Here is a 115,343-nt window from a genome sequence, read left to right on the forward strand (position 1 = left end):
GAACTCCCCTTCCCCGCACGCCGGTTGACCGGGCCGCGCGCGGCGCGTTCGGGGCCGCGCGCCCGCCCGCGTCAGTGCGTGAAGACGATCCTCCCCCGCGCGTGCCGCCCCTCGCTCAGCTCGTGCGCCGCCGCGGCCTCCTCCAGCGGGAACGCCGCCGCCACCGGCACCCGTAGCCGCCCCTGCCCCGCCAGGGCGACGGCCGTGGCCAGCCCGTGCACCGCCAGCGGATCGGCGCCCGAGCCCACGGCCGTACCCGTCGCGTCCGCCGGGGCGCCGTGCGACAGGTGCACGCCGAGCGCGACCGCCGCCGGGTCGGGGACGAGCGTCACCACACGCGCCGGGTCACCGGCGAGGGTGACGAGGTCCGGCAGGGCGCCGCCCGCGCAGTCGAGGACGGCGTCCGGGCCGTCCGGTACGAGCGCGCGCACCCGGTCGACCAGCCCCGGACCGTACGCCGTCGGGCGCGCCCCGAGGGTGCGCAGGAAACCGTGGTTGCGCGGGCTCGCCGTACCGACGACCGCCGCCCCGCGCGCCGCCGCGAGCTGCACCACCACCGTGCCCACACCACCCGCCGCGCCCTGGACCAGCAGGGTGTGCCCGGCGCCCACCGCGAGGCGGTCGAGGACGCGGGTCGCCGTCTCCACCGCGCCCGCCGCGCCGCCCGCCTCGCGCCAGCTCCACGCCGGGGGCTTCGGCGCCCAGGCGGCCAGTACGGCGTGGTCGGCGTTGGCCCCGCGCTCGCCGGGGGCGGCCATGCCGAACACCTCGTCACCGACGCGCGTACCGGTCACGCCCTCCCCCACCTCGTCGACGACACCCGCCGCGTCGAAGCCCGTACGCCACGGGAACGCGACGGGCACCACGCCACGCAACTTCCCGGCGCGGATCGACGTCTCCCCGGTCGACAACCCGGAGGCACGTACGGCGACGCGTACCCGGCCCGGCCCCGCGTGCGGTGCGGCCACCTCGACGACACGCAGCACGCCCGGCGGCCCGTACTCGCTGAACTGGAGTGCTCTCATGGGCGCCGACCGTAACGGGGCGCCCGGCCCGACCGACCGAAGTGAGAGTGGTGACGCCCGAAGTGGTAGCGAAGATGCGCTCGGACGCCCGGGACAACCACGAGCGCATCCTCCTCGTCGCGCGCGCGGCCTTCGCCGCCGAGGGCCTCGACGTGCCGATCCGGGACATCGCCCGCCGCGCGGACGTCGGCGTCGCCACCGTCTACCGGCACTTCCGTACGAAGGAGGCGCTGCTCGCCGAGGCGTTCGCCGAACAGCTGGCCCGGTGCGCGACGGTCGTCGCGGAGGGCGCGGCGGCGGACGACCCGTGGGACGGCTTCTGCCAGGTCGTCGGGAAGCTGATGGAGATGCACGCCCTCGACCGCGGCTTCGCCCGCGCCTTCACCTCGCAACTGCCCGAGGCGGCGGTCTTCGCCGCGGAACGGGACCGTACGCTGCGCGCGGTGCTCGCCCTGATCCGGCGCGCGAAGGACGCGGGCTCCCTGCGCCCCGACTTCGTGCTGGAGGACTTCGCCATGGCCCTGATGGCCAACGAGGGCATCCGCGCCGAGTCCCCGCAGCTGCGGGTCGCCGCGTCGCGCCGCTTCGCGGCCCTGATGCTCCAGTCGTTCCAGGCCCACCCGACCACGGCGCCGCTCCCCCCTGCCGTACGCCTGCCCCTCTCCCGCGCCTGACGCCCCACGGGGGCGGGTACGGGGTGCCGCGCGCGGCGGGCCCGTGGCAGAATCGCCGCCGACGCCCTCGCCGTGGCCCCCGGCCCGCCGACCCCGTCACCGTCGCGTCGCCGGATCTGCCCGGCGACCCGTCCCGACCGCGGCGCCCTCCGGGCCCGCGTCGGCTCGCGCCACGCGCGCATCCCACACTCCCCGCGGAAACCCGCCCCCGTACCACCCGCCGTTCCGGCCGGGGGGTACGGATGGCCGCCGCGCCCACCGAACGGAGCACCACCCGTGCGTACCGACCCCACCACCGGCCCGACCCGCGGCCCGGCGACCGGCCCGACCGCCCGCCGGATCACCGACGGCCCCGAACGGGCCGTCGTCGAGGACCTCCTCGACCACAACCGCGCCGCCCTCGCCGCGACCGTCCGCGGCCTGTCCGAGGCCGACGCGCGGCGGCGGCTCGTACCGTCGCTGACGACGCCGATCTCGCTGCTCAAGCATGCCGCCGCGGCGGAGCGGATCTGGTTCCAGCGGCTCTGGGCGGGGCTGGACGCGGCCGACTGCGACGGCTACGCGGAACGGGACGAGGGCACGTTCGCCGTCGCCGACGACGAGTCGCTGGCCGACGTGGTCGCCGAGTTCGAGCGGGCCGGTGCCCGGTCGCGCGCGATCGCCGCGCGCTTCCGCCTCGACGACACCCGGCACGACCCCCGGGAGGGGACGGTCAGCATGCGGTGGACGCTGCTCGCCATGGCCGAGGAGTTCGCCCGGCACGCGGGCCACGGCGACATCCTCCGCGAACAGCTGCTGGCGGCAGGAGGGCGACGTACGGACGGGGAACGGGCGGACGCGGACGGCGTACCGCCGGCCGGTCAGTCCAGATAGCCGCGCAACTGGTCCGCGAAGGCGTGGTCACGGAGCTTGTTGAGGGTCTTCGACTCGATCTGGCGGATGCGTTCGCGGGTGACGCCGAAGATCCGCCCGATCTCCTCCAGCGTCCGGGGTCTCCCGTCCACCAGGCCGTACCGCAGCTGGACGACCTTCCGTTCGCGTTCCCCGAGGGTGGAGAGCACCGCCTCCAGGTGCTCGCGCAGCAGCAGGAACGCGGCGGACTCGACCGGCGAGGGCGCGTCGCCGTCCTCGATGAGGTCACCGAGGTTGACGTCGTCCTCGTCCCCGACGGGCGCGTGCAGGGAGACCGGTTCCTGGGCGAGCCGCAGCACCTCGGTGACGCGTTCGGGGGTCAACTCCAGCTGTACGGCGACGTCTTCGGCCGTGGGCTCCTGCCCGCGCTCCTGGAGCAGGCGGCGCTGCACCCGTACGACGCGGTTGATCAGCTCGACGACGTGCACGGGTACGCGGATGGTGCGGGCCTGGTCCGCGAGCGCGCGGGACATCGCCTGGCGGATCCACCAGGTCGCGTACGTCGAGAACTTGTAGCCACGCGCGTAGTCGAACTTCTCGACGGCCCGGATCAGCCCGAGGTTGCCCTCCTGCACGAGGTCCAGCATGGTCAGGCCGCGGCCCACGTAGCGCTTGGCGACGGAGACGACGAGCCGCAGGTTGGCCTCGATGAGGCGGCGTTTCGCCATCCGGCCGAGGACGACGATCCGGTCCAGGTCCAGGGCGAGCTGCGAGTCCAGGTCACCGGCGGAGCTGAGCCGTTCCTCCGCGAACAGGCCCGCCTCGACGCGCCGCGCCAGCTCGACCTCGTCGGCGGCGGAGAGCAGCGGGATGCGGCCGATCTCGCGGAGGTACTGCCGGAACAGGTCGGCGGAGGGGCCGCTGCCCGCGCCCGTGCCGGGCCTGGCGGCGACGGGTGCGTCCAGGTCGGGCTCCGGGTGACCGGCCGGCGCGGGCTCGGGGAGCGGCAGCCGCCGGGCGGCCGCCGCGTCGGCGGGGGGCGCGGCGGGGGCGGACGCGGGAGCGGCGGGCGCCGCGTCGGTCAGGGTCTGGGTCTGCACGGGGGCGACCTCCAGGGTGATCGCTGCCGGATCGGGGGCGACGTGCGGGACTCCGGGGACGGTCGCGGCCGGGCCACGGCCCGTCCCGTGAACGATGTGCGGATCCGCGGGGGCCGTGGCCCCTCCCGGCCAGCACCGCCGCGCTCCGATGACTCAGGCACCGCTCTTCAGTGTGGAGTACGACACACTCCCGCCACGAGAGTCGTGCGCGCAGTTTTTGCCCTGGGGTGCCGGACGTCCCGTGTGTCCGCCCCGTCACATGTGTACGGGGTCGCCGCCCGGAGGCGCGTACGCGCCCGGCCCGCGCCCCCACCGCGGGCCGCCCCGCGTCAGAGCGCCGCCGCGCCCTTCTCGCGCAACCCGCGCCCGTACTGCTGGAGTTCCCACAGCTGCGCGCGGACGGGCGCGGAGCCCTCGTAGTCGCGGCGGGCCTCCATGCGCAGCGCGCTGCCCTCCAGTTCGACGATGCGCGCGTTGACGGCCGCGAGGCGTACGGCGACCAGCTGCTCGCCCGCGTACAGCTCGTCGGGCTGCCGGGACACGCGCGGTGCCTCGACGGCGAGTTCGGTGATGAGCGTGCGCACGGTGTCGTCGGGGGCGGCGTCCCGTACGCGCGTGAGGAAGTCGTCGTCAGCCGCCGTCACACCGCCCGCCGCCTCGACGGCCTGCCGCAGGACGGCGTACGGGGGCGCGGTGAACTCGTCGGCGCCGTACGCGTCGAAGGCGGGCGCCACCAGTTCGGGCCGCTGGAGGGCGAGCTTCAGCAGTTCGCGTTCCACGCGGTGCGCGGGGCTGCGCAGGTTCAGGGCGGGGCCGCCGCCGAAGCCGCCGCCCGGCGCGCCCTTCCCGTACGCGCCACCGCCGCCGTACGCGCCGCCGCCGTCGGCGTACGGCTGCCCGCCCCGCTGCCGCTGCCCCCCGCGCGGGCCGCCCTCGGGGCCGCCGTCGCGCGCGCCACCACCGCCCGGACGCCCGCCGCGCTCCCGCGCCCAGCGCGCGAGCTGCCCCACGCGCCGCACCACGAACTGCGTGTCCAGGATGCCGAGCAGCCCGGCCAGCCGTACGGCGTGCTCGTGCTGGATCGCGGTGTCCTTGATCCGCGCGACGATCGGCGCGGCCTCCTCCAGCGCCGCCGAACGCCCCTCCGCCGTGTCGAGGTCGTGCTGCTCCACCGCCGACCGGATCGCGAACTCGAACAGCAGCGTCCGCCCCTCCACCAGCTCCCGCACGGCCTCGTCGCCCTTGGCGAGCCGCAGCTCGCAGGGGTCCATGCCGCCCGGGGTGATGGCGATCGACGTACGCGCCGCGAACTTCTGGTCGTCCTCGAACGCCCGCAGCGCCGCCTTCTGTCCGGCGGCGTCGCCGTCGAACGTGAAGACCACCTCGGAGCGGGAGTTGTCCATCAGCAGCCGCCGGAGGATCTTGACGTGGTCGCCGCCGAACGACGTGCCGCAGGTCGCGATGGCGCCCGTGACCCCGGCGAGGTGGCAGGCCATGACGTCGGTGTAGCCCTCGACGACGACCGCGCGGCCCGCCTTGGCGATCTCCCGCTTGGCGAGGTCGATCCCGTACAGCACCTGGGACTTGTGGTAGATCGCGGTCTCGGGGGTGTTGAGGTACTTGGGGCCGTTGTCGTCGTCGCGGAGCCGACGCGCGCCGAAGCCGACGACCTCGCCGGTGATGTCGCGGATCGGCCACAGCAGACGGCCGCGGAAGCGGTCGATGGGGCGGCCGTTGCGGCTCTCCTGGGCGAGCCCCGACAGCACCATCTCCTTGTCGGAGAAGCCCTTGCCGCGCAGGAAGCGCACCAGGTGGTCCCAGCCCGCGGGCGCGTAGCCGACGCCGAAGTGCGCGGCCGCCTCCTGGTCGAAGCCGCGCTCGGCCAGGAACCGGCGGCCGACCTCGGCCTCCGGGCCCTCCAGCTGCTCGACGTAGAAGCGGGCGGCGACCCGGTGCGCCTCGACCAGCCGGGTCCGCTCGCCCTGCTGGCTGGCGCGGCCGTAGCCGCCCTCCTCGTACCGGAGGGTGATCCCGGCCTGCGCCGCCAGCCGCTCCACGGCCTCGGAGAACGACAGGTGGTCGACCTTCATCACGAAGTCGAGGGTGTCGCCGCCCTCCTGGCAGCCGAAGCAGTGGTACAGGCCCTTGCTGGGGCTCACGGTGAACGACGGCGACTTCTCGTCGTGGAACGGGCACAGGCCCTTGAGGTTCCCGCCGCCCGCGTTCCTCAGCTGGAGGTACTCGGAGACGACGGCGTCGATCGGAACCGCGTTCCGTACCGCCTTCACGTCTTCGTCGTTGATCCTGCCCGCCACGCGGGGAAGTCTACGGTGACCCGCCACCGCTCGGACGGGCCACCGCCCCCGGGGCCGTACGCGCCCGGCCGTACGCGCCCGGCGCGGCGCCGCCCGGCCGTACCCGCCGCTACGGCACCAGGTCGGTCAGGGCGACGCCGGGGTCGGCCAGCGCGCGGGGGTCGACCGGCCCGCCGGAGCGGATCAGGTCCTGGATCGGCCCGGCCACGTCCCACACGTTGCAGTTGAGCCCGGCCAGCACGCGGTTCCCGCGCAGCCAGAACGCGACGAACTCGCGCTTCCCCACGTCCCCGCGGCACACCACCTCGTCGTAACTGCCGGGCGGCGCCCAGCCGCTGTACTCCAGGCCGACGTCGTACTGGTCGGAGAAGAAGTACGGCACCCGGTCGTAGCCCACCTCCTGGCCGAGCATGGCGCGGGCGGCGGCGGGGCCGGAGTTGAGGGCGTTCGCCCAGTGCTCGACGCGCAGCCGCGTGCCCAGCAGCGGGTGCCGTACGGCGGCCGCGTCCCCGGCCGCGAAGATCCGCGGGTCGGAGGTGCGCAGCGACGCGTCGACCGCGATGCCACCGCCGGGGCCGTCCGCCAGCTCCAGGCCCGCCGACTCCGCGAGGCCCGTACGGGGCGCGGCGCCGATCGCGGCGAGCACGTCGTGCGCGAGGTGCTCCTCGCCGTCGTCCGTGTGCACCGACGCGACCATCCCGGCGTGCCCGGCGATGCTCGTCAGCCGGGCGCCGAAGTGGAAGCGGACGCCGTGCTCCCGGTGCAGGTCCGCGAAGAGGGCGCCGATCTCGGGGCCGAGGACGGTGTGCAGCGGCGTGGGCTCCGGCTCGATGACGGTGACCTCGGCGCCGTACGCGCGGGCCGCCGCCGCCACCTCCAGGCCGATCCAGCCCGCGCCCGCGATGACCAGGTGGCCGTTCTCCCGGCCGCGCGCGGCGAGCACCCCGCGCAGCCGGTCGGCGTGCGCCAGCCGCCGCAGGTGGTGCACGCCCGCGAGGCCGGTGCCGGGCACGTCCAGGCGGCGCGGCTCGGCGCCGGTGGCGAGCAGCAGCGTGTCGTAGTGCACGCGGGTGCCGTCGCCGAGGCGTACGGACCGCTCGTCGCGGTCGATGGCCACCGCGGGCTGGCCGAGGTGGAGTTCGACGTCGGCACCGGCGTACCACCCGGGCTCGTGCACGAAGACGCTCTCCCGCGCGTCCGTACCGGCCAGGTAACCCTTGGAGAGCGGGGGACGCTCGTAAGGGTGGTCGCGTTCGTCACCGATCAGGATGACGCGCCCGGTGAAACCCTCCGCGCGCAAAGTCTCGGCCGCTTTCGCTCCGGCCAGGCCACCGCCGACGATGACGAACGTTCGATGTGCGTCGACCACTTGATGCCTCCTCGCTGAGACGCTGTCCCCCGGCGTTAACCGTTCACAGGGAGCGTCCCGCATCGGCTGTGCCTCGGGAAGAGGCAATGGAGTGGACCAGTCCACGACGACCGTCGGCGGACCGGCCCCGGCGCCAACGGCCCACGGGCGTACGGCGGTGGCGGCTCGGCGCGGGCTGGTCGCGGCTCGGCGCGGGGGTCAGCGGGACGACGCGCGCCCCACCAGCCGGGCGTGCAGGGAACGCGCCGACGCGTCCGTGAGCGAGGCGATCTGGTCCACGAGCACGCGCAGCCGCGCCCGGTCGTCGTCCGCCGCGTCGAACAACGCGCGGAACTGCGGGTCCAGCCCCTCCGGCGCCCCGGCGCCCAGCGCCTCCGCCAGCTCGGCCAGTACGACGCGCTGCTCGGCGCGCAGCCGCTCCTGGTCGGGGCGCTGCATCACGTACCGGTCCGCGACCGCCTTCAGCACGGCGCACTCCAGCCGCACCCCGTCCGGCACGACCAGCTCCGCCGCGTAACGGGTGAGCCGCCCCGTGCCGTACGCCGCGCGCGTGGCGCCCTCGGCCGCCAGGCAGAAGCGGCCGATCAGCTGGCTCGCCGCGTCCTTCAGCCGGGCCTGGGCCAGGGCCGTGCCGTCGTAGCGGTGCGGCCACCACTCCTGCGCCAGCAACCGGTCGAGGGCGGCGGCCAGTTCCGCCGGGTCGGCGCCCGGGGCGTAGCGCGCGGCGGCGACGGCGAAGATCTCGCGGCGTTCCGGTTCGGCGGCGAGCATGTGCGGGGCGAGGTGGCCCGCGTGCAGGCCGTCCTCGACGTCGTGCACCGAGTACGCCACGTCGTCGGACCAGTCCATCACCTGCGCCTCGAAGCAGCGCCGCTCCGGGGGCGCGCCCCGCCGGAACCAGTGGAAGACCGGCAGGTCGTCCTCGTACACCCCGAACTTCGGTGAGGTCGGGTCCGTGGGGTGGCCGCCCAGCGGCCACGGGTACTTGGTGGCGGCGTCGAGCGCGGCCCGGGTGAGGTTCAGGCCGACGCTGACCTGGCCGTCGGCGTACGCGTCGGGGCCGGGGCCACCGGTTTCCGGGCCGGTTCCGCCCGCGCCGTACGCGAACCGCTTCGGCTCCAGCCGGGCGAGCAGCCGCAGCGACTGCGCGTTCCCCTCGAAGCCGCCGCAGGGCCCGGCGATCTCGGCCAGCGCCCGTTCGCCGTTGTGCCCGAAGGGCGGGTGCCCGAGGTCGTGCGCGAGGCAGGCGGCCTCCACCAGGTCCGGGTCGCAGCCGAGCGCCGCGCCCAACTCCCGGCCCACCTGGGCGCATTCGAGGGAGTGCGTGAGCCGCGTACGCGGGCTCGCGTCCCAGGCGCTCGGCCCGGCGGCGCCCGGCCCCTCCCACCCGGCGGGCACCACCTGCGTCTTGCCCGCGAGGCGACGCAGCGCGGCGGAGTGCAGCACGCGCGCGCGGTCGCGCTGGAAAGCCGTGCGGCCGGGCCGTTTGTCCGGCTCGGGGGCCCAGCGTTCGTCGTCCCCGGGGGCGTACGGGGCGGGTGCGCCGCCGGACCGGCCCGGGTCGGACCGGCCGCCGTACGGGCTGTCGTACGTGCCGCCGTACGGGGCGCGCGCGGTGTGCGCGCCGGTCGCGTGTCGCGGATCGGGGGTGCTGTCGGTACCTCGTGCGCCGTGCATGCACCCGACGGTAGCCCCGCGCACGCCCCACCGCGGCGGCGGACGTACGCGGTACGCGCGGGCACCGCGTGGATCAGGTGCCGGCGGCCGAGGTCTCCTCGTCCACCCAGCGGAGGTAGTCGGCGGAGCCGCGCGTCACGGGCGTCGCGATGATCTCCGGCACGTCGTACGGGTGCGCGTCCCGTACGTACGCCTCCAGCTCGCCGTACCGCGCGGCGCTCGTCTTGAACAGCACCTGCCACTCGGGCTCGGTCCGCACCGCGCCGTCCCAGCGGAAGACGGAGGTGACGGGACCGTTGATCTGCGCGCAGGCGGCGACGCGGCGTTCGACGGCGCCGCGCGCGAGGGCTTCCGCCTGCTCCGCGCTGCCGGTGGTGGTGAGGACGGTGAGGATGTCGGCCATCCGCACACCGTAGCCACGGGGGGCGGCGTGCGGGTCGTACGGGCGCGGGCAGGCGTGCGGGGGCGCGCGACGCGTCCGTTTCGTTCAAGACCGGGCCGCTCCCCGGCCCCTAACGTGCCGGGCATGACCCCACGCTTCGACTTCGTCGGCATGGTGACCGCGGACATGCCCGCCGCCCTCGCCTTCTACCGCCGCCTCGGCCTGGACCTCCCCTCCGACGCGGACTCCGCCCCGCACGTGGAGGCGACGACACCCGGCGGCGTACGGCTCGCCTGGGACACCGTCGAGACCGTCCGCTCCTTCGACCCGGACTGGCGGCCACCGACCGGGGAGGGACGCGTGGCGCTGGCCTTCCGGTGCGACGATCTCGCCGAAGTGGACGCGGTCTACGCGGAGTTGACCGCCGCCGGACACCCCGGGCTGCGGGAGCCGTGGGACGCGGTCTGGGGCCAGCGGTACGCCTCGGTCGGGGACCCGGACGGGAACTCCGTGGACCTGTACGCGCCGCTCCCCGCGCCGGCGGCCCCGCCCGCGTGACGCCACCCGTCCCGGTCACCGGCCCGCGTCGTCACGGCCGCCGGACCAGTTGCGAGAGCGGCACCCCCGCGAGCGCCCTGACCTCGCGGGACAGATGCGCCTGGTCCGCGTACCCGGCCAGCGCCGCCACCCCCGCGAACGGCTCGCCGCCGCGCGCCAGCCGCAGCGCGTGCCGCATGCGCAGCACGCGGGCGAGGGTCTTCGGGCCGTAGCCGAAGAGGTCCAACGCGCGGCGGTGCAGCTGCCGTTCGCTGAGCCCGGCCGCGGCGGCGACGTCCGCGACGCTCCGCCCGCGCGCCAGCGCGGCGGGCACCAGGCGGCCCAGCGGGTCGGCCGGTGCGCACGGCCGGGCCGCCGCCTCCAGGGCGGCGCCCGGGTCGGGCGCCGCGGCGACCCGCTCGGCCAGCCACCGCACCTCGCGCGCGGGCCGGAGCGCGTCGAACGGCACGCGCTGGTCGCGCAACTCGTGCGCGGGCACGCCGAGGACCGACGGGCCGGTGCCCGGGGCGAACCGCAGCCCGATCAGGGCGCTGCCCGCGAAGCCGGGCACGACGTGCGCCCGGGTGTCCGGGCCCGCGACGAGGAAGCCGCCCGGTCCCCCGCCGGGCGCCGCGTCGTACCAGATCAGGTCCATGCAGCCGTCCGGCAGCACCCGCGTCTCCCCGGCGACGGCCCCCGCCGCCCCGGCCGCCCCCGCGTCGGGGGTGACGGTCCACAGGACGGTGCCGCCGCCGAGCCGTGACGGCCGTTCTCCGTACATGCCCCCAGCATGCCGGAGACCACCGACAGCGGCCCCGCGAGCGAGCGGCACGGGCGGCACCGGCGGCGTGACCGGTACGGACCCACCGCCCCGTACCGGCCACGCCGCGCCCCGGGGAACACCCCGTACCGGCCATGCCCGGCACGTCCGCGCCGCCGACGCTCGCCTCACCGCCCCCGCCGCCCTACGCTGTGCCCCCGAGGCGGAGCGGCCCCCGGGGGCGGGCGGTCGCGCGAGGCGAGGAGTACGACGGGCGATGGGCTGGACAGCACGGGACATCCCCGACCAGAGCGGCCGCACCGCGGTCGTCACGGGCGCCAACAGCGGCCTCGGCGAGGTGATCGCGCGCGAGCTGGCGCGGCGCGGCGCGCGGGTCGTGCTGGCGTGCCGCAGCGAGGAGCGCGGCGCGGCGGCCGTACGGCGGCTGCTGGCCGAAGTGCCGGAGGCGCGGGCGGAGTTCAGGCCGCTGGATCTGGCGGACCTGGCGAGCGTACGGGCGTTCGCGGCGGGCCTGCCGTACGACCGGGTGGACACGCTCGTCAACAACGCGGGGCTGATGGCGGTGCCGTTCGCGCGGACCGCCGACGGCTTCGAGACGCAGTTCGGCGTCAACCACCTCGGGCACTTCGCCCTCACCGGGCTGCTGCTCGACCGGCTGCTGGCGGCGGGCCGGGCGCGGGTGGTGACCATGTCGAGCATGGCGCACGCGATGGCCAACATCGACATCCACGACCTCAACAGCGCGCACGGGTACCGCAGTTGGCAGGCGTACTGCCGCTCGAAGACCGCGAACCTCCTCTTCACCCACGAGCTGGCGCGCCGCGCGGAGGGGCAGCCGCTCACCGCCGTCGCGGCCCATCCCGGCTACGCCGCCACGGAGTTGCAGGCCAAGGGCCCCCGCCTGGCGGGCAGCCGGGTCCGCGAACGCGTGATGCGCCTCACGCTGCTCGTCGCCTCGTCGGCGGACCACGGCGCCGCGCCCGGCCTGTACGCCGCGACCGCGCCCCGCGTCGCGCCCGGCGCCTTCCTCGGCCCGACCCGGCTGGGTACGCGCGGCGCGCCCGGCCCGGCCTGGCGGGCGCCGTGGACCCGGCACGACCTGGCGGCCGAGCTGCTGTGGTCGGAGTCGGAGCGGCTGACGGCCGTACGGTACGGGGCGCTGGGATGAGCGGCGCCGCCGCCGGGCCGGAGGACGGGCCGGACGCGGCGGGCGGCGGGCGGGCGCCCCGTGGGGAGACCGGACGCGGCGGGACCGGAGGCGAGGAGGCGGGCGCCGTACGGGTGCTCGTCGTGGACGACGACTTCATGGTCGCCCGGCTGCACCGCACCCTCGTGGAACGGACCCCCGGCTTCACCGTCGTCGGCGAGGCGCGCGGAGGCGCGGAGGCGCTGGCGGCCGTACGGGAGCTGCGGCCCGAACTGGTGCTGCTCGACATGTACCTGCCGGACATCTCCGGGCTGGACGTCCTGCGCGCGCTGCGCGCCAGCGAGGAGCCCGGCACGCACGGCGTGGACGTCCTCGTGGTGACCGCCGCGCGGGACCTGGAGACCGTACGGGGCGCGCTGCGCGGCGGCGCCGTGCACTACATCGTGAAGCCCTTCGAGGTCGGCACGCTCCAGGAGCGGCTGCTCCAGTACGCCCACCGGCGGCGTGAACTGGCCGACCTGGACGCGGCCGGCCAGGCCGACCTGGACCGGGTCTTCGGCGGCGGCGCCGGGCCGGGCGGTACCGGCGCCGCCGCCCACGGCGCCGCGCGCGCGGGACGTACGGGCGGCGCGGGCGGCGGTACGGCGGCGGGCGGGCGTACGGGGGCCACCGGGGCGGGCTCCGGCCCGGACCCGCACCGGGCGGGGGCGCGCGCGGCGACGGCCGCGGCGGCGGCGAGCCTGCCGAAGGGGCTGACGGCGCAGACGGCGGCGCTCGTACGGCGCACCCTGGACGGCGCGCCGGAGGGCGTCTCGGCGTCCGAGTGCGCCGAACGCAGCGGCCTGTCCCGCGTCAGCGCGCGGCGCTACCTGGAGCACTTCGTCGCGGTCGGCCGGGCCGAGGTGACGCTCCGGTACGGCACGACGGGGCGGCCCGAGCGCCGCTACCACGCGACGACACCGCCGCCGCCGGGCACGGGCCGGGGCGGGCACTGACACCGGGCACCGGCCACTGGCCACGGAGACCGCGCACACAGACGGCCGAAAAGGGACGTACGCCCCAACTCGCCACACGGCCGCCGAACTCCGGATCACTCACACAAGAACCCGACCACGTCCCACCCGTGCGCCCGTGGTCCGTTTTGTACGCCAAAGCAGCAGATGAGGCTTTCCGCGGCGAGACGTGACGTGACTAACAGAACCGTCACCCACCGTAGGTCACTCCCCGCGCGACCCACCCTCACGTCGGGTCAACTCGCCTGGCACGCGGCCTGATTCGGATTGCCGAAGCAAAGATCGGCAATCACGGAGAGGTAACGGAAAGGAGCGCAGGGTGGCTTCCTCGGCGCTCGTCTTCCCGTGACCGGTCGGACGTAAACGAACGCTCCTTGCCGGGACGAATGGGGTGTGTTTTCGTTTCGAATCCCGCCGCGACTTCGCGACGGGCCTCACCGGGACGCCTAGTCCTGCCGCCCGGTCGAGGAGCCAACGTCACCGTCACGGCAGGAGTGGGGGACCCAGGTAAGTGCCGCACGTGCGCCCAGCACGGTCGGCTTGGGGTGAAGTCACGCGCTCACGTGGCCCCGACACGTGTGCGCGGACCGGGCAACTCCAGCCCGAACCCGACAGCTCACCTCGCAGGCGTAGGAGAGGAAGCACCACTATGTCTGCACGCGGACGTCATCGCCGCCCCCGTACCCAGCGCATCGCACGCGCCACCCTCGCCCTCACGGCGGGTGGCGCGGGCATCGCCCTGCCGCTCATGGGCGCGGGCAGCGCCAACGCCGCCTCGGTGGACACCTGGGACCAGGTCGCCCAGTGCGAGTCCACCGGCAACTGGAGCATCAACACCGGCAACGGCTACTACGGCGGGCTTCAGTTCAGCCAGAGCACGTGGCAGTCCTTCGGCGGCACGAAGTACGCCGCGACCGCCGACCAGGCCACCAAGGCGCAGCAGATAGAGATCGCCGAGAAGGTGTTGGCCGTCCAGGGCCCGAACGCCTGGCCCGTCTGCGGCCCCAAGGCCGGTCTGACGCAGAACAGCGGCTCCCCCGACATCGACCCCTCCGGTGAGGGCGACCAGGGCGGCCAGCCCCAGGCCCAGCCCGAGAAGCCCGCCGCCGAACCGGCCCCGAAGCAGGAGGCCCCGAAGGCGAAGCCCGAGGCCAAGCCCGCCGAGCGCGAGCAGGCACCCGCGGCCGACCGCGGCAAGCGCGAGGCCAAGTCCGCGGACTACACCGTCAGCTCCGGCGACACCCTGTTCCTCATCGCCAAGGCCGAGGGTGTGGACGGCGGTTGGGAGCGGATCTACGAGAACAACCGCGACGTCATCGGTGACGACCCGAACCTCATCTACCCCGACCAGCAGCTGTCGCTGAACTCGTCGGGCGGGTCCGAGCAGCGCTCCTCGCGTTCGGAGTCGCGTCCGGAGACCCCGGCGCCGCAGCCGAAGCAGGAGGCCCCGAAGGCGGAGCCGAAGGCCGAGCCCGAGTCGAACGGCGGCGAGCAGGCGGCCGCCCCGTCGAACAGCAGCGGCTTCCAGAAGCCGGTCGACGCGCCCACCAGCACCCCGTACGGCGCGTCCGGCGGCAGCTGGTCCAGCGGCAGCCACACCGGTGTCGACTTCTCGGCCTCCAGCGGCACCTCGGTGAAGGCCGTCACCAGCGGCACCGTGGTCTCCGCGGGCTGGGGCGGCTCGTACGGCAACGAGGTCGTCGTGAAGCACGACGACGGCCGCTACAGCCAGTACGGCCACCTGTCGTCCCTGTCGGTGTCGGCGGGCCAGACCGTCGGCGCGGGCGACCAGCTCGGCCTCTCCGGCTCGACGGGCAACAGCACCGGCCCGCACCTGCACTTCGAGATCCGGACCGGCCCGAGCTACGGCTCGGACATCGACCCGCTGGCGTACCTGCGGGCCAACGGCGTCTCCGTCTGACCCCGTTCCGACTGACGCAGCTCCGGCTGACCCGGGTCCGGCTGCCTGGACGGCGACGTCCGCCCGGCACCGCGACCACCGCACCACGCAAAGGGCGCCCTTCTCGGCGGAGGAGGGCGCCCTTTGCGTGTGCGTGCGTACGGCCGGGGTACGGCCTACGGGCCTACGGGCCTACGCCGACGGCTGGCGCGGCAGGTGGATCGCCGTGACGACCAGCCCGTCCCGGGCGACCCAGCGGCCCGAGAAGCCGTGCCGCCGGACCCCGCCGATCAGCGGGGCGGGCACCAGGAGGCGGGCGTGGAAGGTCCGTTCGACCTCGTCGACCTCGATCTCCGCCTCGGCGAAGTCGAGTTCGGTGCCCGTGTGCGGATACCACGTCTTGAAGACGCTCTCCTTGGCGCTGAACAGCAGCCTGTCCCAGGCCACTTCGGGCACGCGCGCGGACAGCTCCGCGATCCACTTCTGCTCGGACGGCAGCGAGACGGCCTCCAGCACACCGTCCGGCACCGGCCCGTTGGGCTCCGCGTCGATGCCGAGCGACAGCGTGTCCTCGGCGCTGGACACCACCGCCGCGCGGTAGCCGGTGCAGTGCGTCATGCTGCCGACCACCCCGTCCGGCCACTGCGGCGCCCCGCGCTTGCCGGGCACCAGCGGCACCGGCGGCTGCCCCAGCCGCCCCAGGGCGGCGCGCGCGCAGGCCCGTACGGTCGTGAACTCCCGTTGGCGCTGCGCCACCGCCTTCGCGACGGCCGCGGCCTCCTCCGGGTAGAGCGTCTCCGGGCCGCCGCGCGAGGTGTCGTCGAACGCCTCCTCGGCGTGCACCGTCGCGGGCAGGATCTCCTCGATCATCAGCGGCCCTCCCCCGTGCCCCGGCCCGCCGGGGCGCCGGACGACGACGGCTCGGGCAGGATCTGCCGCAGCGGCGTACGGGGCGGCCGCGGGCGCCACTCGCGCGGGTAGCCGACGGACACCTCCTCGAACCGCACCCCGTCGTGCCAGGTCACGCGGGGGATGTGCAGGTGCCCGTAGACGACGGCGGCGGCGCGGAAGCGCGTGTGCCAGTTGGCGGTCAGCTCGGTGCCGCACCAGTTCGCGAACTCCGGGTAGCGCAGCACCCGGGTGGGCTCGCGCACCAGCGGATAGTGGTTGAGCAGCACGGTGCGGTGCGCCGGGTCGATCTGCTTCAGCCGCTCCGTGGTGGCCGCGACGCGGGCGCGGCACCAGTCGTCCAGGCTCGCGTACGGGTCGGGGTGCAGCAGGTACTCGTCCGTGCAGACCACGCCCGCGTCGTGCGCGAGGCGCAGCGACTCGGCCTTGGTGGTGGCCCCGGGGCTGCGGAAGGTGTAGTCGTACCCGACGAACAGGGGCGCCACCGTGATCGGTTCGTCGCCGCCCTCCCAGACCGGGTACGGGTCCTCGGGGGTCAGGATGCCCAACTCCCGGCACAGCTCGACCAGTCGCAGGTACCTCTTCTCACCGCGCAGGTCCACGGTGTCCTGCGGGTGCGTCCACAGCTCGTGGTTGCCCGGTGCCCAGATCACCTTCGCGAAGCGCGAAGCCAGCAGCCGGAGCGCCCACTCGATGTCCTCCCACTTCTCGGCGACATCACCCGGCAGCAGCAGCCAGTCCCCGTCCGAGTCGGGGCGCAGGCCCTCGACGACGGTGCGGTTCTCCTCGTACGCCACGTGCAGATCGCTGACGGCGAGCAGTTTTCCCGACGACGACACGTACGGCCTCCCCCATCTTTCTCGTACGGCACCGCCTCGCGGTCCGGCCCGCCCGTCGGCTCGTCGCCGCGGGCACGGCAGCCCAGCGTACCCATCGCGGATGACACCCGTATTCCGCGGTCGGCCGTACGTGCGACGGAGCCCGGACCGTACGGGCGGGTAGGCGGGCGGGCGTACGGGCGAGGCCACCGGGAGCGTACGTATGGGCGGAAGGGGGCGGGCCCCCGCACAGGGCCCGCCCCCTTCCCGGGTCCGGGACCGGCCGCCGCCGGTGAGGGTGTGCGGCGGCCGGTCCCGGAGGTCTCAGCACCCGGTCCCGGGGGGCTCAGCCCCCGGCCGCCGCGCGGCCCGCCTCCAGTCGGGCGACGGGCACGCGGAACGGCGAGCACGACACGTAGTCCAGGCCCACCTCGTGGAAGAAGTGCACCGACTCCGGGTCGCCGCCGTGCTCCCCGCAGACGCCCAGCTTGAGGTCCGGCCGGGTCGCGCGGCCCGCCGCCACGGCGTCCCGGACGAGCGCGCCGACGCCGTCCCGGTCGATGGTCTCGAACGGCGACACCCCGAAGATGCCCTTCTCCAGGTACGCGGTGAAGAAGCTCGCCTCCACGTCGTCCCGCGAGAAGCCCCAGACGGTCTGCGTCAGGTCGTTGGTGCCGAAGGAGAAGAAGTCCGCCGACTCCGCGATCTGCCCGGCCGTCAGCGCCGCGCGCGGCAGCTCGATCATCGTGCCGAGCGACAGCCGCAGGTCGGTGCCGTACGCCTCCTCGACCTCCGCGATGACCCGTTCCGCGTCCTCCCGTACGATCTCCAGCTCCTGCACGGTGCCCACCAGCGGGATCATGATCTCCGCGCGCGGGTCGCCCTTGGCGGCCCTCCGTTCCGCGACGGCCTCCGCGATGGCCCGTACCTGCATGGTGAACAGGCCGGGGATGACCAGCCCGAGCCGTACGCCGCGCAGGCCCAGCATCGGGTTCTGCTCGTGCAGCCGGTGGACGGCCTGGAGGAGGCGCAGGTCGTTCTCGTTGGCGTCCTCGCGGGACTCGGCGAGCGCGACCCGTACGGACAGCTCGGTGATGTCCGGCAGGAACTCGTGCAGCGGCGGGTCCAGCAGCCGTACGGTCACCGGCAGCCCGTCCATCGCCTCGAACAGCTCCACGAAGTCGCGCTTCTGCTGCGGCAGCAGGCCCGCCAGCGCCGTGTCGCGTTCGGCGTCGGTGTCCGCGAGGATCAGGCGCTCCACCATCTCGCGCCGCGCGCCGAGGAACATGTGCTCGGTGCGGCACAGCCCGATGCCCTGCGCGCCGAAGCGGCGGGCGCGGGCGGCGTCCTCGGCGTTGTCGGCGTTGGCGCGCACCCGCAGGCGGCGTACGCGGTCGGCGTACGCCATCACCCGGTGCACCGCCTTGACCAGCTCGTCGGCCTCGTCGGCGCCCGCGTGGACGCGGCCCTCGAAGAACTCCACGACGGGCGACGGCACGACGGGCACCTCCCCGAGGTAGACCCGGCCGGAGGAGCCGTCGATGGAGACGGTGTCGCCCTCCTCCACGACGGTGCCGCCCGGCGCCGTCATCCGCCGCCGCTTGGTGTCGACCTCCAGCTCCTCCGCGCCGCACACGCACGTCTTGCCCATGCCGCGGGCGACGACGGCGGCGTGCGAGGTCTTGCCGCCCCGGCTGGTGAGGATGCCCTCGGCGGCGAGCATGCCGTCGAGGTCGTCGGGGTTGGTCTCGCGGCGGATCAGGATGACGCGCTCGCCGGAACGGGACCACTTGATCGCCGTGTACGAGTCGAAGACCGCCTTGCCGACGGCCGCCCCCGGCGACGCCGCGATGCCGTAGCCGATGCGTTCGGCCTCGGCGTCCGTGTCGAAGCGCGGGAACATCAGCTGCGCGAGCTGCGCCCCGTTCACCCGCCGCAGCGCCTCGGCCTCGTCGATGAGCCCCTGGTCCACGAGCTGCGTGGCGATCCGGAAGGCCGCGGCGGCCGTCCGCTTGCCGACCCGGGTCTGGAGCATCCACAGGGTGCCGCGCTCGACGGTGAACTCGATGTCGCACAGGTCCCGGTAGTGCGTCTCCAGCGTCTCCATGATCCGCATCAGGGAGTCGTACGACGTCTTGTCCAGCCGTTCCAGCTCCGCGAGCGGCACGGTGTTGCGGATGCCCGCGACGACGTCCTCGCCCTGTGCGTTCTGGAGGTAGTCGCCGTAGACGCCCTGCTGGCCGGAGGCCGGGTCGCGGGTGAAGGCGACGCCGGTGCCGGAGTCGGGGCCGAGGTTGCCGAAGACCATGGAGCAGATGTTGACGGCGGTGCCGAGGTCGTGCGGGATGCGCTCCTGGCGGCGGTAGAGGCGGGCGCGGTCGCCGTTCCACGAGTCGAAGACGGCCCGTACGGCGAGGTCCATCTGCTCGCGCGGGTCCTGCGGGAAGTCGCGACCGGTCGCCTTCACCACGATGGCCTTGAACTGCTCGACCAGCCGCTCCAGTTCGGCCGCGCCGAGGTCCACGTCGGTGGCCGCGCCCGCGAGCCGCTTGGCCTCCTCCAGCGCCTCCTCGAAGAGGTCGCCGTCGACGTCGAGGACGGTCCTGCCGAACATCTGGATCAGCCGCCGGTACGAGTCCCACGCGAACCGCGCGTCCCCCGCCTGCGTGGCGAGCCCGTGCACGGACTCGTCGGAGAGGCCGATGTTGAGGACGGTGTCCATCATGCCGGGCATGGAGAACTTCGCGCCGGACCGTACGGACACCAGCAGCGGGTCGTCCGGCTGACCGAGGCGCTTGCCCATCCGCCGTTCCAGGGCGTCGAGATGGGTGCCGACCTCGTCGCGCAGCGCGGCGGGCTCGTGGCCGGACGCGAGGTAGACCTTGCACGCCTCCGTGGTGATGGTGAAGCCGGGTGGCACCGGGAGACCGAGGTTGGTCATCTCGGCGAGGTTGGCGCCCTTGCCGCCGAGGAGGTCCTTCAGGTCCCGGTTTCCCTCGGTGAAGTCGTAGACGTACTTGTGGTGCTGCGCGTTCGCTGGTTTCTCCGCGTGATCCGGCACGACGACTCCACTCCTCGTGGACGGGCTGCCCTGACGGCGGGGAGCGTACCCAGATCGAAGGCCGGGAGGTACGTCCGGCGGCATGCCGTACGGGTGTGATCACCCGTACGGCATGGCATCCAAAGTGCGCGTACACGCCGGGGGTTCACGGCATCCGTTGATGTACCGAAGGGACGGTCGCTAAGCGTGTTCACCGTTCGCCCGGAACACACGGAAAGCGAGCTTCACCCTTCACGTCCCCAACCAAGGGACGGCAAAGCACGGGGCCGCTCCTTGGAGAGATGGAGCACGCATCTGAGCGCTCATACGAGCGCGGAACTGATCAGAGTGGCGAGGATCACGGGGCGTACGGGCGCCCGCGTCCCACCATGCGGACGATCAACGGCACTGGGTGCCATGCCCGTACGTGGGTCGCGGGCGGGCCGCTACGCCTGCTCCTGATCCTGCTCCTCCAGCCGGAAGCCGAGCTTCATCCCGACCTGGAAGTGCTCCACCCGGCCGTCCTCGATGTGCCCGCGGATCTCCGTCACCTCGAACCAGTCGACCTGCCGCAGCGTCCCGCAGGCACGCTCGATGCCGTTCCTGATCGCGCTGTCCACCCCGTCCGGGGACGATCCGACGAGTTCGGTCACGCGGTACGTGTGGTTCGCCATGGCGGCCTCTCCTTCGTTCCGTTGCCTCCACCGTGCCCCGCCCGAGTAGCCCCCCGCGACCGGACGAAAACCGCCCGCGGCGGGCCGTACGCGCGAAGGTCAGTCCCACCCGGTGCCGTTCCGGTGCGGCGAGGACCGCAGGACCACGGCGGGGTCGTCGAGCCAGAGGCGCCGCCCCCGCGCGTCGTACGTCAGCCCGAACCGCTGGTAGTGCGGCTGCCCTTCGCACCGCCAGACGGTGTACGCCCGCACCAGCTCGGCCCACAGGTTCCGCCGCCCGTACACCGTGACGGCGTCGGGCAGCCACCACGCGCCGTGCCGCACGACGGCGACGGACGTACCGTCCTCGTCCCACAGCTGCGTACGCCTCCCCTCCCCCTCACCCCGGCAGGCGTACGCCACGTCCGGCAGCAGGAGACCGAGGGCGAACCGGTCGGCCCAGTCCCCCGCCGGAACCTCCGCGGGGTCGAGGACGGAGGCCTCCTTGCGCGCGCGGTCCGGCGGGTCGATCCGGCGCACCGGCCGGTGGCCGCGCGCCCACATGTAACAGGCCCCGCCGACGAATCGCCCCTCGGCCACGCCCCCACGCACGCCGAGCCGCGGCAGACCGCCCGGGGCGAACAGCGTGTTGAACGGCGTCAGGACCACTGCTCCCTCACCCGCCTGCGCGCACCACGCCTCCGGGACGCCGCGCACCGCGGCGGTCGACACGATCCGGTCGTACGGCGCGTTCGGCGGCCAGCCGACGAGCCCGTCGCCGGTGACGGTGGTCGGGCCGTACCCGGCCCGCGCCAGGTTGGCCGCGCCACCGGCGGCCAGCACCGGGTCGCACTCCACGGTGGTCACGTTGCCGTCACCGACCAGCTCGCAGAGGAGGGCCGAGTCGTAGCCCGAAGCCGTACCGAGGTGCAGGACGCAGCTGTCCGGCCGTACGTCGAGCCGGTTCAGTTTCTCGAAGACGATGTCCAGGCCGGAGATCGACGACGTGAAGTCGCCCCTAGCCGGGCCCTGTTCCGGCGTGACGCCGTCGTCCATCTGGAGGATGAGCGACCGGTGGGTGCCCCACACCGTCCGCCGCCACGCCTCCTCGTCCCGGTGCTTGTCGACGACCTCGTGCAGCCCGTGGTCGTCCGTGTCGTACCCCCAGAACCGGTCCGGGGCGAACGCCTCCCGGTCGACGGCGTCGAAGGCCGCCCGCAGCCGCGGCGACCGGAAGGCACCCATCGCGTCGAGTTCGGCGCGGCTGATCCGCCGGTGTTCCATCGGCTCCCCTACTTCGGCCGGGAACCGTCGGGGGACGGCGGCTCCGGGGGCGGCGTCCACGGCTTGTCCTCCGGCGGGCCACCGTGCCTGCCGTCGTCGGCGTCGGCCGTCGTCACCATGCTTGCCTCCCACGAGATCGACGAAGGGCCACGTGTCCGCCCCGTGTCGCCATCGTGGACCGGCGCGCACGCGGTTCCCAGCCGCTTTCCCGTTACGGCAAGCACTGCCGCCCTCAGGGCCCCGGCTGTCCCAGGACCTCGGCGCGTACGGACTCCAGCCGCGCGGCCAACTCGACCCCGCCCACGGCGCGTTCGGCGAACCCCTCGAACTTCTCGACGTACAACGCGACGTCCCTCGGATCGGTCACGACGATCTCGGCGTGGGTGGCCTCCACACGGGCCGCGCGCCGGTCGTGGACGACGAACGGATGGTTCGCGAAGTCGTGCTTGGGCCCGGCCCGGGGTACGACCCGCACGTCGACGTTCGGCAGCCGCGACACGGCGGCGAGCCGGTCGAGCTGCCCGGCGAGTACGAGGGGCGGCACGATCTCCCAGGTGAGCACGGCTTCCGTGAGCACGAAACGGAACGCGCGGCCCTGGTCGTACAGCGCCTCCTGCCGTTCGAGCCGCGCGCCCAGCGTGCGCCGTACCGTCTCCGCCGACAGGTCGCGGTGCCGGGACAGCACCGCGCGCGCGTACTCCGGGGTCTGAAGCAGGCCGGGCACCAGCGCGGGCTGGAAGACCCGCAGCAGGCTGGTGCGGGCCTCGGTCTCCCGCAGGTGGCGCTGCGCCTTGTCGAGCCCGGCCCGCTGGATCAGCCGCCACGCCGTGGCCTCCGTGGCGACGGAGCGGGCCACGTCCGCGTACTCCGCCCGGACCTCGTCCGACACACCCACGGCGGACAGGATGCGGTCGACGTCGTCCGCGCTCGGGGACAGCCGCCCCGTCTCGATCTTGCTCAGCTTGCTGGCCGACATGACGGCGCCGCGGGCGACCGCCTTGGCCTCCTTCCCGGAAGACCTCCGCAGTGCCCGCAGCGCGGCACCCAACTCCGAACGGTTCACACCGCGTGCCGCGCCCACCAGTCGGTGAACGGCACGGCGTGGGCCAGGGCCGTGTCCCGGCAGGCGGCGTAGTGCCCGGCCCGGTCGGTGGGCAGGACCTCCGCCCCGCGGAACCCGCCGTCCGCGTCGTAGCGCAGGAGGGCGGTCGCCTCCCCGTCGAACAGCCAGAAGTCCCCGACCTCCGGCGGCAGGGGGGACGGCCGGTCCGTGACGTCGAGGATGAAGAACTCCTCACCGGCGGCGGCGTTCGTGACGTACCCCCAGCCCAGCTCGAACCGGAGGTACGGCGTCAGCGGCCGCGCCAGCACGTGCACCCGGTGGACGCGCCGCCCCTCGGCCACGTGCTGCCGGACCTCGGCGCACCAGTCGTCGTTGTAACCGGCCGGTCGGGGCTGGCCGTCGAGGAACCGCCGGTACGCGTCCACGCTGCCCGAACGGCTGTAGTCGTCCAGGGTCTCCAGCCGGAACGCCTCCCGCCGGAAGCCGTCGAACAGGTCCCCGAGGGTGCGCTCAGTCACGGAACCTGTCCCCGAACGCCTCGCGGACCAGATCCATCGGGATCTCCACGAGACCCTCGTGAGCGGGAATCGCCAGGCCGTGACCCATCGGTGTCTCCCCCTGCACGAGAACGGTGCCCCGGTCCGTCTCGTAGATGGTGGGGCAGTCCTTCTTGTCGCATGTCGTCGCCAGCACGGTCACCTTCACACGCACTCCCCTCGTCGAGCCGCCCCCACGAACGGCGCACCCGTATCCGGTGCTGTCCCGTCCGATCGTTCCCGTCCGATCGTTCTGGAGCCCGGTCGACGAGGCAAGGGGTCCCGGTTTCCACAACGGGAAACCGCTCGCGGAACCTCCGAAGCGCCCGAGTTCCGAAGGTCGCCTCTCCGGACGAGGGGAAGTCGAGGGGTGAACCCCTCAGCCGCCCGACGTGTCCAGTTCGGCGTCCGCGCCGAGGCCCGCGCAGTCGTACGGGTCGCGGAGCCAGCCGTCGGGGAGGACGACGCGGTCGCGGCCGGAGGTGCGGCCGCGAGGGCCGTCGGCTCCGGCGGCGGGCCAGGGCTGGTCGAGGTCGAGTTCGCCGAGGAGGTCGGCCAGTTCGGCCAGGGACGAGGACACGGCGAGTCTGCGGCGCAGGTCGGAGCCGACGGAGAAGCCCTTCGTGTACCAGGCGACGTGCTTGCGGAAGTCGATGACGCCGTGCGCCTCGTCCTCCAGCCACTCCCCGAGCAGCCGCGCGTGCCGCACCATCGTGTCCGCGACCTCGCGCAGCGTCGGCCGCGCGTACGCACGCCCGCCCGCGGCGCCGTCGCCCGTACCGTCCGCGTCCCCCGCGTCCCCCGCGTCCGGGCTCCCCGCGAACGCGCTCACCAGGTCGCCGAACAGCCAGGGCCGCCCCAGGCAGCCGCGCCCGACCACGACCCCGTCGCAGCCGGTGTGGGCGACCATCCGCAGGGCGTCGTCCGCCGACCAGATGTCGCCGTTGCCGAGCACCGGGATCTCGGGGACGGCCTCCTTCAGGCGAGCGATGGCGTCCCAGTCGGCCGTGCCGGAGTAGTGCTGCGCGGCCGTACGCCCGTGCAGCGCGATCGCCGTGACGCCCTCCTCGACGGCGATCCGCCCGGCGTCGAGGTACGTGAGGTGGTCGTCGTCGATGCCCTTGCGCATCTTCATCGTCACCGGCATCCCGGCAGCGCCCGTCACGGCCTCGCGCAGGATGGCGCGCAGCAGCGGGCGCTTGTACGGGAGGGCCGAACCGCCGCCCCGGCGGGTCACCTTGGGCACGGGGCAGCCGAAGTTGAGGTCGACGTGGTCGGCCAGGTCCTCGTCGACGATCATGCGGACGGCCTTGCCGACGGTCGCGGGGTCCACCCCGTACAGCTGGATGGAGCGCGGGGACTCCCCGGCGTCGAAGTGGACGAGGCGCATGGTCTTCTCGTTCCGCTCGACCAGCGCGCGGCTCGTGATCATCTCGCTGACGAACAGCCCCTGGCCGCCCGAGAACCCCCGGCACAGCGTCCGGAACGGCGCGTTCGTGATCCCGGCCATCGGCGCCAGCACGACGGGCGGCTGGACGGCGTACGGGCCGAGCTGGAGCGGCTGGGTCATGGAACGGGGTCCTCGTGTGTCGGGGTGTCTCACGTCGGTACGGGCCACGCGGGACGTGCCGACCGTACGGGTCCGGTGGCGGCGTACGGTCGCGCGGGCCGCCGTCCATTGTCGCGCACCCCGCGCGCACCCGGCGCCCGGCGGTGAGGCATCCCCCTACCCGGTGCCTTCGTCCGCCAGGATCAGGGCGTGCAGCCGCTCGACGCGCGCCTGCGTCTCCGCGTCGTCCGGCACGTACACGCCGAGCCGCGGGCCGTGGTTCGGGCCGAGCCACAGCTTCGTCGGTACGAAGTGCAGCAGCCCGACCCGCGGGTGGCGGAAGCGCTTGACCTTGGCCGCGGCCTGGACGACCTCGTGCCGGTCCCACAGCTCGCGGAACTCGGGCGACGCCCGTTGGAGGCGGCACACCAGCGCCTTCCACGCGGGCTCCGCGATGTGGTCGGCCATGGCGGCGCGCAGGTTCGCCGTCATGAGGCGCTGCGCCTCCTCCCCGTCGACGAGCGTGTCCCGCCACTCGGGGTGCGTGAACATCAGCCACAGGCAGTTCCGGTCCTCGTACGGGAGGGCGTCGAGGTCGCAGAACAGCTTGCCGTAGGTGCGGTTGTAGGCCAGCAGGTCGTAGCGGCCGTTCTGCACGCAGGCCGGGTACGGCTCCAGCTGCTCCAGGGTGCGCCGCAGCGAGTCGCTGACCGCCCCGGTGCACTCCCGGCCGGGCATGGGGTCGGGGACCCCGGCGAGCACGAAGAGGTGGGCGCGCTCGCTCTGGTCGAACAGCAGCGCACGCGCGAGCGCGTCCAGCACCTGGGGCGAGACCTGGATGGGCCGGGCCTGTTCCAGCCAGGTGTACCAGGTGACGCCGACCGCCGAGAGGTGCGCGACCTCCTCTCGGCGCAGTCCGGGCGTACGCCTGCGCCGCCCGCGCGGCAGCCCGACCTGTTCCGGCGCGATGCGCTCGCGGCGGCTGCGCAGGAACGCGGCCAGCTCACGGCGGCGCAGCCCGCCCCCGTCCACGGGGGCGGTGACGGGCACGGGTGGTGCGGTGGTCTCCTCGACGGCCATGCTCATGCGTACAGCATGCGCGCGTCCGGAGGGCGTTTCCAGGTAGTGCCGGTACCAGGATGAACACACTCTGGTACCCCTCTGGGGAGTGCCGCAGTGTCTGTGGACGTGAGTGAACCCGTGACAGAGCAGACCGTACGGACCGCGGACCCGGCGGAGGCGCCCGTTCCCGTCCGCGTACCCGACCCCGTCCCCGCCCGACGCGCCGTACGCCCCGTACCGCCCTCGCGGGCCGAACTCCGGCCCCGCGTACGCCGGTTGGGCCGTGAACGCGCGCCGAGCACGCCGGACACCCCGCACAGCCCCCTCGGCGCGCTCGGCCTCTTCACCGTGCTCGCGGGCGCCGCGCTGCCCCTGGTCGACTTCTTCATCGTCAACGTCGCCCTCGGCGCCATCGGCCGCGACCTCCACGCGGACCCCGCCCTGCTGGAGCTGGTCGTCGCCGGCTACGGGGTCGCGTACGCCGTGCTGCTCGTCCTCGGCGGACGGCTCGGCGACATGTTCGGGCGGCGCGCGCTGTTCCTCGCCGGGCTGGTCGCGTTCGCCGTGACCTCCCTCGCGTGCGGGCTCGCGCAGGACGCCTGGAGCCTCATCGCCGCCCGCGTCGCGCAGGGCGCCGCGTCCGCCGCGATGCTGCCGCAGGCGCTCGCCACCATCCAGGCCGGGACGACGGGGCGGCGGCGTACGCGCGCCATCGGCCTGTACGGCGCCACCGCCGGACTCGCCATGGTCGCCGGGCAGATCCTCGGCGGCGTGCTGCTCGCCGCCGACCTCGCCGGTACGGGCTGGCGCGCGGTGTTCCTGGTGAACGTGCCCGCCGTGCTGGTGCTGCTCGTCCTGGTGCGGTACGCGGTGCCGGAGACCCGTTCCGCCCGGCCCGCGCCCGTGGACGTACCGGGCACGGTGCTGCTCGGCGCGGCGCTGGTCGCGCTGCTGCTGCCGCTCACCGAGGGGCGTGCGGCGGGCTGGCCGCTGTGGTCGTGGCTGGCGCTGGCCGCGTTCCCGTTCCTGGCCGGGGCGTTCGCCGTGGTGGAGCGCCGCGCGGACCGCGCGGGCCGGGTGCCGCTGGTGCCGCCGGGGCTGCTGCGACTGCCGGGCATGCGGCGCGGTCTGCCGCTGGTGGCGCTGACGGTCGGGGGCTTCGGCGGGTTCATGTTCGTGCTGGCGATCGCGTTCCAGGAGGGCCTGCGCTACGGGCCGGTACGGGCGGGCACCGCGCTCGTGCCGTACGCGCTCGCCTTCTTCGCCGCCTCCCTCGCCGGGCCGCGACTGAACGGGCGCTTCGGTGACCGCGTGGTGACCTGCGGCGGGCTGCTCCAGGCCACGGGCCTGGTGATCCTCGTGCTCACCGTCCTCCGCTCCTGGGAGGGGCTGGACTTCGCGACGCTCGCCCCCGGGCTGGTCGTCGCCGGTTTCGGGCAGGGCCTGATCCTTCCGGCGTCGATACGGATCGTGCTGGCGGACGTACCGGCGGAGAAGGCGGGCGTGGGCGGCGGCGTGATGGCGACCGCGCAACAGTCCGCCGCCGCGCTGGGGGTGGCCGTGATCGGCGCGCTGTTCCTGGCGGTCGTGCCGGAGCGCGGCATGCGGGACGCGCTGGCGCTGGCGCTGACCGCGCACCTGGCGGTGGTCGTGACGATCACGCTGCTGAGCCTGCGGCTGCCGCGCGGGAAGGGGTGACGGGGAGTCAGTTCGCTTGGCCGGTAAGCGACTTACCCGGAACGGATCATTCGCAGACACTCCCACAAAGGAGGACACCCGACCGCACACGAACGCACGGGACACCGCACGGGCGGGGCTCCGCGAGCCCCCCAAGCCCCCGGCGTACACCCGAACGCCCCTCTGTGCGCCGGGTTTCACCCTCCCGGAACGCGTACGGACGGCTCTCGCCACCTTACGATTCCAGCCCGCCACTCCCCCACGGACCACCCACGGACAGCCGCGCGCTCCCGGCGGACCACGCGCGCGTCCCGATCCCGAACGGAGTGCCAGTGCCCCGTATCCCGGTGCCCGGACAGAGCGGCGGAAACGGCGGTGGCGGCGCGCCACCCGCCGATCCGGCGGTCTGGGCCAAGCCCCGCGTGGAACCGGCCGCCAGCGAGGCGTGCCGCTACCTCTGCGCGGGCGTCCACATGGACGGCGAGTACCGCGCGAAGGTCCTCGACGAGCTGTACGTGCACGAGGAGCGCTTCACCGCCCCGTCGTTCGGCATCGACGCGGCCCGCGTGCTCGCGCACGCGCTGCACGCCCGCCGCCTCGAACTCGCCTGGGGCCTCGGCTTCCTGCTGTTCTGGGTCGTGTCGACACTGCTCACCGGCTGGCTGTTCATCCTCCTGGCGCTGCCCTGCCTCCTGCTGGCCATGGGGAAGGCGCTCACCCGCCGCACCGGCGAGACGGCGCAGGCGTCGGCGGCGCGGACGCTCGGGAGTACGGCGCTGCGCTGGTACGGCCGCATCCTGCTCGCCATCGTGCTGCTCGTGCTGCTGGGCACGGCGTTCGGCGACCCGGGCGGCGAGAGCCCCCGCGAAGCGCTGGACGGGCTGCCGGGCGCCGACCTGTTCACCCCGCTGACGGACTCCGGCACGGGCTCGGGTGGCGACACCGAGAAGCGCGACGCGTGGCTGACGCTGTTCCTCTTCCTGGTGCCGCTCCCGGTCGCCGTGGGGCTCCAACGCGGCCAGTTCGCCCGGCTGATGCGGGGGCCGCTCTCCGCGCAGCACTTCCCCAACGCCGCCGCCGACCCGGCCGAGGGCCCGATGGGCCGCCGGGCCGACCGTACGAAGCAGCAGATCCGGCAGGAGCAGCACGCGCCGTTGATCATGTACCACACCGACAACCCGTTCCGCGGTGCCGGTGGCGCCTTCGACACCTGGACCCTCGCGGTGGAGCTGCGTCCGCGCGAGGACGCCTCGCCCCGGCCCGTCGACAACCGCACGATCCTCGACACGATCCACGGGCTCGTCGACAACCTCAAGATCCCGGCGGGCGGCCACAGTTCGCCGGAGCAGGCCGAGGGCGTACGGGACCGGCTGCGCGAACTGCACGTCGACGAGTGCGTGTTCATGCCCGCCGAGGGCGTGCCCGGCCGGTACGGCGTCGCGTACGACCCGGCGTCCTTCGCCGTCCTGAGCGCGGCGGCCGTGGAGGAGGGCGGCGAGAGCAGGCGGCACTTCCTGCGGATCAGGGTCGGCGGCTGGCACGAGGAGCTGGTCGTCACCGTCTTCGTCCGCGTCCACACCCAGGGCGGCATGCTGATGCTGGAGATCGCCCCGCACGTACTGCCGCCCGTGGACCGGAAGTTCTGCGACGCCGACCGGATGGCCCACGACTACGCGCAGGCCGGCCCGTTCGGCAAGGTCTTCTCGGCGCTCACCGCGTCCCCGTCGGCGGCGGCGCTCAACCTGGCCGCGCTCGTCCGCTGGATCGGGAGCACCAAGGAACTGCTCACGTCCGACAAGCGGCGCGCGCTGCCGGACGGGCCCGCGGTCTCCGTACGGGAGGCGGGCACCGGGCCGGAGGTCTCCCTGTTCCAGGAGATGGACGTGCTCCGCTACCTCCGCAGCATCCAGGACCGGGTGACGGACGGCGTCAAGGTGTCGCTGTACGAAGCGGGGTGGCGTACCGCGGAGTTCGAGCAGAAGGTCGTCAACGTCAGCGGCGGTACGTACATCGACTCGGCGCACAACAGCGCGTTCACCTTCGGCGCGAACAGCACGGCGACGACGAACAACACGGCGGGCACGGGCGGTACTGGCGGTACGGGCACCACGAGCAACGCGGGAGCGAACCATGGCAGCAGCTGACGGCGGGACGACGGGCACGGACGGCGCCGGGGGCGGGCAGCCGCCCGGGGTGCGCATCGACAGGGCGGACAACAGCGCGTTCAACTTCGGCCAGGGCGGCTCCGCGAGCACCACCAACACCACGTACGGCGGCGGGCAGGGCCCGGACCCCGCGCAGCGGGCGCTGCTGGAGGCCGTACGGAAACTGCGGGAGGACCTGGACCGCTTCGTCGCCACCGACGACACCCGTGTCCTGGACGCCGAACTCGTCGCCGCCGAGGACGAGATCGACACCTCCGGCGCCGCGTCCCGCACCCGCCTGGAGGCGCTGCGCGACGCGCTGGCCACCGCGGGCACGTTCGTGGCGGCGCTCGGCTCGGGCGTCGCCGTCAGCGAGTCGGTGGCCTCGCTGCTGAGGGGCTGAGGAGCGGACATGGCCGGAACGGGGAGAGGCGGGAGCGGGGCCGACGAGCCCGCCCGCTGGAACGAGGCCGCGCAGCGCTGGGAGACGGGGACGACACCACAGGCGTACGTACCCCCGCCGCCGCCACGACCGCTCGCGGAGCCGTCCGCCGCGGGCGCCGGGGCGGGGGCGGGGCGGCAGGGGCCGGAGCAACCGCCCGGGCCGGGGCAGACGTACGCCGGACAGACCGTCGTCGGGCAGACGTACGGCGACGGGCGGACGGCGGCGCTGCCCACGATCGCTGGTTACGTACCGCCGCCCGGCGGACCGGGGCCGGGCGGCGGTCCCGGGCCGGGCCAGGGCGGGTCCTGGCTGAACCAGCCGCTGGCCGTCGGGCTCGCCGTCGTCGCGGCGGCGGCCGCGGTCGGCGTGGCCGCCTGGATCGGGCTGGGCGGGGACGGCGACGGGTCACCGTCGCAGGCCGACGGCACGAGCACCAGCGCACCGGCGCCCGGTCCGGACGGCGGCGACCCGACCGAGGGGACGGACCCGCCGCGGAACACGCCGTCCCCGTCGGCACCGGACGGGACGGAGGGCATCGGAGGCACGGACGACGGCACGAACGGCACACCCGCGCCCGCGGATCCCCCGCCGGGCTTCCGGCTCGCGGAGGACACGGAGGGCTTCACCCTGGCCGTGCCGACGGGCTGGGAGCGGACCACGGGCGACACCGGCGTCGTCTTCTACACCGCGCCCGACGACCAGTCCCTGCTCCAGGTCTTCCGGATCACCGAGGTGGGCATGACCCCGCTGGAGGCCACCAGGGAGGCGTCCTCGAACCTCTCCCACCAGGCCGCGGGCTACAGCGAGTTGAGCGTGGGCCCGGCGACCGGAGGACCCGAGAACCCGCAGGGTGACGCGGCTGAGCTGCACTACTCGTACGACAGCGCGGACGGCGGCGGCCGCCGCGAGTGCGTCGAGCGCGTCTTCACCGCCATCGACGCCGAGCGGTACGCCCTGCTGGCCTGCGCGCCCGCCGACGAACCGGCCGTACGCGCGAAGGTCCTGACGACGGCGACGCGGCACTTCGTGCCCGGCTCCCCCTAGGCGGTGTCCGGGCCGGGAGCCGGAGCGCGCGAGCCGGGACGAGAACGGCACGAGGGGGCCGCCGGAGTGCCCGGTGGCCCCCTCGTCCGCTCTCCGCCGTGCCTCCCGTCAGCCGCCCGCGGGCGCGGCCGACGTGTCCGGGTCCGCCTTCGGCCGCGTCGGGGCCGGGGCCTGCGCCCGCGCGGGCTCCGGCGGGGCCGCCGTCGCCGTCCCGGCACCGCCCGGCGCGGGCTCGCTCAGCGGGCGCCACCACGGCGCCGAGGGCAGCGCGCCCGACGGCTCGAACGACTGGCCCGGCTCCGGGATCGCGACCCGTACGTCCGCCGCGGCCGCCGCGGGCAGCATCCGCTCGGCGGGCTCCTGCCACGGGTGCGGCGCCAGGTTGAACGTGCCCCAGTGGATGGGCAGCAGCGCGCCACCCGCCGCGCCCGTGCGCCCGGAGACCAGGTCGAGGTGCGTCCGTACGCCCTCCTCGGGCGTCATGTGGATGTCCGGCCAGAAGTCGCTGTACGCCCCGACCTGGATCATGGTCGCGTCGAACGGCCCGTACGCGTCGCCGGTCTCGGCGAACCCCTCGAAGTAGCCCGTGTCGCCGCTGTGGAAGACGCGGTGGTCCGGCCCGGACACCACCCACGACGCCCACAGGGTGCGCTGTCTGTTGCGCAGGGCGCGACCGCAGAAGTGCCGGGCGGGGGTGGCGGTCAGGGTGAGCCCGGACAGCTCGACGGACTCGTGCCAGTCCAGCTCGGTGAAGTCGGCGGGCGACAGCCCCCAGTGCTCCAGGTGCGCGCCGACCCCGAGCGGCACGACCAGGTGCGCGCCCTGGCGGCCCAGCTCGCGGACCGTCTCCATGTCGAGGTGGTCGTAGTGGTCGTGCGAGATGACGACCGCGTCGAGCCGCCCCACCCCGGCGAGCGGCAACGGCACCGGGTGGTACCGCTTCGGCCCGGCGAACGCGAACGGCGAGCACCGCATGCCCCAGACCGGGTCGAAGAGCACCCTGCGCCCGTCGATCTCGGCGAGCACCGTCGAGTGCCCGAGCCAGGTCAGCCGCAGCCCGGAGGCGGGCGGCGCGGACAGGTCCGGCCGCCGCACGGGCACCCGCCCGGTCGGCCTGCGCCCCTTGCGGCTGAGCAGGGCGCGGGCCATCTCCGTACGCGATCCCGACGCCTGGGGCTCCGTGCGCGCCTCCACCGGATTCCGGAAGGCGCCCGTGGCGGGGTCGTAGTGCGGAGAGCGGAGAATCCTTTCGAGCCGTTCACCGGTGGGCTCGGCGCCGAAGGAAACAGGCCGCAGTCCGGTCATGACACCTCCCGTGTGATGCTGTTGTGGGGAAAACGCTCCGGAAGGGGCCGATGTTCCGCTCCACGGTGCGTGGCGCGCACCTTTTCCCCGCGGCACCCACCATTTCGCGCCACCGGCCGCACCGCCACCGGGCGCAGCCGCCGGACGCACGCCACCGGCCGTACGGCACCGGCCGTACGGCACCCCGCTCCCGTACACCCCGCGCACCCGCCCCCGTCACGCCGCCGGTCCGGCGCCCCCGGTTTCCCTGGGTGCGCCGGACCGGCGGAAGGTGCGTGGTGACGCGGCGGGCGGGACGGCTCAGCAGCCGAGCAGCCTGCTCGCGAGGTAGCCCTCGATCTGGTCGAGCGACACCCGGTCCTGCTTCATCGTGTCGCGCTCGCGCACGGTCACGGCGTTGTCGTCCAGGGTGTCGAAGTCGACCGTCACGCAGAACGGCGTGCCGATCTCGTCCTGGCGCCGGTAGCGGCGGCCGATCGCGCCCGCGTCGTCGAACTCGATGTTCCAGTGCTTGCGGAGCGTCTCCGACAGCCCGCGCGCCTTGGGCGACAGCCGCTCGTTGCGGGACAGCGGCAGCACCGCGACCTTGACCGGCGCGAGGCGCGGGTCGAGGCGCATCACGATGCGCTTCTCCATCTTGCCCTTGGCGTTGGGCGCCTCGTCCTCGACGTAGGCGTCGAGCATGAAGGCGAGCATGGCGCGGTTGACACCGGCGGCGGGCTCGATGACGTACGGCGTCCAGCGCTCACCGGCCTCCTGGTCGAAGTACGACAGGTCCTGGCCGGACGCCTTGGAGTGGGCGTTGAGGTCGTAGTCCGTGCGGTTGGCCACGCCCTCCAGCTCGGAGAACTCGGTGCCGCCGAAGTTGAAGCGGTACTCGATGTCCGCGGTCCGCTTCGAGTAGTGCGACAGCTTCTCCGCCGGGTGGTCGTACCAACGGATGTTGGCCTCCTGGATGCCCAGGTCCCGGTACCAGTTCCAGCGCTGCTCCATCCAGTACTCGTGCCACTGCTCGTCCTCGCCCGGCTTGACGAAGAACTCCATCTCCATCTGCTCGAACTCGCGGGTCCGGAAGATGAAGTTGCCCGGCGTGATCTCGTTCCGGAAGGACTTGCCGGTCTGCGCGATGCCGAACGGCGGCTTCTTGCGCGAGGTCTGCTGCACGGCGGCGAAGTTGGTGAAGATGCCCTGCGCGGTCTCGGGGCGGAGGTACGCGACCGAGCCGGAGTCCTGGGTCGGGCCCAGGTGGGTGGAGAGCAGCCCGGAGAACTGCTTGGGCTCGGTGAACGAGCCCTTGTTGCCGCAGTGCGGGCAGTTGACGTCGGCGAGACCCGCGGCGGGCAGCCGACCGTGCTTGGCCTCGTACGCCTCCTCCAGGTGGTCCGCGCGGAACCGCTTGTGGCAGGAGGTGCATTCGGTGAGCGGATCGGTGAACGTGGCGATGTGCCCGGAGGCCTGCCAGACCTCGGGCGCCAGGATCACCGACGAGTCGATACCGACCACGTCGTCGCGCGAGGTGACCATGGAGCGCCACCACTGGCGCTTGATGTTCTCCTTGAGCTCGACGCCGAGCGGCCCGTAGTCCCAGGCGGCGCGCTGGCCGCCGTAGATCTCACTGCACGGGTACACAAAGCCACGGCGCTTGCTCAGGCTGACGATGGTCTCGATCTTCTCGGCGGCCACGGTGCTCTCTTCATCAACGACGACGGAATACCTCAGATTAGCGGCGAGTGAGGGGGCGGGATCAAATCGGTTCGGGAACGGAGCGGAAGCGCCTGCGCACGGCCCGTAGGACGAGCGGGAAAGTTGACAATCGTTTCCATTTCAAGTGAAAATGAGTGTCATGAACGCTCGACGATCCCTCCCCCGGTCCCCGCTGAGACGGCAGTTCCGACACCCCCGCCACCACCGGATACGCGCGGTCGCGGGCACCGGGGTGCTCGCACTCGCCGCACTGTCGCTGTCCGCGTGCGGCGAGGACTCGGCCGCGCAGGACGGGAAGGTGAACGTCGTCGCGTCGTTCTACCCGATGGAGTTCCTCGTCGAGGAGATCGGCGGAAAGCACGTCTCCGTCACGGAGTTGACCGAGCCGGGCGTCGAACCGCACGACCTGGAGCTGTCGCCGAAGCAGGTCGGGCAGCTGGGCGAGGCCGAGCTGGTCGTCTACCTCAAGGGCCTCCAGCCCGCCGTAGACAAGGCCGTCGAGCAGTCGGACGTCGAACACGTCGCGGAGGCCACGTCGTTCACCACGCTGGAGAAGCACGGCACCTCCGAGCACGGCGAGGAGGAGCACGCGCACGACGAGGGCGAGCACGACGAGCACGGGCACGACGAGCACGAGGAGGGCCACGACCACGGCGCCGGGGAGGAAGAGGGCCACGAGGGCCACGACCACAGCGTCGAGGGCGGCAAGGACCCGCACGTGTGGCTGGACCCCAGCCGTTACGCGAAGGTCGCCGAGGGCGTCGGCAAGGAGCTGGCGAAGGCCGACCCGGACCACGAGGCGACGTACGAGAAGAACACCGCCGCGCTCGTGAAGCGACTCACCGCGCTGGACACGGAGTTCGAGGACGGCCTGCGCGACCGGAAGTCCGACACGTTCATCACCACGCACGCCGCCTTCGGCTACCTCGCCGACCGCTACTCCCTGCACGAGGAGGGCATCTCCGGCATCGACCCGGAGTCCGGCTCGGTCAGCGGCGCGCACATGAAGCAGCTGCACCGGATCGCGAAGGAGGACGACGTCAGCACGATCTTCTTCGAGAGCAACGCGAGCGACCGCACCGCCGCCACCCTCGCCGACGACCTGGGCCTCAAGACGGCCGTCCTCAGCCCGGTGGAGTCCGTCAAGGACCCGGCCGAGGAGGACTACTTCTCCGTCATGAAGCAGAATCTCCAGGCACTGCGCACCGCACTCGGCGCCGAGTGAGAGCCCCGGCCGCGACGGCCGGGAGAAGCCCGTGGAACCGGGAGAGCACGTGGAAGGGGAACGCGCCATGAGGACAGCGTCCGAGCCCGTCATATCCCTGCGCGGCGTCACCGCGTCACTGGGCGCCCGTACGGTGCTGCGCGGGATCGACCTCACCGTCGCGCCCGGCGAGGTGGTCGCCCTGCTGGGGGCGAACGGTTCCGGCAAGTCCACGACCGTACGCGCCGCCGTCGGCCAGGTCCCGGTCAGCGGCGGCGAGTTGGCGCTGTTCGGCACCCCGCTGGCGCGCTTCCGCGGCTGGCGCCGCGTCGGGTACGTGCCGCAGCGTTCCACCGCCGCCGGGGGCGTCCCGGCCACCGTGCGGGAGGTGGTCTCCTCCGGCCGCCTCGCCCGTACGCGCCTGCGCCCGCTGGGCCGCGCCGACAAGGCGGCCGTACGGCACGCGCTGGACGTCGTCGGCATGGCCGACCGCGCCGGGGACTCGGTCAACGCGCTGTCCGGGGGCCAGCACCAGCGGGTGCTGATCGCCCGCGCGCTCGCGGGCGAACCGGAGTTGCTGATCATGGACGAGCCGCTGACGGGCGTCGACCTGGCCAGTCAGCGCGTACTCGCCGAGGCGCTGCGCGGGCAGAAGGACGGCGGCACCTCGGTGCTGCTCGTCCTGCACGAACTGGGTCCGCTGGCGCCCCTCATCGACCGCGCCGTGGTGCTGCGCGACGGCCGGGTGGAGCGCGTCGACGAGCCGGAGCGGCTGCACGACCCGAGCTGCCACCACCCGCGGGACACCACCGACGGGGCTGAGCCCGCCACGATGATCGAGACCGGACTGCTGTCATGACCGAGATGCTCCAGTACGAGTTCATGCAGCGCGCGTTGATCGCCGCGCTGATGATCGGCGTCGCCGCCCCCGCCGTCGGCGTCTACCTCGTCCAGCGGCGGCAGGCCATCATGGGCGACGGCATCGGCCACATCGCGCTGACCGGCGTCGCCCTCGGCTTCCTGCTCAACACCAGCCCGGTGTGGACGGCGGTGCTGGTCTCGTCGGCCGGGGCGATGGGCATGGAGCTGATCCGCTGGTACGGCAAGACGCGCGGCGACCTCGCCCTCGCCCTGCTGTTCTACGGCGGCATGGCGGGCGGCGTGATGCTGATCAACCTCGCGCCGAACGGCTCCAACGCGAACCTCGTCACGTACCTCTTCGGCTCGATCACGACGGTCTCCGAGGAGGACGTCACCACGATCGTCGGCCTGTCGGTGTGCGTGCTGGCCGTCTCGATCGGGCTGCGCCGCCAGCTGTTCGCGGTGTGCCAGGACGAGGAGTTCGCGCGCGTCACCGGCCTGCCGGTGCGCGCGCTGAACCTGCTGCTGGCCGTCACCGCCGCCGTCACCGTCACCGTCTCGATGCGGGTCGTCGGGCTGCTGCTGGTCAGCGCCTTGATGGTGATCCCGGTGGCCGCCGCCCAGCAGGCCACGCGCGGGTTCGCGACGACGCTCGGGCTGTCGGTGGTCTTCGGGGTGGTGGTCACGCTGTCCGGCACCACCCTCAGCTACGAGGCGGACGTGCCGCCGGGCGCCAGCATCGTGCTGCTCGCCATCGGCCTGTTCGTCGTGGTGACGGTCCTGGCCACACCGCTGGCCCGGAGCCGCGCGAGACGTGCCGCGGCGGGCGCGGGAGAGGGCGCCCCGGAGCGGGAGGGCGCTCCCGTCGCCTGAGCGGCGGCGTACGGCAGGTGACGGCGCCGCGTACGGCGTCCCGCGCGCCGCGTGCGGCCCGTACGGTGCGCCCGGTGCCGTACGGCGCGTGCCGACCCGTACCGGACGCGTCGGAACGCGTACGGCGGAGCTGGCACAATGGCCGCCAGCCAGCCGTACGGCCCGCCGGGCGGGCATCCGGAACGGCACATCCACAGTCGAGGAGGCAACGGTGGCCACCGCAGGTCCCCCCGTACGCGGCCGGTCGACCCGGCAGCGCACCGCTGTCGCGGCGGCCCTGGCGGAGGTCGAGGAGTTCCGCAGCGCGCAGGAACTGCACGACATGCTCAAGCACCGCGGCGACTCCGTCGGCCTGACCACGGTCTACCGCACCCTCCAGTCCCTCGCCGACGCGGGCGAGGTCGACGTGCTGCGCACGGACGACGGCGAGGCCGTCTACCGCCGCTGCCACAGCGACGACCACCACCACCACCTGGTGTGCCGCCACTGCGGCAAGGCCGTCGAGGTCGAGGGCCCCGCCGTCGAACGGTGGGCCGAGTCCGTCGCGGCCGAACACGGCTACGTGGACGTGCGGCACACCGTCGAGATCTTCGGCACCTGCGGCGACTGCGCCGCCGCCAAGTGACCTGACCGCGTCACCCACCGGCTCCCGGACGCCCGGGAGCCGGTGCCGCGTACGACAGGGGGTTACGCCTCCTCCGCCGCCGCCTCCGCGTCCTGCGTCGCCCCGGCCGTCCCACCGGATGAGGTGCCGCCGGTGTGGGTGCCGCCGAAGCGGCGGTCGCGCCGCGCGTACTCCAGGCAGGCGTCCCACAGGTTGCGCCGGTCGAAGTCCGGCCACAGCACGTCCTGGAAGACCATCTCCGCGTACGCGCTCTGCCAGATCAGGTAGTTGGACGTGCGCTGCTCCCCCGAGGGACGCAGGAAGAGGTCCACGTCGGGCATGTCGGGGAAGTACATGTACTTCGCGAGCGTCTTCTCGTTCACCTTCGCCGGGTCGAGACGCCCCGCCCGTACGTCCTCCGCGAGCGCCTTCGCCGCGTCCGCGATCTCCGCGCGGCCACCGTAGTTGACGCAGAAGTAGAGCGTCATCGCGTCGTTGCCGGTGGTCTGCTCCTCGGCGACCTGCAACTCCTGCACGACCGACTTCCACAGCTTCGGCATCCGGCCCACCCAGCGGATGCGGATGCCGAGCGCGTCCATCTCGTCGCGGCGGCGGCGGATCACGTCGCGGTTGAAGTTCATCAGGAAGCGGACCTCGTCGGGCGAACGCTTCCAGTTCTCCGTGGAGAACGCGTAGAGCGACAGGTTCCGTACGCCCAGCTCCAGACAGCCCTTGAGCACGTCCATCACGACGCCCTCACCGACCCGGTGCCCCTCCGTACGCGGCAACCCGCGCTCCTTCGCCCAACGGCCGTTCCCGTCCATCACCACCGCGACGTGCTCCGGCACCAACTCGGCCGGGATCTTCGGCGGGCGGGCACCGGAAGGATGCGGCTCGGGGGTTGCGTAGTCGGCGGACACGCGACGCTGCCGGGACAGCATTCCGCGACGGGCCATGGGTGGCTCAGCTCCATCGGGTCGTACGGGGACTTGGGCGTGAGCCTAGCTCGTTGGATTGTGTTCGTTCGCCTCCGGGCGCTGCTCATCGTGTTCGTTCGCCTCCGGGCGCTCGTATCCGATGCCGACACTCCTCGACACGGCGCTCGCTCGTCCCTCGCTCCCTTGGTCTCGTCATTTCGTGTTCGTTCGCCTCCGGGCGCTCGTATCCGATGCCGACACTCCTCGACACGGCGCTCGCTCGTCCCTCGCTCCCTTGGTCTCGTCGCTTTCGGCATCGGCGCGCCCTTCGGCTCACTCACCTGGCTGGCGTGGTCCTGTGGCTAGGGAAAAACGGGGGCGGGGGTTGAGTTGGGGCTCGCGGGGCTTCAGCGGACGTAGCGGAGGGAGCGGAGGCCGCGTTCCAGGTGCCAGTGCAGGTACGCGGAGACGAGGCCGCTGCCCTCCCGCACGTGGCGGGGCTCGGCGGCGTCCGCCGTGGCCCAGTCGCCCGTCAGCAGCGCCCCGAGGAGCGTCAGCGCCTCCGGGGACGGGACGACGCTGCCGGGCACCCGGCAGTCGCCGCAGACGGTGCCTCCGGCGGCGACGGAGAAGTGCCGGTTCGGGCCGGGCAGGCCGCACTTGGCGCAGTCGCCGAAGCTGGGCGCGTAGCCGTTGACGGCCAGCGAGCGGAGCAGGAACGCGTCCAGCACCAGGCCCGGCGCGTGCGCGGCCTGGGCGAGGGTGCGGAGGCCGCCGACGAGCAGCAGGTACTGCTGGACGGCCGGTTCGCCCTCCTGGTCCGCGAAGCGTTCCGCCGTCTCCAGCATGGCCGTGCCGGCGGTGTAGCGGTCGTAGTCGGTGACGATGCCGCCGCCGTACGGGGCGATGGTCTCCGTCTGCGTGCACAACGGCAGGCCGCGGCCGATCAGTTCGCTGCCGCGCGCGAAGAACTGCACGTCCACGTGGGAGAACGGCTCCAGCCGCGCGCCGAACTTCGACTTCGTGCGGCGCACCCCGCGCGCGACCGCGCGTACCCGGCCGTGGCCGCGCGTGAGCAGCGTGATGATGCGGTCCGCCTCGCCCAGCTTCTGGGTGCGCAGCACGATCCCGTCGTCGCGGTAGAGGCTCATGGGCGGCGGCCGCCCGTACGGGGGGACGGGTGCCGGGTCGGGGTCACGGGCGGGGGCTGCATGGCGGCATTGTCCCTCAACCGGGCGCGGCGCTGGGGGTCACCAGGCCCGACTCGTAGGCGGCGATCACCAGTTGTGCCCGGTCGCGTACGCACAGCTTGCCCATGATGCGGCTGACGTGCGTCTTCGCGGTGAGCGGGCTGAGGCCCAGGGTGGCGGCGACCTCGGTGTTGTTGAGGCCGCGCGCGACCAGTTCGAGGACCTGCCGCTCCCGGTCGGAGAGGGTGGCCAGCGACTGCGGCGCCGGGCCGCCGGTGCCCGGGGCGAGGGGGCCGCGCAGTACGCGGGCGATCAGCCGGGCGGTCGGGCCGGGCGACAGCAGGGACTCGCCGGAGGCCACGGTGCGGATGGCGTCGAGGAGTTCGGCGGGGCGGGTGTCCTTGACGAGGAAGCCGGAGGCACCCGCGCGCAGGGCCTCGACGACGTACTCGTCCGTGTCGTACGTCGTCAGCACCAGCACCTTCACCCCGGCCAGGTCCTCGTCGGCGGCGATCAGGCGGGTGGCCTCGATGCCGTCCAGGTCCGGCATGCGCACGTCCATGACCACCAGGTCCGCGACGGCCTCGCGGGCCAGCGCCACGGCCTCGCGGCCGGTGCCCGCCTCGCCGACGACCGCCATGTCCGGCGCGGACTCGACGAGCATGGCGAACGCGGACCGTACGAGCGTCTGGTCGTCGGCCAGCACCACCCGTATCGCCTCGGGACCGGCTGTCATGGGGAACCCTTCGTCGTGGTGTGCGCCGCCCGGTCCGGGAGCGTCCGTTCCGGGAGCGGGGCGGACAAGGGGAGGACGGCGGTGACCGTGAAGCCCGGTCCGTCGGCGCGTGGCCCGGCGTCCAGGGTGCCGCCGACGCTGCGGGCGCGTTCGCGCATCCCGACGATGCCGAATCCGGCGGGGGCGTCGGCGGGAGCGGCCTCGGGCGGGGTGCCGGGGGCGCCGTCGTCCGCCACGGTGAGCAGGACGGCGTCTCGGCGGACGCCGTCCCCCGTGGGCGACGGCGGGTCGTGGCGCGTACGGCGGACGGTGACGCGGACGCCGACGGTGGGGCCCGCGTGGCGTACGGCGTTGGTCAACGCCTCCTGCACGATGCGGTAGACGGCCGCGCCCACGGCGGGCGGCGGCGCCTGCGCGGTGCCCGTGTCCGGGTCGGTCTCCGCGTACTCCCCCAGCCGTACGGCCAGTTCCACCCGCGCCCCCGCGCCGCGTGCCGCGCGCACCAGGTCGGGGACGCCGGACAGGCCGGGCGGCGGGCCGCCGCCGTTCGCGTGCTCCCCGTGCTCCCCCGCGCGCAGCACCTCCAGCGTCGTACGCAGCTCCGCGCGCGCGTCGCGGCACGTGTCGGCGATCCCGTCCAGGGACTTGGCGACGGCGTCGCGGTCGAGCCGGTCGGGGTCGGCCACGAGCACGTGCGCGGCCACGGACGTCTGCACGCCGATCAGCGTGATGCTGTGCGCGAGGAGGTCGTGCAGGTCGCGGGCGATGCGCAGGCGTTCCTCCGCGACGCGGCGGGCGGCCTCCTCCTCGCGGGTGCGTACGGCCTGCTCCCGGGTGCGTTCGGCGCGTTCGGCCCGTTCCACGATGGCCGCCACGTAGTTGCGGTGGATGCGCAGCGCCTCGCCCACCAGGACGACGGCGACGAGCCAGCCGGACCCGCGCAGCATCTCCGTCAGGTCGCGCACCGATCCGGCGCCGACCATCACGGTGCTCATGATCGTGAGGAGGCAGGCGAGCGTGCCGAACGTACGCCCCGGCGGACCCGCGACGGCCAGCGTGAAGAGGGCGATCAACCCGGCCGGTACGGCGGCGGTGTGCGCGTTGTCCAGCGCGTGGTACGGCCCGTCCAGCGCGATCACCACGACCGTCGTCAGCCACGGCGCCCGCCGCCGGAACAGCAGCACCAGCGCCATCGCCGTCAGCAGCAGCCAGCCGAGCGGGTCGGGCGTACGGCCGTCCTCGGGCGGCAGCGTGAGCGCGAGCGCCGTCTGCGCCACCAGCAGCACCGCGACCAGCACCACGTCGCGGCCGGTCACCCCGCGCGCGGGGGCGTGCGGGGGCAGCAGCGTGCACGCGAGCATCGCGGCCACCGGGTCCCGCGTGCGCGGGGTCTCGGGCGGTGGGGTCACGGGGCCATCCTGACGGGTGCGTCGGCGCGGGCGCCCGCGCGCGTACGGACGGGGCTACGGGACCGGTGGCGGGCGGGCCGCCGGTGCGCGCGTACGCCCCGGCCCGCCCGCGTCACCCCGCGTCCCCGCGCCCGCCGTCCCCGGTCTCCCGCGCGCGTTCCGCGCGGGACAGCCGCCCCGGCCACCACACCCGACGCCCCATCAGCAGGCTGGCGGACGTCACCAGGTACGTACGCACGAGGAACGTGTCCAGCAGCACGCCGACGGCGATGACGAAGCCCATCTCGGCCATCATCACCATCGGCATCGTCGCCAGTACGCAGAACGTCGCCGCCAGCACGATCCCCGCCGACGCGATCACACCGCCCGTCGTGCGCAGCGCGGTGAGGGCGGCCTCCGACACGGGGGCGCCGCGCAGGCCCTCCTCCCGCATCCGGTGCATGAGGAAGATGCCGTAGTCGACGCCGAGCGCCACCAGGAACACGAACGTCAGCAGCGGCAGCCCCGGGTCCAGCCCGTCGAAGCCGAGGACCGGCCCGAAGACGAGCCCGCCCAGGCCCATCGCGGCGCCCCACGACGCGATGACGGCCACGACCAGCATCAGCGGCGCCGTGACGCTGCGCAGCAGCGCGACGAGCACCAGCAGTACGGCGACGAGCACCAGCGGGATGACCACCTCGCGGTCGGCGCCGTTGGTCGTCTCCAGGTCGAGCTGCTGGGCGCTGGGGCCGCCCACGAGCGCGTCCGCGCCGTCCACGGCGTGCAGCCGGTCCCGTAGCGCGCGGAGGGTGTCCTTCTCGCCCGCCGACTCCGGCGGGTCCGTCGCGAACACGTCGAACGCGGTCCAGCCGCCGCCGCTGCGCCCCTCCCGCACGTCCGCGACGCCCTCCGTCGTACGGGCCAGCCGCGCCACCTCGTCCGCCTGCGCGTCGTGCGTGAACACGGTGATCGGCTGGCTGCTGGCCCCCGGGTACGCGGCGGTCAGCGTCTCCAGCGCGGTGACCGACTCCGGCCGGTCGGTGAACGTGTCCTCCTGCTTGAGCGGCCCCGGCAGGTTCGTCGCGCCCAGCGCGAGCGTGCCCAGCAGCAGCGTCCCGGCGGCCAGTACGGTCACCGGGCGGCGTCCGGCGGAGGTGCCCATCGCGGTGAACAGGGAGCGGCGCGGGCGCGGTTCGACGCCGTACTCGGGCACCAGCGGCCAGAAGACGCGGCGGCCCAGCAGCACCAGTACGGCGGGCAGCAGCGTCGTCATCGCGGCCAGGGCGCACACCACGCCGATCGCGCCGACGGGGCCGAGGCCGCTGCTGCTGTTCAGGTCGGCCGCCAGCAGGCACAGCAACCCCAGCGCGACCGTGCCGGACGAGGCGAGGATCGCGGGCCCGCAGCCGCGCAGGGCGGCGCGCATGGCGTCGTACGGGCGCCGGTGGCGGCGGAGTTCCTCGCGGTGGCGGGCGACGAGCAGCAGGGCGTAGTCCGTGCCCGCGCCGAAGATCAGCACGGTCATCACCGACGAACTCATCGACGTGACCGTCAGGTCGGCGCCCCGCGCCAGCCCGTACACGACGGCCATGGAGACGACCGCCGCCGCCCCCACGACGACCAGCGGCACCAGCCACAGCACGGGGCTGCGGTAGGTGAGGATCAGCAGGAGCGCGACGACGAGGGCGGTGCCGAGCATCAACGTGCCCTCGATGGAGCCGAAGACCGCCTCCATGTCCGTCTGGAGCGCCCCCGGCCCGCCGACCTCGACGGTCAGTCCGTCGGGCGTCCCGCCGAGGTCGTCCCGGATGTCGGTGACGGCCTGGATCTGCGCCTCCTCGTCGGCGATGCCGGTGAGGGAGAACGGCGTCATCAGCGTGGTGCCGTCCTTCGACGGGACCGTACGCGGTACCGCGTCGCCCCCGGTCAGGTCGTACGCGGCGGCGATCCGCCGTACCTGCCCGGCCGCCGCCGCCCGGTCGGCGGCGGTCAGCCCGCCGTCGCGGTGGTGCACGAGGACGGCGTCCACGGTGTCGCCGCCGGGCAGCTCCTTGACCAGCTGCTGGACGCGGGTGGAGTCCGCGCTGCCGGGCAGGTAGTCGACGGCCTCGTCGCGGGTCTCGCCGCCGAGCTTCCCGGCGAAGGGCAGCGCGAGCGCGACGACGAGCACCCAGAGCGCGACCACCGCCCACGGCAGCCGCCGCCCGCCTGCCCGCCCGTCCCCCGCGCCGTCGGGCGGTGGCCCACCGCGCTCCGGCTCCGCTTCCCGTCGAGCTTCCGCTACGGGCCCCATGGCGCCCCCTCCTCGGTCCCGGCTGATCCCGGCTGGTCCGGCTATGGTCCCGGTCGTGCCGACCGGCGCGCGGCGACCGGCCGTCGGGCCGCACACCGTCCAGATTCCCGTGCGTGACAGGGGTTTCCGTCCGCCGCCGGATCGAACCGGCCGCTACCGCCCGGGGTTGCACGGGCCGCGCCGTACTCCCGCGGGAGTACGGCGGCGGGAGGCGTACGCGTACGGGTGCGGGCGGGCGTACGGCGTCGGGTGCGCGCCGCCGCGCTCAGGAGGGCGTGCGGGCCGTCGCCAGGAGGCGCGCGACGTCGTCGGGCCCGAGGGAGAGGGCCTGCCCGGCGGCCTCCAGCACGGCGCGCTCGGCGGGCCGGTACGGGCCGTCCGCCAGCGCGATCGCCGCCCCCTGGAGCAGCAGCGTCTCGCGGCCCGCGGGCGCGAGGTGCGGGGCCAACGGCCGCAGCACCTCGCCCAGTTCGAACGCGACCACGCCGAGGGCGGCGTCGGACGGCGCATCCGGGGCGGACCCCGCGCCCAGCGCCCCGGGCGTGTCCGGGGCGGCGCCGCGCGGGTCGGCGCGCAGCGCGGCGACGAGGGCGAGCAGCTGCTCCTCGGAGCAGTCGGGCACGCCCGCGCCGCGGATCGCCTGCACGGCGGCCTCACGGACCGTACGGGCCTCGGTGCCGCCCACGGCGAGCACCGACAGGGCCACGGCGTGCACCCCGTCGCGGAGCATCGAGGCGAGCCGGTTCGTGGTGGGGCCGTCCAGCGCGTCCGTGCCGAAGTGCCCGCGGCACGCGGCGCATTGGACGATGGGTTCGGCGGCGCCGCGCGGCAGCAGCGGCACCCCGAGGAGGACGAACCTGCGGCGTCCGGCACGCCTCCGGTACGGGCGGTCGCCGCCGCACTCGGGGCAGAAGAACTCACCGCTGTCCAGCGTGCGCCACTTCGTGCGGACGCCCGCGACACGCTCGGTCCGGCGTCGCCCGTCACGGGAGAACATCACCGCACCGCACCTCCGTAACCCTTCGGCGACATTGCCGTTCGGTGACGTGATGTTAACCACAGGCTTCAGGTGTCGTCAGCACTTTCGACAGCCCTTTCCCGGGCGCCCCGGCGGTCCCGCCGCCCACCGCGTGCCCACCCGGCGGCAGGCGTACGGCGAGGGCGCGGCCGGGTCACCGACGGAACGCGCCCCGCACGCACGGTACATGCCGTACGGGCGGGGCGCGCCACCGGTGGGTCCGCCGAAGATCAGTGCCGCTGCGCCCTGTTGACCGCGGAGATGACCGCCTTGATCGAGGCGCGCACGATGTTGGCGTCGATGCCGACGCCCCACAGCACCTTCTCCCCGATCGCGCACTCGATGTACGCGGCGGCCTCCGCGCCCGCGCCCTCGCTCATGGTGTGCTCGACGTAGTCCAGCACCCGTACGTCCGCGTCGACCGCCGTCCGCAGCGCGTCCACGAACGCCGCCAGCGGCCCGTTCCCGGTGCCGGTCAGCACCGTGTCCCGGCCGTCCACGACGGCCTCGACGGTGAGCGCGTCGTGCCCCTCGCTGGTGCTGGACGTCTGCGCGCTGCGCAGCGCGATCCGGCCCCAACTGCCGTCCGCCACCGGCAGGTACTCGTCCTGGAACGCCCGCCAGATCGCGTCCGGCGTGATCTCCCCGCCGTCCGCGTCCGTCATCCCCTGGATGATCCGGGAGAACTCGACCTGCATGCGGCGCGGCAGCGCCAGGCTGTGGTCGTTCTTCAGGACGTACGCGATACCGCCCTTGCCGGACTGCGAGTTGACGCGGATCACGGCCTCGTACGAGCGCCCGACGTCCTTCGGGTCGATCGGCAGGTACGGCACGGACCACTCGATCGCCTCGACCGGCTCGCCCCGTTCGGCGGCGGTGGCCTCCATCGCCTCGAAGCCCTTCTTGATGGCGTCCTGGTGGGAGCCGGAGAAGGAGGTGTAGACGAGGTCGCCCACGTACGGGTGGCGGGCGTGGACCTCCATCTGGTTGCAGTACTCGGCGGTGCGCTTGATCTCGTCGATGCGCGAGAAGTCGATCTGCGGGTCGACGCCCTGCGAGAAGAGGTTCATGCCCAGGGTCACCAGGTCGACGTTGCCGGTCCGCTCGCCCTGTCCGAACAGGCAGCCCTCGACCCGGTCCGCCCCGGCCATCAGGGCCAGTTCGGCGGCGGCGACGGCCGTACCGCGGTCGTTGTGCGGGTGCACGGACAGGCAGACGTGCTCGCGCCGGGACAGGTGCCGGGACATCCACTCGAAGCGGTCGGCGTGCGTGGACGGCGTCGAACGCTCCACGGTGGCGGGCAGGTTGAGGATGATCTCGCGGCCGTCCTCGGGCTGCCACACGTCCATCACCGACTCGCAGACCTCCAACGCGAAGTCCAGCTCGGTGTCGGTGAAGATCTCGGGGCTGTACTGGTAGCCGAAGACGGTCTCGTCGCCCAGCAGCTTCTCCGCGTACTCCATCACCTGGTGCGTGCCGTCCACGGCGATCTGCCGCACCTCGTCCCGCGTACCGCGGAAGACGACGCGGCGGAAGACGGGCGCCGTCGCGTTGTACAGGTGGACGGTCGCCCGGTGCGCGCCGCGCAGCGACTCGACGGTGCGCTCGATCAACTCCTCACGGGCCTGCGTGAGTACGGAGATCGTCACGTCCTCGGGGACGGCGCCCTCCTCGATGATCGACCGTACGAAGTCGAAGTCGGTCTGCCCGGAGGCCGGGAAGCCGATCTCGATCTCCTTGTAGCCCATCGACACCAGCAGGTCGAACATCGCCCGCTTGCGCGCCGGGGACATGGGGTCGATCAGCGCCTGGTTGCCGTCCCGCAGGTCCGTGGACAGCCAGCGCGGCGCCTGCGTGATCCGCTTGCCGGGCCAGGTGCGGTCGGGGATGTCGACGGCCTCGTACGGGCCGTAGCGGTGCGTGGGCATCCCGGAGGGGCGCTGCCGTACGGTCGCCGCGGTCAGCGGCGTGGCGGGCTTCGAGCGCGGGGACGGAGGCGTGGACGAGGGCGTACCGGAGGGGGTCATGATGCGCGGGGCTCCTGTGGGCTGGTGGCTGGGACCGACGAGACAGCACCGTTCTCCGCGGGGAGGGGGTCGGCCGAACGACTACAGACCCTCGCCGCGGCAGCTAAGGAGGAGCAGCCCGAAGCGCATGATGTCCACACCGTAACCGACGGCCGCCGAGCCCGCGCACGGCGTATCACCATGCGGGACACCGTAAATCGGGGATTCCCGACACGACACCATTTCGTGAATCATGTGCGGCACGCAGTGACATGGCAGTGACTCAGTGCCACATTGCCCACTATGGACCCAGTAACGGACACAGGGCAGCACAGGCCGAACGGCCCCCATCACCCGGTGCACTGCGGCATCGTCCCGCCGCACCTCCTGGACCACCTCTCCCGCCTGGACGACCCGGCGTTCGCCGAACCCGCCCGGCGCACCCTGGAACGGGACGCGGCGCAACGCACCCGCCGCCGGATCACCACCGTGCGCGGCCTCGCCGCGCCCCCCGGGCCGCGCCGCCCGGCGGACGACGCGGCACCGGAGCGCACCATCCACGACGCGCGGGGCACGGAGACCCTGCCGGGCGACGAGGTGCGCGCGGAGGGCGCGGAGCCCGTCGCGGACGAGAGCGTCAACCGGGCGTACGACGGACTCGGCGCCACCTTCGAGCTGTTCCACACCGCGTTCGCGCGCGACTCCATCGACGGCGCGGGGCTGCCGCTGGACGCGACGGTGCACTACGGCGAGAAGTACGGGAACGCGTTCTGGGACGGCGAACGCATGGTCTTCGGCGACGGGGACGGCGAGGTCTTCAAGGACTTCACCCTCGCCCTGGACGTCATCGGGCACGAACTGACGCACGGCGTCACGCAGTACACCGCCAACCTGGAGTACTTCGGCCAGTCCGGCGCGCTCAACGAGTCGGTCTCCGACGTCTTCGGCTCCCTCATCAAGCAGCACGCGCTCGGCCAGAGCGCCGCCGACGCGGACTGGCTGATCGGCGCGGAGCTGTTCACCAGCGAGGTGGAGGGCGTGGCGCTGCGTTCGCTGAAGGCGCCGGGCACCGCGTACGACGACGACGTCCTCGGCAAGGACCCGCAGCCCGCCACGATGGACGACTACGTGGACACGTCCTCCGACAACGGCGGCGTGCACATCAACTCCGGCATCCCCAACCACGCGTTCTACACCCTGGCGACCACCCTCGGCGGCAACGCGTGGGAGCGCGCCGGACTGATCTGGTACGACGCGCTGACCTCCGGGAAGCTCAAGGCGGACGCGGACTTCGCGGCGTTCGCGGCGGCCACCGTCGCGGCGGCACACGCCCGTTACGGCGACGGCGAGGAGGAGACGGCGGTGCGCGAGGCGTGGACGGCGGTCGGCGTCGAGGTCTCGGCGGAGGCGCGACCGGTCGGCTGAGCGGTGCCGCCACGGCGGCGTACGGGCGGGCCGACGGGCCTGCCGTACGCCGCCGTTGGGGCACGAGGCCCCCGCACCACCGTGCGGTCGGCGCCACGGCGCGCGAGGATGGAGCCATGCGTATCACCGTCACCCGGACCGGCGGCTTCGGCGGACTCGTCCGCCGGGCCACGCTCGACACCCAGGACCGGCCCGACGCCGACCAGCTGGCGGCGCTGGCCCGGGACGTACTCGCCGGAGCCCCCGCGGAACGCCCCGTCGGCGTGCCGGACGGCTTCCACTACGAGATCGAGTGCGACGGTGTGACCGCGTACTGCGCGGACCCCCGGCTCACCGAGGGACAGCGCACGCTGATCACACGAGTGCTCAAGGAAGGCGCGTAACCCATGGCTCAGTCTGTTCGCGGTGTGGTGGCTCCTGGTCGTGGTGAGGGGGTTCGGTTGGAGTGGGTGGTGGTGCCTGATCCGGGGCCGGGTGAGGCGGTGGTGAAGGTTGAGGCGTGTGGGGTGTGTCATACGGATCTGCATTATCGGGAGGGGGGTATCAATGACGAGTTCCCGTTCCTGTTGGGGCATGAGGCGGCGGGGGTGGTGGAGTCGGTGGGTGAGGGTGTCACCGAGGTGGTGCCCGGGGATTTCGTGATCCTGAACTGGCGTGCGGTGTGCGGGAAGTGTCGTGCGTGTCGGCGGGGTCGTCCGTGGTACTGCTTCGACACCCACAACGCCGCCCAGCCGATGACGTTGGAGGACGGTACGGCGTTGTCCCCGGCGTTGGGGATCGGGGCGTTCGCGGAGAAGACCCTGGTCGCGGCGGGGCAGTGCACGAAGGTGGACCGGGTCCCGGCGGCGGCCGCGGGGTTGTTGGGGTGTGGGGTGATGGCGGGGATCGGTGCCGCGGTCAACACCGGGAACGTGGGCCGGGGCGACTCGGTGGCGGTGATCGGTTGTGGTGGGGTCGGTGACGCGGCGATCGCGGGTGCGCGGCTCGCGGGGGCGTCGCGGGTCATCGCGGTGGACATCGACGCGGGGAAGCTGGCCACGGCCCAGGCCATGGGGGCGACGCACACCGTGAACGGGCGGGAGCGGGACGTGGTGGAGGCGGTGCGGGAGTTGACCGGTGGCCACGGTGCGGATGTGGTGATCGAGGCGGTGGGCCGTCCGGAAACGTATGAGCAGGCGTTCTACGCCCGTGATCTGGCGGGGACGGTGGTGTTGGTGGGGGTGCCGACACCGGAGATGCGGCTGGAGTTGCCTTTGTTGGAGGTGTTCGGGCGGGGTGGGTCGTTGAAGTCGTCGTGGTACGGGGACTGTCTGCCCTCGCGTGATTTCCCGATGCTGGTCGACCTGTACCGGCAGGGGCGTCTGGATCTGGACGCGTTCGTGTCGGAGACGATTCCGTTGGGTGCCCAGGAGTTGGAGAAGGCGTTCGAGCGGATGGCGGCGGGCGAGGTCCTGCGTTCGGTGGTGGTCCTGTGAACAGCCCACACCAGGGCGGGGGTTCGGCGCGGATCGAGCATGTGGTCACGTCCGGGGTGTTCGAGTTGGACGGCGGGTCGTGGGAGGTGGAGAACAACGTGTGGCTCGTGGGTGACGACCGTGAGGTCGTCGTCATCGACGCCGCCCACGACGCGGAGGCCGTCCTGGCCGCCATCGGAGACCGCACCCTCCGCGCCATCCTCTGCACCCACGCCCACAACGACCACATCAACGCCGCACCACGGCTGTCACTCCGTACGGGCGCCCCCGTGCTGCTGCACCCGGACGACCTCCAGCTGTGGACCCGTACGCACCCGGACCGCGGCCCCGACGGCGAGCTGCACGACGGCCGGGTGCTGACCGTCGCGGGCACGGACCTCACCGTGCTGCACACCCCGGGCCACGCGCCCGGATCGGTCTGCCTGCACGCGCCCGAGCTGGGAACCGTCTTCACCGGCGACACCCTGTTCCAGGGCGGCCCCGGCGCCACCGGCCGCTCGTTCTCGGACTTCCCGACGATCGTCGAGTCGATCCGGACGCGGCTGCTGACCCTGCCCGACGACACCGTCGTACGGCCGGGACACGGCGACTCCACCACCGTCGGCGACGAGGCCCCGCACCTCCAGGAGTGGCTGGACCGCGGGCACTGACGGACCACCGTGCCCGCTCCCCGGCGCCGCCCACCCGGCCGTCCGCGCGCGCCCCGCGGCGCGAGGCAGACTGGCCGGGAGGCACGACTGGGGAGCGAGCACGGTGAACACGGTGAACACGGGCGGCGAGCACGGCGGGTACGACGAGCGGGACGCGTACGGCGGGCGCGACGCGCGGCCCGACACGGGGGACGCGCACGACCGCCTGGAGGCGCACAGCAGGCGCGACGCGCAGCCGCCGCATCCGCCGCCCGGCTGGCTGGACCCGCTGGCCGGGGTGCGCGGCCCCGACGACCCGTACTGCGACGTGTACCTCACGGGCACCGTCTTCCTCGACGTCATCTTCACCGGCCTCGACCACGCCCCCGTGCGCGGCACCGAGTCCTGGGCCCGCGGCATGGGCTCCAGCCCCGGCGGCATCGCCAACATGGCCACCGCCCTCGCCCGCCTCGGCCTGCGCACGTCCCTGGCCGCGCCGTTCGGTGACGACATGTACGGCGACTACTGCCGCGACGCGCTGGCACGCGGCGAGGGCGTCGACCTGTCCCTGTCCCGTACGGTCCCGGGCTGGCACTCCCCCGTGACCGTCTCCATGGCGTACGAGGGCGAGCGCACGATGGTCTCCCACGGCCACGACGCCCCGCCCGAGGACCCGGCCCCGGAGGGCGACCGCGTCTGCCCGCCGCCCGCGCGCGCCTGCGTTGCCGCACTGGAGCCCGGCGAGGAACGGGAGTGGATCGCCAACGCGGCCGGGCGCGGCAGCCGCGTCTTCGGGGACGTCGGCTGGGACGAGTCCGGCCGCTGGGACCTGGCGTCCCTGGGCGGCCTGGAGCACTGCGAGGCGTTCCTGCCGAACGCGGCGGAGGCCATGCGCTACACCCGTACCGACTGCCCGCGCGCCGCCGCCCACCGGCTCGCGGAACGGGTGCCGCTGGCGGTCGTCACGATGGGCGCGGACGGGGCGTACGCGGTGGACGCGCGTACCGGCGAGACGGCCGAGGTCCCGGCGATCGAGGTGGCGGCGCTGGACACCACGGGCGCGGGCGACGTGTTCGTGGCGGGCTTCGTGATGGGCACGCTGGCGGGCTGGCCGCTCGCGGACCGGCTGGCGTGCGCGGGGCTGACGGCGGCGCTGTCGGTGCAGGAGTTCGGGGGTTCGCTGTCGGCGCCGGGCTGGGTGGAGGTCGCCGCCTGGTACCGGCACGTACGGTCGTCCGCCGACCAGGACCCGGCGGCCCTGCGCCGCTACGGCTTCCTCGACGCGCTCCTCCCCGGCTGCGCCCGCCCCTGGCCGCTGCGCCGCGCGGCGCCGACGATCGGCTTCCGCGCGCCGTGACGCGGGGCGGCGGACCGTACGGAAGCGGGCCGTACGGAAGCGGGCCGTACGGGGGCCGTACGGGAGGGGGCGGGCCGGGTGCGGGCGGCCGGAGGTTAATCACTCTGCCCTTGTCGGTGGCGCGGCGTACGCTTGATACTGCTGGCATCGAGCTCCGCAGAGAGGGATGAGCAGGCCCCAGAGGCCGCCCATGACGCAGACAACCACCAACCAAGACACCGCCCGCTTCACCGTGCCGTCGAAGCACCCCATGGTGACCGTGCTGGGCTCCGAGGACTCCCTCCTGCGTGTGATCGAGACGGCGTTCCCGGGCACGGACATCCACGTCCGGGGCAACGAGGTCACGGCCACCGGCTCCCCGTCCGAAGTCGCGCTCGTGCAGCGGCTGTTCGACGAGATGATGCTGGTGCTCCGCACCGGTCAGCCCATGACCGAGGACGCGGTGGAGCGCACCATCTCCATGCTCCGCAAGGCGGACGCGGGAGAGGGCGACGGGCACTCGGCCCCCGCCGAGGTCCTCACGCAGAACATCCTGTCGAGCCGGGGCCGCACCATCCGCCCCAAGACGCTCAACCAGAAGCGGTACGTCGACGCGATCGACCGGCACACCGTCGTCTTCGGCATCGGCCCCGCGGGCACCGGCAAGACGTATCTGGCGATGGCCAAGGCGGTGCAGGCGCTCCAGGCGAAGCAGGTCAACCGCATCATCCTGACCCGGCCCGCCGTCGAGGCGGGCGAGCGGCTGGGCTTCCTGCCGGGCACGCTCTACGAGAAGATCGACCCGTATCTGCGCCCGCTGTACGACGCGCTGCACGACATGCTCGACCCCGACTCGATCCCCCGCCTGATGGCCGCCGGGACGATCGAGGTCGCCCCGCTGGCGTACATGCGCGGCCGCACGCTCAACGACGCGTTCATCATCCTGGACGAGGCGCAGAACACCAGCCCCGAGCAGATGAAGATGTTCCTGACCCGGCTCGGCTTCGAGTCGAAGATCGTGATCACGGGTGATGTCACCCAGGTCGACCTGCCGGGCGGCGCCAAGAGCGGCCTGCGCCAGGTGCAGGAGATCCTGGAGGGCGTGGACGACGTCCACTTCTCCCGACTGACCAGCACGGACGTGGTCCGCCACAAGCTCGTCGGCCGGATCGTGGACGCGTACGAGCGGTACGACGTACGCACCGGGGACGGCGGCGCCGCCGGGACCGGCAACGGCAACGGCGGTGCGGGCAGCGGTCCCGCGCGCGCCGACGGAAAGCACTGAGGGCCCGGCACACACCCATGTCGATCGACGTCAACAACGAGTCCGGCCGCGCAGTCGACGAGCAGGCGCTCCTCGACATCTGCCGGTACGCACTGACCCGTATGCGCATCCACCCGCTCTCCGAGCTGTCCCTCATCGCGGTCGACGCCGACGCGATGGAGCAGCTGCACCTCCAGTGGATGGACCTGCCCGGCCCCACCGACGTGATGTCCTTCCCGATGGACGAGCTGCGGCCGCCCGCCCGGGACGAGGAGGAGCCGCCCCAGGGCCTCCTCGGTGACATCGTGCTCTGCCCGGAGGTCGCCGAGCGGCAGGGCGCCGAGGCGCCCACGAAGCACACGACGGACGAGGAGCTGCAACTGCTCACCGTGCACGGCGTGCTCCACCTCCTGGGCTACGACCACGAGGAGCCCGGCGAGCGGGCCGAGATGTTCGGGCTCCAGGCCGCCATCGTCGACGGCTGGCGCGCCGAGCGCGGCCTGGAGGGGCCGTCCCCGGCCCCGACCACGACGTCGTGAACGCGCAACTGATCGCGGCCGCCGTCGCCCTGGTCGGGGTGGCGTGGCTCGCCGCGTGCGCCGAGGCGGGCCTCGCCCGTACGACGAGCTACCGCGCGGACGAGGCCGTCCGCTCCGGCCGCCGCGGCGCGGCCCGGCTCGCCGCGGTCGCCGCCGACCCGACCCGCTACCTGAACCTGGCGCTGCTGCTCCGGGTGGCCTGCGAGATGGCCGCCGGGGTGCTGGTGACGTACGCCTGCGTGGGGTACTTCTCGCACACGTGGGAGGCGCTGGCCGTCGCCATGGGCGTGATGGTGCTGGTGTCGTACGTGGCGGTGGGTGTCTCGCCGCGCACCATCGGCCTCCAGCACCCGCTGAACACGGCGACGGCCGCGTCGTACGTCCTGGTGCCGCTCGCCAGCGTGCTGGGCCCGGTGCCGCAGCTGCTGATCCTGCTGGGCAACGCGCTGACGCCGGGGAAGGGCTTCCGCAAGGGCCCGTTCGCGAGCGAGGCGGAGCTGCGCGCGATGGTCGACCTGGCGGAGCAGGAGTCGCTGATCGAGGACGACGAGCGCCGCATGGTGCACTCCGTCTTCCAGCTCGGTGACACCCTCGTGCGCGAGGTGATGGTGCCGCGCACCGACCTGATCACCATCGAGCGGCACAAGACGCTGCGGCAGGCGCTGACACTGGCGCTCCGTTCCGGTTTCTCGCGCATCCCCGTCGTCGGGGAGAGCGAGGACGACGTGGTGGGCATCGTCTACCTCAAGGACCTGGCGCGCCGCGTCCACATCAACCGCGGGTCGGAGACCGAGGTCGTGTCGACGGCGATGCGCCCGGCGGCGTTCGTACCGGACACGAAGAACGCGGGCGACCTGCTGCGGGAGATGCAGCAGGACCGCATCCACGTGGCGGTGGTCGTCGACGAGTACGGCGGCACGGCGGGTGTGGTGACGATCGAGGACATCCTGGAGGAGATCGTCGGGGAGATCACCGACGAGTACGACCGCGAGCTGCCGCCCGTGGACGACCTGGGCGACGGGCGCTACCGCGTGACGGCCCGGCTCGACCTGGGCGACCTCGGGGAGCTGTACGACCTGGTCGGGCTGGACGACGAGGACGTGGAGACGGTCGGCGGGCTGCTCGCCAAGTCGCTGGGCCGGGTGCCGATCTCGGGCGCCACGACCACCGTGGACGTCACGGAGGACCGTTCCGACCCGACGCTGACGGCGCTGCGGCTGACCGCCGAGTCCCCGGCGGGCCGTCGGAACCGCATCGTCACGGTGCTGGTGGAGCCGCTGCGTACGGACGTCGGGCCGGACGGCGAGGAGCCGACGGACGGCGCGGGCACAGGCGCGGACACCGACACGGGCCCGGGCGACCCGGGCACGGACGTGGCGGGGCGTACGGGCGAGGGGGCCGCGGACACCTCGGACGAGCCGGACGGCGCGGACGCGTCGACCGCCCACGGCGGCGGCACGGATTCCCCGGCGGCGGAGGACCGTACGGCGCGGAGCTGAGCCGCGCGGGGCCGGGGCGGGGGTCGCCGCTCCGGGTCGCGTTGTCAGTGGTCGTCGCCATACTTTCCGGTATGGCGACGACACCGGACGGGCCCGAAGGCGCGCTGACCCCCGACGCGTTGAGAGCCCTCTGCCTGGAGCTGAACGGCGCGGTGGAGGACTTCCCGTTCCCGCGCAACCCGGGGCTGTCCACGTTCAAGGTGGCGGGCAGGATCTTCGCGTTCAGCGCGCTGGAGGACGAGCCGCTGCGGGTCAGCCTCAAGTGCGACCCGGAGCTGGCCGTGCAGCTGCGCGCGGCGCACCCGGCCGTCACCCCGGGCTACCACCTCAACAAGCGCCACTGGAACACGGTGACGTTGGACGGCTCGCTCCCGCCGCGCGCGGTACGGGAGTTGGTGGAGGACAGCTACGACCTGGTGGTCGCGGGCCTGCCCCGCGCGACCCGGCTGGCGCTGGACCGGCCCTGACCGCCCACGACCGCACCTGCTGGTCCGACCCGTCCGACCACCCGGCCCGCGACCGTACGCGCGCACCCGCCGCGGGGCCGGTCCGGCGGCGCCGCATATGCTCACCGCCATGAGTGACGACGCCTCCGCGCTGGACCCGGAAGACCGCAAGCTGCTGACGCTCGCCCGCAGCACCCGCGCCCGCAACGGCGTGGCCGAGGGCGCGGCCGTACGCGACGAGAACGGCCGCACGTACGTCGCCGGGACCGTCGAGCTGCCCTCCCTGAGTCTCAGCGCGCTGCGTACGGCGGTCGCCATGGCCGTCGCGTCCGGCGCGTCCTCGCTGGAGGCGGCCGCGGTGGTGACCACGGCGGACGGCGTGCCGGACGAGGACCTGGGCGCGGTACGCGACCTGGGCGGCGCCGGTACGCCCGTGCTGCTCGCCGCCACGGACGGCACCCCGCGCACGACGCTCACGGCGGGCTGACGACGGACCGGCAGCGGGACGACCGGCCCGGCGCCCACCCCCGCCGGCGCTGGTCCGGGCCGGGCGCGCGATCGGGGACAATGGTCCGCATGAGCGAACCCTCCCCCGCCCCCGCGCCGGCAGTCCCGCACCGCTCCGGTTTCGCCTGCTTCGTCGGCCGCCCCAACGCGGGCAAGTCGACCCTCACCAACGCGCTGGTGGGCACGAAGGTCGCCATCACCTCCAACCGTCCGCAGACCACCCGGCACACCGTGCGCGGCATCGTGCACCGGCCCGAGGCACAGCTCGTGCTCGTCGACACCCCCGGTCTGCACAAGCCGCGCACGCTGCTGGGCGAGCGGCTGAACGACGTCGTCCGCACCACCTGGGTCGAGGTCGACGCCATCGGCTTCTGCCTGCCCGCCGACCAGAAGCTGGGGCCGGGCGACCGCTACATCGCCAAGGAGCTGGCGGAGTCCCGTAAGACGCCGAAGGTCGCGGTCGTCACCAAGACCGACCTCGTCGACTCCAAGACGCTCGCGGGCCAGCTCCTCGCCGTGGACCGGCTGGCGGCCGAACTCGGCTTCGAGTGGGCCGAGATCGTGCCCGTCTCCGCGGTCGACGGCAGCCAGGTCCAGCTACTCGCGGACCTGCTGGTGCCGCTGCTGCCGGAGGGCCCGCCGCTGTACCCGGACGGCGACCTGACGGACGAGCCGGAGCAGGTCATGGTCGCGGAGCTGATCCGGGAGGCGGCGCTGGAGGGCGTACGGGACGAACTGCCGCACTCCATCGCCGTCGTCGTGGAGGAGATGACGCCGCGCGAGGGGCGCCCGGCGGACCGGCCGCTGCTGGACGTGTTCGCGAACATCTTCCTGGAGCGCCCCAGCCAGAAGGGCATCGTCATCGGCCCGAAGGGCCAGCGGCTGAAGGACGTCGGCAGCAGGTCGCGTACGCAGATCGAGGCGCTGCTCGGCACCCCGGTCTACCTGGACCTGCACGTGAAGATCGCGAAGGACTGGCAGCGCGACCCGAAGCAGCTGCGCAGGCTGGGTTTCTGACCCCTCGTACGAGACCCCCGGCCGGGGCGCGCGGTGCCGGGATGCGCGGTGCCGGGGTGCGCGGTGACGGGATGCGCGGTGCCGGGTCAGCGCCGCCGTGGCAGCGGCACCCGGTCCAGGTCGCGCGCGACGGTCAGCTCCCCGGTGAACCCGGCGGCCCGGGCCTGCTCACCGAACGCGGCGGGGTCCGCGTACCGCTGGCTGAAGTGCGTCAGCACCAGGTGCCGTACGCCCGCGTCCGCCGCGACGCGGCCCGCCTGGCCCGCGGTGAGGTGGCCGTACTCCTCGGCGAGCGCGGTGTCCTCGTCGAGGAACGTCGACTCGATGACGAGCAGGTCGCATCCGTCGGCCAGTTCGTGCACGCCGTCGCACAGCCGGGTGTCCATGACGAACGCGAACCGCTGCCCCCGCCGCCGTACGCTCACCTCGTCCAGGGTGACGCCCCGCAGCGCGCCGTCGCGCTGGAGGCGGGCCACGTCGGGGCCGGTGATGCCGTGGGCGGCGAGCCGTTCGGGCAGCATGCGGCGGCCGTCGGGCTCGGTGACGCGGTAGCCGTACGCCTCGACGGGGTGCGACAGCCGGGCGGCGGACAGCTCGTACGGCGGCCCCGGCGCCAGTACGCCGGGCGCGCGCACCGGCTCCACCCGCAGCCGTACGGTCTCGTGGTACGCGGTGGAGTACCGAAGCCTCTCGAAGAAGTGCTCGCCGCCCGCCGGGAAGTGGGCGGTGACGGGGTGCGGTACGCGGTCGAGGTTGACGCGCTGGATCACCCCGGCGAGACCCAACGAGTGGTCGCCGTGGAAGTGCGTGACGCAGACGCGGTTCAGGTCGTGCGCGGCGACCCCGGCGTGCAGCATCTGCCGCTGGGTGCCCTCGCCGGGGTCGAACAGGATGCCCTCGCCGTCCCAGAGCAGCACGTACCCGTTGTGGTTGCGGTGCCGGGTCGGGACCTGCCCGGCCGTGCCGAGCACGACCAACTCGCGTACGGACATGGGGAGTCGCCGCCGGTCAGCCGGGCGGCCATTCGAGGCCGCGACCGCCCAGCACGTGGGCGTGCGCGTGGAAGACGGTCTGACCGGCGCCCGCGCCGGTGTTGAAGACGATCCGGTAGCCGGTGCCGGGTCCGCCCCCGGCGACGGGCAGCTTCTCCTGCGCGGCGACCTCGCCCGCCTCGCGCAGCACGTCGGCCGCGGCGGCGGGGTCGGCGGCGGCCAGCGACGCGGCGTCCGGGTGGTGCGCCTTGGGGATCACCAGGACGTGGGTGGGCGCCTGCGGGTTGATGTCCCGGAAGGCGAGCGTGGTCTCCGTGTCGCGGACGACGGTCGCGGGGACCTCACCCGCCACGATCTTGCAGAACAGGCAGTCGGCCTGCGGTTCTCCCGCCACGGTGGCGCCTCCCGCTGTGGGTCGTGGTTCGGTACCCAGCGGATGCTACCGGCTGGTGGCGCGGGGCGGGCACCGGCGGGCTCCCCTTCCGGCGGTGCCCGGGTGGTGGCCCGCCGCGCTACGACCAGCGGCCCGTACGCCCCAGCAGCAGCGCCGCCGCCGCCGTACCCGCCGTGGACGTCCGCAGGACGCTCGGGCCCAGCCGGTACGGCGCCGCGCCCGCCTCCGCGCACGCGTCCAGCTCCTGCTGCGTGACGCCGCCTTCGGGCCCGACGACGAGCACGATCTCGCCGTCCGCCGGGAGTTCGGCGGCGGCCAGCGGCGCGCCGCCCTCCCCGTGCAGCACGGCGGCGAACGCCGCGCCCCGCAGCCGTTCCGCCAACTGCCCACCACTCAGCGGGTCCTCGACGTGCGGGAAGCGCAGCCGCCGCGACTGCTTCCCCGCCTCGCGCGCCGTCGTACGCCACTTCGCCAGCGACTTCGCCGCCCGCTCCCCGCGCCACTGCGTGACGCAGCGCGCGGCGGCCCACGGGACGATCACGTCGACCCCGGTCTCCGTCATCGTCTCGACGGCCGACTCGCCCCGGTCGCCCTTCGGCAGCGCCTGTACGACGGTCAGCCGCGGCCGTGGCTCCGGCTCGGTGCGTACGCGCTCGACGTCGGCCTCCAGCCGGTCCTTGCCTCTGACGGCGGTGACGGTGGCGTACGCGCCCGTGCCCGCGCCGTCGGTGAGGACGATCGGCTCGCCGGGCCGCAGCCGCCGTACGGACACCGCGTGGCGCCCCTCCGGCCCCTCCAGCACCACCGGCCCGACCGCGAGCGCCTCGGGCCCGGCCACGAACACCGGTGCGGTCACGACACGCTCCGCGCGCTCAACCCCTCGCTCACGGCGGCGAGTTCGGCGGCGAGCACCTCCGTCAGCCGCGCCGCGGGCAGGTCCCGGGCGAGGCGGTGGCCCTGACCCGCCCAGAGGGCCATGCCCTGCGGGTCGCCCGCCTTGGCGGCGGCCTTGCGCAGCCCGGCGGTCAGGTAGTGCACGTACGGGTACGCGGGTGGCGCGTACGGGCCGTGCTCGTGCAGGAAGCGGTTGACGAGGCCGCGCGCGGGCCGCCCGGAGAACGCGCGGGTCAACTCCGTACGTGTGAACAGGGGGTTGGTCATCGCCTGCTTGTGCAGCACGTTCGCGCCCGACTCCGGGCACACCAGGTACGCCGTGCCGAGCTGCGCCGCCTGCGCCCCGGCCGCCAGCACCGCCGCGATCTGCCCGCCGCGCATCAGCCCGCCCGCCGCGACCAGCGGCAGCCGTACGGCCTCCCGGACCTGCGTGACCAGCGCCAACAGCCCCACGCCGCTGCCCGTACCGTCCAACTGCGGGTCGTCCTGGTGCGTGCTCTGGTGGCCGCCCGCCTCGACGCCCTGCACGCACAGCGCGTCGGCACCGGCCCACTCGGCGGCGCGCGCCTCGTTCACGGAGGTCACCGTGACGACGGTGAACGTCCCGGCCTTGGCGAGCGCCTCCAGGACGGGGCGCCGCGGGCAGCCGAAGGCGAACGAGACGACGGGCACGGGGTCGTCGAGCAGTATCGCCAGCTTGGCGTCGAAGGCGTCGTCGGTGCCCTGGTCGGTGTCGCCGAGGGGCGTCTCGTACCAGGACGCCTCGCCCGCCAGCTGCTCGCGGTAGACGGCGAGGGAGGCGGCGTCGGCGTTCGCGGGCTGCGGCATGAACAGGTTCACGCCGAACGACCCGTCGGTCAGCTGCCGGGTCCGTCTGATCTCCTCGTACATGGCCTCCGGCGTCTTGTAACCGGCGGCGAGGAACCCGAGGCCGCCCGCGCCGCTGACGGCGGCCGCCAGCTCGGGACAGGCGGCACCACCCGCCATCGGGGCCTGGACGATGGGGTACTGGGAGAGCTCGGAGAGCGTGGTCTGCCCGGACGACATGGCCCACATCCTGTCACGCAGCGGCGCGGTCGAGGAACGGCCCCTCGGCCCTCCCGACCCCTCCCGGCCGCCGCGGCACGCCGCGCCACGGCAACGGGCGGCGCCCCCGGCCCGCCCCCGGAGGAGCTCGACGGAGGGCACCGCCCGTGGTGTGCGTACGGGTCGCCCGTGCGCGTACGCGTGCCGTACGACCGCGCGGGGCGCGGCGCGCGTCAGCGCCCGTTGAACGCGTCCTTCAGCCGGGAGAACAGGCCCTGCTGCCCCGGCTGGAAGTGGCCCTGCGGCCGCTCCTCGCCGCGGAGTTGGGACAGCCGCCGCAGCAGCTCCTCCTGCTCCGGGTCCATCTTCGTCGGCGTCAGCACCTCGACGTGCACGATCAACTGGCCACGGCCGCCGCCCCGCAGATGCGTGACGCCGCGCTCGTGCAGCGGGATGGACTGGCCGGACTGGGTTCCGGGCCGGATGTCCACCTCCTCCAGCCCGTCCAACGTCTCCAGCGGCACCTTCGTGCCCAGTGCCGCCGCCGTCATCGGAATGGTGACCGTGCAGTGCAGGTCGTCGCCGCGGCGCTGGAACGTCGCGTGGGACGTCTCGTGGATCTCCACGTACAGGTCGCCGGCCGGGCCGCCGCCGGGGCCGACCTCGCCCTCACCCGCGAGCTGGATGCGGGTGCCGTTGTCCACACCCGCGGGGATCTTCACCGTGAGGGTGCGCCGGGAGCGTACGCGCCCGTCGCCCGCGCACTCCGGGCAGGGCGTGGGCACGACCGTGCCGAAGCCCTGGCACTGCGGGCACGGCCGCGAGGTCATGACCTGCCCCAGGAACGACCGCGTGACCTGCGAGACCTCACCACGGCCACGGCACATGTCACAGGTCTGCGCCGACGTCCCCGGCGCCGCGCCCTCGCCGCTGCAACTGCCGCAGACGGTCGCGGTGTCGACCTGGATGTCCTTCGTGGTGCCGAACGCCGCCTCGTCCAGGTCGATGTCCAGCCGGATCATCGCGTCCTGGCCCCGGCGCGTACGGGAACGGGGGCCGCGCTGTGACGCCGTACCGAAGAACGCGTCCATGATGTCGGAGAAGTTCCCGAAGCCCCCGGCGCCGAAGCCGCCCGCGGCGCCGGAACCGCCGGCCGGGTCGCCGCCGAGGTCGTAGACCTGCTTCTTCTGGGGATCGGACAGCACCTCGTAGGCGGTGTTGATCTCCTTGAAGCGGTCCTGCGTCTTCGGGTCCGGGTTGACGTCCGGGTGCAGCTCACGGGCCAGCCGCCGGAACGCCTTCTTGATTTCGTCCTGCGAGGCGTCGCGCTGCACGCCGAGGACCGCGTAGTAGTCCGTCGCCACTTACGACTCCGCGAGGATCTGTCCGACGTAACGTGCCACTGCGCGTACCGCTCCCATCGTTCCGGGGTAGTCCATACGGGTCGGTCCCACCACGCCGAGTTTGGCGACCGCTTCTTCGCCCGAACCGTAGCCGACGGAGACGACCGACGTGGAACTCAGACCTTCGTGGGCGTTCTCGTGCCCGATTCGCACCGTCATGCCCGACTCGGTGGCCTCACCGAGCAGTTTCAGCAGCACGACCTGCTCCTCCAGCGCCTCCAGCACCGGCCGGATCGTCAGGGGGAAGTCGTGCCCGAAGCGGGTGAGGTTCGCGGTGCCGCCGATGATCAGGCGCTCCTCGGTCTCCTCGACCAACGTCTCCAGCAGCGTCGCGAGCACCAGCGAGATGGTGCCGCGGTCCTCCGCGTCGAACGCCTCCGGCAGGTCCTGCACGAGACGGGGCACCTCGGCGAAACGCTGGCCGGTGACACAGCTGTTGAGCCGCGCCCGCAGGTCCGCGACCGTGGTCTCGCCCAGCGGCGCCGGGCAGTCGACCAGGCGCTGCTCGACCCGGCCCGTGTCGGTGATCAGCACCAGCATCAGCCGGGCGGGCGCGAGGGACAGCAGCTCGACGTGGCGGACCGTGGAGCGCGTCAGCGACGGGTACTGCACGACGGCGACCTGCCGCGTCAGCTGCGCGAGCAGCCGGACCGTACGGCCGACGACGTCGTCCAGGTCGACGGCGCCGTCGAGGAAGTTCTGGATCGCGCGGCGCTCGGGCGACGACAGCGGCTTGACGCCCGCGAGCTTGTCGACGAAGAGGCGGTACCCCTTGTCGGTGGGCACCCGGCCCGCGCTCTTGTGCGGCTGCGCGATGAAACCGTCGTCCTCCAGCGCCGCCATGTCGTTGCGCACCGTGGCCGGTGACACCTGGAGGTTGTGCCGCTCGGTGAGCGCCTTGGAGCCGACGGGCTCCTCCGTGCCGACGTAGTCCTGCACGATGGCGCGCAACACTTCGAGCCTGCGTTCGCTGAGCACGCGCGCACCTCCCGTACAAGCGTGGTCCGGCACGCGTCCCCGCCGGTCCTTCTGCTGGTCTTCCGGTTCGTCTGCTGGTCGCCCCACTGGCACTCGTGATCCCTGAGTGCCAACCGCCCCGCAGCCAGTGTACGGCCGCCCGGCACGGCCGGGGCAAGGCGGCCTACCCGACGGTATCGCGGGACCGCGCGCCCGGACACGTGCGTCCCGGCCGTACGTTGCGGATAGCGTCCCCGCATGGAAGGCCGTTGGGAAGACCTCGGACAGGGAGTCGTACGACGCCGACTGCCCCGGTGGGACGCCACGGTGGGCGCGGTCGCGGGCACGCGCGGCGTCCTCGTCGTGGACACCGGGGCGACGCTGGGCGAAGGGGCCGCGATCCGGCGGGAGGTACGGGCGCGCTTCGGGCTGCCCGTGACGCATGTCGCACTGACGCACCCGCACTTCGACCATGTGCTGGGGGCGGGCGCGTTCGCCGGGGTGGAGGTGTACGGGGCGGTGGTCGGCCCGGTCGACGCGGCGGCGGGCCCGGTCGGCGGAGGCCGTGGCGACCCGTACGCGCCGGAGGTGCTGCACGCCGACGCCGTACGGCACGGCCTGGACCCGGCGGCGGCGACGGAGGCGGTCGACGTGCTCGTACGGCCCCGGCACCAGGTGTCCGACGACGTCACGCTGTCGCTGGGCGACGGCCGGAGGGTGCTCCTCGCCAACGTCGGCCCCGGCCACACCGGCCACGACCTGGCGGTGCTCGTACCCGGCCGGGACGGCTCCGGCGCACCTCCCACCCTGTTCTGCGGCGACCTCGTGGAGGAGTCCGGCGAGCCCCAGGCGGGCGGCGACGCGCACCCGGCGCGCTGGCCCGCCGCGCTGGACCGGCTGCTGGCGCTGGGCGGCGAGGACGCCCGGTACGTGCCGGGGCACGGCGCGGTGGTGGACGCGGCGTTCGTACGGGCGCAACGGGACGCGCTGGCCCGGCGGTTCGGGCGGGGCTGAACGGGCCGCCGGGGACGGGCGCGGGGCGGGGACGTACGGGAGCGGCGGACGCGGGGGGTGCGAGGGTGGACGCGTGCGGGGGTCGGGGGTGCGCGTGGCGTGCGGGGGTCGGGGGTGCGCGTGGTGGGCGGGGCGGGCGTGAAGAATGGGGCACATGCGCAGCCGCCAGTACGACCCCGACTTCACCCCGCCCTGGAAGCGGCGGAAGCCCGTCCGCGAGGTCGAGGCCACCCCGGACCCCGACCTCGTGGTCGAGGAGGTCACGACCGGCTTCTGCGGCGCCGTCGTCCGCTGCGAGAAGACGGCGCAGGGCCCGACGGTCACCCTGGAGGACCGCTTCGGCAAGCACCGCGTCTTCCCCCTGGAGCCGAGCGGCTTCCTGCTGGACGGCGAACCGGTCACGCTCGTACGCCCCCGCCCCGGCGCGCGTACCCCTCCCGCGGGCGCCGGGCGCACGGCCTCGGGGTCGGTCGCCGTACCGGGCGCGCGGGCACGGGTGGCACGCGCCGGGCGCATCTACGTCGAGGGGCGGCACGACGCGGAGCTGGTGGAACGGGTGTGGGGCGACGACCTGCGGATCGAGGGGGTCGTCGTCGAGTACCTGGAGGGGGTCGACGACCTCCCGGCCATCGTGCGGGACTTCGGCCCGGCGCCGGACGCGCGGCTCGGCGTGCTGGTGGACCACCTCGTGCCCGGCTCGAAGGAGTCCCGCATCGCCGCGGAGGTGACGGGCGACGACGTGCTCGTGGTCGGGCACCCGTACATCGACGTGTGGGAGGCCGTGAAGCCCGCCTCGGTGGGCATCGCGGCCTGGCCTCGCGTCCCGCGCGGGCAGGACTGGAAGACGGGTGTCTGCGCGGCCCTGGGCTGGCCGCCGAACACGGGCGCGGCGTGGCAGCGCATCCTCGGCACGGTCCACTCGTACCGCGACCTGGAACCGGAACTGCTGGGCCGGGTGGAGGAGTTGATCGACTTCGTGACCTCGCCCGCCACCTGAGCCCCGCTCGTGCCCGGTCGCCGGAGCCGCGCCGGGCGGGCGACGGGGGCGAGGACCGGCTCAGGTCAGCGTCCTGAACTCCGTCGTGTCCAGCGTGACTCCCAACAGGTCCAACGGCACCGCCTCGCCGAACTTGGTCGTCCTCTCCACCCTGTAGTCGGCCTCGTCGCCCACCCCCACGGGCTCGGTGAGCAGCACGCAACGACCGTCCAAGGGGTCGACGACCAGGTAGGCCGGGACTCCTCCCGCCGCGTAGATCGACCGCTTGACCCGGTGGTCGCGGTGGACACTCGTCCGGGACACCACTTCGAGAAGCAGCGTGACGGCGGGTGCGGGCACGAGACGTCCCGGGCCCTCGAAAGCGCCCCGTTCGTGCACGACGAGATCGGGCTGCGGCTCACTGGCCTCGCCGGGAATGGCGATGTCCTGTGTCTGGAGCCGGTCCCAGCGCTCCCGGGGGATCTGGTCCGCGACGGACTGCACGATCTTGTTGTGGACCCAGTCAGGCCCGGCCATCATCACGATTTCCCCCCGCAGCAGCTCCGCCTTGTACCCCTCCGGTACTTCGAGTTGCTCGAAGAGCTGTATGACGCGGTCGTCGACGGCGGACATCGCGCTCCCTCCCGCTTGCGGTGCCGAGCGGCACTCACACAGAGTAACTCCGGTGGCGCACCGTACGCACGTCTCCGCAGGCGGAGGAACGCCTTCGGGTGACGCGGTCGGCGGGGGCGCGGCTGCCCGGCGGCGCGGGCGATGGCGGACAATGGCACCCATGCCCTCCGCACTGCCCGACGGCGAGCCCGTGCCCGACGACGGCGCGCTCCCCGCGTCCGCCCTCTCCGGCGCCGCGGCCCGGCCGCTCGGCTTCTACCTGCACGTCCCGTACTGCGCCACCCGTTGCGGGTACTGCGACTTCAACACGTACACCTCCGACGAGCTGCGCGGACCCGGCGGCGCCCTGGCGTCGCGGGACAACTACGCCGCGACCCTCAGCGACGAGGTACGGCTCGCGCGCAAGGTGCTCGGCGACGATCCGCGGCCCGTGGAGACGGTGTTCGTGGGCGGCGGGACGCCGACGCTGCTGCCCGCCGCCGACCTGGGGCGGATGCTCGCCACGATCCGGGACGAGTTCGGGCTCGCGCCGGACGCGGAGGTGACGACGGAGGCCAACCCGGAGTCCGTGGACCCCCGTTACCTGGAGGAGCTGCGGGCCGCCGGTTTCAACCGCGTCTCGTTCGGGATGCAGAGCGCCCGGCAGCACGTCCTGCGGGTGCTGGACCGCACGCACACGCCGGGCCGTCCCGAGGCGTGCGTCGCGGAGGCGCGGGCGGCGGGCTTCGCGCACGTCAACCTCGACCTGATCTACGGCACCCCCGGCGAGTCCGACGACGACTGGCGGGCCACCCTGGACGCGGCGCTCGGCGCGGGCCCCGACCACGTGTCCGCGTACGCGCTGATCGTCGAGGAGGGCACCCGGCTGGCCCGCCGCATCCGGCGCGGTGAGGTGCCCATGACCGACGACGACGTGCACGCCGACCGCTACGTGATCGCGGACGAGGCGCTGGGCGCGGCCGGACTCCGGTGGTACGAGGTGTCCAACTGGGCCACCGACGAGGCGGCCCGCTGCCGCCACAACGAGCTGTACTGGACCGGCGCCGACTGGTGGGGCGCCGGTCCCGGCGCGCACAGCCACGTGGGCGGGGTGCGCTGGTGGAACGTGAAGCACCCCGCCGCGTACGCGCAGGCCCTCGCCGACGGCCGTTCCCCGGGCGCGGGCCGCGAGCTGCTGTCGGCCGAGGACCGGCGCGTGGAGCGCGTACTGCTCGAACTGCGCCTCGTCGACGGCTGCCCGCTCGACCTGCTCGCCCCGGCGGGGGCGCGGGCCGCGCGGCGCGCGCTGGACGACGGGCTGTTGCGCCCGGAGGCGTACGACGGCGGCCGGGCGGCGCTCACTCGGCGCGGGCGGCTGCTGGCGGACGCGGTCGTGCGCGACCTGGTCGACTGAGGGGAGGGGCGGGGCCGCCGGGCCGCCGGACCGGAATGCGGTCGCGCGGCCCGGCCCGGCCGGGCCGTCAGGCGGCCCGCGACCCTTCGTACATCTCGTCGATCAGGTGCTTGAACTCCCGCTCCACGACCGGCCGCTTGACCTTCAGGCTCGGGGTCAGGTCGCCGTGCTCCACGTCCAGGTCGCGCGGCAGGATGCGGAACTTCTTGATCGTCTGCCAGCGCTGGAGGCCCTGGTTGAGCTGCTCCACGTAGCCGTCGACCAGCTCGCGCACCTCGTCCGAGGCGACGACCTGCTCGTACGGCTTGTCCTTCAGCGTCTCGTGCTCCCGCGCCCACTCCCGTACGGAGGGCTCGTCGAGGGCGATCAGCGCCGTGCAGAAGTTCCGGTCGGCGCCGTGGACCAGGATGTTGGAGACGTACGGGCAGACCGCCTTGAACTGCCCCTCGACCTCGGCCGGGGCGATGTACTTGCCGCCGGAGGTCTTGATGAGGTCCTTCTTGCGGTCGGTGATCTTGAGGTAGCCGTCGTCGGACAGCTCACCGATGTCGCCGGTGTGGAACCAGCCGTCGTCCTCCAGGACCTCGGCGGTCTTCTCCGGGAGGCCGTGGTAGCCCTGCATGATGCCCGGCCCGCGCAGCAGGATCTCGCCGTCCTCCGCGATCCGCACCTCCGTGCCGGGGAGGGGCTTGCCGACGGTGCCGGTGCGGTACGCCTCCCCCGGGTTGACGAAGCTGGCGGCGCTGGACTCGGTGAGCCCGTAACCCTCCAGGATGTGGATGCCCGCGCCGGAGAAGAAGTAGCCGATGTCCGGGGCGAGCGCGGCGGAGCCGGAGACGCACGCCCGCATGTTCCCGCCGAACGCCTCGCGCAGCTTCGCGTAGACCAGCCGGTCCGCGACGGCGTGCTTCGCCTTCAGCCCGGCGGGCGCGCTCGCGAGGCCCGTACGGCGGAAGTTGTCCTGTGTGACCTTGCCGTACTCGCGGGCGACGCCCGCCGCCCACTGGAAGATCTTGTACTTCGCCGCGCCGCCCGCCTTCGCCTTCGCGGCGACGCCGTTGTAGACCTTCTCGAAGATGCGCGGCACGCCCGCCATGTACGTGGGGCGGACGGTCGGCAGGTTCTCGATGATCTTGTCGATGCGCCCGTCGACCGCCGTGACGTGCCCCACCTCGATCTGCCCGGAGGTGAGCACCTTGCCGAAGACGTGCGCCAGCGGCAGCCACAGGTACTGCACGTCGTCCTCGCCCACCAGCCCGGTCTGGGCGATGGCCTTCGCCATGTACGACCAGCAGTCGTGCGGCAGCCGTACACCCTTGGGGCGGCCGGTGGTGCCCGAGGTGTAGATGAGCGTCGCCAACTGGTCGGAACGGAGCGCCGCCACGGACTCCTTGATGCTCTCCGGGTGCTCCGCCAGGTGCGCCTCGCCCCGCCGGATCAGCTCGTCGAGGGAGAGCACCCAGCCGTCCGGGTCGCCGTCCGCGGCGACGGCGTCCGCCGTCTCGATCACGACGACGTGGGCGAGGTTCGGCAGTTCGCCGCGCTTCTCGCGGGCCTTGGCGAGCTGGACGGCGTCCTCCGCGATCAGCACGCGGCTGTCGGAGTCCGCGAGGATGTACGCGGTCTCGTCGGTGTTCGTGCTCGGGTAGATCGTGGTCGTGGCGGCGCCGGAGCACAGCACCCCGAAGTCGCACAGGATCCAGTCGACCCGCGTGCTGGAGGCGACCGCGACGCGCTCCTCGGGCCGTACGCCCAGCGCCATCAGCCCGGCGGCGACGGCGAAGACACGCTCCCCGGCCTCGCTCCAGGTGTACGAGCGCCACTCGTCGGGAGCGTCCGCCGTCGCCCCGGGCACGGGGTACCGGTAGGCCTCCCCGGCGGGCGAGGCCGCCACCCGCTCCAGGAACAGCGTCGCCACCGAGGGCGGCCGGTTCTCGATCAGGGACTGTGTGTCGCTCACGACATCCTCCGGGCCCACGTCTGGTTCGTCTGGCTTCTGGTTCGTCTGGCTTCGCGCGTGGGACTCCACGCTTGTGACTCACGAGTAACTACAGAGCAGGGATCAGACTAAGCGCCGGGGCCCCCTTACGTAAGGGGGCTGGTCCACGGTCGATACGCGAGCGTGACCGGACGCCCGGAGCGGTCGTCCGGTCACCACACGACCACCACATCCCCGTCCGGGCGCCGGGCGCGGGCGGCCGTACGGGCGCCCGACCCACGACTCGTACGGGCGCGGCCCCGCGCCACCTCGTACGGGCACGGCCCCGCGCTACTTCTTCGCCTTCGCCTCGCCCGAGTCCCCGTCGCTGGACAGCGCGGCGATGAAGGCCTCCTGCGGGACCTCGACCCGGCCCACGACCTTCATCCGCTTCTTGCCCTCCTTCTGCTTCTCCAGCAGCTTCCGCTTCCGGGAGATGTCACCGCCGTAGCACTTGGCGAGCACGTCCTTGCGGATCGCGCGCACCGTCTCCCGCGCGATGACCCGGGAGCCCACGGCCGCCTGGATGGGCACCTCGAACTGCTGCCGCGGGATCAGCTCGCGCAGCTTGGACGCCATGCGCACGCCGTACGCGTACGCCTTGTCCTTGTGCACGATCGCGGAGAACGCGTCCACCCGGTCGCCCTGGAGCAGGATGTCGACCTTGACGAGGTCGGCGGCCTGCTCGCCGTTGGGCTCGTAGTCGAGGGAGGCGTAGCCGCGCGTCTTCGACTTGAGGGAGTCGAAGAAGTCGAAGACGATCTCGGCGAGCGGCAGTTGGTACCGCAGCTCGACGCGCTCCTCGGAGAGGTAGTCCATGCCCTGGAGGCTGCCGCGACGCGCCTGGCACAGCTCCATGATCGCGCCGATGAACTCGCTCGGCGCGATGAGCGTGGAACGCACCATCGGCTCGTGCACCTTGTCGACCTTGCCGGTGGGGAACTCGCTCGGGTTGGTGACGACGTGCTCGCTGCCGTCCTCCATCACCACGCGGTAGACCACGTTCGGCGCGGTGGCGATCAGGTCGAGCCCGAACTCGCGCTCCAGCCGCTCCCGGATCACCTCCAGGTGCAGCAGGCCGAGGAAGCCGACGCGGAAGCCGAAGCCGAGCGCGGCGGACGTCTCCGGCTCGTAGACGAGCGCGGCGTCGTTCAGCTGGAGCTTGTCGAGGGCGTCGCGCAGCTCCGGGTAGTCCGAGCCGTCCAGCGGGTAGAGCCCCGAGAACACCATCGGCTTGGGCTCCTTGTAGCCGCCGAGCGGCTCGGTGGCGCCCTTGCTGAGCTGGGTGATCGTGTCGCCGACCTTGGACTGGCGGACGTCCTTCACACCCGTGATCAGGTAGCCGACCTCGCCCACGCCGAGGCCCTCGGAGGGCGTCATCTCCGGGGAGTTGGCGCCGATCTCCAGCAGCTCGTGCGTGGCGCCGGTGGACATCATCTTGATGCGCTCGCGCTTGCTGAGCTTGCCGTCGACGACCTTCACGTACGTGACGACGCCGCGGTACGAGTCGTAGACCGAGTCGAAGATCATCGCGCGGGCGGGGGCGTCGGCCACACCCACCGGTGCGGGGACCTTGTCGACCACGATGTCCAGCAGCTCCGGCACGCCCTCGCCGGTCTTCGCCGAGACCTTCAGCACGTCCTCCGGCTCGCAGCCGATGAGGTGCGCCAGCTCGGCGGCGAACTTCTCGGGCTGCGCGGCGGGCAGGTCGATCTTGTTGAGGACGGGGATGATCGTGAGGTCGTTCTCCATCGCGAGGTAGAGGTTCGCGAGGGTCTGCGCCTCGATGCCCTGTGCGGCGTCCACCAGGAGGATGCAGCCCTCGCAGGCCGCCAGCGAACGGGACACCTCGTACGTGAAGTCGACGTGGCCGGGGGTGTCGATCATGTTCAGCACGTGCGGCCGATCCGCCCCCGCGGCGCCGCCCGCGCCGCTCTCGCCCCCCTGCGCACTCCGCGTCCACGGCATGCGCACCGCCTGGGACTTGATCGTGATGCCCCGCTCCCGCTCGATGTCCATGCGGTCGAGGTACTGGGCGCGCATCTGACGCTGGTCGACGACGCCGGTCAGCTGGAGCATCCGGTCGGCGAGCGTCGACTTGCCGTGGTCGATGTGCGCGATGATGCAGAAGTTACGGATCAGCGCCGGGTCGGTACGGCTCGGCTCCGGCGCGTTCGAAGGGGTCGCGGGCACGCAGTGTCCTGTCGGGGTGTGTCGGTGGAGGCTCTCGGTGGGTGGAGCTCTCGGATCGCAATACGTCCCCTCCATCGTCCCATGCGCGCGCGGCGGCCCGGAGAGCCTGTGGACGACGGCCCCGGACGGCGCCGGGGCGGGGGTGGACGGAGGACGTACGGGCTGCCGGGCGCGGGATCCGGGACGTGCGCCGGGGCCGTACGGGACCGGGCCACCGGCCGGGGCGAGGGCCGTGTTCCGTGCTGATATGCTTGCCCACTGTGCCTTGTGTCCGCCGCCCGTAGCCCGTCGCCAGTCCGCCGGGTACGGCAGGGGCGGACGCGCACGGGCATCCGAACGACATCATCGAACCCTGTGAAGGCTCTTTCGTGGCGAACATCAAGTCCCAGATCAAGCGGATCAAGACCAACGAGAAGGCGCGTCAGCGCAACAAGGCGGTCAAGTCCGAGCTGAAGACGGCGATCCGGCGCACCCGGGAAGCCGTCGCCGCCGGTGACGCCGAGAAGGCGAACACCGCTTCCCGTGACGCCGCCCGCAAGCTCGACAAGGCGGTCAGCAAGGGCGTGCTGCACAAGAACAACGCGGCCAACAAGAAGTCGGCGCTCGCCCAGCAGGTCGCTTCCCTCAAGGGCTGACACCCCGCTGGCAGCCCTCCGGGGCTGAGGCCGGACACTCGGCCACTCGTCGGCTTCGGCCACCCGTCGGCACGGACAGCGAGCCCTCTCACTCCGCCCCGCGCCGACAGCCGCTCGACACCGCGCCGCACGCGGCCTGCGTTCGCCACGCGGGTGCGGCGCACCCCCGGCGCGCACGTCCTCCCGTACCCGTACGGGATGCGCGTACGTGCCGCCGAACACGACGTCGGGCGGTCCCACGGTCCGTGGCCTCCGGGTCCCGGGCGCGTGAACCCACAGCACCGCAAGGCCCCCGGGCCCGTCTGCGCCAAGGACGGGCCGGGGGCCTTCGCGCGTTCCGCGCGGGAGCGCCCGCCTCCACGGCCGGTCGGTGCCAGCGGTGAAGAGGGTGGTGGGCCGGGCCGGGGACGGCGTGGTCAGCGGGAGCGGGCCGCGCGGGCGATGGTGATCACGGCCTGCTCCAGGGCGAATTCGGGGTCGTCCCCGCCGCCCTTCACCCCCGCGTCGGCGCGCGCGACCGCCCGGAGCGCCTCGGACACACCGTCGGCCGACCAGCCGCGCATCTGCTGCCGTACGCGGTCCACCTTCCACGGCGGCATCCCCAGCTCGCGCGCGAGGTCGCCGGGGCGCATGTTCCGGGGGGCCGACGCCAGCTTGCCGATGGCACGGACGCCCTGCGCGAGGGCGCTGGTGATCAGGACGGGGGCGACGCCTGTGGCGAGGGACCAGCGCAGCGCCTCCAGCGCCTCGGCGGCCCGCCCCTCGACCGCGCGGTCAGCGATGGTGAAGCTGGACGCCTCGGCGCGGCCGGTGTAGTACCGCGCGACGACGGCGTCGTCGATCGCGCCCTCCACGTCGGCGACCAACTGGCGGCAGGCCGAGGCCAGTTCGCGCAGGTCGCTGCCGAGCGCGTCGCACAGCGCCTGGCAGGCGTCGGGTGTCGCCGAGCGTCCCGCCGTACGGAACTCTGCCCGCACGAACGCCAGCCGGTCCGCGGGCTTGGTCATCTTCGGACAGGCGACCTCGCGCGCGCCGGACTTGCGGGCGGCGTCGAGCAGCCCCTTGCCCTTGGCACCGCCCGCGTGCAGCAGCACGAGGGTGATCTCCTCCGCGGGGGCGGCGAGGTACGCCTTGACGTCCTTCACGCTGTCCGCCGACAGGTCCTGCGCCCCGCGCACGACGATCACCTTGCGCTCGGCGAACAGCGACGGGCTCGTCAACTCGTCGAGCGTGCCCGGCTGGAGGTCCGGCGCGGTGAGGTCGCGCACGTCCGTGTCCGCGTCGGCGGCGCGCGCCGCGGCGACCACCTCCTGCACCGCGCGGTCGAGGAGCAGGTCCTCCTGCCCGACGGCGACCGTGACGGGCGCGAGGGGGTCGTCTGTCGTGGGTGTCCTACGGGTTCCGGCCATCGCGGTCCAGCATCCCACGCGCCACCGACAGCGGCGGCGGTGACGGCCACGCCACGGTGGCCGTCACGGGGGCCGCCACCACGACCGGGCCCGCCGGACGCGTACGCGTCACTCGCGCCAGCCGTCGTACTCCGCCGCCAGCTCCGCCAGCGGCCCCGGGGCGTACTCGCCGTCCCCGTCCTCGACCACCACCAGCCACTGCGCGTCCTCCGCGTCGTCCTCTCCGGACAGCGCCTCCCGCACCAGTTCGGGTTCCTCCCGAACGCCGAAGCGTTCGAGCAGCTGCTCGGCCACCTCCTCCGCCGCCTCGCGGTCGGGGAGAACCAGGATGTGTCGTACGTCGTCCACGCGCCCATTCTGCGATCCGCGCGCGACCGCGCGCGAACGGGGTCCCGTCGAGGCGATTCGGCCACCAAGTCGCGCCGCTCCGCAGCCTGTTGACGCACGACCGGACTGGGCGCACCCCACGGATGTACCGCGGGTGAACCTCTTCTGACACCTCGTCCGCGAGTGTCCCGGGGCGCACGGAACGTCCGTACGGTGCACGCGTGGAGTGGCTGAACGCCGAGAACGTACTGGGCACCGCGGGTGTGCTGGTGACCCTTGCCGTGCTCGCGTACGAGCGGCTGATACCGGGGCTGAAACGCATCGGCTACCGCGTGCAGATGGACACCAAGATCGGCGGGGACCAGGAGAACGGCGAGGCGGACGTACGGCTGGGGCTGTTCGACGAGTTCCCCGACATGTCCGAGGGCTCCCTGGTGCTGCTCCGCATCGAGAACGACGGGCTGCGGGCCATCGGCCAGAACAGCTACGAGTCGGACGGGCTCACCGTCACCTTCACCGACCGTACGGTGCGGGGAGTCGCCGTGACGGAGCCCAACCCCGAGGAGCTGGTGGAGAGTCTGACCGCGGAACGCGGGCTCCGGCACGAGGGCAACAAGATCCACCTCCCCAAGGTGCCGCTGAACAAGGGCCACCACTTCAAACTGCTCGTGATGCTCAACGGGCCCGGCATCGGCCGCGAGGTCAAAGTGCGCGGCACCATCAACGAGGGCACCGTCAAACGGAACCGGCAGCAGCCCCGCCCCAGCAACCTGCTGCTCGGCGTCGTCGTGTTCCTCGTCCTGCTGGTGGGTGTGCAGCAGTCGCTGCTGTGGCGGAGCCAGGGGCAGGAGCCGCCGCGCATGGGCTGCGCCGAAGGGCGGCTGACCATCGTGGGCTCCACCGCGCTCCGGCCCGCGATGGAGCGGATAGCCGAGGAGTACGAGTCCGACTGCTCCGGCGCGGAGATCGAGGTGGCCGCGGACGGCAGCCGGGAAGGGCTCCAACTCCTCGACGCGGAGGGCCGGAAGGCGAAGGACGGCGCCCCGCCGATGGTGGCGATCTCCGACGGACGCGCCTCGGGTCACGAGGAGCTGCGGGAGGACCCCGTCGGCGTCGCCGTCTTCGCGATGGTGGTCAACGACGGCGTGGGCCTGGACGACATCTCGCTCGCGGACCTGCGTCGGCTCTACCGCGGGGAGGTCCGCAACTGGCGTGAGCTGGGCGGGCACGACCTGCCGGTACGGCTGGTCAGCCGCAGCAGTGCCTCCGGGACCCGGGGGATCTTCCAGGAGAGCGTGCTGAAGGGCTTCGAGCCGGGGGTATCGTCGCAGGACTGCGTGCGCCGGGACGACCCCGCCGCGCGGCAGTCGCGCTGCGAACGCCGCGACACCCCGACGGTGCTCGCGGAGGTCGGGGAGATCGCGGGCGCGGTCGGCTACGGCGAGCAGAAGGCGGCGAGCGAGGCGCCGGGGGTGAAGCTGCTGCGGCTGGAGGGCCACGCTGCGGACTCCGAGACGGTCCGGGCGGGCACGTACCCGTTCCGGGCGACCGAGTACGCGTACACGTACGGGAGTCCGCCCGCCGACTCGCTCCCCGCCGAGTTCCTCGGTTACCTCTCGGACGGTGCCGCCCAGCGCGTCCTGCGGTCGCACGGGCACCTGTCGTGCGCGGGGCTGCGCAGCGCCCAGCTCTGCTGAACCCGGCGGCCCGGCCCGCTCCGGCGGGCTCGTACGGCCTGCCGGGTGCGTACGGTCTGCCGGGTGCGTACGGTCTGCCGGGTGCGTCGGGGCCGGGGCTGCCTGGTCGGCGGCGTGCGTCGGGGCTGCCCGTGCCGTCCTACGCGCCGCCCACCGGCGGAGTGCGCCGTACGACGCCCTCGCCCGACGAGGTGACGGCCAGGGCGCCGGAGACGTCGGTACGGAGCACGAGGACGTCCCGGCGCCGGAGGGCGTCGAGGGTACGCGGTGCGGGATGGCCATAGGGGTTGTCCTCTCCACAGGAGATCAGTGCGGTACGTGGCGCGAGCCGGGCCAGGAGCGCGGGGTCCTGGTAGGCCGAGCCGTGGTGCGCCACCTTCAGCACGTCGACCCGCGGCAGGTCGGGGCGGGATGCCAACAGGCGGCGCTGGGCGGGTGGTTCGAGGTCGCCGGGGAGGAAGACGGTGAGGTCACCGGCGCGTACGAGGAGGGTGACGCTGGAGTCGTTCGCCCCGGTGTCCCCTTCCGTGCCGGGTGGCCGGGACGTACGGGCGCCGGGCGCGGGGTCCGGTGGCCACAGCACCTCCCAGGACAGGTCGCCGACCGACCGCCGCTCCCCCGGCTCCGCGCGGATCTCCGGTACGCCCGCACGGCGTGCCGCCTGTCGCACGAATCGCGCCTGCTCCCGTGGCTGCCGCAGGCCCGTCGTCTGGATCGCCCCGACGGCGCGGCCGCGCAGCGCGCCGGGGAGCCCGGTGACGTGGTCCGCGTGGAAGTGGGTGAGGAGGACGAGCGGGAGGGTCGTGACGCCGAGGGCGCGCAGGCAGCCGTCGACGGCGTCGGGATCCGGGCCGGTGTCGACCAGCACCGCTCTGCCGTCACCGGCCGAGAGCGCGAGCGCGTCGCCCTGACCGACGTCGCAGGCCACCAACCGCCAGTCCGGGGGCGGCCAGCCGGTGAGGGGGCGGGTGAACGCGGGCGGGCGGGCCAGCACGAGCAGCAGGAGCAGGACGCACGCGGCGGCGGGCAACGGGTGCCTCGGCAGCCGCCGTACGAGCACCGCCAGGGCGGGTACGAGCACCGCGAGCAGCGCCGCCCCCGGCCAGGTGCCCGGCCAGTCCACGACGGCGCCGGGGACCGACGCGCCCGTACGGGCGATGAGCGCGATCCCGCCCGTGGGCCAACCGGCCAGCCAGGCGAGGGCCTTGGCCACGGGCAGCGCCCAGGGGGCGGTCGCGAGAGCGGCGAAGCCCAGCACGGTGGCGGGTGCGACGGCGAACTCCGCGAGCAGGTTGCAGGGCACCGCGACCAGGCTGACGTGCGCGGACAGCACCGCGACCACGGGTGCGCAGGCGGCCTGCGCCGCGAGCGCGGCGGCCAGCGCCTCGGCGGGGCGACCGGGGAGGCCACGACGGCGCAGCGCGGCGCTCCAGCGCGGGGCTACGGTCAGCAGCGACGCCGTGGCGAGGACGGAGAGCAGGAAGCCGAAGTCCCGGGCCAGCCAGGGGTCCCAGAGGACGAGCAGCAGTACGGCGGCGGCGAGCGCGGGCAGCAGGGAGCGTCGGCGGCCCGTGCCGATCGCGAGGATGGTGACGAGGCCGCAGGCCGCCGCCCGCAGCACGCTCGGGTCGGGACGGCTGACGACGACGAACGCGAGGGTGAGCAGGGCGCCGAGGGCGCCGGTCGTACGGAGGGGGATGCCCAGGCGCGGTGCCAGGCCCCGCCGTTCGGCGCGGGAGGCGGTGCCGGGCGGGCCGATGAGGAGCATCAGCATGATCGTGAGGTTTCCGCCGGAGACCGCCAGCAGATGCAGCATGTCCGTGGTGCGGAACGCCTCGTCGAGGTCGTGCGGGACGCGTGCGGTGTCACCGACGACCAGGCCCGGCAGCAGCGCACGCGCGTCCGGCGCGAGCCCGTCGCTGGCCGCGCGGAGGCCCGCGCGCAACTCCCCCGCGTACCGCTGGAGGGTGCTGGGCGCGCGGATCACCTCGGGTGACCGGGTGCCCGGTACGCGCAGCACGGCGGCGATGTCCCGTACGCCGCCCTCGCCGCCCGCCGGGGCGAGGCGCGCGGGGACCCGGACGCGGGTGGAGGGCAGCAGGCCGCGCCACGCGCGGGCCGGGTCGGCACCCTCGTGGGCGCCGGGCGCGGCACCCACGCCGCCGGCGGCTTTCGCGGGGCGGTCGCCGTCCGGTGCCTCCGGGTGGACCAGGAGCAGCACCGGGGCGCGTACGTCGACCGTGCCCACCGTGTCCGCCGTGACGCGGCGGGCCTCGGCGGGGACGACGATGACGCCGTCCTCCCGGCGCGCCCCGCGCACCCGCGCCTCCGTGGCGCGCGGGTCGCCGGTGACGGTCACCTCGACGGTGGCGGGGGCGTACGCGGCGGCCAGCTCCGGCACCGGGCCCCGGTGCACGTCCGCCGCGTGCAGCGCGGCGACGGTGACCGCCGCCCCCGCGCACAGCAGCGTCGCCGCCACGGCGAGCAGCGCGGGGCGCGGGGGGTTGGCGGAGGGTGCGCCGGGCCCGGGACGCGCGCCGGGTGTCGTGGACGTACGGCGGTGGGCGAGGACGGCGAGCAGGGCCGAGGCGAGCCCGCACCCCGTGGCGACCAGCGCGGACGTACGGGCGGCGAGGCCCATGCCGAGGGCCGCCGCCGCCCACGCCGCGAGGGCGGGCGGAACCAGCCGGAGGTCGGCGGGGCCCTCCTGGCGGGGGTCGGCGCCGCCCGGCCCGCCGCCCGTGGCGGGTGGGGGCGCGGCCGGGCCGGTCACGGTCCCACCCGTGGCTCGATGTCGGCGAACCGGGCGTCCCCGATGCCGTTGACCTCCCGGAGCTGGTCGACCGAGGTGTAACCGCCGTTCTGCGTGCGGTAGTCGATGATGTGCCGCGCCAGGACCGGCCCGACGCCGGGCAGCTCCTCCAACTGCTCCGCCGTCGCGGAGTTGAGACTGATCCGCGCTCCCCCGCCGCCGTCCCCCGCGCCTGTCCCGCCTGGGGCGGCCGGGCCCCCGGGGGCGGGGCTGCCCCGTGCCGTGGTGGGCTGCGGGCCGGTGGCGGGCGCGCCCGCGCCGCCGACGACGATCTGTTCGCCGTCGACGAGCACACGGGCCTTGTTGAGCGCGCCCGTCTCCGTACCGGGCTCCGCTCCCCCGGCCGCCTCCAGGGCGTCCGCGACCCGCGATCCGGACGGCAGCCGGTGCACACCGGGCTTCCGCACGTCACCGGAGACGTCGACCGTGACCCGTTTCGCCCTGCCGGGTCCGGCGCCCACCGGGGAGTCGCCGGGGCGGCTCTCCACGGGCGGCGCCGCGGAACCGTCGGCGGCGGCCTGCGGCGCCCGTACGGTCTGCGGGCGCCCCGTCCAGAAGTGGTGCACGGCGAAGCCGACCGCGATCAGCAGCACCACCCCGAGGGCCAGCAGGGTCCGCGGCTCCACACCGCAGCGCAGCCGCACCCAGAGCGGCAGCCGCTCGGTCAACGCCAGCCGCAGCCCGGTCGACCGGCCGGGCAGGGACGCTTCGGCCGTACGTTCCGCGTCCGGTTCCGTACGCTCCCCGCCGGTCGGCTCCGGTCCGCCGTACGGCCGCCGGTCGTTCGCGTCGCGGTCGTCGCGGTCGTCGCGGTCGTGGGCGGCGGGCACCAGGGGCACGGGGACCGTACGCGCGTCGCCGCCGCCCCCGGGCCCACGGCCCGTGCCGCTCACCCGGGTCCGGTGCGCGGCGGCGTGCCCCGCGCGGCTGCGCCGCACCGCGTCACGTGCCGCGGAGATCGCGATCGGCCGGGGCAGCACGCCGTGAACGGCCGTGGGAGCGGGCCGGGTCGGGCCGCCCCACGCCCGCACCGTGCGCGTCGTCTGGCGCGGCACCGCACGCCGCCCGCGTGCCGCCGGGTCCAGCCCCGCGTCGGGGCCCACCACGGGCAGTTCCGGCGCGGGCCCGTCCGGAGCGGGCCCGTCCGCCGCAGGCCGGTGCGGCGCTGCGGGCTCGCGTGCGCGCGGTCCCGGCGCGGCGGCCATCTCCCGTACGGCCGTGGGCGCTTGCCCCGTGAACGCGTCGGGGTCCGGCGCGGGAGCGGGCCTCTCGTACGGGAACGACGTCCCCTCCCCGTACGCCCTCGGAGCCTCGCCGTCGCCCCCGCTCGTGCCCGGCCCTGTCGGGAGTGGTGCGAACAGTGCCGAGGCCCGTTCGGGGACCGAGGCCGCCGACGGTACGGACGAGGCGGTGTCGGAGGAGTCGAAGGCGGAGGCAGAGGGGTCGGGCGGGTCGGGTGCGGCCTCCCGGCGACGGATACGGACGGCTACGCCCCTGGCCGGACGACGATGGCTCGGGCCGGAGGTGTCCCGGTGTGATCGAGAAGTCATACCCGGACGCTACGAACGCCACGGGCCACTCGATGATCTTGCTCAATTCCTGGGGAAACCCGGTGAGTTGTGGACAACTCCACCACCCGTCACGGTGACGCTCCTCAGCGGAGCGAGACCACCGCCGCCAGCAGCCCCGGCCCGGTGTGTGCTCCGATCACCGCGCCCACCTCGCTGACGTGCAGGTCCGCGAGCCCGCGCAGCCGTCCGCTCAGCTTGTCCGCCAGCTGCTCCGCGCGCTCCGGCGCGGCCAGGTGCTGCACGGCGACGTCCACGCGCGCGTCCCCGGCCTTCTCGACGACCAGCTCCTCAAGCCGGGCGAGCGCCTTCGACGCCGTACGCACCTTCTCCAGCATGCCGATCCGCCCCTCGGACAGCTCCAGCAGCGGCTTCACCGCCAGCGCAGAGCCCAACAGCGCCTGCGCGGCGCCGATCCGGCCGCCACGGCGCAGGTAGTCGAGGGTGTCGACGTAGAAGTACGCGGAGGTCTGCGCGGCACGCTTCTCGGCCGCGGCCACGGCGTCATCCAGGGTGCCGCCGGTGCGGGCCGTGTCGGCGGCCGCCAGCGCGCAGAAGCCGAGCGCCATCGCGACCATCTGCGTGTCGACCACCCGGACGGGGATCGGCGCCTCCCGCGCGGCGAGCACCGCCGCGTCGTACGTGCCGGAGAACTCCGCCGAGAGGTGCAGCGAGACCACGCCGTCCGCGCCCTCCTCCGCCGCCGCCCGGTACGCCTCCGCGAAGGTCGCCGGGCTCGGCCGCGAGGTGGTCACGGGACGGCGCTTGCGCAGGGCCTCCGCGAGCGAGCGGGCCGAGATCTCGGTGCCCTCCTCCAGGGCCTCGTCACCCAGGACGACGGTCAGCGGAACGGAGTTGATGCCGTGCTCAGCCAGCGCCGCCGGGGGCAGATAGGCGGTGGAGTCCGTGACGATCGCGACGTGGCTGCACATGAATCGGAGGTTATCTCCCGCTGTCGGCACGCGGCGGCACAGGTCCGGACGTATACGTTCCGCTTACATTCCGTACGTGACAGGGAACGGTTGCGCACGACAGCCGAACGGCTTCCTCACAGTCCGTCTTCCCGCCCGTCCACACCTTCCCGCCACGCGCGGAGCCTCAAGGCGCGCTCTGCGGGCGGCCCTTGCTCAGGTCCGGGAACCGGGCCACCCCCGCCGCACCCTCGTCACCCGCCGGAGCGGCCCCCGTGTCGACGGCTCCCGTACCGACGGCACCCGGGTCGGCCGCCTTCGCGACCCCGTCCGCGGGTCCGTCCCCGGTCCCCTCCGGCAGGCCAGGCGCGGGCTCTCTCTCGGGCAGGGCCGCCGAACGGTCCCCGGCGCCGGTTCCCGCGCCCGCGTCGTCGTCCCAGCCGCCAACACCCACACCGGCGCCGGCACCGACGGCGGCAGCACCGGCGCCCATACCGAGTGCCGGGTCGCGCCAGCCGCGCAGCGCCCCCGACTCGATCTCGATCTGGTCGCGGAGCGCCGAGAGCCCCTCCGCGTCGTACTGCCCCGCGCGCTCCTGCGCCGCGAAGCGCAGCGAGTCGGCGGACTCCTTGATGGTCGCGACCCGCGCGCGCACGTCCGGCAGCCGCGCCGCGACCCGCGCGCGGTCCGGCTCACGCTCCATCAGGGCCCGCAACTCGCCGTCCAACTGCCGTGCGTGGTCGTGGAGTCGGTCCAGCAGGCCGAGCGCCTCCCGCAGCGACGGGTCGTCGCGCGACCCGGACTCCAGCGCGAGCCGCGTGCTGTCGATGGACGAGCGCAGCTCCAGCCGTACGCGCGCCACCTCGCCCACGGGCCCCGGCTGCGCGGTGCGCGCCTTGAGGCCGGTCTCCTCGACCGTCCGCCGCACCTGCTGGCCCGTACGCTCGACGCCGCGCTTCACCGCGCGGACGGTCCGCACCGTGGCGATGATCCCGAGGGTCACGAAGACCGCGAAGAGCAGGGCCAGTGCGCCGATGACGAACTCCACGCGTGCTCCTTCGTCTGTACGTCGATGACTCCGGGACGTCCGTGGCTCTCCGACGTCCGTACGCGCGCCCGTACACGCACGTCCCGTACCGTTCTCCAGCCTAAACGGACGGGCCCCGCGCGTGGTTCCGTACGACCCCGGACCGGACCCCGCACCCGTCCCGTAGGGGACGGACGCGGGCGGCCACCGTACGGCGACCGCCCGCGACTCCGTTCACCCCGTGACGCCGGTCACCCCGTGACGACGTTCACCAGCTTCGGCGCCCGTACGATCACCTTCCGGATCGTGCCGCCCGCCAGGGCCGCCGCCACCGCCGGGTCGGCCAGCGCGGCCTCTTCCAGCTCGGCGTCGGTGATCGACGGCGACACCTCCAGGCGCGCCTTGATCTTGCCCTTGATCTGGACGACGCAGGTCACGGTCTCGTCCACGACGTACGCCGGGTCGGCCACCGGGAAGTCCGCGTACACGACGGACGTCTCGTGCCCCAGTTTGCGCCACAGTTCCTCGGCGACGTGCGGGGCGAGCGGCGCGATCAGCAGTACCAGGCCCTCGGCGACCGCGCGCGGCACGGTCGGCTGCTTGGTGACGTGGTTGTTCAGCTCGGTGATCTTCGCGATGGCCGTGTTGAAGCGCAGCCCGTTCAGGTCCTGCCGTACGCCGTCGATCGCCTTGTGCAGCGCCCGCAGCGTCGCCTCGTCCGGCGCGTCGTCCGTGACGGTCGCGGCGACCTCGCCGGTGGCCTCGTCGACGACGTTCCGCCACAGGCGCTGGAGCAGCCGGTACTGGCCGACGACCGCGCGGGTGTCCCAGGGCCGGGAGACGTCCAGCGGGCCCATCGCCATCTCGTACAGGCGCAGCGTGTCGGCGCCGTACTCCGCGCAGATCTCGTCCGGGGTGACGGCGTTCTTCAGGGACTTGCCCATCTTGCCCAGGGTCCGGGAGACCTGCTCGCCGCCCAGGAAGTACGCGCCGTCGCGCTCCTCCACCTCCGCGGCGGGTACGGCGATGCCGCGGCTGTCGCGGTAGACGTACGCCTGGATCATGCCCTGGTTGAACAGCTTGTGGAACGGCTCCGCCGACGACACGTGCCCCAGGTCGAACAGCACCTTGGACCAGAAACGCGCGTACAGCAGGTGCAGTACGGCGTGCTCCGCGCCGCCCACGTACAGGTCGACGCCGCCGGTGGGCATGCCGTCGCGCGGGCCCATCCAGTAGCGCTCGACGGACGGGTCGACCAGCCGCTCGTCGTTGTACGGGTCGAGGTAGCGCAGCTCGTACCAGCACGAACCGGCCCAGTTCGGCATGGTGTTGGTCTCGCGCCGGTACGTGCGCGGGCCGTCGCCGCGCCCCAGGTCCAGGGTGACGTGCACCCAGTCGCCGTTGCGGGACAGCGGCGTCTCGGGCGAGGTGTCGGCGTCGTCCGGGTCGAAGGTGCGCGGGGAGTAGTCGTCGACCTCGGGCAGTTCCAGCGGCAGCATCGACTCGGGCAGCGGGTGGGCGACGCCCTCGTCGTCGTAGACGATGGGGAACGGCTCGCCCCAGTACCGCTGCCGGCTGAACAGCCAGTCCCGCAGCCGGTAGTTGACGGTCCCGGCGCCGATGCCCTGCTCCTCCAGCCACGCCGTGATCCGCGCCTTCGCCTCGACGACGCCCAGGCCGTCCAGCACGACGCGGCTGCCCGCCGAGTTCACGATCCGCGCGTCGTACGAGGAGAACGCGTCGTCCCAGGCGGCCGGTTCGGTGCCGCGCCCGTCCGAGGGCTCCACGACGCAGCGCATCGGCAGCTCGAAGGCGCGCGCGAAGGCGAAGTCGCGGTGGTCGTGCGCGGGGACGGCCATGATGGCGCCGGTGCCGTAGCCCATCAGCACGTAGTCGGCGATGAAGACGGGGACGCGCTCGCCGCTGACCGGGTTCACCGCGTGGGCACCGGTGAACACGCCGGTCTTGTCCTTGGCGTCGGCCTGCCGCTCGACGTCCGACTTGGCGGCGGCCTGCGCGCGGTACGCGGTGACGGCCTCGGCCGGGGTGGCGTGGCCGCCGGTCCACGCCTCGCGGGTGCCCTCGGGCCAGGCGGCGGGCACGATGCCGCCCTCGCCCGCGACCAGTTCGTGCTCGGGGGCGAGCACCATGTACGTCGCGCCGAACAGCGTGTCCTGCCGGGTGGTGAAGACGGTGATCGCGGTCTGTCCGCCGGCCCCGTCGCCGCCCGTCCCCGTGGTCTCGACGGGGAAGTCGACGCGGGCGCCCTCGCTGCGGCCGATCCAGTTGCGCTGCTGCAACTTGATCGCCTCGGGCCAGTCCAGCGGGTCCAGGTCGGTCAGCAGCCGCTCGGCGTACGCGGTGATGCGCATGTTCCACTGCCGCAGCCGGGACTTGAAGACGGGGAAGTTGCCGCGCTCGGAGCGGCCCTCGGCGGTGACCTCCTCGTTGGCCAGCACGGTGCCCAGCCCGGGGCACCAGTTGACGGGCGCGTCGGACGCGTACGCCAGCCGGTACCCGCCCAGCAGGTCCGCCCGCTCCGTACCGTCCAGGTCGCTCCAGTCGGCGCGGCCCTCGGGGGTGGGGCGGCGCCCGGACTCGAACTCGGCGACCAGTTCGTCGATCGGCCGCGCGCGGCCCGCCTCGTCGTCGTACCAGGAGTTGAAGATCTGGAGGAAGATCCACTGCGTCCAGCGGTAGTACGAGGTGTCGATCGTCGCGAACGAGCGCCGCTGGTCGTGCCCCAGGCCCAGGCGCCGCAGCTGCGAGCGCATCTGGCCCATGTTGGCCTCCGTGGACACCCGCGGGTGGGTGCCGGTCTGTACGGCGTACTGCTCGGCGGGCAGCCCGAACGCGTCGAAGCCCAGCGTGTGCAGGACGTTGTGGCCGGTCATGCGCTGGAAGCGGCCGTAGACGTCGGTGGCGATGTAGCCCAGCGGGTGCCCGACGTGCAGGCCCGCTCCCGACGGGTACGGGAACATGTCCATGATGAACTTCTTGGGCTTCGCCGCCGTCTCCGGGTCGCCGCCCAGGGAGCCCTCACCGGGGTTGGGCGCCTCGTACGTGCCGTGCTTGTCCCAGAAGTCCTGCCAGCGTGCCTCGATGTCGGCGGCCAGCGCCGCCGTGTAGCGATGGGGGGCCGCGCTCTCGGCGGCGTTCACGGTCTCGCTCATCGTCCTCAAGCTCCATCGGTCGTCTCTGCTTGCCGGGACCCGCCCGGGAAATGAAAAATCCCCTCGCACAGGAGGGGATGCCGCGCTGACTCCGGCCCCGTTCAGAGGGGGTCGGCGTTCCTCAGCGCGGCCCGCTAAGCAGAAGGCGTACGGCACGCATGCGCTCAGGGTACCGCAAGGGGCAGAGGCCCTCCGGGGCGTTCCGGAAACGCCGACGGCGTGTGCCCGGAACCTTCCCGAGCACACGCCGTGTGCCGATCACGTGGAGCTAAGGAGATTCGAACTCCTGACCCCTTGCATGCCATGCAAGTGCTCTACCAACTGAGCTATAGCCCCGAGAATGGTCCGCGCGGAAAACGCGGCCAGAGGTGTCACCGGAAGAATCCGGCGTCCGTCCTGTGGCGTCCCCGCTGCGGCGCTGCCCACTCTACACGCCCGCGGCACCGCTCCGCCAAAGCGATTCCCCCCGCGGCACCCCCGCCACCCGGCACTCCGTACGGGAGCCGCGCGCCACGGCCCGTACGGCCCGAACCGCCGCCGTACGGCGGGCCGTTGGGGAGGGCGCGGTGTCGTGTCAGGCCGTGGCGAAGGAGTAGAAACGCTTCAGCGTGCAGTGCTCGTCGAGCAGGCGACCGTAGATCGGCTCACCGTCCAGCTCGCGGTACGTCTCGATCGGGTCGCCCCTTATGATCAACGCCCGCGCGCAGTCCTCGCACCAGTACTGGAAGTCCGCGTTCACGGGCTCCATGTCGCGGACGATGGGAGTGCCGCTGCCGCACCAGTCGCACTTCCTGCTGTGAGCACCCATCAGTCAGCTCCAGGTGTGGCCACAGGCCGTGCACACGTAGGGAACTCCTCCATGTCGCCGAGGAACCGGGCGACCTCCGATGAACCGCAGGCGGGGCGCCGGAGAACCGTGGCAGGCATCGCTCCGCCCCTTCCGGCTCGCCCCGCCCCGTCCAGTCTTCCCGATTCTGCCATGTTCTTCCGTTCCGCAGCAGCCCCGGTCAGAGCCTCGCTCGGAGCTTCCGGCGAACGGGCGGAGGGGTGCCGGGGCGGGAACGGACCGGCGGCGGGGCGCGGCGGGGACGCGACGACCGCACAGCAGAAATCCCGCCCCTGGGACAGGGACGGGATCGGTGGTGAAACGGAACCGGAGTGGAGCTAAGGAGATTCGAACTCCTGACCCCTTGCATGCCATGCAAGTGCTCTACCAACTGAGCTATAGCCCCGGGTCGTGCGAACGGTCAGAAGCTTAACGGGTGCGGTGGCGGATTGAGAAATCGCCCCGTCCGCACCCCGCCGACCGCCCCGGCCGACGCCCGTACGCACCGGCCGTCACCCGCCGACGTACACCGCCAGTCGTCGTCAGTCGTCATCCCCGAGCACCGGTTCCGGCAGCGTCCCCGCGTTGTGCTCCAGCAGCCGCCAGCCGCGCGCGCCCTCGCCGAGGACGGACCAGCAGCAGTTGGAGAGACCGCCGAGCGCCTCCCACGTGCCGGGGTCCAGCCCCAGCAGCCGCCCGATGCTCGTACGGATCGTGCCGCCGTGGCTCACCACGACGAGCGTGCCGTCCTCCGGCAGCTTCTCGACGCTCCGCTCGATCACCGGCGCCGCGCGGTCCGCGACCTCGGACTCCAGCTCGCCGCCGCCGCGCCGCACCGGCTCGCCGCGCTTCCAGGCGGCGTACTGCTCGCCGTACCGCTCGACGATCTCCTCGTGCGTCAGCCCCTGCCAGACGCCCGCGTACGTCTCCCGCAGGTTCTCGTCGTGGGTGACGCGGAGGCCGGTGACGGCGGCCAGTTCGGCGGCCGTGGCACGGGTGCGCAGCAGGTCGGAGGCGAGGATCGCGTCCGGCTTCAGCCCGGCCAGCAGCCGCGCCGCGCGCCGGGCCTGCGCCAGCCCGGTCTCGGTCAGCTCGATGTCCGTCGAGCCCTGGAAGCGGCGCTCCAGGTTCCACGCCGTCTGTCCGTGCCGCCACAGGACGACGCGGCGCCCGCGGCTCACTCCGCGTCCCCGGAGTGCGCGGCCCCCCGCCCCAGTGAGGCCTTCGCGTCGTCGGGCAGCTCGATCTGCGGGCAGTCCTTCCAGAGGCGCTCCAGCGCGTAGTACACCCGCTCCTCGCTGTGCTGGACGTGCACGACGATGTCGACGTAGTCGAGCAGCACCCAGCGGCCCTCGCGCTCGCCCTCGCGGCGGGCGGGCTTCGCGCCGTGCTCCTTCAGCAGGTGCTCCTCGATGGCGTCGACGATCGACCGGACCTGCCGGTCGTTGGGCGCCGAGGCGAGCAGGAACGCGTCGGTCAGGGCGAGGACTTCGCTGACGTCGAACGCGACGATGTCGTGCGCGAGCTTGTCGGCGGCGGCCTGGGCGGCGGCTTCGACGAGCTCGAGGGAACGGTCCGTGGCTGTCACAGGCAGAGCTTTCGGTGGGAAGGGTCGGAAGGTCCGGGAGGTCCCGGACGGTGGAAGGGGCCGACCCGGACCGGCGGGTCCGGGCGGCGCACCCCAGGATCTCACGTACGGGCGCGGGCGCTCAGCCCTCGTAGTCCCCGCCGAGTTCCACCGTCACGTCCGCGTTGTCGGCGCCCTTCCCCTTCCGTACGGCGCTCTCCGCGAGCCCCAGCGTCTTGGCGACCTCCACGGCCTGCGTCTTGCGCGCCTCGTCCGCGTACGTCACCCGCGAGCCGCCGCCGCCCCCGCCCTGGCCGCCGTCGACGACGGTGAAGCCGCCGTTGACGAGTGCGACACGGGCCGCCTCCAGGTCGCCCCGGCCGCCCGCGCGGACGCTGACGGTGGGTGCGGCGCTCGGGTCGGAGTTCTTGACGGTGCCGCCGAGGATCTTCTTGGCGACGCTGTCGCTGGTGGTGCGGCTGAGGGTGCCGTTCGTCTCGACGGGCAGCACCTTCGTGTCGAAGGCGCCGTCCTTCGCGAGGGCCGAGAGGCCCGCGAGGGTCGCGCCGAGGGACTCCTCGGAGAGGGACGGGTCGAGGATCTGGCCGAGGGACTTCACGGTGTTGGTCGCGGAGGACCGGTCGCTGGACGTCTTCTGGAGCACGGCCTCCATGACCTGCCCGAAGCGCGCCAACTGCTTCGCCTCGTCCTCACCGGTGGCGCCGTACGTCGCGTACGCCACGGCCGCGCGCCCGTCGAGGCTGCTGCCCTCGCCGCGGGTGACGACGGGCTTGTCGCCCTTCTTCGCGCCGGGCACGTCGGTGTCGGTGTCGAGGGTGATGCCGCCGACGGAGTCGACGAGGATCTCCAGGTACGGGGTGTCCAGCCGCCAGGTGCCCTTGATCTGCGCGCCGAACAGCCGGTCCAGGGAGTCGCGGGTCGGGGTGGCGCCCTCGGACTCGACGGACTTGCCGAGGGTGGTGGTCGCGCCGTCGGCGGTGGACACGGCGAGGGAGTTGGGCAGCAGGAGCGTGGTGCCCTGCTTCGCGGTGGCGTTGTCGACGAGCAGTGCGGTGGAGCTGGCGTCGCTGTCGGTGGACAGCAGGTGGACGGCGAGCACGTCGCGCTTCTCGCCCGCGGCGGTCTTCCCGCCGTCGTCGCCGTCGTCGGAGCCGGGCAGCTTGCCCGCCTGCCAGAGGTAGCCGAGGCCGCCGACCACGGCGAGGACGAGGAGGACGACGAGCGCGCTCGTACGGTTCCGGCCGCGCCGCTTGGCCTCCTCGCGCCGTTCGGTGCGGCTCTCGCTGAACTTGAGCCAGTCGATGACGTCCTCGGAGTCGTCGGCCTCCTCCTCGACGAACGAGAACTGCTCGGTCTGGTAGCCGCCTTCGGGCTCCCGCTCCGCCGCGGGCGGCTCCGCCTGCCGCGGTACGCGCCCGCCGGTGTCGGCGGCGGGGCCGTACGGGTCGTACCCGGGGTCCGGCGCGTACGGGTCCGGTGCGTGCGGGTCCGGTGCGTGCGGGTCGGGTGCGTGCGGGGCCTGGACCGGCTGCTGGTGGCCGCTGTCGGTGGCCGGGCCGTACGGGTCGTAGCCGTACGGCTGCTGCCGCGGCAGCCGGCCCGTGTGCCCGACGTCCGCCGGGTCGGCGTAGCCGGTGGTCGGGTCGGCGTAGCCGGTCTGCCCCTGGTACGCGCCGTGGCCGGACTGGGAGCCGTAGGGGTCGTACGGGTCGTAGCCGCCGCCGTACGTCCCGCCCTGGTAGTCGCCCTGGTAGGCGTCCTGGACGGGCTGCTGGTGGCCGCTGTCGGTGGCCGGACCGTACGGGTCGTAGCCGTACGGCTGTTGCTGCTGTTGCTGACCGGTGTGCTGTTGCTGGTGCGCCTGCTGCGGGTCCTGCTCGTACACGGGGCGGCCGTACTCGTCGTAGCCGAGGACCCGGGGCTGCCGCCCGTACGGGTCGTAGCCGTAGCCGTCTGTCACGTGCGCGCCCCCACTTCCGCCCCGTTCCGGTACAGCTGCCGCTTGCTGATGTAGCGCACGACGCCGTCGGGCACCAGGTACCAGACCGGATCGTCGCGTTCCACCCTCGCACGGCAGTCCGTCGAGGAGATGGCCAGCGCGGGGACCTCCACGAGGGAGACCCCGCCGTCCGGCAGCCCCGGGTCCGCCAGCGGGTGGCCGGGCCGGGTGACACCGATGAAGTGCGCGAGGGAGAACAGCTCCTCCGCGTCCCGCCAGGTCAGGATCTGGGCGAGGGCGTCGGCGCCGGTGATAAAGAAGAGGTCCGCGTCCTCGTGCTCGGCCCGCAGGTCGCGCAGGGTGTCGATGGTGTACGTGCGGCCGCCGCGTTCGATGTCGCTGCGGCTCACGGAGAACTGCGGGTTGGACGCCGTCGCGATGACGGTCATCAGATAGCGGTCCTCCGCCGGGGACACCTGCTGGTGACTCTTCTGCCACGGCTCGCCCGTCGGCACGAACACCACCTCGTCGAGGTGGAACCGTGCGGCGACCTCGCTCGCCGCGACCAGGTGACCGTGGTGGACGGGGTCGAAGGTGCCGCCCATCACGCCCAGTCGGCGCCTGGCGGTAGCGGGCACTGCGTCCTCTTCCATGCGTGCCGACCTTAGCCGCTGCGAGCGCGCGCCGGAGGCGGCGCTCAGCGGTCCCGGTTGAAGCGGGTGGTGATCCACAGGAGCAGGAACAGGGCGAGCAGCGTGCCGCCGCCGATGACGTACGCGCTGAGGCTTTCGTACGCGCCGCCGTGTTCTTCGCCGCCGCCGGAGGCGACGGTGACGAGGGTGTCGTGCACGGAGCTGGTCGGAGTCATCGTCGGCTGAACCTATCCAGGAGGAAGCGGGCAGGGACCTGTCCGCGACATCGTATGCGGGCCGTCCGCGCGTGCTCACGCCGACCGTGCGCTGACGCGCGCGCAGGGCGTACGCGGTGGGCGCGGGCTCGGCGCGGGCGACCGCCCCGGTGTCCCGGTCGGGCGCGCAGCCGCACGTGCCGGGCGTCCTCGCCGACGTGCCCGGCCGCGTCGACCCGGCGCAGCCCCCTCGTCCCCGATTGTCCCGGCTTGGGAACGGTCCGCCGTGCCGGTCCGTTGCACCCTCTAGGCTGGGCGATCCATCCGACGAGGGGGAGCAGGACATGACAAACAGTACGGACGGCACCGAGCGCCTCCCCGGTCGCGACCGGCGCCGCTTCCCCGGGATCTCCTCCCGGGCGTACGAGCACCCGGCCGACCGGTCCGCCCTGGTGGCGCTGCGCAAGCTCACCGGGTTCGACACCGTGTTCAAGGCGCTCAGCGGGCTGCTGCCGGAGCGCAGTCTGCGCCTGCTCTTCCTCTCCGACTCGGTGCGCGTGGGCGACGAGCAGTTCGCGCACCTGCACGCGATGCTGCGCGACGCCTGTTACATCCTGGACCTGGAGAAGGTCCCGCCGATGTACGTCACGCAGGACCCGAAGCCGAACGCGATGTGCATCGGCCTGGACGAGCCGATCATCGTGGTCACCACCGGCCTCGTGGAGCTGCTCGACGAGGAGGAGATGCGGGCCGTCGTCGGGCACGAGGTGGGGCACGCGCTCTCGGGCCACGCGGTGTACCGCACGATCCTGCTGTTCCTCACCAACCTCGCGCTGAAGGTCGCCTGGATCCCCCTGGGGAACGTGGCGATCATGGCCATCGTCACCGCGCTCCGCGAGTGGTTCCGCAAGTCGGAGCTGTCGGCCGACCGTGCCGGGCTGCTCGTCGGGCAGGACCTCCAGGCGTCGATGCGCGGCCTGATGAAGCTGGCCGGGGGGAACCATCTGCACGAGATGAACGTGGACGCGTTCCTCAAGCAGGCCGAGGAGTACGAGGCGGGCGGCGACCTCCGGGACTCCGTCCTGAAGATCATGAACGTGCTGCCGCGCACCCACCCCTTCACCACCGTCCGCGCCGCCGAGCTGCGCACCTGGGCGGCCAGCCGCGACCACCAGCGGATCATGGAGGGGCACTACGACCGGCGTGAGGACGACAAGACCTCGTCGGTCACGGACTCGTTCAAGCAGTCCGCCAGCCACTACGGCGAGTCGATGAAGAACAGCAAGGACCCGCTGGCGACGCTCGTCCGGGACATCGCGGGCGGCGCGGGCGACCTCGGCGGCAAGCTCCGCGACACGTTCACCGGCGGCAACCGCGGGAGCGGTGGCAGCGGCGGGGCGAACGGCGGCGGGGAAGGCAACGGGAACGGCGGCGGGGCCAGGCCCGGCGCCGAGTAGGCGTCGGCCGGGGTTCGGAAGCCTCGCCGCCGGCCACCCTCAGCCGCGCGTCACCGGCCGGTGGGGCGCGGCTGCGCCGAGTCGGACAGGACGCCGCAGAGCGAGGCCCGGGACCGGTCCCGGGCGTACGGGTCCGTCCCGGCGGGCCCGTCGTCCTCCGCCCGCTGCCCCGCCAGCAGCGGTGTCAGCGCCCGCGCCGAGTCGGCGGTGCAGGCCGTCGGCCCGGCCCGTACGGCGGACTGCGCGACCTGGAGCTGGTGGTCCCGCAGGTCGTCGCGCCCGAAGTGGAACCGCATCTCGCGGCGCACGGTGAACAGCGACGCGCCCTTCTCGGCCTCCGCCCCCTTCCCCGCGCTGGCGGGGCGCAGCGCGTAGACGAAGACGTGGTCCGCGGTGACCTCCAGCAGGTTGGGGCCGACCTCCTGGACGGTGAGGCTGCCGTTGACGCGTACGTCCCGGTCGGCGAGCGCGACCCGCGCCGGGTCGAAGCGCACCATCCAGCCGGTCGCCGCGTGCCGCCCGTCGTCGCGGGGCCGCTCCAGGCTCCGGTCGAACTGCTCCAGCTGCGCCGGGTCGAGGAGGATGCGCACGGACCGGGACGCGTTCCCCAGCAGCACCTCCGGGTCCAGGGAGCTGGCCACCACGTAGTCCTTGGCGCCGGTGAGCGCCGCCAGGACCTGGCTCTCCGAGAAATGGTCGCTGCCGTGCGCGTCGGGCAGGGTGACGCCGTCGGCGCCGGTCCGGAACTGGGCCGCCGGACTGTGCTCGAACAGGTCCTCCGGCGTCGACCCGGGCACCTCGCCGCGCGGCGCGAGCGGCAGCGTGGTGACCCGCATCGGCTCGACGGCGCGCTGGGCGGCGCCCGGGTACGGGTTCTGGAGGCCCATGTAGACGGCGGTGGCGAACGCGACGACGATCAGCAGCACCAGTACGACGCCCTGCCGGGAGGCGCCCGCCGCACCGACGGCGCCGAGGCCCTTGCCGCCGACGCGGGCGGGTCGGGTGCGTACGGCGGCGTGCTCCTCGTCGTCCATCCGCTCCTGCGCGGAGAACTCCTGGAGCCGCGCGGCCTCGACGAACGACTCGTCGAAGACGAGCGCGCCGTAGTCCTCGTCACCGCCTCCCGGGCTGCCGTCCGGCGGTCCCTGGGGAGGTTCTTCACGCCCGGCCATAAGGACAGAGTAGGTCCGCGGGCACGCTCGTAAACGCGGTGGTGCGGTTCAACTTCGCGGGGTGGCAGCACGGTTCACGTCGGCGGCCCGGTCCCGGGGCGACGCCGGGGCCCTCGCGACCCGCGGTCACGGGCCCGCCGCGGAACGCGTCCGGGACGCGGCCCGCCGCCGACCAGGCTCAGCCCGCTCCGGCGCCCGCGTCCGCCCCGTCCGACGCGGACGGCGGGTCCGCCGGGGAGACCCGCTCCCGGTCCTCGGGTGAGGCGCCGACCCCGCTGGTCGCGGGCGGCGGCGAGGGCTCCTGGCGCCCGCCGGACGCGCCGCGGTACACCGCGGAGAACGCCATCGCCACCACCCCGATGCCCATCACCACGGCGAGCACCCAGGCCACCGGCCGCTGCCAGCGGGCGTGCCCGCGGTAGGGCGGCGGGGGGCCGTCGTGCGGGCCGTAGGCGTAGCCGAAGTCGGCGCCGTGCTCGTACGCCGGGTCGTGGTCGTAGGGGTCGGCGTGGCCGGTCAGGTAGTCGTCGTACTCGCCGTAGGTGATGCGGCGGCGGCCCGGCCCGCCGAAGCCCTCGGGGGCGTCGGGGTCGAACTCGCCGTCGGCGCCCGGCCCGTAGCCGAACCGATCGTCGTGCGGACGGCCCGGCTCGGTCTCGGCATGGGACTGCGCGGCGGCCAGTATCCGTTCGGCCGCGGTCGGTTCGTGCACCTCGGCTGCCCGCACGAAGCGCTCGTCGAAGACCACGGAGGCGAACTCGTCGTCCGCGCCCCCGTGGTGGCGGTCGTCGGGCTCCTCACCGTCCGGGAACGGCTGGCCCCCCACTTCGTCCGGCACGCGCCCCAGCGTAGTCCGACACGGTCGATTTGGGCAGGGAGAGCCGAAATCATTCCGTGATGCGAGACGCGGCGGCGGCTCCCCCGGCCCGCGCGGCGGTCAGTCGCGGACGTGGCCGTCGCCCGTGACCACGTACTTCGTCGAGGTCAGCTCGGGCAGCCCCATCGGGCCGCGCGCGTGGAGTTTCTGCGTGGAGATGCCGATCTCGGCGCCGAAGCCGAACTGGCCGCCGTCGGTGAACCGCGTCGACGCGTTCACCATCACCGCCGTGGAGTCGACCAGCGTGGTGAAGCGGCGGGCGGCCGAGGCGTCGCGCGTGACGATCGCCTCCGTGTGCCCGGACGTCCAGCGGCGGATGTGCCCGACGGCGGCCTCCAGGGACGGTACGACGGCGGCGGCGATGTCGTACGAGAGGTACTCGGTGCCCCAGTCCTCATCCGTCGCGGGCACGACGGCGGCCCCCGCCGTGGTGCCCGCCCGCTGCCACGCCGGGTCGCCGTGCACGGTGACGCCCGCCCCGGTGAGCGCGGCGAGGGCGCGCGGCAGGAACGCGTCCGCGATCCCGGCGTGCACGAGGACGGTCTCGGCGGAGTTGCAGACGCTGGGGCGCTGCGCCTTGGAGTTGACGAGGATGTCGACGGCCATGTCGAGGTCGGCGTGCTCGTCGACGTACACGTGGCAGTTGCCGACGCCCGTCTCGATGACGGGCACCGTGGACTCCTCCACGACCGTACGGATCAGCGAGGCGCCACCGCGCGGGATGAGCACGTCGACGAGGCCGCGCGCCCGCATCAGCTCCTTGACCGACTCGCGGCTCCCGCCCGGCACCAACTGCACGGCGTCGGCGGGCAGTCCGGCCCCGGCGACGGCGTCGCGCAGCACGGCGACGAGCGCGGTGTTGGAGGCGTACGCGGAGGAGGAACCGCGCAGCAGCACGGCGTTGCCCGACTTGAGGCAGAGGGCGGCGGCGTCCACGGTGACGTTGGGGCGGGCCTCGTAGATGATCCCGACGACGCCGAGGGGGACCCGTACCTGCCGCAGCTCCAGGCCGTTCGGCAGGGTCGAGCCGCGTACGACCTCGCCCACGGGGTCGGGCAGCGCGACGACGTCGCGCACGTCGGCGGCGATGGCCGCGATCCGCTCGGTGGTCAGGGTCAGCCGGTCGACGAGGGAGTCGGGGGTGCCGGCGGCGCGGGCCCTGGCGATGTCGTCGGCGTTGGCCGCGACGATCTCGGCCGCGCGGGCGGGCAGCGCCTCCGCGACGGCGAGCAGCGCGGCGTCCCGGGCCGTACGGGGCAGCGGGGCCAGTTCAGCGGCGGCGTCGCGGGCGCGTACGGCGGTGGCGGTCACGGACGGTTCCGCGCCGCCGCCCGCCGTGGGGGCGTGCGGGGTGCCGGAGCTGGCGGGGGTGCCCGGGGTGCCGTCTTCGGTGCTCGTACGCGTCATGCGAGGCAGCCTAGGCGATGCCCGGCGCGGGCCACCGGCACAGCGGTCGGCCCCCGCCACAGCCGGTCCACCACGGGTCAGCGCCGCCCCAGCGCGTCGAACAGCTGCCCCGCCCGCGTAGGTTCCCGCAGCAGCCGCTCCACCAGCGGCCCGGTGCCCGGGTCGCCGCCGCCCTCCCGCGTCTCGCGCTCGGTCTCGTCGAGGTACTCCGCGACGGGCCGGGCGTCGGCGGCCAGCGCCACGTGGCCACCGGCCACCGCCGCGTGCACCGTGGCGTGGTCGAGGCCCGCCTCCGCGAGCCGCCGCCCGCCCTCGTAGCCGGTCCGGGACGCGTCCTCGGCTGTCAGGTGCGGGTACCGGAGCGCGACCTCGTACGTGGCCAGGACGGCGAGCAGTACGTGCTCGGTGCCCGGCGCGGTGGGGCGCGCGCCGAGGCGGTGCGCCTGCTCGTACGTCTCCATGCGGACCCACCAGGCGGGCCGCGACGCCCAGTTGACGGCGATCCTCCGCAGCAGCCAGCGGCGCCAGAAGGTGGCCCGCTGGTAGTGGGCGCGGCCGAGCAGCACCTCGCGGGTGGGGTGCAGCAGGGTCGGCAGCGGGTCGTCCGCACCGCCGGGCGGCGGGGCGGGGGTGCCGTCGAGCCGGGCGCGTACGGCCCGCGGGGAGGTGCCGCACAGCGCGAGCACCTCACCGGCGCGGTTGTCCTCCTCCAGCAGCGCCCGCAGCAGGTGTTCGACGCCGAGCTTCGCGGCGCCCGCCCGTTCGGCGTGCTCCATGGCGGCGGTCACCGCGTCGGCCGCCGCGCCGGTGAGGCGCACGCGTTCCTCGCCGTCCTCCCCGAGGACGTCGGTGGAGGCGACGCCCGCCGCGTCCCCGTGGTCGACGGTGCGCCAGGCGTCGTCCTTCCCGTCGCGTTCCCGTACGATCGCCGCCGCCGTCGTACGGGTCAGCCCCTCGTCCGCGAGGGCCTGCCGTACGGCTCCCCTGGCCGCGGTCATGGCGACCAGCAGGTGCTCGGTGCCGACGAGTTCGCCGCGGTCACCGCGGGCGCCCCGGGCGGCGCCGAGGAGGCCCACCATGTTCCAGTCGGACGGCTTGATCGTGTTCATGCGGCCCATCCCTCTTCCCCGTTCCCCTGGTTCCCGTCGCCCCGCGGTCCGCTGCTCCTGGGTGGCAGCGTGGCCGAACGGGGGCGGTGGGCGCATCGCCCGACGGTCGCGCCGGCGCCGTACCTTCGGACGGGGCCGGGCCGGGGAACGTGGTCCGATCGGCGCTGGAACGGGACCGGCCGCATGGTGTACGGGGGCGCACGGGCGACGGGCCCCGCCTAGGCGGTGTCCACCTAGAACGGGTGGACCCCCACGGGTGTCGCCGGTGCCGGGCCGTAGCCCTCCGCGACCCGCTGGTGGTACGTCTCCCGGCCGACGACCTCCAGGCCGACGATCTCCCACGGCGGCAGGCTCGCGGAGGAACGGTGCTCGCCCCACAGCCGGAGCGCGACGGCCGCGGCGTCGTGCAGGTCGCGCGCCTCCTCCCAGTACCGGATCTCGGCGTGGTCGTGCGCGTAGCGGCTGGTGAGCAGGAACGGGTGGTCGTGCGCGAGCTGTTCGAGGGAGCGCCGCACCTCCCGCAGGGGTGCCTCCTCGCCCGCGACGCTGAGCGTGATGTGCCAGAGCCGCGCCGCCTCGGCCGCGGCCGTACGCTCCGCCCCGGCCGTGGGGGCGACTCCGTCGGACACGGGCCAGGGGCTGGTGGCGCCGCTGGGCTGGGGCGAGCCCACGTCGACGCTGGCCAGTCGTCTCACCGGGGGCCTCCTGAAGTGCTGCGGCTGCACAAGGGGGCCGCGTGCGCGTACGGGCCCCGCCACAAAGTTGACCAGTCCGCGCGGGCCCCCGTGGCGTTTTTGCCGAAGGTGTCCGTGGAAAGACCAGTCTTTTTCCGATCTCGCACACATGTGACGGTGGTCAGCCAGTCGTGACGGTACGGTCGGCGTCCCGTGCCCCACCGGCCCCACCGCCCCGGCGACGGCTCACCCGGCGCGGGGCGCCCTACGGCCGCAGCACCACCAGGTCGTCCCGGTGCACCACCTCGCGCTCGTACGCCGGGCCCAGCTCGCGCGCCAGGTCCCGGGTCGAGCGGCCGATGAGGCGGGGGATCTCCGCCGCGTCGAAGTTGACCAGTCCGCGCGCCACCGCCCGCCCGGCGCCGTCGCGCAGCTCCACGGGGTCACCCGCCGTGAACTCCCCCTCCACGCGCGCGATCCCGGCGGGCAGCAGCGAGCTGCGCCGCTCCACCACGGCCCGTACCGCCCCGTCGTCCAGCACCAGCGCGCCGCGCGGCACCGAGGCGTGCGCCAGCCACAGGAGCCGCCCGCGCGCCCGCCGCCCGGTGGGGTGGAAGTACGTGCCGGTGGCGCCGCCCGCGAGGGCCTCGCCCGCGTACGGGGCGGAGGTGAGGACCACCGGTACGCCCGCGGCGGCCGCGATGCGCGCGGCCTCGACCTTCGTCACCATGCCGCCGGTGCCGACGCCGGAGCGGCCCGCGCTGCCGATGTCCACGCCCGCGAGGTCGGCGGGGCCGGTGACCTCGGCGATACGGGTGGTGCCGGGCGTCGCCGGGTTGCCGTCGTAGAGCCCGTCGACGTCGGAGAGGAGCACGAGCAGGTCGGCCCGTACGAGGTGGGCGACGAGCGCGGCCAGCCGGTCGTTGTCCCCGAAGCGGATCTCGTCGGTGGCGACGGTGTCGTTCTCGTTGACGACGGGGAGGGCGCCCATGGCGAGGAGCTGTTCGAGGGTTCGGTAGGCGTTGCGGTAGTGGGCGCGGCGGCTGGTGTCGTCGGAGGTGAGGAGCACCTGGCCGACGCGGCGGCCGTACCGCGCGAAGGACGCGGCGTACCGGGCGACCAGCAGGCCCTGGCCCACGCTGGCCGCCGCCTGCTGGCGGGCCAGGTCGCGCGGGCGGCGGGCCAGGCCGAGCGGGGCGAGTCCGGCGGCGATGGCGCCGGAGGAGACGAGGACGATCTCCTTCGCCTCGTACTTGGCGAGGGAGTCCACGAGCGCGTCCACGCGGTCCGCGTCGAGGCCCCCGGCGGAGGTGGTGAGGGAGGAGGAGCCGACCTTCACGACGATCCGGTGCGCGGCTGCGACGTCCGGCCGCGGGCCCGGGGGGCGGGGCGCGGGCCGCCCGTGTCCGTCATCCACGGGACCGTGCCCGTCCTGTCCCGCACCGTGCTCGTCGCGTTCCGACCCGTCCTGCCCTGACACGTACGCCGTCCCCTTGTCCTGCCGCTCGTCCCGCCGCGTGGCCCCGGCCTGCCGCGTCGCACTGCCGTGCCCACCGGGTCCCGGGCGCGGGTGGCGTCGGCGGGAGCGAGGGCGGCGTGCGTGCGCGGCGCCCCGTACCCGCCGTCGCGGATCACCGCAGGTCGGTCACGGGCCGTCGCGGGCAATGTAGTCGAGCGCGGGGGTCCACCGCGCGCGTGTTTCACCCGCTGGACAGGAAGGGCCTTCACGGCATAGGGGAGGATTTCCGCGCGCGGGAGGTTACAGAAAATTGTCATCCGGGCGACGACAGGCATACGGTCAGGCGTCAACAAGCGGAAGCACACCCCCCTCACCCGTGTGCCCACCCTCAGCTACCCTCCCCCGCCAGGAGCTCAGCCCGTGCCCTCTGCCGGACTCTCCCCCCGACGCGCTGTCCAGCTGGCGGCGCTGTCCGCCCTGCTGCTGCTGTACTCGCTCCAGCTCGCGGGCGCCCTGCTGCCGCACACCGCGCTGTTCGTCGCGGCCTCCGCCCTCGGGCTCGTGCTCGACCTCTACCTCCAGCACCGGCAGCCGGGACTGCTGGCCCTGCTGGGCAAGGTCCGCTTCGACGTCGTCACCCGGCAGCTGCTGCGCGACATGCTCGTCGTCGTCGGGCTGGTGCGGCTGCCGGACGTCGAGCCCGTCGAGGAGATGGGCGTCGTCCCGCTCCTCCTCGGCTGCTACGCCGCGCACTTCTTCTGCCAGGGCGTCGCCCTGCTCGTACGGCGCAGCCGGACGCTCCCCATTGTCACCCGGAACGTCGACGCCTCCGCCCTCGGGCTGTCCGCCGCGCCGCCCCGGCTGCTGCTCCGGCAGCCGAGCCGACGGCTGCTGCGCTTCATGAGCCCGGCCACGGCGGGGTTGCTGGCGACGGCCGTCACCTCCGACAGGGAGTGGGCGCTGGCCGGGCTCGGCGCCTCGCTGCTGCTGTCCGTGGTCGCCGCCGGGTACCTCGGTACGTGGCTGCTGCCCCGCAAGCGGCTGCCGGACGAGGCGCGGGTGCTCGCCTGGCTGGACGACTGGCTGGCGGACTACCGGCCGACGACCGGCATGTACTTCTCCGGCGGCGCGACCTCCGCGTACCAGGCCAACATGTGGCTGGACACCCTCGCCGCGCTCGACGGGCGGCCGATCATCGTGCTGCGCGAGCGCTTCATGGTGCAGAAGATCGAGGCGACGGACGTGCCGATCGTCTGCATTCCCAAGGTCGCGCACCTGATGCACTTGGAGCACTCGACGCTGAAGACGCTGCTGCACCCGGCGAACTCCGGCAAGACGTCGCAGGTGCTGCGCATCCCCACGATCAAGCACGCGTTCACCAACCACGGCGAGAGCGACAAGCTGTCGTCCTGCAACCCGTACGCCAAGGCGTACGACGAGGTGTGGGTCGCCGGACCGGCCGCCCGCGAGCGCTACCAGCTGGCGGACATCGGCGTCGACGACCGCGACGTGGTGGAGGTCGGCAGGCCGCAGCTGGCGCCGATCGAGCCGTACGCCGGGCCGCCCGCCCCCGGTGGCTTCACCACCGTGCTGTACGCGCCCACCTGGGAGGGCTGGACGGACGACCCGGGCAACACCTCGGTGATCCTCGCGGGCGAGAACATCGTGCGCGGACTGCTCGCCGACCCGGCCGTACGGCTGCTCTACAAGCCGCACCCCATGACCGGCTCCGTCGACCCGCGCGCGGGCGAGGCGAACCGGCGCATCCAGGCGATGATCACCGAGGCCAACTCCGGCCGCTCCGGCGCCCGTCCGGGCCCGGAGGCCGAGGCGGAGCTGCGGCGTCGCACGGACGAGCTGGACCGGCTGACCAGCACCGCGTTCCGGGCGAGCGTGGACGAGGCGGAGCGGATGATGCTCCAGTCCCGGCCGGACGGCGGGCACGCCGCCGCCGTCACCGCCGCGCGGGAGGCGTGGGAGGCGGCGTACTGGGCGTCGTTCCCGGCGTGGGAGCACCAGATCATCACCGGCCCCCGGCCGGGCATCTACGCCTGCTTCAACCAGGCGGACCTGCTCGTCAGCGACGTGTCCAGCGTCGTCTCGGACTACCTCAGCAGCGAGAAGCCGTACGCGGTCGCCAACACCAGCGGCCTGTCCGAGCGCGACTTCCGCGCGGGCTTCCCGACCGTACGGGCGGCCGCGATCCTGTCGCCGTCCGCCACGGAGGTGCCGGAGCTGCTGGCGTCCGTACGGGAGCCGGGCCGGGACGGGCTGGCGGCGGCGCGCGCCGTGCTGAAGACGCACCTGCTGGGGCCGTCGGACCCGCCGTCGCTGGCGCGGTTCAACCGCGCGGCGCTCGACCTGTGCGCGGCGGCGGACGCCCGCAACAGCCGCGCGGCGGCCCGTACCGGCTCGGACATCCCGGGCCAGCGGGACGACGCGGCGGCGGGCGGGAGCGCGACGGAGAGCGCCGGGACCGGCGAGGACGCGGAGCCCGGCCCGGCCGGTACGGGCGGTGGCGCGCGGCCGACGGAGCCGAGCGGCGCGGAGGACCCGGCCCTGCGCGCCTGACGCGGCACGCGGCACGTACGAAGGAGGCCGGGCCCCCACCCGTCGGTGGGGGCCCGGCCTCCTTCGCGTACGCGGGCGGGTCGGATCAGCGCGGCGGCTCCGCCGGCGACTCCGGGTAGAAGTCGCGCGGGCGGCCCGCGTTGTCCTTCAGGCGGCCGAGCAGGCTCGACGGGTACTCCACGAGCCAGTAGCTCGCCCACGCCACCGGCAGCGCGACCGCCAGCACGATCAGCGTGGCGAGCGGGTACGCGCTCTGGTCGGTGGGCAGCAGACCCGAGTCGTACAGCTGGAGCAGCACCGGCTCGTGCCAGATGAAGAGGCTGTAGCTGACCAGGCCCACCCAGGTCAGCGCCCGCGACCGCAGCAGCCCGTGCGCCGGTACGCGGCGGGCGACGTGCACCGTGCCGTACAGCATCACGGCCCACAGCACGCTCGCGGCCGGGTGGTAGAACATGAACGTCGCGTTCTCCGGTGCCGAGTCGTACGACAGCCAGTACAGGCCGAGGGCCGCGGACACCGTGAGCGCCGTGGCGACGCCCGGACCGACGCGGCCGCGGTCGCCGAGGGCGACCTTCAGCACCGCCAGGCCCATCCCGGCCGCGAAGCCGCCGAACCGCGCCTGCGGACCGAAGTACACCGGCCAGTCGGTGTGCGGGACGTGCCAGCCGTAGTGGGCCAGCGCGATCCACGCCACCGGGATGACGAACAGCGCCAGGCAGCCGCTCGCGCAGGCGATCACGCGCGCCCGGCGGGTGCGCAGCGCGCGGCAGCCGCGGATCGCGAGCGGGCCGATGGCCACCAGCGCCAGGTAGAAGATCACCTCCAGCGACAGCGACCAGGCGGGCCCGAGGGTGTAGAAGATCCGGTCGCGGTCGAAGACGTGGGTGAACGTGAGGTGTTCGACCAGGTCCAGCCAGTCGCCGGGGAGGGTGGGGTTGCGGGTGGCCCACACGACGAGCACCGCGAGGAAGTACAGGGGCACGATCCGGACGGCCCGCCGGAAGAGGAACGCGCTGGCCGGGCGGACCGAGCCGCCGTCGATCGCGGCGCGGGCGTACGAGATGGTCAGCAGGTACGCCGACGTGACGAAGAAGAGGTCGATGACCTCCAGGGAGATGAGCGCGGCCAGGTACGGGTTGTCCAGCGGGGCGTGGGCGCCCTGCGCGTCGTAGCGGTAGTACTGCTGCCACACGTGGAAGACGACCGTGCTGAGCGCCGCGAGTCCGCGCCAGCCCTCGATCTCCCGGCCGCGGCTGCGGGCGGGCGTCCCCTCGGGCGGCCCGGACCGGCGGCCGGAGCCGGGGCCCTTCGCGGCGCCCGAGCCGGAGCCGGGGCCCGTTCCCGTACCCGAGCCCGTTCCCGTGCCGGACGCCGGTACGGTCCCGGCGCCGGGCGGTGGCGCGGTGGCCGTACCGGCGGGGGCCGTGCCCGTTCCCGTACCGGCTGTCGCTGCGGTCGCGGTCACGGCGCCGACACCTCCCGCCCGTCCGCCGCGCCCGCCTCGGCCGCGCGCGGGGTGACCCGCCACTGCCGCTCGCCGAGCGCCTCCTTCAGATGGGCGTGCCGCGCCACCATGTTCTTGAAGTGCGAGTAGAAGACCGTCGACACCAGCAGGTAGCTCCAGAACCAGCGGCGCCTGCGCCGCAGTTCGGGCACCGCCAGCCGCCACGCGAACACCGCCTGCACGACGCCCGCCGACAGCGTGAACAGCATCGCCAGCACGCACACCGGCACCGCCCAGTCCATCGCCAGCGGGCCGCCCTCACGCCACATCGAGAACAGCAGCACGGGCAGGATCTGGAGCGTCAGCCACGGCTGCACCTCGCGCCAGCCCAGCAGCACGAACAGGCCCAGCTTCTGCCGCCGTGTGAACGACGGCGAACGCAGGCCCCGCCAGAGGTACTTGAGCGACACCTGGAGCCAGCCCTGCGCCCACCGGGACCGCTGGTTCCACAGCGACCCCAGCATCGTGGGCGCCAGCTCCCGCGACACCAGCGACCGGTCGACGGCGAACCGGGCGCCCTCGCCCAGCGCGCGCATCGTCGAGTCGATGTCCTCCGTCAGCATCGAGCCGTGCATCCGGGTGCGCGCCAGCACGTCCGTACGCCAGAAGCCGTTGGAGCCGCCGAACACGCCGAACCCGTAGAGCCGGGTGCGGCCGGGGTGGCTCACCGCGTAGATCGCCTCGAACTCGACGGCCACCAGCCGCGACACCCACGAGCTGGCGCCGTTGCGTATCACGCAGTGGCCCTGCACCACGTCGTAGCCGTTCGACAGCCAGTGCCACGCCTGTTGGAACGCGCCCGGCGCCGGATGGTGGTCCGCGTCGAAGACGCCGACGATCTCGCCGTGCACGCGCGTCACCGCCGCGTTGACGTTCTGCGCCTTGGACGTGCTGCCCTGCACCGGCAGCAGCACCAGCCGGGGGTCGCGCCGCGCCATGTCGCGGAGGGTGTCCTCGACGGGCAGCGGGTGCGGGGTGTTGTAGGCGAGGACGATCTCCAGCCCGCCCGGGTACTCCAGCGCGAGGAACGACTCCACGGTGTCGACGATCGTCGCCGCCTCGTTCGGCAGGTACGCGGCGATCACCGCGCTGGCCGGCGGGTACGGCTGCGTGGGACGCTCCGGCCGGGCCACCGCGTCGAGCGAGAAGACGCACTCCAGCACGATGAGCGCGGCCGACGTCAACAGGCCCGCGACGACCGCCCAGTAGACGACGCCGACGACGTCCCAGCCCAGCGCGTACAGCTCCATGTAGAGCGCCAACGGCACGCCCACGCCGATCACCAGCACCAGCACGGGCGACAGCGCCGTCAGCACCGCGCGCACCGCCGTCCGCAGGCGGCCGGGGCGTTGGGCGGTGCCGCGCATCCACGGCTCGTAGCGCACCGGCAGCAGGTCGCGGTGGCTCATCGACTCCACGGACGCGTCGGCGGCGCGGCGCACCGCCTCTCGGTGGCCGGTGTCGCCCAGCGGCGTCCAGCCGATGGCCGGGGTCAGCCGTACGTTCTCGTCCGCGACGATGAAGCGGGTCCCGGCCACGGCGTTCGCGAAGTCCTGGAGCGCGCGGCGCGCGGCGTCCTCGTCCACGCCCGGCACGAGCACCAGCAGATGCCCCTCCTCGTCCCAGCCGAGGCGTACGGCCGCGCCGTCCAGCCGCTCCGCGACACCGGCCAGCCGCTCGGCGACCTCGCGCCGCACGCGGTGCCCCAACCGGGCCTCCAGCGCCTGCATCTCGGCCACCGCGACGACGGCGACGGCGCCCGCGCGGCGCCCGAGGGCGGGGCGGCGCAGCTCGCGGTCCAGCTCGTCGAGGAAGTGCGTACGGGAGTAGAGGCCGGTACGCGGGTCGCGCAGCAGCTTCTCCACGGGCACCGGCACGCGGCGGAGCTTCGCGTCGATGCGCGCGGCGAGTTCCGCCGGGTCGCAGGAGGCGGGGAGGCAGTCGTCGGCGCCGTACCGCAGCATGTCCACGACGGCGTCCGGCGCCGGGTCGGCGACGAGCACCAGCAGCGGCAGGGCGCCGCCCGCGGGCACGGCCCGTATCCCGGCTATCACCTCGGCGGCGGGCGGGACGTGGCCGCCGGGCTCGTGGAGGGCGACGATCACGTCCGGGGGCGTCCGCAGCATCTGCTCCTCGACGGCGCCGGGGGCGGCGTAGCCGATCTGGTGCCCGGTGGACAGCAGGGACTGGGTGAGCCGTTCACGTCCGGGCCCCGGCACGGCGACGACGAGCACGCGCCCCCGGCTGTGGGACGCGGGCTGCCGCTGGGTGGGCAGCGTCGCGGTGGCGGAGGACGGCTGAGCGGACGGTGGGGGGTACGCCGGTCCGGATGGCGACGGGGCCGACGGCTGCGATCGGTGCGAAGTGAGCACCTTGCAACGTCCTTCCTCAGGTCAGGAGTTACGGCGGCTGGTCGGGCCGCCGGTGCGCGGCGCGACGGCGTCGCGCGGCAGTGCGTGTGTGCAGATGCGTACGCGCGTCGCGGGACCACTGGTCAGGCGGTCCGTGCCCGTGGTCGGCGGGCGGCGGCGACGGAGGTGGCGCGTACGCGTACCGGATCGACACTGACCCGGTGGGCCACTCCAGACTCGGCGGCCACTGTGACGTCGTACCTTCCTGCGCGTAACACTCACATGAAGTCCTCACAGTTGACCCGCGAGGAAGAGGTGTTCGCGCCGTGAAGGGCCCAGGCGTGCCGAGGTGCGGGCCCGTCCGTGGCTCCTCTCCGCGCCGACACGGAGTCTCCCGTCGGCAGGTGCCGCACGAGCCCGTCGTCGCAGATCCTGACCGTGCGGCATCGACCGCCGCAACCCTCACCGCACCCCTGCCCCATCCCGATCACACCGTGCGCACATCGCGATCGCATCCACCCGGGTACGGGCACGGGATGCTCTCGTCCGGCCGTCGCGGGAGCCCGTCGCGGGGCCTCGCAGGAGGGGGTGCGCGGCGGTGCGCGGACGGCGGGGAGGGGGTGGGGGCGCGGCGGATCGCGGGGCGAAATTCGTCACTTTCCCTCGTACCGCCGTGGCTAACGTACGGGCATGACCTCTCTCGACCAGCGGCCCGACCCGTACCCCGCACCGCGCCCCGACGACGCCGACGACGCCCCCGCCGCCTCCCCCGTGCCCGACCCCTTCCCGGTGCCGGGCCTGGACGAGCGCCGGGCCCGACTCGTCGCGCAGACCGACCTGTTGCGGGCCACCGCGCGCGGCGCGGACCCGGCCACGCCCGTGCCGTCGTGCGCGGGCTGGGACCTGGGGATGCTGCTGCGGCACGTCGGCGGTACGCACCGCTGGGCCGAGACCGTCGTACGGACCCGGGCCACCGGACCCGTACCGCACGACGCCGTCGACGACGTGTCCGCCGACGGCGCGCACCCCGGGCTGACCGGCGGGGACGCGCTGGACGCGTGGCTGGAGGCGGGCGCCGCCGCGTTCGGCGACGCGCTGGGCGCGGCGGGCCCGGACGCGCCGGTGTGGACGGTGGCGCCGGGCGGCACCCCGGTGTTCTGGGCGCGGCGCATGACGGCCGAGACGGCGCTGCACCGCTGGGACGCGGCGGACGCGCTGGCGCTGGCCTGGGACCTGGACCCGGCGGTGGCGTACGACGCGCTGGCGGAGTGGCTGGAGTTCAGCGTGCTGCCGCAGGCGTACGCGTCGGAGGCGGAGCAGCGCGAGCTGCTCGCGGACGGCCGTACGCTCCACTTCGCCGCCACCGACGCCGACGCGGGCCTCACCGTGGACCTGTCCGGCGACGCCCCGACCTGGCGCCGTACGGGCGGCGCCGCCCCGGCCGCGTCCGTGACCGTACGGGGCCCACTGCCCGCGCTGCTGCTGTGCGTGTACGGGCGGCGGGAGTCGCCGCGTACGTACGCCGGGGAGGCCGAAGTGCTGGGCGACGCGGCGCTGTTCCGGGACTGGCGGCACCGGGCGAGCGCCTGGCTGCGCAGGTGACACGGGGGCGTACGGGGGGTGCGGGCTGAGGGACGGGCGATGAGTTCCGCGGCCCCCGGCCGTCTGTCCCCGGCACCAGCACCCACCGTTCAGGGGAGTCCCGCATGCGCACCCTCGTCAGCACCGCTTTCGTCTCGCTCGACGGCGTCGTCGAGGCCCCGGGCGGCGAGCCCGGCTACCGCAACTCCGGCTGGACGTTCCGCCACGTCGACTTCCTCCCGGAGGCGTACGAGCTGAAGGAGCGCGAGCAGGAGGAGGCCGGGGCGCTGCTGCTGGGCCGCGTCAGCTACGAGGCGTTCAGCCCGGTGTGGCCCGGCATGGCGGAGTTCGCGGGCTACCGGGCGATGCCGAAGTACGTCGTCTCCACCACCCTCGGCACGGCCGACCTGGTGCCGGAGTGGGGCGAGACCACGATCCTGCGCTCGCTCGACGACGTGGCGGCGCTGAAGGAGACGCCGGGCGGCCCGCTCATCGTGCACGGCAGCGCCGCGCTGAACCACGCCCTGGCCGACGCCGATCTCGTCGACCGCTACCACCTGCTGGTCTTCCCGCTGCTCCTCGGCGCGGGCAAGCGGCTGTTCCCGGCGACGGACAGGGACGCGCGGAAGCTGACGCTGGTCGAGCACGAGACGTACGCGAACGGCGTCCAGAAGAACGTCTTCGACGTCGTCCGCTGAGCCGATGACCCCTTCGCCCGTTTCCCGGTGTGCGGCACCGCCGCGCCGCCACCGCCGGGTCACCTCCGCCACCTCCCCGCCGTCACGTCACCGCCGCGACCGTCGCCGCCGTGCTCGCGACCGCGACGCCGAGGGCCGTACGCGCCACCGCCGTACCCACCGCCCCGGCACCCCAGTGCCCCTCCTCCAGCTCCTTCGCCCGCCGGATCACCTCACCCGACCACTTCGGGCGCGGGTGGAGCGACGGCAGGGTGCCGCTGGCGGAGAGCAGCGCGACGACCGCGGCCGTACGGGCGTCGGGGCTCTCGCCGCGCTCCAGCACGGCGCACACCCGGTCCCGTAGCGCCTCCTCGTGCCGTACGTCGTCCACCGGCAGCCGCGTCGTACGGAACAGGCCCAGCACCTTCCGGCTCTCGCGGCGGATCATGCCGCGCGCCAACAGCCGGTCGAGGACGGCCTCGTGGAGGCCGACGCCGACGTGGAGCAGCAACGGCTGGACACGGCGCGGGCGTTCCGCGACCTGCTCGTACGCGGCCTGGAGCAGCGGGTCCGGCAGGGGCCCCGTGCCCGCCGGGCGGACCTCCGGGCCGTTGGGTCCGGCGGGGCCGTCGGCGGTCACGAGCCTGCCGAGGAGGGCGAGTTCGACGAGTACGGCGCCGCCGAGGGCGTAGTGGAGCGTGGCGGCACCCGCCGGGACGCCGGTCTCGTCGTCCAGCATCAGCAGCGTCAGGTCCTCGACGATCAGCGTCTCGTCCCGCACGGTCCCTCCCTCGTCCGTCGTGTCGTCCGCGCCGTTCCCGGCGCCGCCCTCCGTACGGCCCGTGGCCGTTCCCGGTGTCACCGGCGCGGCTCCCAGCGGAAGAGGCGGAGGGCCAGGACGACGGCGACGACGACCCACGCGAAGGTCGGCGCCAGCAGCACGAGGGAGTCCCGTACGGCCTGGCCGCCGTTCCACGCCTCGACGACCAGCTCGGTCGCGGAGCCGCCGGGCAGCAGACGCTTGAGGGTGCCCATCTCCTCGGTACCGGAGATCCCGACCCAGCTGGCGACGGCGATGGTGCCGAGGCTGACGGGCAACGTGGTGACCTGCGCGTGCTCGGGGGAGTTCGTCAGCCCGGCCGTGGCCAGGCCCAGGGCCAGCAGCATGGCCACGATGGCGAGGACGGCGACGACCAGCAGCGCGATGTTGTCCGGTCCCCCGGCGACCGAGCCGAGGACGGTCAGGATGACGACGGCCTGGACCAGCGTCAGCAGTGTCACGGGGAGCGTCAGCCCGGACAGGATGTTGGCGTCGCTCTCGGCGGTCGAACGGAGCCGCTTGAGGAACAGGTTCTGGCGGCGGGAGGCGAGCGTGGTCACCACGGTGGTGTAGAGGCCGAAGGCGCCGACGGTGAAGACGACGACCGCCGCGATGTAGCCGAGGCTGGCCATCTCCGCGAACGACTCGTGCTGCTTGATGAAGAACGCGCTGACCGCCGCGGGCATGATCAGGCTGCTGACGAGCACCAGCCGGTTCCGGAAGATCTGGATCAGCTCACTGAGAGCGATGGCGAGCATGGTGGGGTCCCTTTCTCGGGGAGTTACGGGGAGTCGCGGAGCGCGGGGAGCGCGGCTCAGTCCGTGCCGATGGAGCGGAAGACGTCGTCCAGCCGGGTCGGCCCGGCCTGGAGGTCCAGCAGCTCGACGCCGTAGTTCTGGGCCCAGTGCAGCAGCAGGTTGAGGTCCTTCTGGAGGGTGAAGGTCTCGATCACGAGCTTCCCCTCGTGCTCCCGCGTGATCGGCAGCGGCAGCGCCGGCACGGCGGCCGCCAGCGCGAACTGGATCACCGCGGGCAGCGTCCGCGTCAGCTCCGACACCGTCCCCTCGCGGTGGAAGGTGCCCTTGTGCATCAGCCCGATACGGTCGGCGCGCTGCTGCGCCTCCTCCAGGTAGTGCGTGGTGAGGACGATCGTCGAGCCCTCCTCGCGCAGCTTGTCGACGGCGTCCCACAGGGCGTCGCGGGACTGGATGTCGAGGCCCGTGGTCGGCTCGTCCAGGAAGATCAGCTCGGGCGTGCCGTAGACGGCGGTGGCGAAGTCGAGGCGCCGCTTCTCGCCGCCGGAGAGCTGGGAGACCCTGGTGCCCGCCTTGTGCGTGAGGTCGACGAGGTCGAGCACCCGCGCGTCCGAGTCCCGGCGGCGGGTCAGGGTGCCGATGAGCCGTACGGACTCCCGCACCGTGAGGTCCGGGGAGAAGCCGCTCTCCTGGAGCATGACGCCCATCCGCGGCCGTACGGTCCGCCGGTCGCCCGGGGCCTGCCCGAAGACCCGTACGGTGCCCGAGGTGGCCGTACGGTGCCCCTCGACCGTCTCCAGGGTGGAGGTCTTGCCCGCGCCGTTGGTGCCGAGCAGGGCGTAGAACTCGCCGCGCCGCACCTGGAAGGAGAGGTCCTTCACGGCGTGGAAGTCGCCGTACTTGAGGTTCAGCCGTTCGACGTCGATTACCGGTGTCGTGTCCATACCCTCGATCCCACCGTCCCCGGGGCCCGGTCGGCAGTGGCAGACGTCATCACTTGCGCATGACGTTTCACCGACGGAAGGCATGACGTGGTGTCACTGGTGGCGGGGCGGATCGGGGCTGAGACTGGGGGCGACCGTGCCGTGCGACGCCGTACGCGCACGACGCCGTGGGACACCGCACCGCACCACTCGGTACGACACCGCGCCACGCCGTACGACACCGCACGAGGCCCCGGGGAGCCGCGCATGGAGAGCAGGACGCTGCGGGTGCTGCTGACGGGGAACGCGTACGTCTTCCTCGCGGTCTGCGCGGCGTTCCTCGTCCAGCGGGTCGGTGGCGGTCCCTACCCTGACGGCGTGGACTCCTGGCTCGCGCACAACGAGTGGCTGCTGTGGACCTCCATGGCCATCGCCGCGGGCAGCGCGGTCACGGTCCCGCTGCTCAGCGTGGACGCGGACCGCGCCCCGCGCCCGGACGGGGACGGGTGACCACCGGGCGGGCGCCCGCGCGCCGGACCCGGGTCCACCGGGCGCTGCGGCGGGTCGCGGGCCGTGAGGCGTTCGCGCCGCGCCGGGGCGCCGCCCACACGCCACGGGAGACGCCGGAACGGGACAGCTCCGCACAGCGGCGCCTCTCCCGGCTGAACCTCACGATGCTGCTCCCCCTCCTCGCCACCGTCGGCGCCGTGCAGATCGCCGTTGACGCGGACGGCCGGCTCGACGCCGTCGTCCTGGGCGTCGGCGTGCTGGCGGGCATGGTGGCCTTCGTACGGTGGGCCGCGGGCGACGTGCTGGGCGTCGCCGTACCGTGCCTCGCCGTCAGCACGGCCGTGTGGTTCTACGGCTCGGTGCTGTCCGACTGCCACAGCGCGTTCTACGGCCTGCTCATCACCGGCGTCCACGTCGTGCCCCGCCTCCCCCGCCGCCGTGAGGCCGGGGCCGTCGCGCTGGCGCTCGTCGTCGCCGTCATCGGCGCCGGGCACCTGCTGACCTCGGGGGACGCGGCCGCGGCCGACCTGGTCGGCTACGTCGTCGTGCCCACGGGCGTCACGGTGGTGGTGACCGGGGTGATGTTCCCGAACCAGAAGTTCTACGACGTCGTCCGCGAGCTGGAGGAGTCCCGCGAGCGCGAGGCCGAACTGGCCGTCGTGCGGGAGCGGATGCGCTTCGCCAGCGACCTGCACGACATCCAGGGCCACACCCTGCACGTGGTGAAGCTGAAGACGGCGCTGGCGCGGAAGCTCGTACGGGCCGACGCCGACCGGGCGGAGCAGGAGCTGCGCGAGATCCACGACCTGGTCGCGGACACCATCCGGCAGACCAAGGAACTGGCGTACGCGCAGCGCCGCCTGAACCTCTCCGCCGAGCTGGAGAACGCCAAGAACCTCTTCGAGGCGGCGGGCATCCGTGTCCACGTCGACCGGGAGGCCGAGGTCGACCCGCGCGCCGGTGAGCTGCTGGGGCAGGTCCTCCGGGAGACGACGACGAACATCCTGCGGCACGCGCGGGCGACGGAGGTACGGATCACCCTGGCGGCGGCCGGGATCACCATCGTCAACGACGGGGCGTCCGGGGACGCGCCACCGCGCTTCCGCGGGCTGGCCACGCTGCGGGACCGGCTGGCGGACGACGGCGGCGGGTTGACCGCCGAGCGGACGGACGGCCGGTTCCTGACGGCGGCGTCCTTCCCCCGGCTGGGCGGCGGGGACACGCTGTGAGAGGGATCGTGCCGGGGACGGGACGGACCGTGAGGCGGAGGAACGCACGATGACCACGACCGTGGTGCTGGCCGACGACGAGGCGCTGCTCCGGAAGGCCATGGCCGCGCTGCTCCCGCTGGAGGGCGACATCACCGTGCTCGCGGAGGCGGAGGACGGGGAGACGGCCGTACGGGCCACGCTCCGGCACCAGCCCGACGTGCTGGTGATCGACCTGGAGATGCCCGGCGTGGACGGGATCGGCGCGATCACGGCGATCCGGCGCGCGCAGCCGCGGCAGGTGGTGCTGATGCTGACGCGGCACGCGCGGCCGGGCGTGCTCCGCAAGGCGCTGAAGCTGGGCGTGCAGGGCTTCGTGAGCAAGTCGGCGGAGCCGTCGCACATCGCGTGGGTCGTCGGCGCCCTGCACGAGGGGCAGCGCTGGATCGACCCGGACGTCTCCATGCTCGCGCTGGTCGACGACTGCCCGCTGACCGACCGGGAGATCGAGGTGCTGCGGGCGACGGGCGAGGGCTTCTCGGTCGCGGACATCGCCGTCCGCGTCCACCTGGCGGAGGGCACGGTGCGCAACTACCTCTCGAACGCCATGCGGAAGACCCAGACCCGTACCCGCCACGAGGCGGCCCGGTACGCGCGCCAGCAGGACTGGCTGTAGGCGCGCGCACGGGCCGGGCGGTGCGGGTCGGCCGTACGCGTCGGGCGTACGGCGTGGTCGTACGCGTCAGGCGTACATGCCCGGCTGGTAGTCGCCGGCGGGCTGCTGGGTGAGGACGTTCAGCCGGTTGAAGGCGTTGATCACCGCGATCGTGGCGACGAGGCCGGCGAGCTGCTCCTCGTCGTAGTGCTTCGCGGCGTTCGCCCACACGTCGTCGGGCACGCCGCCCGCGGCGTCGGCGATACGGGTGCCGTGCTCGGCGAGTTCCAGGGCGGCGCGTTCGGCGTCGGTGAAGCAGGGGGCCTCGCGCCACGCGGCGACCATGAACAGCCGCTCCGTGGTCTCCCCCGCGTGCACGGCGTCCTTGGTGTGCATGTCGACGCAGCCCGCGCAGCCGTTGATCTGGCTGACGCGCAGGAGCACCAGCTCCCGGGTGGCCTGCGGCAGCGTCGTGCCGGTGGCGACCGCCTTCCCCGCCGCGGCGAAGTGCTTGATGACCCGGGCGGTGGCGTCGCTGCCGAAGACGTTCAAACGTGCCTGCATGGTGCACTCCTAGCCGTTGTGGACCGCTGTGCGCGGGTCGCTGCACCCTTCTGACGGGACCGGCGGCCCGAATGTGACACCGGCGATGGTGACGTGGGTCTCGCCCGGCGGTCCCACGATCCCCGCGCCGTGGGGGAACCGGGGCCTCCGGTCGTACCCGTGTTCGCAGGAGCAGCGAACACGGAGCGATCTGGCTTGTTCTCATGGTGTCAAAATTAGGTGCCCGAGGCATCTAATGGACGGAGTCAGCCACGCTCTCGTCCCGGAGGCCCGCGCATGACGGAGACCGTCGCCTTCCCGCAGGACCGCACCTGTCCCTACCACCCGCCCACCGGCTACGCACCGATGCGCGAGACCCGCCCGCTGGCCCGCGTCACCCTCTACGACGGACGCCACGTCTGGGCCGTCACCGGCCACGCCGCCGCCCGTACGCTGCTGGTCGACCCGCGCCTGTCCAGCGACCGCGAGAACGCCGAATTCCCCATGGTGAACGAGAGGTTCGCCCGGTCGCGCCGCTGCCGCATCGCCCTGATCGGCGAGGACGACCCGCAGCACAACGCCCAGCGGCGGCTGCTCATCCCCAGCTTCTCGGTGAAGCGGATGAACGCGCTCCGCCCCCGTATCCAGGAGACCGTCGACCGGCTCATCGACCGGATGGTCGAGAAGGGCGCCCCCGCCGAACTCGTCACGGACTTCGCCCTGCCCGTGCCGTCCATGGTCATCTGCGCGCTGCTGGGCGTGCCGTACGAGGACCACGACTTCTTCGAGGAACAGTCCCGCCGTCTGCTGCGCGGCCCCCGCGCCGAGGACACCGAAGCCGCGCGCGACGCCCTGGACGCGTACTTCGCCGAACTGATCGACCGCAAGCGCGCCGAGCCGGGCGACGGCGTCCTCGACGACCTCATCGCACGGCACGAGGAGACCGGGACACCCGACAAGGACGAGTTGCTGAGCCTCGCGACGATCCTGCTCGTCGCCGGTCACGAGACCACCGCGAACATGATCTCCCTCGGCGTCTTCACCCTCCTCGGCCACCCCGAACGGCTCGCGGAACTACGGGCCGACCCCGATCTCACACCGTCCGCCGTGGAGGAGCTGCTGCGCTACCTGTCCATCGCGGAGGGCCTGTCGCGCGTCGCCACCGAGGACATCGAGCTGGCGGGCGAGACGATCCGGGCGGGCGACGGCGTCGTCTTCTCGACGTCGATCATCAACCGCGACGGCGAGGCGTACGACGCGTCGGAGGAACTGGACTGGCACCGGCCCACCCGGCACCACGTGGCCTTCGGCTTCGGCGTCCACCAGTGCCTCGGCCAGAACCTCGCGCGGGCCGAACTCGACATCGCCCTGCGGACGTTGTTCGCCCGCCTGCCCGAACTGCGCCTGGCACGGCCCGCGGAGGAGATCCCGTTCAAGCCCGGGGACACCCTCCAGGGCATGCTCAACCTGCCCGTCACCTGGTGACGGGCAGGCAGGGGAAGGAGGCAGCGATGGACCGGCACCACATCGAGGTCGACAAGGACGTCTGCGTGGGCGCGGGCATGTGCGCGATCACCGCGCCCGCCGTCTTCACCCAGGACGACGACGGGCTCAGCGAGGTGATCCCCGGCAAGGAGCAGGCCACCGGGGAGACCATGACGCGCGAGGCCCTGCGCGCCTGCCCGGTGCAGGCGATCAGCGTGGCGGACGGCTGAGCAGCCGTCCCCCGCCGGGGAACCCCGCCCTGGCGTACGGCCGCTCGGCGGGCGGTCGTACGTCGCGGGCTGGCCGCGCGTCCACCGCCCCGCCGCTCAACGCCCGCCGCTCAACGCCCGCGCGCGGGCAGCCGGGTGGCGATGACCACCGTGGCGTACAGCTCCTCGGACCGCTTCACCCGTACCCCCAGCCCGCCCCGCCGCAGCACCGCGACGGCCTCCGCCTCCTGCCGTTCGCTGGTCTCGACGAGCAGGCAGCCGCCGGGCGCCAGCCAGTCGGCCGCCTCGGCGGCGACGCGGCGGAGCACGTCGAGGCCGTCGGCGCCGCCGTCGAGCGCCGTACGGGGCTCGTGGTCGCGGGCCTCGGACGGCAGCAGGGCGATCTCGTCGCTGGGGACGTACGGCACGTTGGCGGCGAGGATGTCGACCCGGCCGCGCAGGGTGCCGGGCAGCGCGGCGAACAGGTCGCCCTCGTGCACGGCGTACGGCTTGTGCGGCGCGCCCGAACCGCCCGCGCCGGGCTCCCCGTACCCGCCGCCGTACGTGCCGTGGCCCCGGCCGCCCCGGAGGGCGGCGGCGAGGTTGCGGCGGGCGCAGCGTACGGCGACGGGGTCCACGTCGGCGGCGTGCAGCTCCACCCGTTCCAGCGCGACGGCGAGCGCGGCGCCCACCGCGCCCGAACCGCAGCACAGGTCCACGACGACCGGCGTGCTGCCCTCCTCGGCCTGGTGGCCGAGCGCCAGCGCCTGCCGTACGAGGAACTCCGTACGGCGGCGCGGCACGAACACGCCCGGCTCCAGACGGACCCGCAGCCCCCGGAACTCGGCCCAGCCCAGGACGAGTTCGAGCGGTTCACCGGACGCCCGCCGGTCGGTCAGCGCGGCCAGCGCGGCGGGGGTCGGCGCCTCGGCCAGCAGCAGCTCCGCCTCGTCCTCGGCGAAGACGCACCCGGCCGCCCGCAGTCTGCCGACCACGGCGGCCAGGGAGAGCCGCGGCTGCCCGTACGGCTCGTGCGGGTGACGCCCCGCGTCGACACCCGCGTCGACGCCCGTACCGGCTTCGGGGACGGCGCCCGTACCGGCGTCGAGCTGCCGGGACGGGTCGGACTGCTGCGACGACATGAGTGCCTTTCCGTACGCTCGGGGCCGTACCGCGGAGCCGTACCCCCGGGTCCCTACCGGGGTCGTACGGGTGCGGGACCGCGGCGGCCCCGCACCGCCCGCCGCCGTCAGGCGAACGGGTCGAAGTCCTCGAACTCCCGCTGCGTCTCGTCCCGTTGGGCCTCCCGGTCGCGGCGGCGCTGGGCCGCCGGGCGGGGCGCCTCCATCCGGTGGTCCTCGCCGCGCCGCCCGAGCATCTCGCCGCCCGCCGTGACCGACGGCTCCCAGTCGAAGACGACCGCGTCGTCCTCCGGGCCGATCGCGACGCCGTCGCCCTCGCGGGCACCCGCCTTGACGAGCGCGTCCTCGACACCGAGGCGGTTGAGCCGGTCCGCGAGGTAACCGACGGCCTCGTCGTTGCTGAAGTCGGT

100 protein-coding genes, 2 tRNA genes, 1 pseudogene and 1 riboswitch (1 of these 104 running past the window's edge) are annotated in these 115,343 nt (G+C 73.8%); of the genes and pseudogenes, 39 read left to right on the forward strand and 64 right to left on the reverse strand.

All coding sequences use genetic code 11. The features are described 5' to 3' along the window. Positions 1-71 precede the first annotated feature (71 nt). On the reverse strand, positions 72-1,025 hold the full coding sequence (locus D7M15_RS07145; protein WP_121516719.1) for an NADP-dependent oxidoreductase: 954 nt from the start codon (positions 1,023-1,025) through the stop codon (positions 72-74). A gap of 74 nt (positions 1,026-1,099) precedes the next feature. Between D7M15_RS07145 and D7M15_RS07150 the strand changes: the two genes are divergently transcribed. Together D7M15_RS07150 and D7M15_RS07155 are read left to right on the forward strand one after the other, a co-directional pair. Continuing rightward, positions 1,100-1,699 (forward strand): TetR/AcrR family transcriptional regulator, encoded by a 600-nt coding sequence (locus D7M15_RS07150; RefSeq protein WP_121516720.1) that lies wholly within the window; start codon positions 1,100-1,102, stop codon positions 1,697-1,699. A gap of 276 nt (positions 1,700-1,975) precedes the next feature. Then, positions 1,976-2,572 (forward strand): DinB family protein, encoded by a 597-nt coding sequence (locus D7M15_RS07155; protein ID WP_206337330.1) that lies wholly within the window; start codon positions 1,976-1,978, stop codon positions 2,570-2,572. Here D7M15_RS07155 and D7M15_RS07160 read toward each other — a convergent pair. The 5 genes and pseudogenes from D7M15_RS07160 to cutA form a co-directional block, all read right to left on the reverse strand. Continuing rightward, positions 2,560-3,812 (reverse strand): annotated as a pseudogene (locus D7M15_RS07160) (RNA polymerase sigma factor). The gene D7M15_RS07155 and the pseudogene D7M15_RS07160 sit on opposite strands and share 13 nt — an antisense overlap. Before the next feature lie 168 nt (positions 3,813-3,980). Next, positions 3,981-5,966, reverse strand: a complete 1,986-nt coding sequence (gene dnaG, locus D7M15_RS07165) for a DNA primase (RefSeq protein WP_121516722.1) — start codon at positions 5,964-5,966, stop codon at positions 3,981-3,983. A 109-nt stretch (positions 5,967-6,075) separates the two neighbouring features. Beyond that, positions 6,076-7,335: an FAD-dependent oxidoreductase gene (locus D7M15_RS07170; RefSeq protein WP_121516723.1), complete on the reverse strand. Its 1,260-nt coding sequence runs from the start codon at positions 7,333-7,335 to the stop codon at positions 6,076-6,078. A gap of 198 nt (positions 7,336-7,533) precedes the next feature. Beyond that, the gene (locus D7M15_RS07175) at positions 7,534-9,012 is read right to left on the reverse strand and encodes a deoxyguanosinetriphosphate triphosphohydrolase (protein WP_121516724.1); all 1,479 of its coding nucleotides are present in this window, start codon (positions 9,010-9,012) and stop codon (positions 7,534-7,536) included. A 73-nt stretch (positions 9,013-9,085) separates the two neighbouring features. Then, the gene (gene cutA, locus D7M15_RS07180; protein ID WP_121516725.1) at positions 9,086-9,415 is read right to left on the reverse strand and encodes a divalent-cation tolerance protein CutA; all 330 of its coding nucleotides are present in this window, start codon (positions 9,413-9,415) and stop codon (positions 9,086-9,088) included. A gap of 123 nt (positions 9,416-9,538) precedes the next feature. Between cutA and D7M15_RS07185 the strand changes: the two genes are divergently transcribed. After that, a complete protein-coding gene (locus D7M15_RS07185; protein ID WP_121516726.1) occupies positions 9,539-9,952 on the forward strand; it encodes a VOC family protein in 414 nt (137 codons plus the stop codon). A 31-nt stretch (positions 9,953-9,983) separates the two neighbouring features. Here the strand turns inward: D7M15_RS07185 and D7M15_RS07190 are convergent, their stop codons facing one another. Continuing rightward, positions 9,984-10,712, reverse strand: a complete 729-nt coding sequence (locus tag D7M15_RS07190) for a helix-turn-helix transcriptional regulator (protein WP_121516727.1) — start codon at positions 10,710-10,712, stop codon at positions 9,984-9,986. A 256-nt stretch (positions 10,713-10,968) separates the two neighbouring features. On the opposite strand from D7M15_RS07190, the gene D7M15_RS07195 reads away from it, so the two are divergent. From D7M15_RS07195 to D7M15_RS07205, 3 genes are all read left to right on the forward strand, one after another. Continuing rightward, on the forward strand, positions 10,969-11,880 hold the full coding sequence (locus tag D7M15_RS07195) for an oxidoreductase (RefSeq protein WP_121516728.1): 912 nt from the start codon (positions 10,969-10,971) through the stop codon (positions 11,878-11,880). Beyond that, positions 11,877-12,854, forward strand: a complete 978-nt coding sequence (locus D7M15_RS07200; RefSeq protein ID WP_121516729.1) for a response regulator — start codon at positions 11,877-11,879, stop codon at positions 12,852-12,854. Before D7M15_RS07195 ends, D7M15_RS07200 begins: the two co-directional genes overlap by 4 nt. A 483-nt stretch (positions 12,855-13,337) precedes the next feature. Continuing rightward, positions 13,338-13,515: riboswitch (cyclic di-AMP (ydaO/yuaA leader) on the forward strand. Positions 13,516-13,521: 6 nt separating this feature from the next. Further along, positions 13,522-14,793, forward strand: coding sequence for a transglycosylase family protein (locus D7M15_RS07205; protein WP_121516730.1), 1,272 nt, complete (start codon positions 13,522-13,524; stop codon positions 14,791-14,793). Positions 14,794-14,964: 171 nt separating this feature from the next. On the opposite strand, the gene D7M15_RS07210 is transcribed toward D7M15_RS07205, so the two are convergent. The 10 genes from D7M15_RS07210 to D7M15_RS07255 all read right to left on the reverse strand — a co-directional run bounded on the left by D7M15_RS07210 (position 14,965) and on the right by D7M15_RS07255 (position 25,710). Further along, on the reverse strand, positions 14,965-15,642 hold the full coding sequence (locus tag D7M15_RS07210) for a 4'-phosphopantetheinyl transferase superfamily protein (protein ID WP_121516731.1): 678 nt from the start codon (positions 15,640-15,642) through the stop codon (positions 14,965-14,967). Next, positions 15,642-16,520 (reverse strand): metallophosphoesterase, encoded by an 879-nt coding sequence (locus D7M15_RS07215; protein WP_121516732.1) that lies wholly within the window; start codon positions 16,518-16,520, stop codon positions 15,642-15,644. The genes D7M15_RS07210 and D7M15_RS07215 overlap by 1 nt, the downstream gene beginning before the upstream one ends. 325 nt (positions 16,521-16,845) lie before the next feature. Then, positions 16,846-19,560: a pyruvate, phosphate dikinase gene (gene ppdK / locus D7M15_RS07220; RefSeq protein ID WP_346428787.1), complete on the reverse strand. Its 2,715-nt coding sequence runs from the start codon at positions 19,558-19,560 to the stop codon at positions 16,846-16,848. 425 nt (positions 19,561-19,985) lie between these two features. Then, complete coding sequence (locus tag D7M15_RS07225; protein WP_121516734.1) at positions 19,986-20,213, reverse strand: dodecin; 228 nt, start codon at positions 20,211-20,213, stop codon at positions 19,986-19,988. A 99-nt stretch (positions 20,214-20,312) separates the two neighbouring features. Further along, positions 20,313-21,476, reverse strand: a complete 1,164-nt coding sequence (locus D7M15_RS07230; RefSeq protein ID WP_121516735.1) for a protein-L-isoaspartate(D-aspartate) O-methyltransferase — start codon at positions 21,474-21,476, stop codon at positions 20,313-20,315. Between the two features lie 232 nt (positions 21,477-21,708). Beyond that, positions 21,709-22,539 carry a helix-turn-helix transcriptional regulator gene (locus tag D7M15_RS07235; RefSeq protein ID WP_121520376.1) on the reverse strand — a complete coding sequence of 277 codons (831 nt, stop codon included), beginning with the start codon at positions 22,537-22,539 and terminating at the stop codon, positions 21,709-21,711. Further along, positions 22,536-23,057 carry a DUF6879 family protein gene (locus D7M15_RS07240; protein ID WP_121516736.1) on the reverse strand — a complete coding sequence of 174 codons (522 nt, stop codon included), beginning with the start codon at positions 23,055-23,057 and terminating at the stop codon, positions 22,536-22,538. Before D7M15_RS07240 ends, D7M15_RS07235 begins: the two co-directional genes overlap by 4 nt. Further along, positions 23,050-23,244 (reverse strand): hypothetical protein, encoded by a 195-nt coding sequence (locus tag D7M15_RS07245; RefSeq protein ID WP_121516737.1) that lies wholly within the window; start codon positions 23,242-23,244, stop codon positions 23,050-23,052. Before D7M15_RS07245 ends, D7M15_RS07240 begins: the two co-directional genes overlap by 8 nt. Positions 23,245-23,454: 210 nt before the next feature. After that, positions 23,455-24,645 carry a tRNA dihydrouridine synthase DusB gene (dusB, locus tag D7M15_RS07250; protein ID WP_121516738.1) on the reverse strand — a complete coding sequence of 397 codons (1,191 nt, stop codon included), beginning with the start codon at positions 24,643-24,645 and terminating at the stop codon, positions 23,455-23,457. Positions 24,646-24,801: 156 nt separating this feature from the next. Then, on the reverse strand, positions 24,802-25,710 hold the full coding sequence (locus tag D7M15_RS07255; RefSeq protein WP_121516739.1) for a helix-turn-helix transcriptional regulator: 909 nt from the start codon (positions 25,708-25,710) through the stop codon (positions 24,802-24,804). Between the two features lie 252 nt (positions 25,711-25,962). On the opposite strand from D7M15_RS07255, the gene D7M15_RS07260 reads away from it, so the two are divergent. The 4 genes from D7M15_RS07260 to D7M15_RS07275 all read left to right on the forward strand — a co-directional run bounded on the left by D7M15_RS07260 (position 25,963) and on the right by D7M15_RS07275 (position 30,996). Further along, a complete protein-coding gene (locus tag D7M15_RS07260; protein WP_121520378.1) occupies positions 25,963-27,384 on the forward strand; it encodes an MFS transporter in 1,422 nt (473 codons plus the stop codon). A 311-nt stretch (positions 27,385-27,695) separates the two neighbouring features. Next, positions 27,696-29,507 carry a hypothetical protein gene (locus D7M15_RS07265; RefSeq protein WP_240649171.1) on the forward strand — a complete coding sequence of 604 codons (1,812 nt, stop codon included), beginning with the start codon at positions 27,696-27,698 and terminating at the stop codon, positions 29,505-29,507. After that, positions 29,494-29,910 (forward strand): hypothetical protein, encoded by a 417-nt coding sequence (locus tag D7M15_RS07270; protein ID WP_127201717.1) that lies wholly within the window; start codon positions 29,494-29,496, stop codon positions 29,908-29,910. The genes D7M15_RS07265 and D7M15_RS07270 overlap by 14 nt, the downstream gene beginning before the upstream one ends. 9 nt (positions 29,911-29,919) lie before the next feature. Beyond that, complete coding sequence (locus D7M15_RS07275; RefSeq protein WP_121516741.1) at positions 29,920-30,996, forward strand: serine/arginine repetitive matrix protein 2; 1,077 nt, start codon at positions 29,920-29,922, stop codon at positions 30,994-30,996. 108 nt (positions 30,997-31,104) lie between these two features. Here the strand turns inward: D7M15_RS07275 and D7M15_RS07280 are convergent, their stop codons facing one another. Continuing rightward, positions 31,105-32,301, reverse strand: a complete 1,197-nt coding sequence (locus D7M15_RS07280) for an MBL fold metallo-hydrolase (RefSeq protein ID WP_121516742.1) — start codon at positions 32,299-32,301, stop codon at positions 31,105-31,107. Positions 32,302-32,601: 300 nt separating this feature from the next. Beyond that, the gene (locus D7M15_RS07285) at positions 32,602-33,984 is read right to left on the reverse strand and encodes a glycine--tRNA ligase (protein ID WP_121516743.1); all 1,383 of its coding nucleotides are present in this window, start codon (positions 33,982-33,984) and stop codon (positions 32,602-32,604) included. A 151-nt stretch (positions 33,985-34,135) separates the two neighbouring features. On the opposite strand from D7M15_RS07285, the gene D7M15_RS07290 reads away from it, so the two are divergent. The 4 genes from D7M15_RS07290 to D7M15_RS07305 all read left to right on the forward strand — a co-directional run bounded on the left by D7M15_RS07290 (position 34,136) and on the right by D7M15_RS07305 (position 37,568). Next, positions 34,136-35,230, forward strand: a complete 1,095-nt coding sequence (locus D7M15_RS07290) for a metal ABC transporter substrate-binding protein (RefSeq protein ID WP_121516744.1) — start codon at positions 34,136-34,138, stop codon at positions 35,228-35,230. 67 nt (positions 35,231-35,297) lie between these two features. Further along, on the forward strand, positions 35,298-36,068 hold the full coding sequence (locus D7M15_RS07295; protein WP_121516745.1) for a metal ABC transporter ATP-binding protein: 771 nt from the start codon (positions 35,298-35,300) through the stop codon (positions 36,066-36,068). Beyond that, positions 36,065-36,943, forward strand: a complete 879-nt coding sequence (locus D7M15_RS07300) for a metal ABC transporter permease (RefSeq protein ID WP_121516746.1) — start codon at positions 36,065-36,067, stop codon at positions 36,941-36,943. Before D7M15_RS07295 ends, D7M15_RS07300 begins: the two co-directional genes overlap by 4 nt. 211 nt (positions 36,944-37,154) lie before the next feature. Beyond that, the gene (locus D7M15_RS07305) at positions 37,155-37,568 is read left to right on the forward strand and encodes a transcriptional repressor (RefSeq protein ID WP_121516747.1); all 414 of its coding nucleotides are present in this window, start codon (positions 37,155-37,157) and stop codon (positions 37,566-37,568) included. Positions 37,569-37,630: 62 nt separating this feature from the next. Here D7M15_RS07305 and D7M15_RS07310 read toward each other — a convergent pair whose 3' ends face one another. The 7 genes from D7M15_RS07310 to leuA form a co-directional block, all read right to left on the reverse strand. Further along, entirely contained in the window at positions 37,631-38,503 is an 873-nt protein-coding gene (locus D7M15_RS07310; protein ID WP_240649172.1) for an isoprenyl transferase, read from the reverse strand. A gap of 368 nt (positions 38,504-38,871) precedes the next feature. Next, positions 38,872-39,615, reverse strand: coding sequence for a DNA repair protein RecO (gene recO, locus D7M15_RS07315; RefSeq protein WP_121516748.1), 744 nt, complete (start codon positions 39,613-39,615; stop codon positions 38,872-38,874). Between the two features lie 76 nt (positions 39,616-39,691). Next, the gene (locus D7M15_RS07320; RefSeq protein WP_121516749.1) at positions 39,692-40,390 is read right to left on the reverse strand and encodes a response regulator transcription factor; all 699 of its coding nucleotides are present in this window, start codon (positions 40,388-40,390) and stop codon (positions 39,692-39,694) included. Next, positions 40,387-41,751 carry a histidine kinase gene (locus D7M15_RS07325; RefSeq protein ID WP_121520382.1) on the reverse strand — a complete coding sequence of 455 codons (1,365 nt, stop codon included), beginning with the start codon at positions 41,749-41,751 and terminating at the stop codon, positions 40,387-40,389. The genes D7M15_RS07320 and D7M15_RS07325 overlap by 4 nt, the downstream gene beginning before the upstream one ends. Before the next feature lie 160 nt (positions 41,752-41,911). Next, positions 41,912-44,071 carry an MMPL family transporter gene (locus D7M15_RS07330; protein ID WP_206337331.1) on the reverse strand — a complete coding sequence of 720 codons (2,160 nt, stop codon included), beginning with the start codon at positions 44,069-44,071 and terminating at the stop codon, positions 41,912-41,914. 265 nt (positions 44,072-44,336) lie between these two features. Then, positions 44,337-45,068 (reverse strand): TerB family tellurite resistance protein, encoded by a 732-nt coding sequence (locus D7M15_RS07335; RefSeq protein WP_121520384.1) that lies wholly within the window; start codon positions 45,066-45,068, stop codon positions 44,337-44,339. 251 nt (positions 45,069-45,319) lie between these two features. Beyond that, complete coding sequence (leuA, locus tag D7M15_RS07340; protein ID WP_121516751.1) at positions 45,320-47,116, reverse strand: 2-isopropylmalate synthase; 1,797 nt, start codon at positions 47,114-47,116, stop codon at positions 45,320-45,322. Between the two features lie 282 nt (positions 47,117-47,398). On the opposite strand from leuA, the gene D7M15_RS07345 reads away from it, so the two are divergent. The 11 genes from D7M15_RS07345 (at position 47,399) to era (ending at position 57,232) form a co-directional block, all read left to right on the forward strand. After that, complete coding sequence (locus D7M15_RS07345) at positions 47,399-48,520, forward strand: M4 family metallopeptidase (protein WP_121516752.1); 1,122 nt, start codon at positions 47,399-47,401, stop codon at positions 48,518-48,520. A gap of 116 nt (positions 48,521-48,636) precedes the next feature. Continuing rightward, positions 48,637-48,903 carry a protealysin inhibitor emfourin gene (locus D7M15_RS07350; protein ID WP_121516753.1) on the forward strand — a complete coding sequence of 89 codons (267 nt, stop codon included), beginning with the start codon at positions 48,637-48,639 and terminating at the stop codon, positions 48,901-48,903. Between the two features lie 3 nt (positions 48,904-48,906). Next, entirely contained in the window at positions 48,907-49,995 is a 1,089-nt protein-coding gene (locus D7M15_RS07355; protein WP_121516754.1) for an S-(hydroxymethyl)mycothiol dehydrogenase, read from the forward strand. Then, positions 49,992-50,645 carry an MBL fold metallo-hydrolase gene (locus D7M15_RS07360; RefSeq protein ID WP_121516755.1) on the forward strand — a complete coding sequence of 218 codons (654 nt, stop codon included), beginning with the start codon at positions 49,992-49,994 and terminating at the stop codon, positions 50,643-50,645. The genes D7M15_RS07355 and D7M15_RS07360 overlap by 4 nt, the downstream gene beginning before the upstream one ends. Before the next feature lie 259 nt (positions 50,646-50,904). Beyond that, positions 50,905-51,981: a PfkB family carbohydrate kinase gene (locus tag D7M15_RS07365; RefSeq protein ID WP_165906365.1), complete on the forward strand. Its 1,077-nt coding sequence runs from the start codon at positions 50,905-50,907 to the stop codon at positions 51,979-51,981. Between the two features lie 190 nt (positions 51,982-52,171). Beyond that, the gene (locus D7M15_RS07370; protein WP_240649173.1) at positions 52,172-53,245 is read left to right on the forward strand and encodes a PhoH family protein; all 1,074 of its coding nucleotides are present in this window, start codon (positions 52,172-52,174) and stop codon (positions 53,243-53,245) included. Between the two features lie 17 nt (positions 53,246-53,262). Then, entirely contained in the window at positions 53,263-53,763 is a 501-nt protein-coding gene (ybeY, locus tag D7M15_RS07375; RefSeq protein WP_121516756.1) for an rRNA maturation RNase YbeY, read from the forward strand. Then, positions 53,760-55,262 (forward strand): hemolysin family protein, encoded by a 1,503-nt coding sequence (locus D7M15_RS07380; RefSeq protein ID WP_240649174.1) that lies wholly within the window; start codon positions 53,760-53,762, stop codon positions 55,260-55,262. The genes ybeY and D7M15_RS07380 overlap by 4 nt, the downstream gene beginning before the upstream one ends. A 71-nt stretch (positions 55,263-55,333) precedes the next feature. Then, positions 55,334-55,729 carry an MmcQ/YjbR family DNA-binding protein gene (locus D7M15_RS07385; protein WP_121516757.1) on the forward strand — a complete coding sequence of 132 codons (396 nt, stop codon included), beginning with the start codon at positions 55,334-55,336 and terminating at the stop codon, positions 55,727-55,729. 97 nt (positions 55,730-55,826) lie between these two features. Continuing rightward, positions 55,827-56,195 (forward strand): cytidine deaminase, encoded by a 369-nt coding sequence (locus tag D7M15_RS07390; RefSeq protein WP_121516758.1) that lies wholly within the window; start codon positions 55,827-55,829, stop codon positions 56,193-56,195. Positions 56,196-56,275: 80 nt separating this feature from the next. Next, entirely contained in the window at positions 56,276-57,232 is a 957-nt protein-coding gene (gene era, locus D7M15_RS07395; RefSeq protein ID WP_121516759.1) for a GTPase Era, read from the forward strand. A gap of 86 nt (positions 57,233-57,318) precedes the next feature. Here era and D7M15_RS07400 read toward each other — a convergent pair whose 3' ends face one another. The 6 genes from D7M15_RS07400 to hrcA all read right to left on the reverse strand — a co-directional run bounded on the left by D7M15_RS07400 (position 57,319) and on the right by hrcA (position 62,919). Further along, positions 57,319-58,224 carry a ribonuclease Z gene (locus D7M15_RS07400; RefSeq protein ID WP_121516760.1) on the reverse strand — a complete coding sequence of 302 codons (906 nt, stop codon included), beginning with the start codon at positions 58,222-58,224 and terminating at the stop codon, positions 57,319-57,321. A 16-nt stretch (positions 58,225-58,240) separates the two neighbouring features. Then, positions 58,241-58,618 (reverse strand): histidine triad nucleotide-binding protein, encoded by a 378-nt coding sequence (locus D7M15_RS07405; RefSeq protein ID WP_121516761.1) that lies wholly within the window; start codon positions 58,616-58,618, stop codon positions 58,241-58,243. A 118-nt stretch (positions 58,619-58,736) separates the two neighbouring features. Then, positions 58,737-59,474, reverse strand: a complete 738-nt coding sequence (locus D7M15_RS07410; RefSeq protein WP_121516762.1) for a 16S rRNA (uracil(1498)-N(3))-methyltransferase — start codon at positions 59,472-59,474, stop codon at positions 58,737-58,739. Then, positions 59,471-60,559 carry a nitronate monooxygenase gene (locus tag D7M15_RS07415; protein ID WP_121516763.1) on the reverse strand — a complete coding sequence of 363 codons (1,089 nt, stop codon included), beginning with the start codon at positions 60,557-60,559 and terminating at the stop codon, positions 59,471-59,473. Before D7M15_RS07415 ends, D7M15_RS07410 begins: the two co-directional genes overlap by 4 nt. 212 nt (positions 60,560-60,771) lie before the next feature. Next, positions 60,772-61,902 carry a molecular chaperone DnaJ gene (gene dnaJ, locus D7M15_RS07420; RefSeq protein WP_121516764.1) on the reverse strand — a complete coding sequence of 377 codons (1,131 nt, stop codon included), beginning with the start codon at positions 61,900-61,902 and terminating at the stop codon, positions 60,772-60,774. Next, complete coding sequence (gene hrcA, locus D7M15_RS07425) at positions 61,903-62,919, reverse strand: heat-inducible transcriptional repressor HrcA (RefSeq protein ID WP_121516765.1); 1,017 nt, start codon at positions 62,917-62,919, stop codon at positions 61,903-61,905. It abuts the gene before it with no gap. A gap of 237 nt (positions 62,920-63,156) precedes the next feature. Between hrcA and D7M15_RS07430 the strand changes: the two genes are divergently transcribed. Beyond that, a complete protein-coding gene (locus D7M15_RS07430) occupies positions 63,157-63,912 on the forward strand; it encodes an MBL fold metallo-hydrolase (RefSeq protein WP_121516766.1) in 756 nt (251 codons plus the stop codon). A 154-nt stretch (positions 63,913-64,066) separates the two neighbouring features. After that, positions 64,067-64,909 carry a DUF3097 domain-containing protein gene (locus tag D7M15_RS07435; RefSeq protein ID WP_121516767.1) on the forward strand — a complete coding sequence of 281 codons (843 nt, stop codon included), beginning with the start codon at positions 64,067-64,069 and terminating at the stop codon, positions 64,907-64,909. Positions 64,910-64,969: 60 nt separating this feature from the next. On the opposite strand, the gene D7M15_RS07440 is transcribed toward D7M15_RS07435, so the two are convergent. After that, positions 64,970-65,521, reverse strand: coding sequence for a Uma2 family endonuclease (locus D7M15_RS07440; protein ID WP_121516768.1), 552 nt, complete (start codon positions 65,519-65,521; stop codon positions 64,970-64,972). A 160-nt stretch (positions 65,522-65,681) separates the two neighbouring features. Between D7M15_RS07440 and hemW the strand changes: the two genes are divergently transcribed. Further along, complete coding sequence (gene hemW, locus D7M15_RS07445) at positions 65,682-66,914, forward strand: radical SAM family heme chaperone HemW (RefSeq protein WP_121516769.1); 1,233 nt, start codon at positions 65,682-65,684, stop codon at positions 66,912-66,914. Positions 66,915-66,981: 67 nt separating this feature from the next. Here the strand turns inward: hemW and D7M15_RS07450 are convergent, their stop codons facing one another. Together D7M15_RS07450 and lepA are read right to left on the reverse strand one after the other, a co-directional pair. Continuing rightward, the gene (locus tag D7M15_RS07450; protein WP_121516770.1) at positions 66,982-68,874 is read right to left on the reverse strand and encodes a long-chain fatty acid--CoA ligase; all 1,893 of its coding nucleotides are present in this window, start codon (positions 68,872-68,874) and stop codon (positions 66,982-66,984) included. A 309-nt stretch (positions 68,875-69,183) separates the two neighbouring features. Continuing rightward, on the reverse strand, positions 69,184-71,085 hold the full coding sequence (gene lepA / locus D7M15_RS07455) for a translation elongation factor 4 (protein WP_121516771.1): 1,902 nt from the start codon (positions 71,083-71,085) through the stop codon (positions 69,184-69,186). Between the two features lie 368 nt (positions 71,086-71,453). On the opposite strand from lepA, the gene rpsT reads away from it, so the two are divergent. Continuing rightward, on the forward strand, positions 71,454-71,720 hold the full coding sequence (rpsT, locus tag D7M15_RS07460; protein ID WP_121516772.1) for a 30S ribosomal protein S20: 267 nt from the start codon (positions 71,454-71,456) through the stop codon (positions 71,718-71,720). A 416-nt stretch (positions 71,721-72,136) separates the two neighbouring features. On the opposite strand, the gene holA is transcribed toward rpsT, so the two are convergent. Then, positions 72,137-73,129 carry a DNA polymerase III subunit delta gene (holA, locus tag D7M15_RS07465; protein ID WP_121516773.1) on the reverse strand — a complete coding sequence of 331 codons (993 nt, stop codon included), beginning with the start codon at positions 73,127-73,129 and terminating at the stop codon, positions 72,137-72,139. A 108-nt stretch (positions 73,130-73,237) separates the two neighbouring features. Next, positions 73,238-73,477: a hypothetical protein gene (locus D7M15_RS07470; protein ID WP_121516774.1), complete on the reverse strand. Its 240-nt coding sequence runs from the start codon at positions 73,475-73,477 to the stop codon at positions 73,238-73,240. Positions 73,478-73,677: 200 nt separating this feature from the next. Here D7M15_RS07470 and D7M15_RS07475 point away from each other — a divergent pair, with 200 nt between their 5' ends. Beyond that, on the forward strand, positions 73,678-75,153 hold the full coding sequence (locus tag D7M15_RS07475; RefSeq protein ID WP_121516775.1) for a substrate-binding domain-containing protein: 1,476 nt from the start codon (positions 73,678-73,680) through the stop codon (positions 75,151-75,153). A 139-nt stretch (positions 75,154-75,292) separates the two neighbouring features. On the opposite strand, the gene D7M15_RS07480 is transcribed toward D7M15_RS07475, so the two are convergent. From D7M15_RS07480 to D7M15_RS07540, 13 genes are all read right to left on the reverse strand, one after another. Then, positions 75,293-77,926 carry a ComEC/Rec2 family competence protein gene (locus tag D7M15_RS07480; protein ID WP_121516776.1) on the reverse strand — a complete coding sequence of 878 codons (2,634 nt, stop codon included), beginning with the start codon at positions 77,924-77,926 and terminating at the stop codon, positions 75,293-75,295. Continuing rightward, positions 77,923-79,071: a ComEA family DNA-binding protein gene (locus D7M15_RS07485; protein WP_346428788.1), complete on the reverse strand. Its 1,149-nt coding sequence runs from the start codon at positions 79,069-79,071 to the stop codon at positions 77,923-77,925. Before D7M15_RS07485 ends, D7M15_RS07480 begins: the two co-directional genes overlap by 4 nt. Before the next feature lie 548 nt (positions 79,072-79,619). Beyond that, entirely contained in the window at positions 79,620-80,465 is an 846-nt protein-coding gene (locus D7M15_RS07490; protein ID WP_121516778.1) for a DegV family protein, read from the reverse strand. A gap of 166 nt (positions 80,466-80,631) precedes the next feature. Then, the gene (locus tag D7M15_RS28930) at positions 80,632-81,492 is read right to left on the reverse strand and encodes a hypothetical protein (RefSeq protein ID WP_240649175.1); all 861 of its coding nucleotides are present in this window, start codon (positions 81,490-81,492) and stop codon (positions 80,632-80,634) included. A gap of 230 nt (positions 81,493-81,722) precedes the next feature. Beyond that, complete coding sequence (leuS, locus tag D7M15_RS07500; RefSeq protein WP_121516779.1) at positions 81,723-84,644, reverse strand: leucine--tRNA ligase; 2,922 nt, start codon at positions 84,642-84,644, stop codon at positions 81,723-81,725. A gap of 263 nt (positions 84,645-84,907) precedes the next feature. After that, positions 84,908-84,980: transfer RNA gene (locus D7M15_RS07505), tRNA-Ala, on the reverse strand. A gap of 238 nt (positions 84,981-85,218) precedes the next feature. Further along, positions 85,219-85,452, reverse strand: coding sequence for a hypothetical protein (locus tag D7M15_RS07510; RefSeq protein ID WP_121516780.1), 234 nt, complete (start codon positions 85,450-85,452; stop codon positions 85,219-85,221). A gap of 351 nt (positions 85,453-85,803) precedes the next feature. Then, positions 85,804-85,876 (reverse strand) — tRNA-Ala (locus tag D7M15_RS07515). A gap of 136 nt (positions 85,877-86,012) precedes the next feature. Continuing rightward, a complete protein-coding gene (locus D7M15_RS07520) occupies positions 86,013-86,651 on the reverse strand; it encodes a histidine phosphatase family protein (protein ID WP_121516781.1) in 639 nt (212 codons plus the stop codon). Beyond that, positions 86,648-87,058: a ribosome silencing factor gene (gene rsfS, locus D7M15_RS07525; RefSeq protein WP_121516782.1), complete on the reverse strand. Its 411-nt coding sequence runs from the start codon at positions 87,056-87,058 to the stop codon at positions 86,648-86,650. The genes D7M15_RS07520 and rsfS overlap by 4 nt, the downstream gene beginning before the upstream one ends. 121 nt (positions 87,059-87,179) lie before the next feature. Then, positions 87,180-89,018 (reverse strand): LCP family protein, encoded by a 1,839-nt coding sequence (locus D7M15_RS07530; RefSeq protein WP_121516783.1) that lies wholly within the window; start codon positions 89,016-89,018, stop codon positions 87,180-87,182. Then, entirely contained in the window at positions 89,015-89,650 is a 636-nt protein-coding gene (gene nadD, locus D7M15_RS07535) for a nicotinate-nucleotide adenylyltransferase (RefSeq protein ID WP_121516784.1), read from the reverse strand. The genes D7M15_RS07530 and nadD overlap by 4 nt, the downstream gene beginning before the upstream one ends. Before the next feature lie 44 nt (positions 89,651-89,694). Then, positions 89,695-89,865 (reverse strand): hypothetical protein, encoded by a 171-nt coding sequence (locus tag D7M15_RS07540; RefSeq protein WP_121516785.1) that lies wholly within the window; start codon positions 89,863-89,865, stop codon positions 89,695-89,697. 323 nt (positions 89,866-90,188) lie between these two features. Here D7M15_RS07540 and D7M15_RS07545 point away from each other — a divergent pair, with 323 nt between their 5' ends. After that, positions 90,189-91,301, forward strand: coding sequence for a M48 family metallopeptidase (locus D7M15_RS07545; RefSeq protein WP_121516786.1), 1,113 nt, complete (start codon positions 90,189-90,191; stop codon positions 91,299-91,301). A gap of 50 nt (positions 91,302-91,351) precedes the next feature. On the opposite strand, the gene D7M15_RS07550 is transcribed toward D7M15_RS07545, so the two are convergent. The 6 genes from D7M15_RS07550 to proB form a co-directional block, all read right to left on the reverse strand. Beyond that, positions 91,352-92,473 (reverse strand): hypothetical protein, encoded by a 1,122-nt coding sequence (locus tag D7M15_RS07550; RefSeq protein ID WP_121516787.1) that lies wholly within the window; start codon positions 92,471-92,473, stop codon positions 91,352-91,354. Between the two features lie 178 nt (positions 92,474-92,651). Then, positions 92,652-93,311 (reverse strand): hypothetical protein, encoded by a 660-nt coding sequence (locus D7M15_RS07555; protein ID WP_121516788.1) that lies wholly within the window; start codon positions 93,309-93,311, stop codon positions 92,652-92,654. A gap of 99 nt (positions 93,312-93,410) precedes the next feature. Then, a complete protein-coding gene (locus D7M15_RS07560; protein WP_240649598.1) occupies positions 93,411-94,661 on the reverse strand; it encodes a glutamate-5-semialdehyde dehydrogenase in 1,251 nt (416 codons plus the stop codon). A 173-nt stretch (positions 94,662-94,834) separates the two neighbouring features. Next, positions 94,835-95,866 carry a Clp protease N-terminal domain-containing protein gene (locus D7M15_RS07565; protein WP_121520388.1) on the reverse strand — a complete coding sequence of 344 codons (1,032 nt, stop codon included), beginning with the start codon at positions 95,864-95,866 and terminating at the stop codon, positions 94,835-94,837. A 233-nt stretch (positions 95,867-96,099) separates the two neighbouring features. Further along, positions 96,100-96,495 carry a hypothetical protein gene (locus tag D7M15_RS07570; RefSeq protein WP_206337461.1) on the reverse strand — a complete coding sequence of 132 codons (396 nt, stop codon included), beginning with the start codon at positions 96,493-96,495 and terminating at the stop codon, positions 96,100-96,102. A 310-nt stretch (positions 96,496-96,805) separates the two neighbouring features. Further along, complete coding sequence (proB, locus tag D7M15_RS07575) at positions 96,806-97,957, reverse strand: glutamate 5-kinase (protein WP_121520390.1); 1,152 nt, start codon at positions 97,955-97,957, stop codon at positions 96,806-96,808. A gap of 462 nt (positions 97,958-98,419) precedes the next feature. On the opposite strand from proB, the gene D7M15_RS07580 reads away from it, so the two are divergent. After that, the gene (locus tag D7M15_RS07580; protein WP_240649176.1) at positions 98,420-100,570 is read left to right on the forward strand and encodes a hypothetical protein; all 2,151 of its coding nucleotides are present in this window, start codon (positions 98,420-98,422) and stop codon (positions 100,568-100,570) included. Positions 100,571-100,655: 85 nt separating this feature from the next. On the opposite strand, the gene D7M15_RS07585 is transcribed toward D7M15_RS07580, so the two are convergent. Continuing rightward, complete coding sequence (locus D7M15_RS07585; protein WP_121520392.1) at positions 100,656-102,035, reverse strand: acyltransferase; 1,380 nt, start codon at positions 102,033-102,035, stop codon at positions 100,656-100,658. Next, entirely contained in the window at positions 102,032-104,308 is a 2,277-nt protein-coding gene (locus tag D7M15_RS07590) for a glycosyltransferase (protein WP_240649177.1), read from the reverse strand. The genes D7M15_RS07585 and D7M15_RS07590 overlap by 4 nt, the downstream gene beginning before the upstream one ends. An 807-nt stretch (positions 104,309-105,115) precedes the next feature. Between D7M15_RS07590 and D7M15_RS07595 the strand changes: the two genes are divergently transcribed. Together D7M15_RS07595 and D7M15_RS07600 are read left to right on the forward strand one after the other, a co-directional pair. Then, positions 105,116-106,027, forward strand: a complete 912-nt coding sequence (locus D7M15_RS07595) for a maleylpyruvate isomerase N-terminal domain-containing protein (RefSeq protein WP_121516791.1) — start codon at positions 105,116-105,118, stop codon at positions 106,025-106,027. Positions 106,028-106,131: 104 nt separating this feature from the next. Next, entirely contained in the window at positions 106,132-106,704 is a 573-nt protein-coding gene (locus D7M15_RS07600) for a dihydrofolate reductase family protein (protein ID WP_121516792.1), read from the forward strand. A gap of 82 nt (positions 106,705-106,786) precedes the next feature. On the opposite strand, the gene D7M15_RS07605 is transcribed toward D7M15_RS07600, so the two are convergent. The 3 genes from D7M15_RS07605 to D7M15_RS07615 are packed head-to-tail and all read right to left on the reverse strand — an operon-like array spanning position 106,787 to position 109,202. Then, complete coding sequence (locus D7M15_RS07605) at positions 106,787-107,545, reverse strand: GPP34 family phosphoprotein (protein ID WP_240649178.1); 759 nt, start codon at positions 107,543-107,545, stop codon at positions 106,787-106,789. Continuing rightward, positions 107,542-108,261, reverse strand: a complete 720-nt coding sequence (locus tag D7M15_RS07610; protein WP_121516793.1) for an ABC transporter permease — start codon at positions 108,259-108,261, stop codon at positions 107,542-107,544. Before D7M15_RS07610 ends, D7M15_RS07605 begins: the two co-directional genes overlap by 4 nt. Positions 108,262-108,317: 56 nt before the next feature. Further along, the gene (locus tag D7M15_RS07615; protein ID WP_121516794.1) at positions 108,318-109,202 is read right to left on the reverse strand and encodes an ABC transporter ATP-binding protein; all 885 of its coding nucleotides are present in this window, start codon (positions 109,200-109,202) and stop codon (positions 108,318-108,320) included. Between the two features lie 246 nt (positions 109,203-109,448). Here D7M15_RS07615 and D7M15_RS07620 point away from each other — a divergent pair, with 246 nt between their 5' ends. Genes D7M15_RS07620 through D7M15_RS07630 form a run of 3 tightly spaced genes read left to right on the forward strand, consistent with a single transcriptional unit; the run spans position 109,449 to position 111,575 of the window. Next, positions 109,449-109,691, forward strand: coding sequence for a hypothetical protein (locus tag D7M15_RS07620; protein WP_121516795.1), 243 nt, complete (start codon positions 109,449-109,451; stop codon positions 109,689-109,691). Then, positions 109,688-110,920 carry a histidine kinase gene (locus tag D7M15_RS07625; protein ID WP_206337332.1) on the forward strand — a complete coding sequence of 411 codons (1,233 nt, stop codon included), beginning with the start codon at positions 109,688-109,690 and terminating at the stop codon, positions 110,918-110,920. Before D7M15_RS07620 ends, D7M15_RS07625 begins: the two co-directional genes overlap by 4 nt. 49 nt (positions 110,921-110,969) lie before the next feature. After that, positions 110,970-111,575: a response regulator transcription factor gene (locus D7M15_RS07630; RefSeq protein ID WP_121516796.1), complete on the forward strand. Its 606-nt coding sequence runs from the start codon at positions 110,970-110,972 to the stop codon at positions 111,573-111,575. A gap of 66 nt (positions 111,576-111,641) precedes the next feature. On the opposite strand, the gene D7M15_RS07635 is transcribed toward D7M15_RS07630, so the two are convergent. After that, the gene (locus D7M15_RS07635; RefSeq protein WP_121516797.1) at positions 111,642-112,118 is read right to left on the reverse strand and encodes a carboxymuconolactone decarboxylase family protein; all 477 of its coding nucleotides are present in this window, start codon (positions 112,116-112,118) and stop codon (positions 111,642-111,644) included. 276 nt (positions 112,119-112,394) lie between these two features. Between D7M15_RS07635 and D7M15_RS07640 the strand changes: the two genes are divergently transcribed. Together D7M15_RS07640 and D7M15_RS07645 are read left to right on the forward strand one after the other, a co-directional pair. After that, positions 112,395-113,582: a cytochrome P450 gene (locus D7M15_RS07640; RefSeq protein WP_121516798.1), complete on the forward strand. Its 1,188-nt coding sequence runs from the start codon at positions 112,395-112,397 to the stop codon at positions 113,580-113,582. A 26-nt stretch (positions 113,583-113,608) separates the two neighbouring features. Next, on the forward strand, positions 113,609-113,812 hold the full coding sequence (locus tag D7M15_RS07645) for a ferredoxin (protein ID WP_121516799.1): 204 nt from the start codon (positions 113,609-113,611) through the stop codon (positions 113,810-113,812). Between the two features lie 110 nt (positions 113,813-113,922). Here the strand turns inward: D7M15_RS07645 and D7M15_RS07650 are convergent, their stop codons facing one another. Next, complete coding sequence (locus D7M15_RS07650; protein ID WP_121516800.1) at positions 113,923-114,933, reverse strand: methyltransferase; 1,011 nt, start codon at positions 114,931-114,933, stop codon at positions 113,923-113,925. 107 nt (positions 114,934-115,040) lie between these two features. Beyond that, positions 115,041-115,343, reverse strand: partial view of a GTPase ObgE gene (gene obgE / locus D7M15_RS07655; RefSeq protein WP_121516801.1) — the 3' portion only. Its footprint extends 1,140 nt past the window's final position; only the last 303 of its 1,443 coding nucleotides appear in the window; its start codon lies off the right edge, out of view — the gene reads right to left on this strand; it ends in the stop codon at positions 115,041-115,043.

Origin of the sequence: Streptomyces sp. Z26 (assembly GCF_003665095.1) — a bacterium.
GTDB lineage: Bacteria > Actinomycetota > Actinomycetes > Streptomycetales > Streptomycetaceae > Streptomyces > Streptomyces phytohabitans.

Bases quoted from the DNA above. Each gene is read 5' to 3' on its own strand.
- D7M15_RS07595 (WP_121516791.1), top strand. From the start codon at position 105,116: ATGACCTCTCTCGACCAGCGGCCCGACCCGTACCCCGCACCGCGCCCC.
- D7M15_RS07190 (WP_121516727.1), bottom strand. From the start codon at position 10,712: ATGTACGGAGAACGGCCGTCACGGCTCGGCGGCGGCACCGTCCTGTGG.
- D7M15_RS07440 (WP_121516768.1), bottom strand. From the start codon at position 65,521: ATGTCCGCCGTCGACGACCGCGTCATACAGCTCTTCGAGCAACTCGAA.
- D7M15_RS07350 (WP_121516753.1), top strand. From the start codon at position 48,637: ATGCGTATCACCGTCACCCGGACCGGCGGCTTCGGCGGACTCGTCCGC.
- D7M15_RS07630 (WP_121516796.1), top strand. From the start codon at position 110,970: ATGACCACGACCGTGGTGCTGGCCGACGACGAGGCGCTGCTCCGGAAG.
- D7M15_RS07275 (WP_121516741.1), top strand. From the start codon at position 29,920: ATGGCCGGAACGGGGAGAGGCGGGAGCGGGGCCGACGAGCCCGCCCGC.
- D7M15_RS07280 (WP_121516742.1), bottom strand. From the start codon at position 32,301: ATGACCGGACTGCGGCCTGTTTCCTTCGGCGCCGAGCCCACCGGTGAA.
- D7M15_RS07550 (WP_121516787.1), bottom strand. From the start codon at position 92,473: ATGGCCGGGCGTGAAGAACCTCCCCAGGGACCGCCGGACGGCAGCCCG.
- D7M15_RS07335 (WP_121520384.1), bottom strand. From the start codon at position 45,068: ATGTTCTCCCGTGACGGGCGACGCCGGACCGAGCGTGTCGCGGGCGTC.
- cutA (WP_121516725.1), bottom strand. From the start codon at position 9,415: ATGGCCGACATCCTCACCGTCCTCACCACCACCGGCAGCGCGGAGCAG.
- D7M15_RS07510 (WP_121516780.1), bottom strand. From the start codon at position 85,452: ATGGGTGCTCACAGCAGGAAGTGCGACTGGTGCGGCAGCGGCACTCCC.
- D7M15_RS07300 (WP_121516746.1), top strand. From the start codon at position 36,065: ATGACCGAGATGCTCCAGTACGAGTTCATGCAGCGCGCGTTGATCGCC.
- D7M15_RS07415 (WP_121516763.1), bottom strand. From the start codon at position 60,559: ATGTCGTCCGGGCAGACCACGCTCTCCGAGCTCTCCCAGTACCCCATC.
- D7M15_RS07610 (WP_121516793.1), bottom strand. From the start codon at position 108,261: ATGCTCGCCATCGCTCTCAGTGAGCTGATCCAGATCTTCCGGAACCGG.
- recO (WP_121516748.1), bottom strand. From the start codon at position 39,615: ATGAGCCTCTACCGCGACGACGGGATCGTGCTGCGCACCCAGAAGCTG.
- D7M15_RS07565 (WP_121520388.1), bottom strand. From the start codon at position 95,866: ATGAACACGATCAAGCCGTCCGACTGGAACATGGTGGGCCTCCTCGGC.
- D7M15_RS07205 (WP_121516730.1), top strand. From the start codon at position 13,522: ATGTCTGCACGCGGACGTCATCGCCGCCCCCGTACCCAGCGCATCGCA.
- D7M15_RS07145 (WP_121516719.1), bottom strand. From the start codon at position 1,025: ATGAGAGCACTCCAGTTCAGCGAGTACGGGCCGCCGGGCGTGCTGCGT.
- D7M15_RS07310 (WP_240649172.1), bottom strand. From the start codon at position 38,503: ATGGCCCGTCGCGGAATGCTGTCCCGGCAGCGTCGCGTGTCCGCCGAC.
- D7M15_RS07615 (WP_121516794.1), bottom strand. From the start codon at position 109,202: ATGGACACGACACCGGTAATCGACGTCGAACGGCTGAACCTCAAGTAC.
- D7M15_RS07635 (WP_121516797.1), bottom strand. From the start codon at position 112,118: ATGCAGGCACGTTTGAACGTCTTCGGCAGCGACGCCACCGCCCGGGTC.
- D7M15_RS07650 (WP_121516800.1), bottom strand. From the start codon at position 114,933: ATGTCGTCGCAGCAGTCCGACCCGTCCCGGCAGCTCGACGCCGGTACG.
- D7M15_RS07150 (WP_121516720.1), top strand. From the start codon at position 1,100: ATGCGCTCGGACGCCCGGGACAACCACGAGCGCATCCTCCTCGTCGCG.
- D7M15_RS07385 (WP_121516757.1), top strand. From the start codon at position 55,334: ATGGCGACGACACCGGACGGGCCCGAAGGCGCGCTGACCCCCGACGCG.
- dusB (WP_121516738.1), bottom strand. From the start codon at position 24,645: ATGACCCAGCCGCTCCAGCTCGGCCCGTACGCCGTCCAGCCGCCCGTC.
- D7M15_RS07400 (WP_121516760.1), bottom strand. From the start codon at position 58,224: ATGTCCGTACGCGAGTTGGTCGTGCTCGGCACGGCCGGGCAGGTCCCG.
- D7M15_RS07290 (WP_121516744.1), top strand. From the start codon at position 34,136: ATGAGTGTCATGAACGCTCGACGATCCCTCCCCCGGTCCCCGCTGAGA.
- D7M15_RS07435 (WP_121516767.1), top strand. From the start codon at position 64,067: ATGCGCAGCCGCCAGTACGACCCCGACTTCACCCCGCCCTGGAAGCGG.
- D7M15_RS07490 (WP_121516778.1), bottom strand. From the start codon at position 80,465: ATGTGCAGCCACGTCGCGATCGTCACGGACTCCACCGCCTATCTGCCC.
- D7M15_RS07370 (WP_240649173.1), top strand. From the start codon at position 52,172: ATGACGCAGACAACCACCAACCAAGACACCGCCCGCTTCACCGTGCCG.
- era (WP_121516759.1), top strand. From the start codon at position 56,276: ATGGTCCGCATGAGCGAACCCTCCCCCGCCCCCGCGCCGGCAGTCCCG.
- D7M15_RS07210 (WP_121516731.1), bottom strand. From the start codon at position 15,642: ATGATCGAGGAGATCCTGCCCGCGACGGTGCACGCCGAGGAGGCGTTC.
- D7M15_RS07345 (WP_121516752.1), top strand. From the start codon at position 47,399: ATGGACCCAGTAACGGACACAGGGCAGCACAGGCCGAACGGCCCCCAT.
- D7M15_RS07295 (WP_121516745.1), top strand. From the start codon at position 35,298: ATGAGGACAGCGTCCGAGCCCGTCATATCCCTGCGCGGCGTCACCGCG.
- D7M15_RS07390 (WP_121516758.1), top strand. From the start codon at position 55,827: ATGCTCACCGCCATGAGTGACGACGCCTCCGCGCTGGACCCGGAAGAC.
- D7M15_RS07320 (WP_121516749.1), bottom strand. From the start codon at position 40,390: ATGACAGCCGGTCCCGAGGCGATACGGGTGGTGCTGGCCGACGACCAG.
- D7M15_RS07270 (WP_127201717.1), top strand. From the start codon at position 29,494: ATGGCAGCAGCTGACGGCGGGACGACGGGCACGGACGGCGCCGGGGGC.
- D7M15_RS07640 (WP_121516798.1), top strand. From the start codon at position 112,395: ATGACGGAGACCGTCGCCTTCCCGCAGGACCGCACCTGTCCCTACCAC.
- D7M15_RS07225 (WP_121516734.1), bottom strand. From the start codon at position 20,213: ATGGCGAACCACACGTACCGCGTGACCGAACTCGTCGGATCGTCCCCG.
- D7M15_RS07325 (WP_121520382.1), bottom strand. From the start codon at position 41,751: ATGCTCGCGTGCACGCTGCTGCCCCCGCACGCCCCCGCGCGCGGGGTG.
- D7M15_RS07430 (WP_121516766.1), top strand. From the start codon at position 63,157: ATGGAAGGCCGTTGGGAAGACCTCGGACAGGGAGTCGTACGACGCCGA.
- ybeY (WP_121516756.1), top strand. From the start codon at position 53,263: ATGTCGATCGACGTCAACAACGAGTCCGGCCGCGCAGTCGACGAGCAG.
- nadD (WP_121516784.1), bottom strand. From the start codon at position 89,650: ATGGAAGAGGACGCAGTGCCCGCTACCGCCAGGCGCCGACTGGGCGTG.
- D7M15_RS07540 (WP_121516785.1), bottom strand. From the start codon at position 89,865: ATGACTCCGACCAGCTCCGTGCACGACACCCTCGTCACCGTCGCCTCC.
- D7M15_RS07185 (WP_121516726.1), top strand. From the start codon at position 9,539: ATGACCCCACGCTTCGACTTCGTCGGCATGGTGACCGCGGACATGCCC.
- D7M15_RS07175 (WP_121516724.1), bottom strand. From the start codon at position 9,012: ATGCACGGCGCACGAGGTACCGACAGCACCCCCGATCCGCGACACGCG.
- D7M15_RS07195 (WP_121516728.1), top strand. From the start codon at position 10,969: ATGGGCTGGACAGCACGGGACATCCCCGACCAGAGCGGCCGCACCGCG.
- leuA (WP_121516751.1), bottom strand. From the start codon at position 47,116: ATGACCCCCTCCGGTACGCCCTCGTCCACGCCTCCGTCCCCGCGCTCG.
- D7M15_RS07255 (WP_121516739.1), bottom strand. From the start codon at position 25,710: ATGAGCATGGCCGTCGAGGAGACCACCGCACCACCCGTGCCCGTCACC.
- D7M15_RS07230 (WP_121516735.1), bottom strand. From the start codon at position 21,476: ATGGAACACCGGCGGATCAGCCGCGCCGAACTCGACGCGATGGGTGCC.
- D7M15_RS07545 (WP_121516786.1), top strand. From the start codon at position 90,189: ATGACAAACAGTACGGACGGCACCGAGCGCCTCCCCGGTCGCGACCGG.
- hemW (WP_121516769.1), top strand. From the start codon at position 65,682: ATGCCCTCCGCACTGCCCGACGGCGAGCCCGTGCCCGACGACGGCGCG.
- leuS (WP_121516779.1), bottom strand. From the start codon at position 84,644: ATGAGCGAGACCGTGAACGCCGCCGAGAGCGCGGCCCCCCATCGCTAC.
- holA (WP_121516773.1), bottom strand. From the start codon at position 73,129: ATGGCCGGAACCCGTAGGACACCCACGACAGACGACCCCCTCGCGCCC.
- D7M15_RS07645 (WP_121516799.1), top strand. From the start codon at position 113,609: ATGGACCGGCACCACATCGAGGTCGACAAGGACGTCTGCGTGGGCGCG.
- D7M15_RS07600 (WP_121516792.1), top strand. From the start codon at position 106,132: ATGCGCACCCTCGTCAGCACCGCTTTCGTCTCGCTCGACGGCGTCGTC.
- D7M15_RS07355 (WP_121516754.1), top strand. From the start codon at position 48,907: ATGGCTCAGTCTGTTCGCGGTGTGGTGGCTCCTGGTCGTGGTGAGGGG.
- D7M15_RS07200 (WP_121516729.1), top strand. From the start codon at position 11,877: ATGAGCGGCGCCGCCGCCGGGCCGGAGGACGGGCCGGACGCGGCGGGC.
- D7M15_RS07330 (WP_206337331.1), bottom strand. From the start codon at position 44,071: ATGGGGCCCGTAGCGGAAGCTCGACGGGAAGCGGAGCCGGAGCGCGGT.
- D7M15_RS07620 (WP_121516795.1), top strand. From the start codon at position 109,449: ATGGAGAGCAGGACGCTGCGGGTGCTGCTGACGGGGAACGCGTACGTC.